Source organism: Methylophilus flavus (assembly GCF_042678905.1).
GTDB lineage: Bacteria > Pseudomonadota > Gammaproteobacteria > Burkholderiales > Methylophilaceae > Methylophilus > Methylophilus flavus.
This window is the reverse complement of sequence record NZ_JBHTLN010000001.1, coordinates 1715651-1830993: the sequence shown is the minus strand read 5'-3', so window position 1 is coordinate 1830993 and position 115343 is coordinate 1715651. Positions and strand designations below refer to the sequence as shown.

The following is a 115343-nucleotide window of genomic DNA, read 5'->3' as shown; positions in this document are numbered from 1 at the left end:
CGGCAGGTGGTACAGGATGGGCTGGCCTATATTTTCAAGGGCGGCTTGCGGCTTAAGAACAGCCATTTGCCTGTTGCAGACCATGCCATCCCCACGCATTTCATAGGCATTTGTGTCGCCACCAACCAGCAGCCGGAAACCGATGATTATGTGTTGGCGCAACTGGCCGCTTTAGGGTTGGGCCGTGTGCGGCTGGATATTGGTGATGATGACATGTATGTGCACCAGGTCAGGTTGTTGCAACGCCTGCTGGATGCCAGCTTGCTGGTGGATGTGCATCTGGTACAGCCGTTTGCCATTGCCCGGCATATGCTGGATGCGCAAGTGCAGGCCAGATGGCAGCAGTTTGTTGAGCAGTTTTTGCAGCAATATGCCACACACATCGCCAGCCTTGAAATCGGTAACACCATTAACCGCAAGCGCTGGTCTGGCTATCAGTGGCCGGGATTTATGCAGGCCTGGCAGATCGCCCACCGCCTTGCCAGGCAATATGGTGTAAAAGTGGTTGGCCCGAATATCCAGGATTTTGAGCCGCTGTATAACATCAGTGCATTTAAAAAATTACAGGCAGAACACCTGCTGCCGGATGTGCATAGCAATAACCTGTTCGTTGAACGCGTGATTGAGCCCGAGCAGCCGGACCACCGTATTTTCCAGTTCCGCTGGACCCGCTGCCTCAAATTTAACCTGATCAAGAAAGCCCGCTTACTGCAAAAGATAGGTGTGGATTTCGGTGTGCCCGCGCTGATCTCGCCGGTGGCTTTCTGGGCGATTTACCGCATCCAGCGGCATTTGCCGGATGGCGCACAAAAGCAGGCAGATTACGTTACGCGCTACTTCACCTTGCTGGCAGCTTCGGGCGCGTTGGAACAGGCCAACTGGGGCGCGATGATCTGCCACCGTGAAGGCGTGATCAATGATGGCCTGGATGACGCGCGCTACCCGGCACTGGAGCGGGTCGCTTATTACCAGTCAGCGGATGGCAACCTGCATGAATACCAGCGTAACCCGAGTTTCTCGGCCTTGAGGACCGTGGCGCGCTGGCTGAATGGCGCACATTATATCGGCGCATTGGCGACCGGTAACGGTCTGGAAATCCACCAGTTGCGCAAGCATCAGAAACTGATCCATGTGGTGTGGGCCATCAATGGCCACTGTGCCGTATTGAACCAGGTGTATGCGGAATCCGCTTTGCGCAAGGTGGAATCTATCAATCGTAATGGCCAGTCCATTGCACAGCCCGCGCTGATCACCGAAACGCCTGTTTACCTAATGTGGGATGCAACTGAGACGGTTGAGCTACATACCGCCAACCCCAGGCTGTCACAGACTATCATCCATGCGCATATTCAACACTTACAGTATTTCCCGGTGCAAGAAGCCGACTGGCGCGGCATGATCCTGGCTGAAAATAGTGAGCAGGCGGCGCAACTGTGGTACGCCTGGCACCCGGGCACCCTCAAGGCCCCAGCTAAAGAACAAGCGCTACGCCATGCCCGGAATGCGATCTGGCCGATTCCTGATCCTAGAGCGCCAAATAAAAAAGTCACCGTCAAACAGCCGATCAGGATGCACTGGCACAAGACCTGGTTAGATCGCTTTAAACCCAGCAAAGCCAAACGCAGCTGGAACGGCGCCATGGAGTTATTGCGCCGTGGCGTAGGTACTGCCATGCCATTGGCGTATTTCGAGCGTGTAGACGATACCAGCCTGAAGCAGAATTTCTTTATTTGTGAGTATGTCACCCACGACTTTACCATCGCCCAGGCATTTATTGCTTTCAGCCAGGGCGAGGAAACTTTCAACGGTGTGCCAGCGCAAAGTTTGTACCAGGCATTCGCACTGTTCTGCCTGCATATGCATGCTTCCGGCATTTACTTCAGGGATTTTTCCGGCGGTAATATCCTGGTCAGCCAGCAGGATGAACGGCTGACATTTTCGCTGATTGATACTGCACGTTTGCACGCCTATGCCACTGCAACCCCCTACAGTGAAAGAATTGCCGATTTAACCCGTGCCATCCAGAAACTGCACTGGGATGGCCGCAAGCAGTTCCTGACGCTCTATCTCGGTCTGTCGGGGCATAGCCTGAATATCGGCACTTTGCTGCCGTTCTATCTATATGATTTCAAGGTACATTTAAAGCGCACCATAGGCCGTAAAGGCATGCGCAAGTTATTGCGCAAGATCAAAAGTTTACGTGCCGGGAATGGCGTTTAGGGCAGTCTCATGAAAATCATGATGGCAGGTTGCGCAGTTTAAGCACGACAAGCCTGGTGAGCAGTTTTAATATGGACACACGTAATAGCAAACGCTAAAACGAAACTAATTAAAGGAAATCAATCATGTGGACAAAACCAGCTGCTACCGAAATGCGTTTCGGCTTTGAAGTAACTATGTACGTAATGAACAAATAATTGTTCTTTGCTACGAAAAACGGGCGCTCTTAGCGCCCGTTGTCATTTATATAAACTCTTTTAAAAATCTGGTAATTAGTAATTGATCTGCCCTGACAGATACCAGCCGGTCTGGTTTTCTTTAGTCGCAATCGTGCCCAGGTCTATATAAGCGCCAGTCACGGACACATTTCTATGCGGAAACCAGGTCAGGAAAATATCCTGCGCTTTTTTCTCTTCAGCCGCAGAAAGATTATCCGGTTTAAAACGCAATTCAGTGCCTACCAGAAAGCTATCCGACAACATCACCGCCGCAGAAACGGCAGGGTAGAGTCGGTAACTGTCGCGTCTGTCACCACCAAAGCCCAACAGGCCAAACTGGTTGGCTTTAGTCGCATGCAAGTTAGCATTCACTAGCAGGTTGTAACCATTGGCAGCGCCAAGAAATAACTTGCTGGCGGCCACGTAGTAGTCGACACCGCTACGGTCTTTGGCGCCTAAAAGTTTAGGTACAAAATTAAAGTCTTCGTTATATTTGTATTGAGCACCTACTGAAATCTGCGGAATCCAGCTATCTTGGTCATAAATGGCGTCACCAATGACACGCAATTTAACACCGACTGTATTCAGGCGTATTTCTTCACCCCGGATGGTGTTACCCAAACCAAATCTTGTTTGCGCCGCACTGACTTCCACGCGATTTACAAAGCCTAATGAAATCCCTGCGGAATTCAGTTTGTAATCTGCCTTGGTCTCGGCATGGGTGTAAAACGCCGAGCCACCAATCTGCTTGTCAGTGCCATAGCCACTGATCACTGCCCAGGGCATCAAGCCACCGCCAGCGGAGCCTTCCACCTGCGTCACGCCGCCGGTTGCCAGCAGGCGGTCACCGGCGCTCGCAAGGGAAGAAAATGCGCCCAAGGCCAGTAGTAAGGACAGTAAGGATGAAATAGATTTAATTGTGCACATAACAATCTCTTTTAAAAATAACACCATTCACGCATTATCTATCTCTTGCGATAAATATAATTGCATGAAAAAAGACAGGAATAGGGGTTTTCTTGCGCAATACATCTCCCGGCCAGGTTGTAAGATGTGATAGTTGGTAGAAAGAATGATGGAGAGAATCAATGCGTAATTATGTGATTGCGATAGTAGTGTTTTTATGTGCAGGCTGTGTAACGCAACCCAGGCCGGAAGCGACGTTATTCCAGCGCATAGGCGGCATGCCCATGCTGAGCAGGTTATCCAACCAGACACTGGATATCGTTAGCAAGGATCCCCGCACCAGCCGCTCATTCGATGGCGTGAAAATGAAAACCTTAAAAGAGAGTGTGACAAATTTTCTGTGTGTGAAAACCGGTGGTAATTGTGTGTATGAAGGTGAGACGATGAAGAAGTCGCATGCGGATTTGCATAATACGGTAGCCGAATTTGAGATTATGGTAGATGTTTTGCGCGAGCGCATGGATGCGAATGGCGTAGGCACCAAAGAAAAAAACGAGTTGCTGAAGATATTGGCACCCATGAAGCACGACGTCGTTACCAACTAAATGAATAAAGGAATGCCAATGTGGACTGCCATTGTAAGCACCGTGTTGCTGCTGTTTACTGGCGCATTTTTTACTGTAGCCAGTGCAGAGACGGTCACGGTGATTGTGACTGATGCGGCAGGGAATGCTGTCACCGACGCCGTAGTGGCATTTTATGATGGTAAAACACCCCCCAGTAACCCCAATGCTACTGGCAGAATCGTGCAGAAAAACAAAATGTTCAACCCTAAGATCACGGTTGTGCAGACTGGCACCAATATTAATTTTCCCAATGAAGATTCATTCCGTCATCATGTGTATTCTTTTTCTCCCACCAAAAAGTTTGAATTAAAGTTGTATTCTGGTGTGCCGACCAATCCCGTGCAGTTTGATCAGGCCGGTTTGGTGACCTTGGGATGCAACATTCATGATTCTATGTTAGGGTACATATACATTGTAGATACGCCATTTTTTGCTAAAACAGATGATAAAGGACGGGCGCTCCTCAAGCTGGGTGAGGGCCAATATACTTATCAGGTCTGGCTGCCGGGGGTGAACAAGCCTGGTGCCGAACAAAAAGTAAAAATTGAAGGGTCTACAGAGGTTAAAGTCACCATTCCATAAAAATAAACCTGAATGATCAAGTTCAAACATATTCGCTCACGAATAGCGTTTACATTTCTCACCGTTGTTGTCGCTATTCAACTGGCTGGCCTCATACCGCTGAAGTATGCGCTGGTTAAACATGCTAGCGAGCTGGCCCAGGAACAAATCAATGTCGGTGAACGCGTTTTTGTTAACCTGCTGCAACACAACACACAAAGCCTGAAGCAAGCCACGCAGGTACTGGCTGCCGACTTCGCATTCCGCGATGCGGTTGCCAGTAACGATGGCGAAACCATCAAGTCTGCGCTGGAAAGTTACCAGGGACGCATTCACGCCCAGGTCGCATATTACATTAGCAATAGCGAAGAGCTGGTGATTGGTACTGCCGATAGCAAGTTTGATGCAAATGCGCGCAATGCTGTTTTGCAGAACCAGAATGGCACACTCAAGTTTGATATTGTCGATGGCAAGCCGTACCAGCTGATCACGGTGCCGGTGAAAGCGCCTGATGTGATAGGCTGGATCGTGATGGGCTTTGCGGTAGATGGCCGCTTGGCCGACCAGATCAAACAGCTGACACATCTGGATGTCACTTTTCTGCAAAAAACCGCGCAACACGACTGGAAACTGATGAGTGGCACCGGTACCAGCCAAGTATCAAATATGCTGGTCAAAACCGTGTCTGATATTTATCGCCAGAAACTGTCACTGCATAAAGTCGATTTGCATGGTCAGACCTACCACCTGAAAATCCGCGCCTTGCATGAAACCAAGGATGAAGTGTTACTGGTCGTCCTGCAAGGTTCAGTCGCCCCGTTTACCCGTGAATTGAGCCAGTTATTTCAAAGCATGGTCGTACTCACCTTTGTGGGCGTGCTGATTTTTGCCGCGCTGATCTGGTATGTCTCGCGCAAAATCACCGAGCCTATCGCCGAACTGGTGAAAAATGCCGATGAAATCGCCATGGGTGATTATGCGAAAGAAATCCATATCAATAGCAGCGATGAAGTCGGCTACCTGGGTAAAGCGCTCAATAGCATGCGCGAAGCCGTGTTGCAACGGACCTTGCGCATTCAGCGCCTGGCGTTTAATGACGAATTGACCGGGCTTTCTAATCGCCTGGCGTTCATGCAGGGCTTGCAGCAGGCGATTATGCGGCATGCAGAAACACAACAGAAACTCAGTGTACTTGTCATCAATATCCACCGCTTCAAACCGATTAACAAAACGCTGGGCCGTGATTTTGGCGATGATTTATTACGCCATGTCGGCCAGGTCTTGAAAGAAAATATCCTGGCTGAGCATGATGTGGTCGCCCGATTAGATGCTGATGAATTTGCCGTGTTGTTGCAACACACTGACCAGGCCAAGGCGACGCAATATGCCGACAAAATCAACCGTATTTTCGATACGCCGGTCAACGTACAAGGACAGGCGATTGATGTGCGCATCGCCATGGGCATTGCCTTATATCCTGACCACGGTGTCAATGAAGAAGCTTTATTGAATCATGCCGAGACTGCCTTGCATGAATCGAAAATCAAGAAAGCCGACTGGATCGTCTACAACACGGCGCTTGAAATCGATCAATCAGAAACCCTGACCCTGATTTCGGATTTAAAAGAAGCCATCCAGAAAAATCAGTTATTACTGTATATCCAGCCCAAAATCGATGTGAAAACACGTAAGACGCTGGGCGGGGAAGCACTGATCCGTTGGGTGCATCCGGAAAAAGGCATGATCTTCCCGGACCAGTTTATCCCGTTTGCCGAGCAGACAGGTATTATCAGTGAGATCACCAACTGGATGTTGCTGCGAGCCTGCCAGGTGCTGGCAGACTACAGGAGCCAGGGGTTGCACATGAGCCTGGCGGTGAATTTATCCACCCGCGATTTGAATAACATGGAGTTGCCGGAACAGATTGCCGATTTGCTGAAAATACACAGGCTGGATGCGAAAGCGCTCAAGCTTGAAATCACTGAAGGCAGTTTGATGCAGGATCCGGAGCGCGCAGAAACGGTGGTCAGGAAACTGGCTGCCATGGGCTTGCACCTGGCTATTGATGATTTCGGTACTGGCTACTCTTCGCTGGCTTACCTGCGGCAACTGCCGGTGCAGGAGCTTAAGATCGACCGCTCGTTTGTCATGTTTATGGATAAAAACACCGGCGATGCCAGCATAGTCAAATCCACCATAGACCTGGCGCATAACCTGGGCCTCAATGTAGTGGCTGAAGGCATCGAGAATGAAGAGGTACTTGGCCAGTTAGCCAAACTGGGCTGTGATGAAGGCCAGGGCTATTTCATAGGCAAACCGATGCCGGAAAAAGATTTTTCTATCTGGCTGGAACGCTGGGAAGGCCAGAACGAGATTGATATCGATATCGGCGATGACCTGTCATTCGCCATCAATCCGCTGGATGGATTTAACGTACCACGGTAAGTTTATTTTTTCTCATTTCCGTCAGCAATCCCTGACATTTGCTGACATGCCAAGCCTGTATGTATAGGCTGTGCGATCAATTTCCCTTATCAAGTTCATAAAAACAATCAACTTTATTTAATGGCGCATTGCTTTTACCATGAGCCTTATATTTAAAAGGAGATTGAAATGAGCAAAATCAGAATGCATAACAAAGGTAATTTTGTGGTGCAAACCCTGTTAAATTTACTGCGCAAATAAGCATTTATTTTTTATTGCAATTAAATCGCGCACTATATATAATCATTTGCATGACTGGCGCAAGCAAGAGCAAAACACCGATTTTAAATGAGCAATTATGCTTTGCCGTGTATTCGCTGTCTCTGGCGATCAACAAAGCTTATCGGCCATTGTTGAAAAAACTGGGTTTAACCTATTCGCAGTATCTGGTCATGCTGGTGTTGTGGGAAAGCGATCAGCGCACAGTCAGCGATATCGGCGAGCAGCTATTTCTGGATTCTGCCACTCTAACGCCATTGTTAAAAAGGCTGGAATCAGTCGAGTTGTTACAAAGAGTGCGTTCGAGTAAAGATGAGCGGCAGGTGATTATTTGCCTGACCGATAAAGGGCGCGCTTTAAGATTGCAGGCATCTAATATCATGGATGAGATGTTATGCGCCATGGGCTGCCCGGTCGAAGAGCTGGTGTCACTGCGGGACCGCATGAAAGTATTACGTAATCATTTGATCCAGCATGCCGGATGAATGCTTGCCTGAAGTTGTTGGGGTTGTATTTTTTATAATGTTTATGTCATAAAAGTAGTGCACTATTTAATTTTGCAAGATTTAAAATTTAATTCTTACCCATCAGATTGAAAGGACATCATCATGAAAATAAAAACATTGATCAGCGTATTAGCCGCAGCTTCCTTTATCACTGCAGTGCCGGCGATTGCGGAAGATAAAGCGGAAACCAAACCGGTCACCGAGCAATTGGTCGACACCTTAACCACGCTCTCGGGCGGGCCGCACGCCGGTTTCCGTTCCAACCATGCCAAAGGCGTGATGCTGGAAGGCGCGTTTAAACCTTCTGCACAAGCGGCAAGTATCAGTAAAGCGGCACATTTACAGAAAGCAGAGAGCCCGGTGCTGGTCAGGTTTTCTGATGCAACTGGGGTGCCTAACATTCCGGATGCCAACGGTAATGCCTTTCCTAAAGGTATCGCCATTCGCTTTCAACTGCCAGATGGCCTGACGACCGATATTGTCAGCATCTCGGTGAATAACTTCCCGGCTGCAACGCCTGAAGATTTTTTAGGCTTGCTCAATGCGGTACGTGATTCACAAAATAGCACCGCCAAACCCAGCCCGGTTGAACAGTTTTTAGGCTCACACCCGGCAGCGCTCAAGTTTGTGACCACGCCCAAGCCGGCGCCGGTCAGTTTTGCCACCCAGCCATTTTTCGGAGTGAATGCTTTTAAATTTACCAATGCTGCAGGCCAGAGTGTGTATGGTCGTTACCAGATCATCCCGGTAGCTGGTGCACAGTATTTAACTAAGGAAGCAGCAGACGCAGCAGCGCCGGATTACCTGATGACTGACATTGGCGAGCGTGTGAAAGCACAAAGCGTGCAATACAAGTTGTTGTTGCAGATTGCCGACAAAGGCGATGAGGTGAACAATGCCACCGTGCAATGGCCTGAAAGCCGTAAGACCGTTGAGCTGGGCACTTTGACCCTGAAATCGGTAGTGGAGGATAGCAAGGCCAGGGAAAAAACGCTGATGTTCAATCCGCTGCAATTGACCGAAGGCATTGAGGCGAGCCAGGATCCTATCCTGCTAGCCCGCCCAACCGCCTATGCGGTGAGTTTTGGCAGACGATTAGGTAAATAACTTTTATCCGAAGTGGATTGGCCCCTGTAGACTGATGTCCACAGGGGCCAATTTTTTTAGTAAGGATAAACTTTAGGCACTGATAAAGATAGTCGCCTTGCCGTTAATGCAGTAGCGCAGGCCGCTATCAGTTTTGCCATCGGGAAACACATGCCCCAGATGCGCATCACAGACATTACATTTCACTTCAATCCGCTGCATGCCGTGGCTGCCATCCTCAATGTAAGCGATGGCATCAGGCGTCAATGGCTGGTCAAATGAAGGCCAGCCGGAAGAGGATTCAAATTTCTGCCCCGAATCAAACAATTCCTGTTTACAGCAGGCACAGGCATAACGGCCAGGCGTAAACGCTTCACACATTTCGGATGAAAACGGCCGCTCGGTCGCGCTCAAGCGCGTGATGGTAAACACATCTTCGTCTAGGATGTCACGCCATTCACGTGGTGATTTAACTATTTTATGACTTGGCTCTGGATTGCCTTCTCTGGCAAATTTGAGCACATCTTTCCATTTCAACATGATCATTTACTCGCTAACGGTGACTAAGGTGACAAGCAATAAAAACGCGTTAAAGCAGCTGATTTCCCTGTTTCATTTGCAAATGCAAACAGGCCGCTGGCAGATACACTTGAACCATCGAGTATACATCACAACAATAGTTCGATTCGCAGGAGAAACCTTTTGATCGTCAGACCCAGACCGCATTTGCTTGAGCTGTTTTTCATCATCAAGGGTTCGATTGTGTTGCGTATCATGCCGCTGCTCATCTTTGTGGCTACGCTCTCTACGCTCATCGTCGCTGTATATACCTTCTGGCCAGGCTGGCTGCCCAAATTCGACGGCAGCCCGTTTGCACTGCTGGGGATTACCTTATCCATTTTCCTGGCGTTCAGGAACAATGCCTGCTACGAACGCTGGTGGGAAGCGAGAAAAATCTGGGGCGAATTCGTGCTGACTTCCCGCAGTCTGGCCCGCTTGAGTAAGGTGCTCGATGGTGACCAAGAGGTTACACAGCCTCGCCGCATCCTGCTCGAATGTAATATCGCCTATGCGCAGGCGCTGCTCGTGCAACTTCGGCCCGGCAATTCCCAGCACAAAATTCACGCCTACCTGCCGGAAGCGTTATTTCATGAATACTCAAACAGCAGAAACCCTGCAGAAGCCATTCTGCGTTCGATGGAATGTGTGCTGATACAGGCACTGCACAGTGATCGCATTGATACCATCCAGTTCAACATGCTTGATGATCTGGTACAAAAACTGGCACTGGTGCAGGCCTCTTGCGAGCGCATACAAAATACCCCGATTCCGTTTGGCTACACCCTGCTGTTGCACAGAACCGCCTATACCTTCTGTTTTCTGCTGCCGTTCTGTTTTGCCAACACGCTGGGCTGGGCGACACCGTTCGTCACCGCGCTGGCTGCCTATACCTTCTTCGGCCTGGATGCGCTGGGTAACGAACTTGAAGAGCCGTTTGGCATGGGCGCCAATGCCTTGCCTATCAGTGCGCTGGCGGATGTGATTGAGATTGAAAGCAAGGAAGCATTGGGCGATACAGATATTCCACCGTTACCGGTACCAAAAGATTTTGTACTGATGTAAGCGCAGACTCACGCGCGATAAATGCTGAATATGTTAAGCAAGATAACGCGAATATTGTAAGTCCTGGGTTTCTATCGCTGGTTTTTCATCACTGATTAAATCGGCCAATACCTGGCCCGAACCGCAAGCCATGGTCCAGCCCAGTGTGCCATGGCCTGTGTTCAACCATACATTTGGAAACTGGCTATCGGCTAAACCGATAATCGGCGTGCCATCAGGTGTCATCGGGCGCAAGCCTGTCCAGAAACTGGCTTGAGCAATATCTCCAGCCTTTGGGAATAATCCGTTCAACACAGTTTCCAGGGTGTCACGGCGGCGCGGGTTAAGCGTTAAATCAAAGCCTGCCAGTTCAGCCATGCCACCAACCCTTATGCGCTGGTCAAAGCGCGTGATTGCTACTTTGTAAGTTTCATCCATGACGGTGGAAACTGGCGCGGCATCTACGTTGATAATCGGCACGGTCAGGGAATAGCCTTTTACCGGGTAGACCGGTAAATTTAAGCCTAAGCCCTGCATCAGTTCGCGCGAGTAACTACCGAGGGCGACTACATAATGGTCTGCATTCAGGGTTTCGAGCCCGCTGGGACTCTTAATTTCAACCCCTTGCAATTGATTGTTTTGCGTGATCAGGCGAGTGATGTTGACTCCCTGCCTGAATTGCACCCCCATTGCCTTTGCCAGCGATGCCAGGCTTGAGGTAAACAGCTGGCAATCGCCTGTTTCATCATCCGGTAGATGCAGTCCACCGAGCAGTTGATCTTTCACATGATTTAAAGCGGGTTCAATGCGTGCGCAACCATCGGGGTCCACGTGAGTAAAAGGCACACCCATCTGGCTGAGCACTGCAATATCCTTGGCTTCGACATCCAGCTGTTTTTGCGTGCGGAAGACTTGTAAGGTGCCACGGCTGCGCTCTTCATACTGTATGCCTGTAGTGGCACGCAAATCACGCAGGCAATCGCGGCTATATTCTGCCAGGCGCACCATGCGGGATTTATTAAGGGTATAGCGTTCTACTGAGCAGTTACTGAGGAATTGCGCCATCCATTGCGCCTGCCATTGGCTGAAGTCGGGTCGCAGCCGGAGTGGCGCATGGCGCTGAAACAGCCACTTGAGCGCTTTAAAGGGAACGCCGGGGCCTGCCCAGGGGGCAGAATAGCCAGGAGAAATCTGGCCGGCATTCGCAAAGCTGGTTTCCATACCGACGGCTGGCTGACGGTCAATGACGGTAACAGCAAAGCCTTTTAACGCAAGGTAATAAGCGCTTGTGACGCCGATCACTCCAGAACCCAGCACTAACACCCGCATGAACGACACTCCTGCAACGACAGCTGATGATATAACGCGTTTAATTAAACCGTTAAAGTCATATTATCAAACTTAATAACGTAAAGTTTAATCGGCAGGAGGAATTTGTTTTAAGGTATGCACGAAAGCAGGAAGAATAGCTGTCAGATGTTTAAAGGCTGTAAAATCTGAAATACATTATCTGTTGCTTTTGCGAGCCAGGAATTACTTTTTATTAGCTAACGATTTCTCCAACGCCTCCACCATCACCCTGGCCGGGTCGCATGGGGCCGCCCATTCCTTGGATTGCGCCGCAATTTCCACCATCCCGGTGGGGCTGGTGACATTGACTTCGGTCAGGTAATCGCCTATCACATCCAGCCCAACCAGAAACAGGCCGTGTTGTTTGAGGGTTTTACCGACTGTTTCTGCAATCTCCAGGTCGCGGACGCTTAACGGTTGTGCAACGCCTTTGCCGCCAGCTGCCAGGTTGCCGCGGGTTTCACCGGCTTTGGGGATACGGGCGAGCGCATAGAGCAGTGGTTCGCCATCGATGATCAGAATACGTTTATCACCTTTGCTAATTTCAGGAATATAGCGCTGCACCATGATGGTTTGCGTATGAAATTGGGTGAGTGTTTCCAGGATGGCGAAAATATTTGGGTCATCTTTACGCAAGCGGAAAATACCGCTGCCGCCCATGCCATCGAGCGGTTTGACGATGATGTCATCCTGCTCGGCCAGGAAAGCCAGTATCTTTTCGCGCTGGCTGGTGACGATAAAAGGTGGCGTGAATTGAGGAAAGCGGGTGACCGACAGTTTTTCGTTCCAGCCCCTGATGGCGGCGGGGTCGTTAAGAATGGTAGCGCCTTGTTGCTGCGCCAGTTCCAGCAGATAGGTGCTGTACAGGTATTCATTATCGAATGGCGGGTCTTTGCGCATTAACACGGCATCAAAAACGCTAGGCTGATGCGTAGTTTTGTCTCCCACCACCCAGCTGCTTCCATCAAATTTGAATGGCTGCGCATCTACCAGTGCAATTTCGCGTTGCAAGTGCCAGTCGTGCTGTTCGCATACCCATAATTCGTGCCCGCGTGCCTCGGCGGCGCGCATGATGGCGAGGCTGGTGTCTTTATAAACGGTCAGTGTGTGCAGCGGGTCGAGGATAAACAGCAGTTTCATCATGCACCTTCGAGTCGTTTATGTGTTCAGTGGGTCATTTTCCTGCAGTTCCATCCCGGCCGCCAGTAGTGCCAGGCGGGCCACAACACCATAGGCATAAAAGCGGTTAGGCGGCGCATCCGGTGCGTCAGAACAGTCGGGCAGGGTACAGGGTTTTTCAAAGGCTAGCGGCACAAACTGCATGCCGGGCGCATTCAGGTTTTCATCGACGCCGCGGCTGGTATGCACGCGGTAAAAGCCGCCAACCACAAAGTGGTCCATCATGTAGACCACCGGTTCCGCCACGGCATCGTTGATATTCTCAAAGGTGTAGACGCCTTCCTGTATCATCACCTCGGAGACCTCTACGCCTTCTTTGATCACGGACATTTTGTTACGCGTTTTACGGTTGAGATCGCGCACTTCGTCAGCCGATTTCACGCTCATAATGCCCATGCCATAGGTGCCTGCATCGGCTTTCACAATCACAAAAGGTGCATGCTCTATGCCGTATTCTGCATATTTGGCTGCAATCTTTTTCAACATGGCATCGACTTTATCAGCCAGCTGGTCTTCGCCGACGCGGGCATGGAAATCAATGCCGCTGGCAGTGTCGAAATAGGGGTTGAGCAACCAGGGGTCTATATCCAGCAGTTTGGCAAAGCTGTCCACGACTTTGTCATAAGCGGCAAAATGCTGCGACTTGCGGCGCATAAACCAGCCCGCATGCAGCGGCGGAATAAGGGTTTGTTCCAGATTTTGCAGCAGGTCGGGCACGCCGCCGGAAAGGTCGTTATTAAGCAAAATGGCACAACTGTCAAATGCCGGGTAATCCACGCCGTCAAACGAAGCTGCATTGAGTTTCAGGCGATTTTTTTCGCGCACCAGCGGTTCCAGGATCAAGGGCAGGCCGTCGTGGGTTTCCAGCCTTGTGACTTCAGTGATCTCGGGTGACAGGCTGCCGACGCGTACTTCCATACCCGCTGCTTTCAGGATATGACAGAGTTCAACCACGTTGCGCAGATAGTAGGTATTACGCGTGTGGTTTTCGGGGATCAGCAATAAACGGCGTGCATCCGGGCAGATTTTTTCAACTGCGACCTGGGCAGCATGGACCGACAAGCTGAGGAATTCCGGATTGAGGTTATTGAACCCGCCAGGGAACAGATTGGTATCAACCGGCGCCAGTTTAAAGCCGGCATTACGCAAATCCACACTGGCATAGAATGGTGCGGCGACTTCCTGCCATTGGCCGCGGAACCAGTGTTCGATATCCGGCATCGCATCCAGCATGCGCTTTTCCAGGCTGACTAACGGACCGCTCAAGGCGGTAGTTAAATGGGGAACCATGTATTGCTCCTATGCTAATCTTTTCGGGCTGGCTTATAGACTATCGTCCAGCGATGTTTTTTATTTACGCTTCTTGTGCGATGACTGCATGGGCTTGCTCGTCAGCATGGTAGCTGCTGCGCACCATGGGGCCGCTGGCGGCATTATCAAAGCCCATGGCATCGGCCTGTTGTTTGAACCAGGCAAAGGTATCAGGCGTGACATAGCGTAGCACGGGCAGGTGATGCACGCTGGGCTGCAAATATTGCCCCAGGGTCAGCATGCTGACATTGTGCGCGCGCAAGTCACGCATGACTTCTATAATTTCTTCATCGGTTTCACCCAGACCCAGCATCAGGCCGGATTTGGCGGGCACATGCGGGTACATTTCGCTGAATTGCTTGAGCAGGTTGAGCGAATGCTGGTAATCGGAGCCTGGACGCGCCTGCTTGTACAGCCGCGGCACCGTTTCCAGGTTGTGGTTCATGACATCCGGTGGCGCTTCACGCAGGATTTTCAATGAAATATCCAGGCGGCCACGGAAATCCGGTACCAGGATCTCGATTTTGATATTGGGAGACTGGGCACGGATGGCGCGTATGCAATCGACAAAATGCTGGGCACCGCCATCGGGCAAATCATCACGGTCTACTGAAGTCACCACCACATAGCGTAGTTTCATCTGTGCGATGGTACGTGCCAGGTTTTCCGGTTCATTCGGGTCAGGCGGCAGTGGTTTGCCATGGGCCACATCGCAGAACGGGCAACGGCGGGTGCAGATATCACCCAGGATCATGAACGTGGCGGTGCCGCCACTAAAGCATTCGCCGATATTCGGGCAGCTGGCTTCTTCACACACGGTGTGCAGGTTGTTGTCGCGCAACACCTGCTTGATTTCCTGGAAGCGAGCGGAGTCAGGCACTTTCATACGTATCCATTCCGGCTTGCGCAATACCGGCATAGGCACGATTTTAATCGGGATACGCGAGGTTTTGGCGGCGTCAATTTCTTTGACACCGGCCATCTTTTTAGCCGGGCGTTCAGTTTGGCATTTATCTGACATGCGCCAGTTTCTCTTTCAATCTCTGGGTTAACTCGGCGGCGATATCAGCCATGGTTAACGGAATCTGTAATTCTTTGGTTTGCGTCATTTGCATCCCCGCATAACCACACGGGTCTATGTCGGCAAAAGGCTGCAAATCCATATCAATATTCAAACTTAAGCCATGATAACAGCACTGATTTTTCAGGCGTAGTCCTAATGAAGCTATTTTTTTACCGGACACGTAGACGCCAGGTGCATCAGCCCGCGCTTCGGCAGAAACGCCATATGCTGCCAGAAAATCTATCAGGCTGTTTTCCAAGATGGTGACAAGTTGCCGCACATTCAAGTGATGACGGGCCAGATCGATCAAACAATAGATAATCAGCTGGCCGGGGCCGTGGTAAGTGATTTTGCCGCCACGGTCTACATTCACTAATGGGATGTCGTTAGCCGGCAAGCGCACACAGCGCCGGTTAAGGCCTAATGTGTAAACCGGAGGGTGTTCGGTGACCCACAGCTGGTCAGCAGAATCGACTGTGCGTTGCGCAGTATAGGCCTGCATCTCGGCCAGGGTGACTGCATAATCAGTCAGGCCTAGCTGGCGAATTTCCAGGGCAGGCATTGGAGGAATAGGAAGGACTAAAGCACGACCTTGACCATCGGGTGTGAGGTCAGGCTGCGATAGATATCATCCAGTTGCGGTTTTGAGGTGACATATACCAGGCAAGTCAGGCTCTGGTATTTGCCATTGCTGCTGGCACGGATTTCAATCAGGTGCGCGCCAAACTCCGGCAAATGTGTCTGTATCACACGTGTGACTTCAGCGCTGAAGTCAGCATGTGTTTCACCCATCACCTTGATAGGAAAATCGGTGGGAAACTCAATCAGGGTTTCTTCTGACCCGGGTAATTGTTCCGGAGGTGTCTGATCTTGTTTGCTCATATGGTCACCCGTTTTAAACGCTGTTATTGCAAGTACAAGCGCACCTGGTCGATCATGCGTGAAAAAATATTACTGGCTTCAACCGCCTGCATGGTCACCAGCGGTACACTGTGTACGACCTGGTTGTTCAAGGTGAAGTCAATCTTGCCCACCGTTTGCTGGGCTTTCAGTGGCGCTTCCAGCGGCTTTGCAATGCGCACATTGGCTTTCATATTGGCGTACTCGCCTTGTGGCAAGGTCAAATACACCGGCCTGGCGACGGTCAAATCGACTTCGCTTTCTTTGCCTTTCCAGACTTTCTGGCGCGTGATGGCTTTAGCAGCCGGGTAAATCAGTTTTGACTCAAAGAACTGGAAGCCGAAGTTCAGCAGTTTCTGGCTCTCAGCGGCGCGTACATTGTCTGAAGTGGTACCCAATACCACCGAGATCAGGCGAAAATCGTTGCGCTTGGCCGATGAGATCAGGCAATAGCCAGCAGATTCGGTATGCCCGGTTTTCATGCCATCGACGGTAGGGTCGAGGAATAGCAAACGGTTACGGTTAGGCTGGGTGATCTTGTTATAGGTATAGGATTTTTGTGAGTACAGGCGCGCGTAGTCTTGCGGATAATCGCGGATCAAGGCATTGGCCAGAATCGACAGGTCACGTGCGGTCGTGGTGTGGGTTGGGTCAGGCAAGCCGGTCGAGTTCACGAAATGACTGTTTTTCATACCCAAGGCCACGGCCTTCTTGTTCATCAGCGTGGCAAACAACTCTTCACTGCCGGCAATCCCTTCTGCCAGTGTGATGGAGGCATCGTTACCAGACTGGATAATCAGGCCATGCAACAGCTCATCCACGGTGACTGTCATCGTGGTGTCGATAAACATTTTTGAGCCTTCGACCTTCCAGGCCTTATGACTGACAGGCAATGTTTGCGTCAGTGATAAACGCTTTTGCTTGACTGCTTCAAAAGCGAGATAGGCTGTCATCACCTTGGTCAGCGAAGCGGGCTCCACCGGCATATCCGGATTGCTGGCAGCCAGCAATCCGCCGGTATTGGCATCGCGCAATACAAAAGCTTTAGCGGCCAGCGTCGGTGATGGAACATTCAGGGTGACGGTTTCAGCCGCCAGCGTGATGATGGGTAAAGAGAGTAGAAGTGCAATACAAGAGCGCCACATGGTTAGTCACTTAACGAGAAAAACAGTCAATGAGAAAAAACCCTAAACGGGAAATAAGCTTCACGCAGGAAAACCTGGCGCGAAAAAACAATTACCGGGAAAAAATCAGTGCAGGTAACTGCAGTTGGTCACGCATCTGGCTGGCAGCCTGTGCGGCCAATGCGTGATCTGGATACGGCCCCAGTACCACCTGGAACAGCTTGCCATTATACACTTTGTTGAGCAGGGTTTGTGTCTCGGGCAAGGTATTGGAGATGCGTTTCTGCAAGCGGTCGGCATTTTCTTCCTGGCCAAAAGCCCCTACCTGTATATAAATGCCATTGGCTTCCAGCCCGTTGGCGCCAGTGTTTGCAGGGGTGGAAGGGTTTGCAGGTGACGGCGTGCTGACCGGTGCAACTGCGCTTGTTGATGCGGGCGCACTTGCTGATGCAGGCACGCCTGCCGACACGGACTGGACAATCTCCCTCGTCACTTGCACGGTTTCACTTGATGCCGGCGGGGTTGCAGGGGTGGCCAGTGTCGTGTCTATCAGTGATATTTCTACCTGGCTGGAGCCGTGCTGGATAATATCCAGCTGTTTGGCTGCCGCATAAGATAAATCAATAATGCGCGGACGGCCGAATGGTCCGCGGTCATTCACCCTGACGATCAGCGATTTACCGTTGCTGAGGTTGGTCACGCGCGCATAGCTGGGAAGGGGCAAGGTTTTGTGCGCGGCAGAAAGTTTGAACATATCGTAGACTTCACCGCTGGCGGTTTTGCGGCCATGGAATTTCTTGCCATACCAGGAAGCGTGACCGGTCTCGGTGAACGGCGTATTGATGGCCGTCATCGGCGAAATCGTTTCGCCATTGACGATGTAAGGCTTGGTGGTGGATTTGACGATAGGATCCAGCCTGGGCGTGACGGTTGTTTCCAGCGGTGTATTCGGGTCTATGCCGTCGGTGGCATTGCCCTGGAATTCCGGTTTCGGGTCAATATTGATGACACGCGGCCCCATGATGGTCGGTGCCGAGGGCGCAGATGCCTGCGGTTTCGGGCTTGAGCGCTCAGTCGGCGTCGTTTTGCTGGCGGGCGGTTGTGAAGGCGTAGTCTGGCGTGGCGGCATACTGCTGCTACAGGCAGCCAGCAGGCTGGTGAGCAATAGTATTCCCAGCAGGTTCAAATTAGACATCCTATCCTCACAAAATGACTGCACTAATCGGTCGCCACTAATCTGTAGCAACCAGGCGTTTATGCGATTGCACACTCATTAACAGGCCCAGGCTCAGGCCCAGGGTTAACAGTGAAGTACCGCCATAACTGACCAATGGCAGCGGAATACCCACCACCGGCAAAATGCCACTGACCATGCCCATATTCACAAAGCAATAAGTGAAGAAGGTAGCAGCAATGCTGCCTGCCAGCAGGCGCGAAAACGTATTTTTGGCTTGCGAGGCGATGATAAACGCCCTGCCTATGATGATGATGAACAACAGCAATAACAGGCAGCAGCCCACCAGGCCAAATTCTTCCGCAAACACGGCAAAAATAAAGTCAGTGGTGCGTTCCGGCACAAAGTCCAGCTGCGACTGGGTACCGTTCAGCCAGCCTTTGCCGGTCATGCCACCAGATCCGATCGCAATCGTCGCCTGGATAATATGGTAACCCGCACCCAGCGGGTCCTGGCTGGGGTCTACCAGAATCTCCACCCGGCGCCTTTGGTAATCGTGCAACATGGACCACAGGATAGGGAGCGCCGCGCCAAACGCAAACGCGCTGCCAAAGATGAATTTCCAGCTCAGCCCGGCCAGGAAGATGACGAAAAACCCTGAAGCAAATACCAGTGTCGCGGTGCCCAGGTCAGGCTGCTTGGCAATCAACAATACCGGCACCAGCAATATCACGCCCGCCACCAGGTAATCAGCGGTGCGCAACATGGTTTCGCGTTTTGAGAAATACCAGGACAGCATGATAGGGACTGCCAGTTTCATGAGTTCCGACGGCTGGATTTTGGTCACGCCCAGGTTTAACCACCGCCGCGCACCATGGCTGATATCGCCTATCAATGCAACTGCGATCAACAGTGTGAGCCCGAATATATAAACGGGAAATGCAATGCGCTCAATCAAAAGCGGTTGGGTATTCGCCACCAGCAGCATCACCGCCATCATGATGATGATATTGATGATTTGCGCATTCACTTTGGTCAGCGACTGGCCGGAGGCGCTGTATAAGACCATCAGCGCTACCACTAACACCATCAGCACCGTGGCAAGCAGGATAGAGTCTATATGCCGTATAAAGCGGCCGATCAATTGCCTAATCATGTGGCTCCTCTTCTACTTCTGGCGCATTCTGTATCGTGACTTCTGGCACAGCAGCCGCAGCCGGGTCGACCGGCACTTTACCGAGCAGATAATAATCCATGACCTTGCGCGCAATCGGGCCTGCCGTTGAACCGCCATGGCTACCGTTTTCAACAATCACCGCGACGGCGATTTTCGGGTCATCCGCAGGCGCATATGAAATAAACCAGGCATGGTCGCGGTGGCGCTCGTTAATCAGTTTTTCGTTATATTTCTCGTTTTGCTTGATACCAACCACTTGCGCGGTACCGGTTTTGGCCGCGATCAGGTAGCCTGCATTGGCACCAATCGCCGCAGCAGTACCGCCAGGTTGGGTCACATCCATCATGCCCAGCTTGACGATTTCCAGGTTGTTGGCGCTTAAATTCAACTGGTCGGCAATCTCATGCGGCAACAAACTGACCTGGTTGGTTTTGGAATTCACAATGGCATTCACCAGGTGCGGCCGTATCGATTTACCACTGTTAGCCAGCATGGCGGTGGCGCGCGCGAGCTGCATGGGGGTGACCAGCGTATAGCCCTGCCCGATGCCGACAATCACGGTTTCGCCCATATACCAGGGTTGTTTGAAACGTTTTTTCTTCCACGCCGGGGTAGGCAGCAAGCCGGACAGTTCGCCCTGGATATCGATATTGGTTTTTTCGCCAAAGCCAAAATGGCGTACAAAATCGGTCAGTCGATCTATGCCCAGTTCCATCGCCAGGCCATAAAAAAATGTATCGCAAGACACGGTGATCGCCCTGCGCATATCCACGGCACCGTGGCCGGAGGGTTTCCAGTCGCGGTAGCGGTGACGGCTGTTTGGCAGCATGAAATAACCGGGGTCGCTGATGGCGAAAGGCGGCTGGCGTTTGCCAGACTCTAACCCTGCCAGCGCTACAAATGGTTTGAAGGTGGAGCCTGGCGGGTAAATACCTTTCAGGCTGCGGTTGATCAGTGGTTTATCCAGCGAATTATTCAGCAGGTTCCAGTTGTCGTAATCAATGCCATCGACGAACAGGTTGGCGTCAAACGAAGGCATGCTGGCCATCGCCAGCACTTCACCGGTTTTTGGTTGAATAGCCACCAGTGCGCCACGCCTGCCAGCAAATTCATGCTCGGCGATTTCCTGTAATTTGGCATCCATAGACAGCACGATGTTATTGCCAGAAGTGGGCGACGCGCTGGAAAGCACACGTACCGCGCGGCCATCCGCATCGATTTCCACCTGCTGGAAACCGGTAATGCCGTGCAACTGTTCTTCGTAGGCCTGTTCCACCCCGGCTTTGCCGATGTGCTCGGTGCCTTTGTAATTCGAGAGCTGGCTATTTTCTTTCAACTGCCTGAGGTCGTTCTCGTTGATGCGGCTGATGTAGCCAATCGCATGCGTTCCCAATGTGCCATAAGGGTAGTGGCGGAATAAGCGAGACTTCAGTTCTACACCGGGAAAGCGGAAGCGATTGACCGCAAATTTGGCTGCTTCGTACTCATTGAGGTGAGTGCGGATAGGGATGCTCTCGAAGGTATGGCTTTGCCCACGCAGTTTTTTAAAGCGCTTTAAATCGGTAGGTGATATCTCGACCAGCTGGCCCAGCTCTTCAATCGTATCCTGCAAATCATCGGTTTTAGACGGCGTGATTTCCAGCGTATACACAAAAAAGTTATGCGCCAGGATAATGCCGTTGCGGTCAGAGATCAGGCCGCGGTTAGGCGTGATGGGGACAATCGAAATCCGGTTGTTTTCCGCCAGCGTCTGGTAGTAATCGTAGCGATAGATCTGTAAAAAATAGAAGCGCCCGGCCAGTGCCGAAAATGCGGCAATCACCACTAATACAAGGAAAACCAGGCGAACCCTGAACTTGTGTTGTTCGTTCTGGTGGTTCTTGAGTTCGGTACTGTACCCCATGCGCTTACAGCTTTTTAGGGCGCGACAGTTCGCCGAACCAGATGATCATGATTTGCCAGAGGATCAGGTCGGAAATGACAGGCAGGCCATAAGTCCAGTCAGGCAACTCGCTGCCTGCGAACAGTTTCAGCAGCATAATTAAAATACGCTGCATGCCGAACAGGAAGATCAGGTAGAGGTACAACTGCCAGCGGTTAAACAGCACCAGGCGGCGCTGGTAAATCAGGCCGAGAAATGCGGTAATTGAAAAGGTAAGCGCATGTTGGCCGAGCAGGCTGCCCGTCGCCAGATCGACCAGCAGCCCGGCGAACCACACCCAGCCGATATTGCAGTGATAAGGCGCCTGCAATAGCCAGTAAAGTGCGATCACCAATAAAAAATCAGGGCGGATAATCACGCCGGAGTTAGACCATGGATACAGCTGGAACACCAGTCCGACCAGCAAGGTAAAAAAGAAGGTGCTGAACTTAACCGGCTTCATGGATGCTCCGGTGCGGTGGGTACCTGGTTGTTATTAGGTTGCGTGCTGTTAGGTGTCGCGCCAGTGGGTGGCATGACTGCTGTTTCAGGCGCTGGTGTCGTGTCTGTTGAATCCAGGCTGGGAATTTCAGTGATTGGGTGCGGGTCCACTGCGGCATTATTCTTTTGCAGTACATCGACTACCGATTGATCCAGATGCTGCGCGTTGTTACGCGGCAATACCGGTTTGTTATCAGTCACCGGATTGATGGCCGGTGATTCCGGGATTTTCAGAATTAATACGTGTTTATGATTGTTCACCCCGGCAATCGGGCGGCTGACGATTTTGGCAAACGGTGAATCCTGGCTTTGTTTGATCTGCGTCACCACCGCCACCGCCAGGCCGGCTGGGTATACGCCATCAATGCCTGAAGTCACCAGTTTGTCGCCGACTTTGATATCGACGCTGGTCGGCAGGTAAGGAATATCCAGCGTGTTGCGTTTACCTTCGCCGAAAGCAATCGCGCGCAACTGATTGCGCTCAATCTGGATGGGAATGGACAATTTTTTATCGGTAATCAGCGTGACTTCACTGGTGAACGGGTAAACGCGTGTGATCTGGCCAACCACGCCTTGTTCATCCACCACTGCCTGGCCTGGTGTAATGTCGTGATGGCTGCCACGGTTGAGCGTGATGATATTGCTGAACGGGTCGCGCCCCATATGCATCACTTCGCCCAGTGTGGCTTTAGGGATGATAGGCGCATCACCCGCCAGCAATGTGCGTAAATGCACATTTTCTGCATCCACGGTTGCCAGGCGTTGTAGCGCGGCGTTGTCTATCAGGCCTTGTTGCTTAAGCTTGAAGTTTTCCTGGATCAATTGATTGTGCGAAGTGAAGTAGGTATTGATGTTGCGACCCCATTCATTCGGGGCGCTGGCGACGATTTCCAGCGGATGAAGGGCGGCGCTAAACCATTGCCGTACCTGGCTCAGGTAGTCAAAACGCGCATCGATGGCCATCATGACCAGCGATAACGCGCAAAAAAACATCAGGCGTGAAAAAGGCCGCGGCCCCTGGATAAAAAAGGCCGGGGATTCGTGCGGATCAAGCTGTTGGTGTATGCCTTTGAGCATAATGAGGGTATCGCCAGCCGGACCTTATCTTATTCACTGGCAAACACATTGCCGAGCTTGTCCATTTCCTCCAGCGCGCGGCCACAGCCACGGGCCACGCAAGTGAGCGGGTCTTCAGCCACAATGACAGGCAGGCCGGTTTCTTCCACCAGCAAACGGTCCAGGTCGCGCAGCAATGCGCCACCACCGGTCAGTACCATGCCTTTTTCAGCAATATCGGCGCCCAGTTCCGGCGGTGTTTGTTCCAGTGCAGATTTCACTGCGCCGACGATGGAGTTCAACGGCTCGGTGAGTGCTTCCAGGATTTCGTTACTGGAAATAGTGAATTTACGTGGCAGGCCTTCGGCCAGGTTGCGGCCGGTGACTTCCATTTCCAGCACTTCAGAACCAGGGAAAGCAGAGCCTATTCTTTTCTTGATCGCTTCGGCGGTAGGTTCGGAAATCTGCATGCCGTAGTTACGGCGGATGTAGTCAATAATGGCCTGGTCAAATTTGTCACCACCGACGCGTTCGGATTTGGCGTACACAATACCCCCCAGTGAAATCACGCCAACTTCAGTGGTACCGCCACCGATATCCACCACCATGGAACCAGTCGCTTCAGCCACCGGCATGTCGGCACCAATGGCAGCGGCCATTGGTTCTTCAATCAGGAACACTTGTTTGGCACCGGCGCGCTCGGCAGACTCTTTAATCGCACGGCGTTCCACCTGTGTTGAACCTACCGGTACACAGATGATGATGCGTGGGCTAGGCGAGAACCAGCGGGATTCGTGTACTTTACGGATGAAAAACTTGAGCATTTGCTCGGTGATGGTGAAGTCGGCAATCACGCCATCCTTCATCGGGCGGATCGCCTGAATGTTGGCTGGCGCACGGCCCAGCATGCTTTTCGCATCGGAGCCCACTGCCAGCAACACTTTTTTACCATTGGGCCCGCCCTCGGTACGAATGGCAACGACAGACGGCTCGTCCAGTACCACACCCTTGCCGCGCACGTAAATCAGGGTGTTGGCTGTGCCAAGGTCGATTGCGAGATCATTGGAGAAGTAGCTGTTAAGTGCACCGAACATGTTTTATCCTGTAAAATTCCGACTTTTGAAGCGCCAGCCGAGTGTGGCTTGAAATCAAGGTATAATAGCGCAAAACGCACATGAAATTAAGATGTGATTTCGAATTCTTGAAGACTTATCCTCTATGGCACTCAATCTTGAAGACATCAAACGTATAGCGCATCTGGCTCGCATCGAAGTCAGTGACACTGAAGCGCAAGAAACTTTAAATAAACTTTCCGGCATTTTAGGGCTGATCGAGCAAATGCAGGCGGTGGATACCACCGGCATTGCGCCTATGTCGCACTCCCAGGATGTGACACAACGCTTGCGTGAAGACGTGGTCACCCAAACCAATCAGCGTGAATTGTTCCAGGCTATTGCACCTGCCACGCAAGATGGTTTGTATCTTGTGCCCAAGGTCATTGAATAAACATTGATCAAACGCACCGATAAATAATTAAGTCGCCACCTCCAATACGGTTTTAATGATGATTAACAGTAGCCTCAAACAGCTGGGTCAACAATTGGCCAGCAAGCAAGTTTCCAGTGTCGAGCTCACGCAAGCCTACTTGCAGCGCGTGACGCAACTCAATCCGACCATCAATGCGTTTATCACCCTGGATGAAGAAAAAACCCTGGCCCAGGCCAAGGCTGCTGATGCGCGCATTGCCGCCGGTGACTTCGGGCCGCTGACGGGTATCCCGCTCGCGCAAAAAGACATTTTCTGTGCCAAGGGCTGGCGCACCACTTGCAGCTCGAAAATGCTGGAAAAATTCATTGCGCCGTATGACGCCCATGTCATCAGCCAGTTTGATGCCGTCGGTGCCGTGAACCTGGGCAAGACCAATATGGATGAATTCGCCATGGGTTCTTCCAACGAGACCAGTTACTTTGGTGGCGTGAAAAACCCGTGGGACTTTGACCGCGTGCCTGGTGGTAGCTCGGGTGGTTCAGCAGCCGCTGTCGCGGCGCGCTTGTGTGCTGCAGCGACAGGTACTGATACCGGCGGTTCCATTCGCCAACCCGCCTCCCTGTGCGGCTTCACTGGCCTGAAACCAACCTATGGTCTGGTATCGCGTTACGGCATGATCGCGTTTGCTTCTTCTCTGGATCAGGCGGGCCCGATGGCTAAATCGGCTGAAGACTGTGCCCTGATGCTGAACGTGATGGCCGGTTTCGACGAGCGCGATTCCACCAGCGTTAACCGCGAAAAAGAAGATTACACGCGTGGCCTGGCTGCGATGACTGGCGAGCAACCGCTTAAAGGCCTGCGTATCGGCTTGCCTAAAGAGTACTTTGCCGAAGGCCTGAGTGCTGACGTTGCTAAAGTCATTGAAACGGCGATTGCCGAATACAAAAAACTGGGTGCTGAAATCGTGGATATCAGCCTGCCAAATAACAACCTGTCTATTCCCGTTTACTACGTGCTGGCTCCCGCAGAAGCTTCCAGCAATTTGTCTCGCTATGACGGTGTGCGTTACGGTCACCGCGCTGCCGAATACAACGATCTGCAGGAAATGTACATGAAATCTCGCGCCGAAGGCTTTGGCGCCGAGGTCAAGCGCCGTATCCTGATCGGTACCTATGTATTGAGTGCCGGTTATTACGATGCCTACTACCTGAAAGCCCAGCAAATCCGCCGCCTGATTGCACAGGATTTTGTGGAAGCATTCAATCACTGTGATGTGATCATGGGACCCGCTGCCCCTTCGACAGCCTTTAAGGCCGGGGAGAAGACCAGTGACCCGGTCGCCATGTACCTGGAAGATCTGTATACGATTGCCGTTAACCTGGCCGGGTTGCCGGGCATGAGTGTCCCGGCAGGCTTTACCCAGAGTGGCAACGGCAAACCGCTGCCAGTCGGCTTGCAGATTATCGGTAATTATTTTGATGAAGCGCGCATGCTGGATGTCGGCCACGCCTATCAACAAGTAACAGACTGGCATACCCAAATGCCAGTAGCATTGGAGAACATCTAAATGCAGTGGGAAGTCGTGATCGGGTTGGAAACCCACGTTCAGTTACAAACCAAGTCCAAACAATTCAGTGGCGCTTCGACCACTTATGGTGCAGCGCCAAACACGCAGGCATGCGAGGTCAGCATCGCTTTGCCTGGCGTATTGCCTGTCCTGAATAAGCAATCAGTCGAATGCGCGATCAAATTCGGCCTGGCTATTGATGCCGAGATCGCTCCGCGCAGTATTTTTGCGCGCAAGAATTACTTTTATCCGGATTTGCCTAAGGGCTATCAGATTAGCCAGTTCGAATTGCCAGTGGTCGGCAAGGGCAAAATCACCATCCAGGTGCCTGCCGGTAAAAATACTGAAGCTTACGAAAAAGTCATCAACATCACCCGTGCGCATCTTGAAGAAGATGCCGGTAAATCTGTGCACGATGCGGTTGAAGGTATGTCCGGTATCGATTTGAACCGTGCCGGGACGCCATTGCTGGAAATCGTCACTGAACCGGATATGCGCAGTGCGGCGGAAGCGGTTGCCTATGCCAAAAAACTGCACGAACTGGTGCAATGGATAGGCATCTGTGACGGCAATATGCAGGAAGGGTCGTTCCGTTGCGACGTGAACGTGTCAGTGCGCCCGAAAGGCACAGAAAAACTGGGCACCCGCCGCGAAATCAAGAACCTCAACTCGTTCAAATTCATGTTGCAGGCGATTGAGTACGAAACCCAGTGGCAGATCGAAACACTGGAAGATGGCGGTACCATTCAACAAGCCACTATCCTGTTTAACCCGGACACTGGCGAAACCCGCGCCATGCGTTCCAAGGAAGAAGCCAACGATTACCGTTATTTCCCGGACCCGGATCTGTTGCCGCTGGAAGTGACTGAAGCGGACAAGGCGCGCGTTCGCGCGGATATGCCAGAATTGCCGCAGGCATTGCAGGTACGCTTTACCAGTGAGTACCAACTATCAAGCTACGACGCCAGCAACCTGACTGGCTCACGTGCAGTGGCAGATTACTTTGTTGCGGTTGTGAGTGCAGGTGGCGATGCCAAACAGGCCGCAAACTGGGTGATGGGCGCACTGTCTGCCAAATTGAATGCCGATGAGAAAACCATTACCGAGAGTCCGGTTTCTGCGGCACAACTGGCGGCTTTGTTGAAACGTATCGCCGATAACACCATCTCTAACAACGCCGCCAAACAAGTGTTTGAAGGCCTGTGGGCAGGGGAAGGCGACGTCGATGCGATTATTGAAGCCAAAGGCCTCAAGCAAGTATCCGACACCGGCGCGATTGAAGCGATTATCAATGAAGTGCTGGCGGCCAACCAGGCCATGGTCGAAGAGTACAAAGCCGGTAAGGAAAAAGCCTTTAATGCGCTGGTGGGCCAGTGTATGAAAGCTTCCAAAGGTAAAGCTAACCCGGCGCAAGTCAATGAACTGCTGAAAACCAAATTAGGGTAATCGCTGGTTTTAGCTCACCTAAAGCGGGCTAAACTAATTTGAGATAATGGCGTGAAGATTATTCTTCTCGCCATTTTGCATTAATGGCGATCAAATCAGGTAAACAGTTCAGCATGGCTTCGACGACCAGCGGGTCAAAGTGACGGTTAACCTGCGACTTGATTTCTTCGACAGCTTTTTCCACCGGCCAGGCCTCTTTATAGGGGCGCTTGCTCAGTAGTGCATCAAATACATCGGCAACCGCCACAATGCGTGCTTCTATGGGAATTTTTTCACCTTTCATCCCAAACGGGTAGCCGCTACCATCCCATTTTTCATGGTGGTACAAGGCGACGGTATGGGCCAGTTTAATTAAGGGTGAAGTGGATCTATCCAGAATATCGGCACCCAATTGCGGATGGGTGCGCATCACCGCCAGTTCATCGTCATCCAGTTTGCCAGGTTTAAGTAATACACTGTCGGGAATGCCGATTTTACCGATATCATGCATGGGCGCAGCGTGTACCAGTTGCTCGGCAAAGCCTGCATCCATACCTAATTCCAGTGCAATTCTGCCGGACACATGGCTCATGCGGATGACATGCATGCCGGTTTCATTATCCTTAAACTCTGCTGCACGCCCGAGTCGCTGAATTAATTCCAGGTGCGTGTTTTTTAATTCATCAATGTGTACCAGCGACAAGTGTGTTTTGACGCGTGCACGTACTAATGATGGGGAGATGGGCTTGTTGATGTAATCGACGCCGCCAGCGTTAAAACCTTCGGATTCATCAGCCTCATCCGTTAGCGCGGTGACAAAGATGACTGGAATCGTGTGTGTTTCCGGATCATTTTTTAAGTGTCTACAGACTTCAAACCCGGTCATGCCCGGCATCATGACATCGAGCAAAATCAATCCTGGTCTTTCTTTCTTCACCAGGTCCAGTGCATCCATGCCATTTTTGGCAAAGCTCAGACGGTAGTCATCCTGCAAGACTTGCTTGAGCACTTTCAGGTTGAGCGGCTCATCATCGACAATCAGGATTTTGGGTGGCTGGCTGATGTAATCCGTCATGACGTAGTCCCGTGTGTATGGGCTTCCAATAATGTATCGATTTGAGTCACCGCTTGTTCAAAATCAAAGTCATTCAGGCATTGGGTGATTGTATGCAATGTCTGGCGCCAGTCAGCCGGTGCATGCTGCATCAGTTTGTTTGCCAGGGCATCATCCAGTTCGGCCATTGCTGCTAGCGCGCGCAGTTCTTGCAACCATTCCAGCAATTGTTCGCTATCAATATTGGATGTGACCATTGAGGCTTGGGCAGATTCTGACTCATTGTCGAGTAATGTACTGATTGTTTGTTGCAACGCTTGAGTTGTGGTTTGCAAGTGATCGACCAAGGCAGGGCATTCTTGCCAGTTCTCTTCGGTGATATGTTCCAGCGCATCATAAATGGACTGCACTTTAGGCAGAGCAAGATTGGCACTCACGCCTTTATTGGCGTGTGCGATCATCCTGAGTGCAACATGATCATTCGCCTGTATGGCGGCTTTCAATGTTTGTATGTGCCGCGGTGCTTCCTGTAAGTACTGACCGACTTCAATCAGGTAAGTCTGCTGATCGCCCCATAACATGCCTCCCTTACGCAGGTCGAATTCTTTTTGGGCGAACGTTTGTTCAACCACTTCTGTTGGCGATGTGACGGAACCAGTTAATACACGTTGCATTTCAGCCAGTAATAAAGGTAATTCAATGGGTTTGGAGCTAAACCCATCCATATCGGCCTGTTTGGCAGCTAATCTATCCTGCTCTAGCACACTTGCGGTCAATGCAATAATCGGTGTTCTATCCCAGCCTGCTTCACGTTCCATTTCGCGAATACGCAAGCTGGCAGTCAAGCCATCGACAACCGGCATCTGTACATCCATTAAAATAATATCGAAGGACCGGGTTTGTAAGGTGTCAATGACTTCCTGGCCATTAGAGGCAAGGGTGACCCTATGTCCTTGCTTTTCCAGCATGATATTAAGTAATTTACGGTTTTGTTCAATATCATCTGCTGCCAGGATATTAAGGGATGGCAAGAAGTTTTGAGTGGCATCTACGATAGGCTCTCTACGAATGCCTTCCGATAGCGGTAACGTGACACTGAAACAACTGCCATGGCCTATCTGGCTTGTAGCCGTGATGCGGCCACCCATCAGCTCAACCAGCTGTTTACTGATGGTAGTGCCTAAACCGGTGCCGCCAAAACGACGGCTCATGGTTGCATCTGCCTGCGTGAATGGGTCAAATATGCTTTCCAGGCGGTCTGCATCAATGCCGATACCGGTATCTATCATGTCAAACTGCATCTCGCCATTCTCGGTTGGGTACACCTTTAACTCGACATGGCCGGTTTCAGTGAATTTAACGGCGTTGCCTAATAAATTGGTGAGTACCTGGCGGATACGATGCTCAGCGCCTTTGAAATAACCCGCAGCCTCGGGGGCAAGGGTGAGTTTTAATTCCAGATGCTTTTTGCGGGCTTGCAGCCACAGTGAAGAAATGACGCTATCCACCAATTCGCGCATGGAGAAATCCACTATTTCCAGTTCCAGCATGCCTTTTTCCAGCTTGGCGCTGTCAAGAATGTCATTCAGCAGATGCAACAATGACTTGGCTGACTGGCTGATGGTCGATAAGTAATTGCGTTGTTCCTGTTGCATGGCGGTGTCCAGCAGCAACTCACTAAAGCCGATAATCGAATTCATTGGGGTACGGATTTCATGGCTCATATTAGCCAGGAAGGTACTTTTAGCGCTGGCAGCCTGTTCGGCTTTATCCTTGGCCAGCAACATCTCTTGTTCCATTTGCTTGCGCTCAGTGATATCAATCATGAACATCAATACTTTAATGACTTTGCCATCCGTATTCCGGATCGGGCTGTAAGAGGCATGAATCCAGATTCTTTTGCCATGTTTGCCGTAGCGCACAAACTCGCCATGCACAAACTCACCACGTTTAAGGGACAGCCACTTCTGTTTATAGCGTTCAGTGGTTATAAATTCCGGTGGGCAAAGAATGGAGTGATGGCGCCCAAGAATTTCTGGTAGCGTATAACCTAGCAGATCCAGAAAGCTTTGGTTTGCAGTCAGTACAAAACCATCAATGGTAAATTCAGCCATGCTGGTTGAATTGTTAATAGCGTTCGCAATGCCCTCAAATTCAGCATTTTTGTGTTTTGATTCTGTGACATCCAGCAAAACGCCATCCATGGCGCTAATCTCGCCATCACTGTTTTGAATAGGTGATACCGAAGCCGAAATCCATTTCTCAGTGCCATCCCGGGCAGTGATTCTGAATTCGGTGACAAAGCTTTGCTGGCTGGAAATGGCTGCTTTGGCAATTGGCATTACCCGCTCAAGATCATCGGGGTGCATGAGTGGTGAGAAACGCAGGCTGCCATTTAAAAAGTCTTTGGCTGGCCAGCCTGTCATTTGCAATATCGCATCACTGATCAGTTGTATTTGCCATTCGCCTATGACATTACAGCGGAAAGTAACCCCGGGAATATTGTTCATCATCGACTGGATTTGCTGGTCTTTTCCACGCACATCCAGTTCCATCTGTTTACGTTCGCTGATATCCATCATAAACATGAGCACTTTAGTCACGTTGCCATCTACATTGCGGATTGGACTATAGGAGGCATTGATCCAGACCTTTCTGCCATTTTTAGCGTAACGTAAAAACTCACCATGAATAGACACACCACGGCGCAGAGCGGGCCATTTCTGTTCGTAATCATGCACCACATCTTCTGGCGCACAAATAATCGAGTGATGCCGCCCCTGGACTTCGTTCAGCTCGTAGCCCAGTAGGTCCAGAAAATTCTGGTTGGCACTTAATATCATGCCATCCATAGTAAATTCAGCCATGCTGGTGGAATAATTAATGGCATTCACAATGCCTTCAAACTCGGCATTTTTATGTTTCGACTCGGTTATATCAAGCATGACACCGTCCAGCGCGTCGGCAGTGCCATCATTGGTGTAAGTGGCAGAAGCGAATTCTGATATCCATTTTTCATTACCCGCCCGGTCTGTAATCCTGTATTCGATGGCATAGTTGGTTCGATTGGCAACGGCTGCTTCGACAATCGGCTGTATACGCTGTGCATCTTCAGGCTGAATAAACTGTGCAAAATGCACCTCGCCTTTTAAAAAGTCTTCAGCTTTCCAGCCAGTCATCTCTACGACCGCATCGCTGATTAAGCGCATACTCCAGCTTTCGTCCAGATTACAGCGAAACGTCACGCCCGGAATATTGTTCATCATCGAACGAATCTGCTGATCTTTTTCGCGAATGGCTTTTTCAATGGCTTTACGCTGCGTGAGGTCAGTGATAAAGCCGACGAACAGTTTTTCCCCTGGAAGCTTGACTTCACCAATCGCCAGGCGGATGGGAAACTGCGTGCCATCTTTCTTCATGGCTTCCAGATCGCGGCCTTCGCCAAGAATTTGTGCCTGGCCGCCTGCCTGGTAATTTTTAAGGTAATACAGATGGTTGGAACGGTCCGGCTCCGGCATCAGCATTGAAATATTCTTGCCTTCCATCTCGTCTTTGCGCCAGCCAAAGAGCTTCTCTACCGCTTCGTTGCAGGAAATGATCTGGCCGGAAGTGTTGATGGTGACAATGCCATCCACTGCTGTGTTTAAGATTGTTGATAAGCGCGTTTCACTGACTTGGATGCTTGCTAGCGCTTGCCGGTAACTGATCAGCACATTAATTGCAGCCGCAATGATGCCTATCAGTATAGTGACCAGCGTGATACCAAGTGCCAGCGAGATGGATTGGTTATCTTCAGGATTGAAGCCGGGTTGTGCTTGCCCGATAAAGCGTGCAGAGGCCATGCCGGTGTAATGCATGGCAGTGATGGCGCTGCCCATCAGCACGCCGCCCAGCACGATACTCACCTTGGCTGGCAGCTTGCCTTTCTGGTTGAGGAAAATGCCGGTCCATAATGAGAGCGTGGCCAAGCAGACCACCACCACTACTGAAATCAATACCCATAACAGGTCGAATTTGAGCACTGGCTCCATTTTCATCGCCAGCATCCCGGTGTAGTGCATGGCGCCAATGCCTGTGCCGACCGAGAGTCCACCTTTAATCAGCTTGCCGTAATCAAGCTGGTTCTCCGTCATCAGGTTGAGCGCATAATAAGATGCCAGTATGCCGGGCATCATCGAGATCATGGTGACTTCAGGGTTGTAAGTGACTTTAGTACAGATTTCGTAGGCCAGCATGCCTATAAAGTGCATGGCCCAAATGCCTGCCCCAAATGCCTGCCCCCAGGGAGATTGAGCTGGCGATAATTGAAAACTTCTGTGACACCAGCGAAGTTTGCTTTTGTGACAGGCGGGTTAGCTGTAGCGCCAGCACCGAGGTGCATATGGCTACCAGCGCAGACAAGATGACTAACCATGGATTATAGGTACCATAGAGTAGGGCGGTGGGTGACCCTTCCCTGAAAAAGAAAATACTGTACCAATCCATGCGGTGATTGCCTTCAATAAAAAATGTTGATCTTGCGAGCGTTATTTTATCTGGTGCATACAATAAATAATATTGAGAACAATGCTGTTTTTAAAGGCTATTTCACCGTTTAGTTGATCGGAATGAATAGTGATTTTCAGGTGCCAGAGAAGCAAAAAACCCTGCAGATGCAGGGTTTTTATGGTTGTAACGGTTTCTTTGGGGATTAATGACACAGCACATGGCAAATCAGCTGGTAGCAAATCGTCATAAAGCCGATGGTGGTCAGCACGAAACTGATGGCAGAAAATACCTTCCATTTCATTTTGCTCCAGAAGTCGGTGTCAAAGGCCGCAATGGTGAAAATAGTCGGGTTGGTAAAGCCGCCGATAGCCACGCAGACACAGGCAAAATGATGTAATTCAATGCCAGCGGTTTTGGATGCAGCAAAGAATCCCAGCTGGAAAAGCGCCATCAAGGCGTAATCCACGTGGGCTCGGATCATGGTTTTATAATCGACCAGAAATCCGCCATCGATACCCTGAATCGGGAACCAGCGGGCAAATGTCATTAACCATGCAGATAAAATTAAAGCAGTGGTACAGGCCACTGCACCTATCAATAAGACGTCCATTTTTTTCTCTCCTGAGCTCTGATTTAAAAGGGTGTCCCGTATTTTTATTGTGTCGGGAAGTGTGATTGTAGACAGACCTGTCTGTTTGTCAAGATGGGACATTAGCAAAAGTATGATTACTTGCGTTATTCGGCGATTTCCCGCACAATCCGTTCCTTGCTAGGGGTCTGTAAATCCTTAATTTTTAAGATTTACAGTGAGAGTTACCCTTCGAACCTGACGCGGTTGATACCGCCGTAGGGAATGCAAATCACAGCATCCTTACGTCTATTTCTTTTAAGGATGCTCAATGAATGCCATAGACAAAAATCTTCAGTCCCAGACTCCGCAATCCCAGGTTTCTCAATCCAAAAACGTAAAATTCGTCAACGCGGATGCCAAAGTTGACGAAGCCACCACCAAACCATTTGCCAAGTCGCGCAAAATCTACGTTCAAGGTTCACGCTCTGATATCCAGGTGCCATTCCGTGAAATCTCGCTGAGCAATACGCCTTCCAGTTTCGGTGGCGACACTAACCCGCCTGTGGTGGTTTATGATACCTCCGGCCCTTATACCGACCCCAATGTCGAAATTGACATCCGTAACGGCTTACCTGCGTTGCGTGCGCAATGGATCATGGAACGTGGCGATGTAGAACAACTGGATGGCCCGACGTCGGAATTTGGTCACCAGCGCCTGGTGGATCCGGAACTGTCGCAAATGCGCTTCAACCTGCATCGCAAACCGCTACGTGCCAAAGCTGGTATGAATGTCAGCCAGATGCATTACGCACGCCAGGGCATCATCACGCCGGAGATGGAATTTATTGCCATCCGCGAAAACCAGCGGCGGGAGAATATGAGCGAATTGCTGCAAACCCAGCATGCAGGCCAGAACTATGGCGCCAGCATTCCCAAAGTGATTACACCGGAATTCGTGCGTGACGAAGTGGCTCGTGGTCGTGCGATTATCCCTGCCAACATCAACCACCCGGAAATCGAGCCCATGATCATAGGCCGTAATTTCCTGGTCAAGATCAACGCCAATATCGGTAACTCTGCACTGGGCTCATCAATCTCTGAAGAAGTAGAAAAAATGGTGTGGGGCACCCGTTGGGGTGGCGATACAGTCATGGATCTGTCTACCGGTAAAAACATCCACGAAACGCGCGAATGGATTATCCGTAATTCACCGGTGCCTATTGGTACCGTACCTATTTACCAGGCGCTGGAAAAAGTGAATGGCAAGGCCGAAGACCTGACCTGGGAGATTTTCCGCGACACCTTGATCGAGCAGGCAGAGCAGGGCGTGGATTACTTCACTATCCATGCCGGTGTGCGCCTGGCGTATATCCCGATGACGGCCAAACGTATGACAGGTATCGTGTCACGCGGCGGTTCCATCATGGCGAAATGGTGCCTGGCGCATCATAAAGAATCGTTTCTTTACGAGCATTTTGAAGATATCTGCCAGATCATGAAGCAGTACGATGTGTCGTTCTCGCTGGGCGATGGCCTGCGTCCTGGTTCTATCTATGATGCCAACGATGAAGCGCAATTTGCCGAGCTGAAAACCCTGGGCGAGCTGACACAGATCGCCTGGAAACACGACGTTCAATGCATGATCGAAGGCCCCGGCCATGTGCCTATGCACCTGATCAAGGAAAACATGGATCTGCAACTGGAGCATTGTGGCGAAGCCCCGTTCTATACATTGGGCCCATTAACCACCGATATCGCACCTGGTTATGACCATATCACTTCCGGGATCGGCGCAGCGATGATAGGCTGGTATGGCTGTGCCATGCTGTGCTACGTGACACCTAAAGAGCACCTGGGCCTGCCGGACAAGGAAGACGTGCGCGTAGGCATCATCACGTACAAGATTGCAGCGCATGCGGCTGACCTGGCAAAAGGACATCCGGGTGCGCAGATCCGTGATAACGCCTTGTCCAAAGCCCGTTTCGAATTCCGTTGGGAAGACCAGTTCAACCTTGGCCTGGATCCGGAAAAAGCCAAGGAATTCCACGACGAGACCCTGCCACAGGAAGGTGCCAAACAGGCGCACTTCTGTTCCATGTGCGGCCCGCATTTCTGCTCGATGAAGATCACGCAGGATGTGCGTGACTATGCCGATAAGCTTGGCGTCGACGAGCAAGCTGCCCTGCAAAAAGGCATGCAGGAAAAAGCGATTGAGTTTGTGAAAAAAGGCAGCGAGGTTTACCAGAAGGTGTGACTTCATTGATAACTGGCCAATGCCAGCGACAGGCAACCTTTTGAGAAAGCCGGCAGTGATGCCGGCTTGTTTTATGGCAAATGTGGTTTTCAGGCAAATTTTTATTGATTGCCGTTGATGGATGGCAGTTCGCTGGCCTGGATATACAAAACAAATGTTAAGGTAAGCAAACAATAATGAAGGGGGCGCCATGCAGCCAACGCTGGAAAACGTTGTGAAAGAATTACCTGGCTATCTGAGTAATTTCACTCACATGATGACTAATCCTTCAGCGTTGGTCAGGGATCATGTCGCCGCTGACAATCCTAAGGCCAGGCTTGAACAGTCCATCACTTTTTTATTTCTGTCTTTCGCGATTGCAGTGGTCCTGGCCGTGGTTTTTCCGGAAGTCACCAACCCGGTGCAGCTGGTCGGCGATGAAAAAGGCTTGGCCGCACATGCCTTCGCAGCGATCCGATTGTTATTTGAATTGCTAGGCCTGGCCACACTTGCGTACCTGGCTGTCAAAATTACGGGTGTTCAAAGTGGTTTCCAGCGCTTTTTCGGGCTCATATGTGCGGCGTGTGGCCTGATATTGGTGATACAGATATTTGCGGCTTCGCTGACGAATATCAGCATGGCAGATCCTGTGACGGCCAAGGCATGGATAGCCATGGAAAAAGGCATGGAAAAGCTGAGGCCATTGATTGAGCAGGGAGTGCTGTGTAGCACTGATGCGCACACAGGAGAAGTCAATGCTGATCACCAACTTGCCAGCCTGTTCAAAACGCAACTGGCTGCGTTGCAGGTCACCTATGAACGGGCAACAGACCGGCCTTTGTATCAATTGGCCACCGGTCTGCAAGGGCTGGCTATGCTGGTGTTGCTGATCTGGTGCGGACGTGTCTGGTTCCTCTATCTCAAAAGCCACGCACTCTCTACCGGAAAAATGATACTTGCGACAGGGTTGCTGGTGGTGTTCGCAGGTGCAGGCATGCTGGTATATGAATTGGTCAATACCGGCGTAGCCATGATGAGCCTCTACCGCCAGTGTGAATGAATCGCATACCCGGCTTGACTATTTGGCAGGTTTTTTCCGTGTTTATCCAGTAATCCTGCCGCGTGGTGGCACGCTATAGTGAGCACTCTTAAAACGGTGAAAGGCAACTCATGGCGGATAACCTGCAAAGCAGCATCGTAAGAGATTTTCGGCAAACCCTGTTGTGGCCGATACAATTGATGAGGGACGACCACAGCCTGGATACGGTGCATTGTCCCTGGAATACGCTGAGTGCCAGTCCCGATTCGCCATGGCTGGAGATAAAAGACGAGTTTTTGCAGTCTTCACCTCATCTCAGTGAGGCGCGCTATCAGGAGTTCGTCACCTTTCTGCCATTTGCGCAGCGTTTTTTATATGGCGAAGGCAAACATGGCCGTGAATCAGGCGGCTATGGTGAGTCGCCCATTCATATCTTTACCCGCACCGATATCCGCCAGGTACGTATTACCCTGCACGATGAGCCGCAGCCTATCCTCTTGCATGTTTTGCATGTTGAACTGTATTTCTTTTTTGATATCGATGTCGCCATGCTGGCGTTCGAGGTGACCGGTACGGATTTGCCGCTAAAATCTGCGATGGAGGTCATGTATCGCCTGGGGCGTACTTACCCAAATTACTGGGATGATACAGGCGAAGGCGGACATTGCGCCCAGTCTATTGAATGGCTGGATTATCAGGGCAAGGTCATGGCGCGGTCTGATTATGAAGACAAGGCGCGCTACCTCGCCTATGTCAAAGAGAACCATGTGCCTTGCGTTTCCCTGCATTGGCTGGCGCTGTTGCATCCGCTGGTGCCGCATTATTCTGGCCAGGAGGGCGCGTTACGGTATCGCGAGATTGAATACCAGCGCATGCCATTGATGGCTTACCTGTCATTTGACGATGTGAGCCAGCTGAGCCGGGGTGATCTGATCCGCCTGGGCCTGGTTTGCCAGCCGTGGCATTCCGAAACCCTGCCGTTTACCGAGCATTTCTTGCAGGAATTCGAAAAATATAATTGTTACGACCGCTATTGGGATGAAGCCAGGCAGGACCCCTGGAGCACCACGCGTATCATGTGTACCGGGCAAAACTTTGTGGTGGTGGGTAGCCATCAGCACCGGGTATTCACCAATGAAAAAACCGGCATCAAGCGCCATTACCAGAACCAGTATTTCCTGCTGTTCCTGATCGCGCACTTTCAGAAAGCCGCCTTGCTGATGTTGTCTGACCGTATGGTGCAAGCGATTAGCCGGCTGGATATCCAGCGAGAAGATTCAGTGAAAGCTTTTCGCGCCCGTATCCGGCAGGCGACGGCTGTATTTTTGCGCTTTACTCACCGCTACTGGTTTGAGAATGTCTCTGACCAGGCTGTTGCCAAAGACTTGTTTGCGCTTATCCTCAGGCAACTGGATTCCGTCAGCCTGTTTGAAAAAACCCGCCGCCGCATCATGGATATGGCCGAATACCTGGAAGGGGAAGAAATCAAGCGCCAGGCGGATACTGTAGTACGCCTCACTGTGGTCACCATACTGGGACTGATCGGCACCATGACCAGCGGCCTGTTGGGCATGAACCTGATAGATCTCACGCAAACCAGCCTGCTGGAAAAAATGGGATATTTTACCCTGGTGTTTATCCCGGTCAGCGTTCTCACTTTTTATACGGTGATCAAATCACGCAGGCTGTCGCAGTTTCTGGATGCCCTTTCCAATGAAGGCGCAGGGTTGCGCTACAAACTGGCTAAGTTCAGGAATGTCTGGCTTGGCAAGCTGGATGAGCAGTAAACCTTAATTTAAAGTAGCTATGTTGCTGCCATGCCTAGTGTGAGAAAGATCTTTCAATCAAACACTTGTTAAGAATTGAATTATTGCGCAACTTGCCTATCGAAACTTAATCAAGCGGTTAGATACGATAGGAGAACGCCATGAGACGCAGGCTCTATTTTGTTTTACCCAATGTTAAAAGTGCACATGCCCTGATGGATGAGTTGCTACTGAATAGGATTGAAGAAAACCACATCCATTTCCATGCCGATCAGCAACAGTCTCTGGGGAATCTGCCTAAGGCTGATGCCATGGAAAAGTCTGATGTGGTGTACAGCGCCATGGGCGGGTTTCTATTCGGTGCCATAGTTGGGCTATTTGGCGGGATGTTAGCCTACATGGTGCCCTGGTGGTTTGGCGAAGTCCCGCTGACGGTGATTCCGTATTGCATGGTGTTAGGTGCCATTGCCTGTGCGGCTTGGGCAGCTGCCGTTGCGACAGCAGCACCCAGTTACCGCATCAGATCATACAAAAACGAGATAGAGCAGGGCAGCATCCTGATGATTGTTTCCGTGCCTTTGCGCAGGTTGAATGAGATCCGTCATCGCCTGGTCAATGCGCATCCTGAGGCGACTTATAGCGGGGTATGGCCCGCCGAGCATATTCTGTTCCCTTAAACAAAAAAAGCCAGCAGTTGCTGGCTTTTTTGTAATCCGTCTTTGCTCGATCTAATCAACATCTTTCAGACGTAAAGCTTCAATCTCAAAGCTGCCACCTTCGTAACTCACCAATATCTGTTGATCCTGAATGGTAAAACTGATCGAGAGTCCGCGTGCGGCAGCAGCAGCTAGCTGTTCTGTGTCCGGCAGATTGATAATGGTGACGTTATCCAGCTTGAGCACGGCTTTGCTATTTTGAGCCCACCACATATCTGCCGTCCTGCCGCCATAAAGCACCTGTACCACATGTTTGGATCTGCCACAGGCTTTACGGATCTCGCGCTCTTCGGGCAAGCCTACGCATATCCAGCGCTGAATGGCGCCGGTTAAATCTTTTTGCCAGAGGTCTGGCTCGTCGTCATCGCTCAAACCGTTGCCAAATAACAGGTTCTCATCGGCATACAGCACGAATGCCAGCAAACGGACCATAAGGCGCACGTCTGTTTCGGAAGGATGCTTCGCCAGCGTCAGATTGTGCTGCTGATAGTAATGCCTATCCATATCCGCAATATTGAGGTCTATTTTATAGATGGTGGATTTCAGTGCCATGCCTGAACAATCTCGTTTAAATTTAAGTGATGCGAGTATAACAAACCTGCATGACACACGCCGGAATCATGAGCAAGACACTCAAGTATCACGACAGATACAACAAAGTACTTGCGTGTTTGAACAAAATGTTTAAAATAAAAATGAAACGTTTTATTTTTATTTATGCAAAATCCTACACTTTTATCCGCAATGGACATTTCACCTCATAAAGTTAAAGCCGGCCGCCCCAGGGCGGGCACCGAGCATGAGCGTCACGCCTTGATGCTCGAGCAGGCACTAGAACTGTTTATGCTTGAAGGCGTGTCGCAAACCAGCGTTGCGCGCATTGCTAACGTGTGTGGTGTTTCCACGCGAACCATTTATGAGCGCTTTGATAATAAATATGCGCTGCTGATTGCGGCAATCAAACACATGGTGGAAAAAGATGTCTCTGCCATGGTGCAAATCGATAATTTATCTAACCAGACGCTGCATCAGGTCCTGACCGATATCGGCCGCTTTATGCTCAATCGAGTGCTTGAACCACGCATGTTGTCCTTCTTTAAAATTGGTGTGGCCGAAGCTTCACACTTACCGGAATTAGCCCGTGCCATGAAAGCGGTGGGGCCGGAGCGGATTCATCAAATGCTGTCTGATATCTTTAGTTTCTATGCCGCAAAAAACATGTTGCCGACACTGGATTTCAAACGCGCTGCCGAGTCTTATTGTGAGCTGCTGATTGCCGCGCCGCGTCAGAAAGCCTTATTTGGTGTGCTGGGTGCAGACTGGGATGCCGAAGCGCATCTCGCTTTTGTAGTGAACTTGTTTTTGCACGGATTACACGGAATGGAGCCAGCCAATGCAGTTAAGTAAACATTGGGTTTGGCTATGCATGCTGCCGCTGGCCGGATGTTCGGTCATTGATGAATATATCCGCCCCAACCCGATCACGGTTCAGGAGTGGCAAGCGCCATTACCGCATAACGGCAACGTCAGTGCATTAACCAACTGGTGGGCGCAATTCAAAGACCCGGTGCTTGACCAGTTACTGGCGCAGGCACAAAAAGAAAGTCCTTCGCTGGAAATCGCACTGGCTAATATTCGTACAGCACGAGCCAATGTACTTTCCGCACGCGCACAGGGAGTTCCTGATTTAACCAGCACCGGTAGTATGAACCGGAGCAAGGGCGGTGGCGGTGGCGGAGCATTCCCGGCCACCACAATTGAGATTGACTCAATTACGCTGGATGCCAGTTGGGAAATTGACCTGTTTGGCAAAATCAAGGCAGCTAAACAAGCAGCCAAAGCACAACTGGAAGCGAAAAAAATCGCGTGGCACGATGCACGCCTGACGGTAGCGGCAGAGGTCGCCAACAACTACGTGAATTACCGTGCCTGCCAGGCCTCTGTGAATGCATTGCAGGGTGCATTTAACTCGCGCAAAGAGACAGCGCGGTTGACAGGCATTTCTGCCAAGGCCGGCTTCACCGCCCCGTCCGACCTTGCGCTGGCAGAGGCGGCAACGCATGCGAGTGAGTCTACGCTGGATGGCCAGCAGGCAGAGTGTGAAGGGTTAGTAAAAGCGTTGGTTGAATTAACCAACTACCCGGAACCGGAACTGAAAGCTTTACTCGCCAAAGGCAAAGGCATGCCGCAACCGGCCATGTTTGAAGTGAATTCACTCCCTGCGACCTTGCTGACACGTCGCCCGGATCTGGCGATTGATGAGCGTAACCTGGCCGAAGCCAGCGCCAATGCAGGGGTTGCCAAAGCACAACTTTATCCAAGTCTGACTTTGAGCGGTTCGATAGGCTATCGCCGTACCAATTTTGGCGGTACGGTCACCCGCACTGACACCTGGTCGTATGGGCCTTCCGTCAAACTGCCGATTTTTGATGGCGGTACTTTACGGGCTGACCTGGCCGAAGCGCGCGCCAATTTTGATAGCCTGATGGCTACTTATAAACAGGATGTGCGCAAGGCGCTCAAAGAGGTGGAACAGGCGCTGGTCAATCTGGATAGTGCCAATCGGCGTGCGCAGTCCGAGCAGGCCAGTGCGCAACAGTATGCCCGCTATTTCGAGGCGGCTGAATTGAACTGGAAATCCGGCGGTATCGATTTGCTGTCACTGGAAGATGCGCGCCGCCAGAAAATCAATGCCGAGCTAAATGTAGTGACGCAGCAAAAGAACAGAGTTTTACAGTGGATTGCCCTTTACAAAGCCTTTGGTGGTGATTGGTATGAGGTGCAGCAGCAGGCAAAGCAGGACACAACAAAAGACATGACAGGAAAAGGTAAATAGCATGGCTAGACGCTCAAAAAAAGTAATATTTCTGGTCATCGCCGCCTTGCTGGTTGGCATAAGTGTATGGTTTTTCCAGCATCCATCACATAAGGCTGAACTGGCGGAAAGGCGTGGCAATCAGGCCACAAAAGACGGCTCTGCGAGATTAAGCAAAGCAACATTAAGTGTAGAAGCTACCAGCCCGGCGGCAGTGCAATGGCCGATGACGCTGGTGTTGAATGGCAGTATTTACCCCTGGCAAGAGGCGCTGGTGAGTGCCGAAATCGCCGGTTTGCGTATTAAACAAGTGCTAGTCGAGGTGGGTGCGCAAGTCAGCAAGGGACAGCCATTGGTACTGTTGGCGGATGAGACCGTAAAAGCGGATTTGCAGAAACAACTCGCCACAGTAGAAAAAGATAAGGCAGCCCTGGCAGAAGCTAAAAGTAATGCCGACCGCGCCAATGAAATTAAAGACAGCGGCGCATTGTCTGCCCAGAAAATTAATGAGTATGTGATTGCCCTGCAAACTGCCAAAGCCAATCTGGCGTTATCTGAAGCAGAGCTGGAGAACCAGCGTATCCGTATTCGCCAGACTAAAGTGGTGGCGCCGGATGATGGCGTGGTGTCTGAAAGGTCGGCCAATCTGGGTAATGTCGTTTCTGCCGGTACCGAATTGTTCAAGCTGATCCGCCAGAATCGTATCGAATGGCGCGGCGAAGTCAATGGTGACCAGCAAGCGGCGTTGCATACCGGGCAGACCGTCACGCTCAACCTGGCTGGTGGCAAAACCGTGGCAGGCAAGGTCCGCCTGATTTCACCGGTGGTGGATAACAACACGCGTAATGCGCTGGTGTATGTGGATATCCCTAAAAATAGCGCCAAACCTGGCATGTACGTACAAGGGAAAATCGATATCGGTCAGCAGCAAGGCCTGGCAATCCCCTTAAGTGCCGTGACATACCGTGATGGTTTTGCCTATGTGTTTGTGTTGGGTAATGCGAGTGCGGATGGCATGAGTAGAATCACGCAACGCAAGGTAAAAACCGGCCGTACGCTGGGCGAGCAAATCGAAGTGTTAAGCGGGGTAGATGCCGCAGCCAAGCTGGTGCTCAGCGGAGGCGCTTTCCTGAATGATGGCGACACCGTAAAAGTGGTGACAATCGCCAAGGCCGGAGCTTAAATATGAATTTTTCGGCCTGGTCGATCCGTAATCCGGTTCCGGCAATCCTGCTGTTTGTAGTGCTGACCTTCCTCGGTATCCGTTCGCTGAACCAGTTGGGCAAACAAAACTTCCCTGATATTGAACTACCTGTGATTATGGTGAGCGCGACGCTGGAAGGCGCGGCGCCACCGCAGCTGGAAACAGAGGTCGCGCGCAAACTTGAAGACAAGATCGCGACTATCGGTGGCATTGAACATATGTCCAGCGTCATCACCGATGGTGGCGTCAGCATCAGCGTGCAATTCACCATTGATACCAATAGTGAAGAAGCGCTCAACCTGGTGCGCAATGCAGTGGATAGTGCGCGTTCAGAGTTGCCAGCGGCAGTGACTACCCCGACAGTTTCCAAGCTCACCACCACCGGTAGCGCCATACTTACCTATGTCGTCTCGGCGGATAACATGGACGAAGGTGAGTTGTCCTGGTTTGTCGATAACGAGATCAGCAAAGCCATGCTGTCAGTGACCGGGGTCGGCAAGATCAGCCGTACCGGCGGCGTAGACCGCGAAGTGCAGGTCAACCTGGAGCCTACCCTGATGTCCGGCCTGGGCGTGAATGTCAGCGATGTGTCTGCACAACTCAAGCGCGTGCAGCAGGATGCTTCAGGTGGCCGTGGCGATATTGGTGACAATATACAGTCGGTGCGTACGCTGGGCGCATTGCATAGTGCCGATGAAGTACGCAACCTGGATATCCCTATCAGTGATGGCCGCCATATCAAACTGTCACAGGTGGCAGAGGTGCTGGATACTTATGCCGAGCGCAGCACTTATGCCAGCTACGATGGCAAGGAAGTGGTGCGCTTTGAAATCACGCGCAGCAAAGGCACCAGTGAAGTCACGGTGGCGAAGCACGTGCGTGAAGCGCTGGATAAATTCAGGCAACTGCATCCACAGGTCAAGATTGTTGAAGCGTTTAATATGGTCAAGCCGGTGGAAGATAACTACAACGGCTCCATGCAGTTGCTGTATGAAGGTGCATTGCTGGCGGTGCTGGTGGTGTGGTGGTTCCTGCGTGACTGGCGCGCGACCATCATTGCTTCCGTGGCATTGCCGTTATCGATGATCCCGACTTTTGCTTTTATGCAGTATTTCGGCTTCTCGCTCAACCTGCTGACCTTGCTGGCGCTGGCGCTGGTAGTCGGGATTCTGGTGGATGATGCGATTGTAGAAATCGAGAACATTGTGCGCCATTTGCGCATGGGCAAAACCCCTTACCAGGCCGCGATGGAAGCAGCGGACGAAATCGGTTTCGCGGTGATTGCCACCACCTTTACGCTGGTAGCGATTTTCCTGCCGACCGCATTTATGGGCGGGATCCCAGGCAAGTTTTTCAAACAGTTCGGTATCACAGCAGCAATTGCCATTACCTGCTCACTGATTGTGGCGCGATTGCTGACGCCCATGATGTCCGCTTACCTGCTCAAACCACATCCGGTCAAAGAAGAGCAAACTTCAACCACTATGCGCATATATCTGCGTTGGGTGACCTGGTGTCTGGGTCACCGGAAAACGGTGGTGTTAGGCTTTGTGCTGTTTATCATTGGTTCCATGAGCCTGATGCCATTACTGCCAAAAGGCTTTGTGCCTTCTTCTGACAGCAGCCAGACCAAAGTGAATATCGAGCTGCAGCCAGGCACGCCGCTATCGCAAACCCGACGCCTGGTCGATGAGGCTGAGCGTATCGTCAGGCAGCATCCGGAAGTAAAAACCGTATTTAGTGCTGCGGGCGCAGCCAGCACTGGCGGTGGCGGGCCGCATGCAGCGGAAAATACCACCGATGTGCGCAAAGGCAGCCTGATCATCAGCCTGACTGAACGTAGCGAGCGCAAGCAGAAGCAGTCCGAAATCGAGGCTGACTTGCGCGAGCGTTTGAAAAGCCTGCCGGGCGCGCGTATTTCTGTAGGTTCCGGCGAAACCGGCGAACGATTGCAGGTGACGCTGGCCAGCGATGACCCGGTGGCATTATTAAGCGCCAGCCAGCAAGTGGCGCATCAGTTGCGTAGCATCAATGGTCTCGGCAATATTACCTCCAGCGCCAGCCTGCAACGTCCTGAAGTGCAGATTATCCCTGACGTAGATAAAGCGGCTGAACTGGGCGTGACAGTGGAAGCGATTGCGCAGGTGATCCGTGTTGCTACTTCGGGTGACTTCTCCAATAGCATGCCTAAACTCAACCTGCCGCAACGTCAGGTACCGATACGTGTACGCCTGGGGCCTAGTGTACGCAGCAGCCTGCAGGAAATCGCGCAGTTACGCGTTCCCGCCAGAAACGGCAGTGTGAGTTTGGAAACCGTCGCCACCGTGCGTATGGGTAGTGGTCCGCAACAGATAGACCGCATGGACCGCATGCGTAATGTCACCTTTGATATTGAGTTGAATAAGCGCCAGATTGGCGAAGTCATGAAAGAGGTACAGCAATTATCCGCCATGCAAAATTTGCCCCCTAGCGTGAAACAGCTTGAGGCCGGTGATGCCAAGCGGATGAATGAGTTGTTTGCCAGTTTTGGTGGTGCGATGATTATCGGCATCATGTGCATTTATGTGGTGCTGGTGCTGCTGTTTGGCGATTTTCTGCAACCTGTCACCATTCTTGGCGCATTACCTTTGTCTTTGGGTGGGGCTTTCTTTGCACTGCTGGTGACGCATAACAGCTTCTCAATGCCTAGCGTGATTGGCTTGCTGATGCTGATGGGGGTGGTGACCAAAAACTCTATCCTGCTGGTGGAATACACCATCATGGCGCGCAAGCAATCCAAAGTCAGTCGTTTTGACGCCATTATAGATGGCTGCCATAAGCGGGCACGGCCGATTGTGATGACGACGATTGCGATGGCGGCTGGCATGATGCCGATTGCACTTGGGTGGAGTGCAGATCCGAGTTTCCGTGCGCCAATGGCGATTACGGTGATAGGCGGGTTGATTACTTCAACGGTGTTGAGTCTGCTGGTGATTCCGGTGTTGTATACGTATGTGGATGATTTGTTGGGGTGGTTGCGGGGAGTGGGGAGATTGGCCAGGAGGCATGCCTAGTTGGGGTATTAGCTAGGTGTATCAGTGGTAATGAAGTGCACTTGCTGTGAGGCTCTAATTGGTATTTCTTTGAATAGTTCGGTGCTCTGTTTTGGCATTTTCTTTCGCCTGTAGGCGAGTGTCTTTTCTTTGCGTGCCCAAAGAAAAGACACCAAAAGAAAGGGCACCCTAGCTTCCGCTTGTTTCCTGCGTTGCTCAAACTAGGACTTTCGTCCGTTGCTTTGCCGGACTTAGGTATAAGCGGTCGCGAAACTCGCCCTGACAAGCCACACACTGCGTGGCTTGTTGCGGAGCTCAGACAGTCGCTCCCTTCCTTCTTATTTTGACTCCGCTACTCGGCGCGTCAGATAGGGGACCCTGAAGGACACTACGCGGTTATTTGGGTGAATTTCCTTACATGGCATCCCGCTCGACCAGCGAATAAAACAAATCAAAAACAAATACACAGTTTCTAAGCGCCCGCTGCGCATGGCGTTTCATTAACGGCACATCGTGGTGGTTTTAAACGGGCCCCTATCTGACGCGCCGAGTAGCGCAGTCAGCGTGGGAGGGGTCGGCCAGCGTCTGTTCGAGTTCCGCGGTGGCTTGCGGGGTGTGCAAGCCGCTAGGTCGAGTTTCGTTGGACGCCCACGTTGACGAGCAACGCAGGGAAAAAGCGGAAGCTAGGGTGCATTTCTTTTGGTTACATTTTCTTTGGGCAAGCAAAGAAAAGTAACTCGCCTAGAGGCGAAATAAAATGCCGAATCAGCGCGCAGAACTAGCCAAAAAAATACCCACAAGAACTACAACAGATAGTGCACCACTCACTCTGCGAGGTCCGCACAGTTTGTAAAAGCAAAGAGAGGTAACTCGCCTAGAGGGGAAAAGCACCGTTAAAGAAAAGAAACGTTAAAAAATAGCCGTGAACAAACGTAGATTACAGAAGCGTAGATTGCAAAAATCTACCTAACCCTCAAGTGCACATTCCACCCGCTCCGACACCACTCTCTGCAACTGATCTCTGAGTGCCTTACTCAGCGCCTGCACTTCAGAATCCCTTACTGCCTCTGCCCAATGGCTGTTCGGAAAGTGTTTGTCACTTTCGAATCGCGGAATCACATGCCAATGCATATGCGGCGTTTTATTGCCCAAGCTGGCCAGGTTGATTTTATCCGGTTGGATAGTCTCCCGCAGCGCTGCTTCTACCGCAAATACCACCCTCATGGTGCGGGCACGCTCTGCGGGGGTCAGGTCTGTCATTTCCTTGACGTGTGCTAATAACTCAACCCGGCAGTAAGCCGGATAATCAGCATCATTCAGCAGCACTACCCGGCAAAAGTCATCCTGCCATAACACATCTTGTGAAACCGGTTCGCAAAGTACACAGTTTGCCATCAGGAGACCGCCAGCATTCTGTCCAATGACAACTTAGCCAGTTTGGCTTCATGTTCCGGTACTTTGATCTGGTTGACGATATTGCCTTCCGCCAGATTTTCCAGGCACCAGGCCAGATGCTGCGGGTCGATACGCGCCATGGTTGAGCATTCACACACCACATGGCTCATAAACTGCACCAGCTTGTTCTGCGGTTTCATTTCCTCGGCCAGACGGGTGACCAGGTTCAGTTCGGTGCCGACAAGCCATTTAGTGCCTGGTTCGGCTTCGCTGACGGTGCGCAGGATATATTCGGTAGAACCGACATAGTCAGAGTTGATACATACTTCAAACGCGGTCTCAGGGTGCGAAATCACTTTGCCGTCAGGATGCTGGGCGCGGAACTGGTCGATATTCTGTTTGCGGAACATCTGGTGTACAGAACAGTGACCTTTCCATAGCAGGATCTTCGCATCCTTGATCTGTTGTTCAGTCAGGCCGCCCATCGGTAAATCAGGGTCCCATACCGGCATTTGCTCCAGCGGGATACCCATTTTGTAACCACTCCAGCGACCCAGATGCTGGTCAGGGAAGAACAGGATTTTTTCACGTTGGCTGAAACCCCATTCCAGGATTTTCGGTGCGTTGGTGCTGGTACAGACAATGCCGCCATGCTCGCCGCAGAATGCTTTCAGGTCAGCGGCAGAGTTGATATAGGTGACCGGCGTGATGGTTTCATCAAAGTTAAGCACTTTGCTCAGCTCGCGGTAGCTACGCTCAACTTTGGCCAGGTTAGCCATATCTGCCATCGAGCAGCCGGCCGCCAGGTCAGGTAATACGACAATTTGTTCAGGACGACTCAGGATATCCGCCACTTCGGCCATAAAGTGCACACCGAGGAAAACGATGAATTCGGCATCCAGGCTGTCGCAATATTTGGATAGTTTCAGTGAGTCGCCTGAGAAATCGGCATGGCGGTAGACGCTTTCGTGCTGATAATGATGACCCAGAATCACCAGGCGCTTGCCCAGTTTTTTCCGTGCAGCCAGGATACGTGCCTGACAGTCGTCTTCTTGTGCGGTTTGGAATTTCTCAAATTGGATGGTGGCAGTTTGCATGCTTTTCCAGATGTCGGGCTCGGCCCGGCTTTCATAAAAATGGTATTTTACAGCCGATCATGATTTATCCCAATCGGATAAATCCGAATCAGATAAATCCCAATCATATAAGGTGGTCATAACACTAGATGGTGGCGCTCACCCAGTTTTTTCAAGGCGTCTACATTGGTCCAGCTAAATACTTTTTTGGCGGCGTCGCGCCAGTCTACCCATTCATAACGCGTATGTTCATCCGGCGCCAGTGTTACTGGCAATACAGAAGGCAAACATAAGCCAAATAAATGCTCGGTATTTTCTATTACGCCAGGCGCGTAACGATGGCGCCAGTGCGGGTAGATCTCGTACACATTGCTGGCCTGCCAGTCCTGGAAATCATAGGCCAGCGCATCCAGCCCGGTTTCCTCTTTCACTTCGCGGATAGCCGCTTCCACTGGCGTTTCATTGCCTTCAATACTGCCGGTGACTGATTGCCAGTAACCGGCTTTGTCCGCGCGTTCCAGTAGTAATACTTGCAGATCAGGGGTGTGTATCAAAATCAGGGCGGAAACCGGAGTTTTGTAAGGCTGGGTCATCCGGGCATTGTCCCTGAAACAGAGCGCTATTGTCTACGGTTGCTGTCGTCACGTTTGCCATGGCAAACACCACTTTTTTGAAAGATTGTCGTAAGTGATACGCGGTATTATGATTGCAAAATAACGGCGGGCATAAAGGGAATCTTCAATGTGGTGGCGTCAATCAGGGTTTGTTTGCTGTGTACTGTTAGCGGTTTGGATGCCATCACTGCATGCAGAGAATGCAGCACTGCCGGATTTGCAAAATATCCCGCTTGATCATTTAACACTTCCGCAAGCTGAGCAGTTGTTCGCCGGGTACAGCCGCGAGCTGCTGGTCGCCAAACGTTCGGTGCAATCTGCAGAGGCAGATACCCTGATCGCCGGGCAACGTCCTAACCCGGTCTTGTCAGTCGGCGTTTCCAGCCTAAACCTCAACCGTGGCCAGGGCAACATGAACCAGAATGGCAATAATGGTTTATGGGACAAAACCTACAACTCCACGCTTCAGGTCAGCCAGTTATACGAGCGCGGCAATAAACGCGAGTTACGGACTTCCGTTGCTGAAAGTGCCGTTAAAGCTTCTGAGTTTGATTTAAAAGAGACTTATCGCCGACAGGGCTTGGCGATGGTCACTGCTTACTATGATCTCAAGCTGGCACAAGAAACCTTGCAAATCCAGCAGGTGAATGTTGATTTATATGACAAAACCTTAGAGGCTGCCGAGTTTCGCCTGAAAGCGGGCGATGTCGCTTCAGCCGATGTGGCGCGTATCCGCGTAGATGCCTTGCGCGCAAAAAATGATTTGCGACAGGCGCAAGCCACCGTACAAAAAGCGCAGGCGCAGCTGGCGTATCTGATTGGTAAAGACCAGGATGCCGCTTCGCTCTACGTAGCAGACCCTTGGCCTTTGCCAGGTGAAGAGTCCGCAGTGCACGAAGGCGAGACCTGGTTGACGGAGCGTTCAGATATCAGGGCGGCCGAGGTGCGTATGCAACAGGCACAAGATGCGCGAAAACTGGCGGAATCTTTGAAAACCAGGGATCTGACCTGGTCGCTGGCTTACCAGCATTTTCCAGGTCAGGAACCAGGCTCCGGACCTGATACAGTGGGTGCAACGGTCAGTATTCCTTTATTCACTAATTACAATTATGAAGGCGAAGCTGCCCGCGCTGAGGTTGACTACAACTCCGCCACCGATGCCAAAGAGCAGGTGAGAGCGGCTGCGCTGGCTGAAATGCGCAGTGCCAAAGCTGATCTGGAGGCGGCCATCGATAAAAACCGTCGCTTTGACATGAGTATTCTAACGGAGGCGCAAAAAGCATCTGATGCCGCCGAATTTGCCTACAAGCATGGTGCCATGAGCGTGATGGACCTGCTGGATGCCAGACGGATTTTACGTGCGCTGCAACTGGAGTCCGCCAGTGTGAGAGCTGATTACGCCAAGTCCCTCTTTGCCTGGCGGGCGGCCACCCATCAAGTTTTTAATACACCTTAATCATGAAAAAGACCATTGATCAAATGCGCTTATCCTGCATCCCCAATACGCATGCCTTGAAATTATCAGGCTGGCTCATTTTACTGGCCGGGTTGTGGTGCTCTATGCATCCGCTACATGCAGCAGAGAAAAGTACGGCTGCACCACGTATGGCGAACGAGATTGTGCTGACTGCCGGATCGCCACAGGTCGCCAGTTTAAAAGTAGAGGCTGTGACTGAAATCCCGGTGCCGGTGACAGAACCCCTCAATGGCAAAATCATGCTGGATGAAAACCGCACAGCACGGATTTTCTCACCAGTGGCTGGCCGGGCGATGGCAATCAAGGCGCAGGTGGGTGACCAGGTGAAAGCGGGCCAGGCACTCCTGGTGATGGATTCACCTGATGTCGGCGGTGCAGTGGCGGATGCCCGTAAAGCCCAGGTCGATTTGCAACTTAAGCAGCAGGTGCTGGAACGCAACCGCATGTTGATGGAAGGCGGCGTACTTGCCAAAAAAGAAGTGGAGACCTCACAAGCTGACTTTTCGCTGGCGCGTGCTGAAACGGCCCGCGCCTCAGCCCGCCTCAAGAATTTGGGTGTAACGACCTCGGCCAACGATACTTACTCCTTGCGCTCGCCTATCAGTGGCACGGTGGTAGATCGCAAAATTAACCCTGGCAGTGAAATCAGGCCAGATGCTGCCGACCCTTTGTTTATTGTCACGGATCCAACCAATTTGTGGGCCAGCATTGATCTGCCGGAACGCGATTTAAGCCGCATTTCGCAAGGGCAAAAAGTCAGTGTACAAGTCGATGCCTATCCGGATGAAGTATTTACTGGCGAGGTGAAAACCATAGGTGTGATGGTGGATACGACCACCAGGCGGATTCCGGTACGTTGTGCGATTGAGAGCAAAGGCAAGCTCAAGCCCGAGATGTATGCACGGATCACGCCGCTGGATAGCAGCCAGCATAAAGTCATTCGCTTGCCTAACAGCGCCCTGATTACGGAAGGCTTGTATAGCTACGTGTTTGTTGAGGAGCGGCCACTGCACTTTAGAAAACGCGTGGTGACGCTGGATGTGCAACGCAGGGAATACGCGACAGTGAAACAAGGCTTGAAGGCCGGTGAGCGTGTCGTCACTGGCGGCGCGATTCTGCTGAATTCCGATTTGTCGGTCAACAAATAGGGTTGCCAGCCAACACACAGTCAATCATTAGCCGGTTTGCCATGCGCCGGTGCATCGAAAGCCAAACATGTTAAAAGGGTTAATCACTTTTTCTCTGCAACAGCGCGTGTTCCTGCTGATAGGCGCTGTGGTGCTGATGATCTTTGGCTGGTTTGCCGTACAGAACCTGCCGATTGAGTCTTTCCCTGATGTGGAAGATGTACACGTTGTGATCGTAACGCAATCACCCGGCATGGCGCCGGAAGAAGTCGAGCGTGTGGTCTCGTTGCCGATCGAACATGGCATGAGTGGCGTGCCCGGGTTGACGCAAATCCGTTCCGTTTCTATTACCGGCTTGTCGGTGGTGACACTGACCTTTGCCGAGAACACGGCAGATTACTTTGCCAGGCAACAGGTACTGGAGCGTTTGCAGGGGGTGAGTTTGCCTAATGATCTGCAACCAACGCTGGCGCCATTAACCACCGCAGTAGGTGAGATATACCGCTACCTGGTAGAAGCCCCAGCAGACATGCCCCAGCGCGAGGTGCGTGCCATCCAGGACTGGAAAATCATTCCGCAGTTACGCATGGTGCCAGGCGTGGCTGACATCACCAGTTTTGGTGGGGCGGTCAAAGAGTATCAAATCAAGCTGGATCCGCATTTACTCAAGAAATTCGCGGTCAGCATAGACCAGGTCAACCTGGCGGTCAGCCATAACAGCAGTAATGCTGGTGGCGGCTTGATGCACAGGGGAGATGAGTCCCTGGTCGTGCGCGGGATTGGTTTGTATCGCAATGTGGATGATATTGCGCAATCCGTGGTCGATACCCGAGATGGCAAACCTATCCTGGTCGGAGACCTTGGCGAGGTGAAGATCGGCGACCGGCCCCGTTCCGGCATCGTGTCATTCAACCAGCAGGATGACATCATTGAAGGCATCATCCTGATGACCAAAGGCCAGAATGCCGCCAAAGTGATTGAAGCGTTACGGGAGAAAGTAGTGCAGGTCAACCAGACCCTGCCACCTGGTGTGAAGGTCGTGCCTTTCTATGACCGTACCAGCCTGGTGGACCACACCGTACATACTGTCTCGGAAAACCTGATTGTCGGCGCGCTGCTGGTAGTGGCTATCCTGATTATCTTCCTGCGCAACTGGCGCGCGGCATTGATCGTCGCTTCGGTGATTCCTTTGTCGCTGCTGTTTGCGTTTATTGTGATGGATTTGCGCGGTGTCTCTGCCAACCTGATTTCACTGGGCGCAGTGGACTTCGGCATTATCATTGATAGTGCGGTGGTGCTGGTCGAAGCACTGATGGTGCGGCTGGCGATGGCAGAAACTGACAAAAATCCCTCTCATGCCGGCATCGCCTGGCGTATGCAAACGCTGAAAAATACCGCGATTGATATGGGTCACCCGATACTGTTTTCCAAAGCGATTATCATCACCGCTTTCCTGCCTATCTTTACCTTCCAGCGAGTAGAGGGCAAGATTTTCTCGCCCATGGCATTTACCCTGAGTTTTGCGCTGCTGGGGGCGATTCTGCTCACGCTGACACTTGTTCCCGCTTTGCTTTCATACACCATGAAGCGCGAGGATATGGCGGAAAAACACAGCGCCTGGATGCAAAATATCCAGGATGCCTACCGCAAAGTATTGCTCCAGAGCGCCAAGGCCAGAAAACTGGTGGTGCTGGTGTCAGTCGCTGTGTTAGTGCTGGCGATGTTGTGTGCACCTATGCTGGGTTCCGAGTTCTTACCCAAGCTGGACGAAGGCAATATCTGGCTCACAGTAGATTTGCCACCCTCCGCCAGCCTGGAGAAAACCAAGGAAGTCGAACGGCATATCAGGAAAATCCTGAATAGCTATCAGGAAGTCAGGCTGGTTGTGGCACATGTCGGGCGTCCCGATGACGGCACCGATCCTAAAGGGCCTTATCACATGGAAATCCTGGCTGACCTCAAGCCGCATAGTGAATGGCATTTTGCGAATAAGGAAAGCCTGATCAAGGATATCTCACGCCGCATCCATGAAATCCCCGGCATCCCTACCAATTTCTCGCAGGTAATTCAGGACAGCGTGGAGGAAGCCTTGTCCGGGGTAAAAGGTGAGATTGCGGTGAAAATTTTTGGCCGCGATTTATCTATCCTGGAACAAAAAGCATCTGAAGTGGTGGATGCCATTAACAGCGTGCGTGGCGCAACGGATGTTGCCGCAGTGAGGATTTCCGGCAACTCGGAACTGGATATCACCCTGAATCGCAGTCAACTGGCCAGATATGGTTTGGCAGTGGATGATGTGAACAATACTGTGCAGACAGCGCTGGCTGGCAATGCGGCGAATACTTTCTACGACGGTGACCGGCATTTTGATGTGACATTGCGACTGGAGAGGTCTTACCGTGACTCGGTGGATGATATTGATGAACTGCCGATAGCCTTGCCAAATGGTGCAGGCAGTATTCCGCTCAGTGAAGTGGCTGAAGTGACCGTCAAACAGGGCGCGTCACGTGTCAGCCGTGAAGCCGGGTCACGCATAGTGTCGATCAAGGCCAATATTACTGACAGGGACCAGGGCAGCTTCGTGCAAGAGGCGATGCAAAAAGTAAAAGAACAAGTCAAGTTGCCGCCCGGGTACAGCATGACCTGGGGCGGCCAGTTTGAGAACCAGCAACGCGCGATGAAGCGGCTGATGGTGATTGTGCCTTTATCCGTACTGCTGATTTTTATCCTGCTGTTCTGGGCATTCAAGTCGGTTAAAAACGCCTTGCTGGTGTTACTGATGATCCCATTTGCGCTGGTGGGCGGCCTGGCTGGGCTGGCTGTTGCTGGCTTGCACCTGTCTGTGTCTGCCGCAGTCGGATTTATCGCGCTAGCCGGGATCTCCGTGCAAAACGGGGTGATTATGGTCGAGCAGATGAAGCATTTAATGCGTGAAGGCAAACGTGCCAGCGAAGCGGTGATTGAAGGTGCGGTTGCCCGTTTAAGACCTATCCTGATGACGGCCTTGATGGCGGGTATAGGCCTGATGCCCGCAGCTCTGTCACATGGTATAGGTTCGGAAACGCAAAGGCCATTCGCCGTGGTCATTGTGGGTGGTCTGATCACCGCGACACTTTTCACCCTGTTATTGCTGCCATTGCTCTTCCCGATGTTTACAGATGAGCGTCGCGCGAGTTCTCGATGAAATGCCAGTTTGGTTTTTTAAAACCAAACTGGTGGTTTAAAACAGCCAGGCTGCACTTTTTAAGCTAATTAGGTAAATAATTTTCTATAAAAATCAAAGAGTTAATTTGATGTCGAGATTGGCATAATTGATGCAATGTTATTAATGTGCTATCTCATTGCATACAGGCAGTAAGTGGCTGTTGTAAATCTCCAAAGTGGTAATGTTGTCGCATGTTAAATAATAACAACGAGCAATTTTTTCCCCTATTGTCCTTTCCCGAGGATATTGCTTGCGCCCAGGCCTTGTGCTTGGGTTTTTTTTACCTGGTGATAGCCGACAGGAACCCATGAAGAGTGTAAACCTGGTGTTTGCGCTGTGCTTTTAGTATTGAAGGCTGAAGCGTGTTTTTTGGAGGCAATCAAACGGATTTGAAATGCAATCAGGATCCTGAATGGGGCTGAGGCCGCTTTTCGGCATTGACCAGATTTTTAGGTAACTGGAATACGACATTCTCAACCACCCCTTGCAACTCTTCCACCTGTGCCGCACCCATCGCATGTAAAGCCTGTATCACTTCCTGCACCAGCACCTCAGGGGCAGAAGCGCCGGCTGAAATGCCTACTTTCCTTTTGCCTTTTAACCATTCTGGATTCAGCAAGGTGGCGTTATCTACCATGTAGGCTTCCACGCCCTGGTTTTTAGCCACTTCACGCAAGCGGTTGGAGTTAGAGCTGTTAGGCGAGCCGACAATAATCACAAGATCGCAATCCTTTGCCATGATTTTGACTGCGTCCTGCCGATTTTGTGTGGCATAGCAAATATCATCGCTCTTAGGCGCTTTAATATTAGGAAAGCGGGCTTTAAGCGCATTGATCACTTGCGTGGCATCGTCTACAGACAGTGTCGTTTGCGTCACAAACGCCAACTTTTCCGCATCAGTCACTTGCAGGGCTGCGACGTCTTCCGGTGTTTCCACCAGGTACATGCCGCCAGCTTCTGACTGTCCCATGGTGCCTTCGACTTCCGGGTGGCCTTTGTGGCCTATCATGATGATTTCCAGGCCGTCCTTGCGCATTTTTGCGACTTCAATGTGCACCTTGGTCACCAGTGGACAGGTCGCATCAAAAGCGGTCAGCCCGCGTGATTCTGCCTCTGCGCGCACCGCTTTGGAAACGCCATGCGCACTGAAGATGACAATATTGCCTGCCGGAATTTTTTCCAGCTCATCGACAAAAATAGCGCCTTTGTCACGTAGCTGGCCGACCACAAATTTGTTATGGACCACTTCATTGCGGACATAGATAGGCGCACCGAACTTTTCCAGCGCCTGTTCAACAATAATAATGGCGCGGTCTACCCCGGCGCAAAAACCGCGCGGATTGGCCAGCACAATATTCGGTAAGTCATTTGTTTGCATAAATCAATTCCGTGAAGGAGGCTGCTGCATCTGCGCTCGCGAATCCGTCAGGTTAAGCATATGGTCAGTCACAAGGTCTGGCATGCATCAGGTATAATCGGCGTTTTGTTGCCAGTTACCCGCCAAATGTTATGAAAAACACTGCTACCTTGCTGATTACCTGCCCGGACACCAAAGGGATTGTGGCGGCGATTGCGCAATTTCTGTATGAGCACAATGCCAATATTTTACACGCAGACCAGCATCAGGATGCGGAAAATAATCTGTTTTTAATGCGGGTGGAGTGGGACCTGAGTGATTTCAATGTCGCGGTGGCAGATTTTGAGCAGGCATTTGCGCCTGTTGCGCAGCGATTTGACATGACCTGGCAACTGAAACTCTCGGAGCAAAAAACACGTCTGGCGATCATGGTGTCGCAATATGACCATTGCCTGGCCGACCTGTTGCACAGGCATCATAGTGGTGAACTGGCCTGCGATATCCCGCTGATTATCAGTAACCATCGCGATACTGAAAAGCTGGCGGCTTTTTATGGCATAGATTTTCATTATCTGCCGATGACTAAAGAAACCAAGGCCGAGGTCGAAGCGCAAGAATTCGCATTGTTTGATCAATACCAGATTGATTTGATCGTACTGGCGCGCTACATGCAGATATTGTCACCGGAGTTTGTCGCACGCTATCCGCAAAGAATTATTAATATCCATCATTCTTTCCTGCCTGCATTTATTGGTGCGCGGCCCTATCACCGTGCATTTGAGCGTGGCGTAAAACTGATAGGGGCGACCAGCCATTACGTCACCGAAGTGCTGGATGAAGGCCCGATTATCGAGCAGGATCTGGCGCGTATTTCGCACCGCGACCAGGTGGAAGACCTGATCCAGAAAGGCCGCGACCTGGAGCGTATTGTGTTATCGAAAGCCGTGCGCTGGCATATAGAGCACCGGATTCTGCTCTATGCAAACAAGACGGTTATTTTTGATTAAAAACACGCCATAAGCGGCTGCGCGAGCGAATTGTTGCGTTGCGCGGTGCTCAAATTCTCGCCGTAATTTTGTACTGTCTCGGCTTTTGTGCTACCTGCGCTTTACACTTCACTCGCTTGTTCACCTCTGGCAATCTTTCAATATGACGTAATAAAAAAACCGAAACATCAAGTTTCGGTTTTTTTTATTGCACATTGACGTCGTAACGCTAAGGCAGCGTACGTTCCAGCTTAAATAAATCTGCAATCTGTTCACGTTCGCGGATCACATGCACCTGGTCTCCATCCACCAGTACTTCAGCCGCCCGCGCACGGGTATTGTAATTGCTGGACATACTCATGCCATAAGCGCCGGCAGAGTGAATGGCCAGATAGTCACCTTCTGCAATCGCCAAACTACGGTCATGGCCTAGAAAATCACCGCTTTCACACACCGGCCCCACCACTTCATAGGTGTGTGCTTGGGCTGGAGAGTCGGCAATCGTAGTGATGTGGTGGTACGCATCGTACAGCGCAGGGCGCATCAGGTCGTTCATGGCCGCATCTACAATCGCAAAATTCTTGCTTTCGCCCGGTTTTAAATATTCAACCTTGGTCAGTAAGATACCGGCATTACCCACCAGTGCGCGACCAGGCTCGAATAATACTTTCACACCACGACCTGCCAGTTTTTGCATGATGGCTGCGGTGTAAGTCGCAAAATCCGGTGGAGTTTCGTCACTATAAGTAATGCCTACGCCGCCGCCTACATCAATATGCTGGATATGTATGTCGCGTTCAGCCAGTGCATCCACCAAGCCCAAAACTTTATCCAGTGCATCGAGGAAAGGCGACAGTTCAGTAATCTGGGAGCCAATGTGGCAATCGACACCATGCACGACAATATTCGGCATGCCGGCGGCTTGCTGGTATAAATCCAGCGCATCTTCAAACGCCACACCAAACTTGTTATTTTTGAGGCCGGTGGAAATATACGGATGCGTTTTGGCATCCACATTCGGGTTCACCCGCAATGAAACCGGTGCGATTTTGCCTATTTCGGCAGCCACTTGCTGGATGCGGTGCAATTCATTGATGGATTCCACATTAAAGCAGAGAATGCCCGCTTCCAGCGCAGCGAGAATTTCGTTATGTGATTTTCCCACACCTGAAAAAACCACTTTTTTCGGATCACCACCCGCTGCGAGAACACGTGCGAGTTCGCCACCTGAGACAATATCAAACCCGGCGCCGAGACGGGCAAACAGGTTCAGGATGGCCAGGCTGGGATTGGCTTTCACGGCAAAGCAGATCAGATGTTCATGGCCTAGAAGGCCAGCCTGGAAGCGCTTGAATGTTTCAGTCAGCGCGCTTCTGGAATAAACATAGGTCGGTGTCTGGTGTTGTTCCGCGATATCGCGCAAGGCTACATTTTCGGCATGTAGCAGGCCATTCTTGGTATTAAAAGCGGTCACTTGGCAGGAGGTGTTTGTTGTTGAGGTTGAGGATACTGGCGTTCAGGGATATATAGATCGCCTTTAAGCCCACATGCGCTTAATTGAGCCAGCATCAGGCCAAGCGCTAATAGTCGCGTCCAGAAGGAAAACATAATCCAGTCCAGTTTAAATAGACCTGCATTTTATCACTAAACTGCGAGTGCTTGATGTCAGGGTTATCTCACCGCTCGTCGGCTGGATACTGCCACCGGTCAGGCAGCGCTGGACATCTGTTTACCCAGTTTGCATGATTAGCACATCGTAAAAAAGGTCTCAATATGATGCGCAATGTAATTCAGCAAGGGTTCAGCCTGATCGAAATCATGATTGTGGTCGCCATTATGGGCATACTGGCCAGCATCGCAGTGCCAGGCTACCAGGATTACATCAGGAGCGGAAATGCGGTTGAGGCACCCTCTAACCTTGCCAATTGTCGCGTACTGGCAGAGCAGTTTTTCCAGGATAACCTTACCTATGTTGGATTTGCATGCAATCCGACGGACGGACGATTTTTTGATTACTTCGTCGATAACCAGACGGCGACAACCTATACCTTGCATGCTGCAGGGAGATCTGCCCAGAATATGGGTAATTTCGAGTTCACCGTAAACCAGGATAACGCGAAAACTTCAAGATATGACGGTACGACCGGGGCTACCTGCTGGTTAACCAGTTCTTCGGGTAGTTGCTAGTCATGCAGCAACAGGGTTTTTCATTGATTGAACTGGTAGTGACTGTGGTCGTCATGATGGCGGTCTCCATGTTTGCTATCCCGGCATTTCAGTCGTCTATCGGTAATTCACAAATCCGCACGGTGACTGAGTCGATCAAAAATGGCTTGCAGCAGGCGAGGGTAGAAGCAATCAAACGGAATACCCGCATCAGATTCACGCTGCAAGCTAATGGTGCCTGGGAATTGGGATGTGTGGCGCCCGCAGACGCTGTAGCTTGCCCAGCGATTATCAGCCAGAAAAGTGCTTCAGAGGGTTCTTCAGCAAATGTCGCTATCATTGCCGATTATCCATCTGCCGTTTTTACCGGTTTCGGCACACGTGATCCCGGTGTTGCCAATGGACTTTCGCGAGTGGATGTATCTAGTATTCAGGTAGCGAGAGCTGAGCGCAGGGATTTGCGGATTATACTGGCCGCCGGAGGCCATGCAAGAGTCTGTGATCCGGCTGTTAACGCAGTAGGAGATATTCGCAAATGCTAAGTTTCAAGCCTACAAAAAAAGGGATGCCGCGTCGTTTACGCCTGCAATATGGCTCTGTCCTGATTGAATCTTTAGTTGCTGTAGTCATTTTTAGTATGGGCGTGCTAGCACTGGCCGGATTGCAGAGTGCCATGCTAAAGAATAGCAATGACAATCGCTATCGCGCTGAAGCGCAACTGATTGCACAAACGCATGTAGCCAATATGATGGCTTTTGGAGGAGATGCTGCGACCTATGTCGGGCAGGTCGATCGTGCAAGAATCAGAGCACAACTGCCCAATGGCACCCTGAATTTTTCTGCCATCACTAATAACATGATCACAGTCACCGTTGGCTGGCAATTGCCTGGCGGCAGGCATCACCAGGTGAATGCCTCCAGTTATCTCTTTGATGTAACGTCTGATTGAAAGTGACTGTTTATATGGCGCATAGGCGAAGCCGATCACATGGGCAGCAATCCGGGATGAGCCTGGTTGAGCTTCTGGTTGGTATTTTGATCGGGCTGGTAGCTACACTGGCAATTGCTAACTTGTTCAGTGGCTTTGAAGCACGTAAGCGCATGATTTCCAGTGGTTCTGATGCACAGTCCAGCGGTGTGCTGGCGCTTTATTTTTTGCAGCGTGATGCACAAAATGCCGGATATGGACTGCCTTTATACAATAGCCAGGACCCGTCACCTTTACTGTGCCCTATTAATACTTCAATCAATCAGGGCGGAGTAGTGGTGAATCTCTCGCCTGTCATTATCGTGGATGGGGGTGCCGGACAGGATATTGTCCGCATCCGCTACGGGAATCCACCCAGTGGTGGTGCCTCTGTACGTGCGGTTGGTAACCTGGCCTCACCGGCCCTGGATGGCCCTTTGCTGGGTTGCCAGGAAGGGGATGTGGTGTTATTCCACCAGACGCAAGACAATCCTAATTGCAGCCTGGCCCGTATCCAGCGGCTGAATGCTGACCGGGTGATTAATACATTGGTTGAGATCAATACCGTACCTACGGATCGGCCTGTGGCCAATTTGAATGGTGCAGAGTGGGTGCGGTTTTCGTGCCTGGGAGCTTGGAATCAGTATGAATACACTGTGAATGGCAATCTGGAACTGACCAGGACGGGTGGAACGCCAGGCACCAATCCTTTCCCGAGTAGTGCCGCAATTCCGGTGGTCAGTGATATTGTCTCCTTGCAAGCGCAGTATGGCGTAGCCAATACGCCTCATCCTGATCCTGTGTGGGCAGCTTCGCCTACCGGATCGCGTTTTCTCAACCGGGTTGATCAATGGGCAGATGCGACCGGTACTTTTGGCCCAGCGATGGGTTTAATGGACAGAAACCGGATACGGGCAATACGTATCGCGGTCGTCGCCAGAGATGGCGGGATACAAAGAAATATAGTCAGCCAGGCTTGTAACGGTAATGCCGTCGGCATCAGCAGAGTGTGCATCTGGACCAATGATGCTGCGCCAGCAAATGTCAATTTGAGTCACATTGCCGATTGGCAGCGATATCGCTATCGCACTGTTGAGGTGACTGTGCCTCTCCGGAATATTCTTTGGAATCGCGATGCCTTGTAAAGCTATTCAAACTTTTTTTGGGCATAGGTCAGATCGTGCACAGGCCGGGATAGTACTGTTTTTTGCCTTGCTGGCACTTGCAGTCATGTCTATTGCCGCGGTTGCCTTGATCCGGAGTGTGGATACCAATGCGCTGCTATCCGGCAATATGGTATTCAGGCAGTCAGCCAGTGCGACATCGAATGTAGCGCTGGAAGGGGTTGCACAGAGTATCACTCAAAATATCAGTTTGGCGAATAGTGTGAGGCACTTTCCAGGCCAGGGATACTACGCCAATTGCAGCAGGTTCGATATACAGCCTAATGCATCGGTTTGTGATGGAGGCCGCCTGACGACCACCGCTTGGGATAATACTAACAGCCGCCTGGTCCCTGACCAGGTAGACGGCAACGCTGAAATCCGTAATGGTGTTGACCGGCAAGGGAATCAAATCAGGTATGTGATTGAGCGCATGTGCAATTTCAACGAGGCTGAAATTAACGCCGGGAATGCTGCCATGGATGGGGCTCGCTGCCTGATGGCCAGTTCTACAGCCTGCAGGCCTCCAATAGATATTCCGGGAGGGCCAGAGCAGCCGCCATGCCCGAATCAGGCTACTTCGCCGATTTATCGCCTCACGTTACGTATCAGTGGACCTAAAAACACGCTGACGTTTATGCAATCATTTATCTCCAACTAGCACAGGTGACATGATGAAAAGTAATTCCTGGATAAAAAAACTGGTTTGGTTGGGCGCGATGATTCCCTGTCTGGTACAGGCGGAATTCCTGGATCTGGCTACTATGCCGTTGCAGACCTCCGGCAGCTCTGATGTAAAGCCTAACCTGATGTTTGTACTGGATAACTCAGGCAGTATGGGGTGGGACTATTCACCTGACTGGGCAAACTCCTCTTCAGACTGGCTGAAAGATAACTCTGATTACAACACCCAGTATTATGATCCTGAAGTCATTTATAGCCCACCTCTGACTTATCAGGGGGTGAATATGGCAAACCAGACCGGCTTCGGTACGGTATCAAACGAAGTGAATGATCAGGGTAATACCAAGAACGGTACATCTGATCTGAGAAACAGTGCTTTTTATTATGCTTTCATCCCTGGTGAGTATTGCACTACGCCCAGCTTGACCAGTTGCGTCATCTCCAAAGTGCCTACGGGTATTTACACCTACCCTGCAGATATCCGCTGGTGCAACAGCAGCACCGCAGCTGCCAGACGCACATTATCAGGCTCACAGCGCTGCCAGAAAATTCGTAATGCCAGCGCTACCGTCAATGACAGCAATACCTATACTTTTTTGCGCAGGCCCATCGCCACTTACCGCTTGACGCTCACCAAAAGCAGCAATAATGCCACGGTACAAAGTATCAAAATTAATAATATAGAAATCCTTTCCCAGAGTGTGTCTGCCAGTTCATTTGATAACAGTAACGATCTGGCAGCATCGGTGCTCAGTGCTATCTGCCGGACAAGTCTTTCGGGTAGTTGTAATCTCAGCGGTACTACTGTCACCCGCAGCAGTAATGTATTGACCATAGACACGCCTGCAGGTGATCCTGTGAATACGGCGGCCCCTATCCAGGTCACAATGAGCGGTGGAAGCTTTAGTGCGCAACTGGCAACAGATACGACCAACGATATTCCCGGCAGTATGGTATATGTCAAGATCACCAGCAGCATCAGCAGCTATACTGCACCAGGGCTGGCAACAAAAGGGGTCGATCGTACGGATTGTGCCGGCTCAACGTGTAACTACAATGAGGAAATGACCAACTTTTCCAATTGGTGGGCCTATTATCGTACACGTATGCAATCGATGAAAACAGCGGCCAGCCAGGCGTTTAAATCTTTGGACTCGCGCTACCGCGTGGGCCTGGTGACTATTAATAATCCCTCGTCTAATTACCTTGCAATTGCACCATTTAACGCCGGCCAGAAACAATCCTGGTATGAAAAGCTATTTGCAGTATCGCCTAGTGGTGGTACCCCTCTCAGAACGGCTCTATCCAGTGTCGGTCGGCATTTTGCCGGCAAGAAAACGCTTGGTAACGATGATCCTGTCCAGTACGCATGTCAATCGAACTTTACCTTGTTAACAACCGATGGCTACTGGAATGACACTTCTAATCCGGTAAGGGCGAATGGTTCAACCGCCATCGGTAATCTTGATGGTGGCAGTACACCTCGGCCGCAGCTGGATAGCAGTAATAAGTCCAATACGCTGGCAGACGTTTCAAAATATTTTTACGACACAGATATCCGGGATAGCAGCTTATCCAATTGCACTGGTGCGCTGGGTTCGTCAGTGTGCGGCACTGCAAATGATTATCCCAAGCAAAATATCGTCACTATGACGCTGGGTTTGGGGATTGATGGTACGCTGGTTTACACCGAGGACTACAAGAACCAGATCATAGGGGATTTTCGAGATGTGACTACCGGCGCCAAAAACTGGCCAGACCCTACTGCTAACGAAGATGGCACCCGTATTGACGATCTATGGCACGCCGCAGTCAACTCAAACAGCACTTATTACAGTGCGAGTAACCCGAAATTGTTGAGGGAATCGCTGGCAAAAGGGCTTTCTGAAATCAAGTCTTTGCAGGGTGCGGCAGCGGCAGCGGCAGCCAGCAGCTTGGCACCTACAGATGGCGACAACTTTCAATATGTCGCCAGTTATCAGACGGTCAAGTGGACGGGTAATCTGGAGGCGCGCACAGTAAATGTAAAATCACTGGAGACTTCTGAAAGTGCAATCTGGTGTGCGGAAAACGTTTCTGCAACCTCATGTACATCGCCCGCTGTTGAAACCAGAATTACTGGCAACGGAAGCACTTCAATCTATTGTAAAACGACTAGTTCAAACCAGTCCAATTGTGATGGTTTGGGTGGGAAATTAGGTTCGGAACTGAGTACAAATGAAAGCTCATCCTGTTATGTGCAGATTTCCGGTAGTTGTACCGGCAGGTTGCAAACCCAAGTGGCGAATAATAGCCGGAAAATTTATTTCAACTCTAATAATGCCCTGGTCTCTTTTACTGGTGATAATTTGCCGGCCTTGCACAGAACTGTATTAACAAATGGGTATCTGGCACTAAGCCAGATGCAGGGATTGCCCGCCTCTGATCCGCGTATTTCGGACGCCAATAAAGTCAACAAGCTGGTGGATTATTTGCGCGGCAATAAAACCTATGAAGATACCAGCCTGAATACAGTAGGTGCAAACCGGCTATTCCGTGAGCGCCAGGCGACTCTTGGCGATGTTTCACAATCACGTCCCGCTTATTTTAAAGCTTCGAATATGACTTATCTCGATGCTGGATATAAAGCTTATCGAGACTCAGCGGTTGCCAATAGAGTACCTGCAGTATTTGTCGGCGCGAATGATGGTATGTTGCATGCTTTTAATGCTAACAGCGGCGATGAACTCTGGGCGTTTGTTCCCACACCGGTCATCAGTAACCTGGCAAATCTGGCAGATAAAGAGTACGGAGCTAACTACCATACCAACTATGTAAATGGGAGTCCAACAGTTGCAGATGTCTGCGTGTCTGGCTGCAGCGGGAGTGGCGCTGTCTGGCGAACCATTCTTGTGTCGGGGTTGAATGCCGGTGGTCGCGGCTACTTTGCATTGGATGTGACTAACCCGGCCGTACCAACCCTGCTGTGGGAGTTTAACGCGCAGAATCTTGGCGTAGGTGTTAACCTGGGTTATACATTTGGTAATCCGCTGATCACGAAAATGCAGGATGGCCGCTGGGTCGTTTTGTTGACCTCCGGCTATAACAATGGAACCTATGCCCGTAAACTGAATGATGGCAGTTTTGTAAATAACAGTCCTGTCGGGGATGGTGGTGGTTATGTTTATGTTGTGGATGCAGGCAGTGGTGCTGTGTTGAAAGTGCTGGCTACAGGAGAGGGTAGTTCCGCTAACCCAAGCGGATTGGCAAAAATCACCGCTTATGCTGACCAGTTGTTTGAAAACAATACCGCAATCAAAGCTTATGCCGGAGATCTGAATGGAAATGTCTGGCGCTTTGATATCAATACCAATGCCGTTACCAAGATAGCCACCTTGAGAGATGCTGGTGGCAATGCACAAAAATTGACAACCCAACCTGTCATGGTCAGGGTGGGTAAAAATATCGCCGCTATTGTTGGCACCGGAAAATTCCTTGAGGTGGCGGATTTGACCAATACGCCGCAAAATTCCATCTATACATTTAAGGATGGCGGGCAGACGACGGCAATCGGGCGCAGTCAGCTGGTATCACTGGCATTGAGTGGAGACCGCACAGTCGCTGCAAGTGCAGCTGTCAACTTCAACACCGGGTATGGCTGGTATCTGGATTTTCCGGCAGGTGAGCGTGTGAATCTGGATCCTAAAGCCGTGAGCGGTGTAATGCTGTTGTCTACATTAGTGCCTAATAGTGAAGCCTGCAGCGGTGCTGGTTACGGATTTTTGAATTATTTCAATTATGAAAAGGGCGGCAGTATGTTGCCAAGCGGACTTGTGTCAGAGCGACTCACTACCCCTGCGGTCGGTTTTAACCTGGTTTATGATCAGAATAATGTGCCGCATGTGTTGGTGACAGGCAGTGACGACCCAACCCCAAGGCAAGTCAATATGGATGAACAGGTATTTGGTAAAACGAGTGGCGGACCGGGAGTCATTGATAATATTTTTAAAAGACGAGAAAACGGCAGCTACGGCACCAAGCAAAGCTGGCATGAGTTGATTCAATAAACACTAATCAAGCACAATAAAAAAAGCCCCAGCTGGGGCTTTTTTACTAAATGTGTTATTTCACATTTTTAGCGAGCACATACAAGATCGCACAAATCACTACAACAATACCAATTAGCGCATAGATTCCAATAGCTCCTTGAAACATACCTGCCTCCTGTCGTAAACGTTGAGGAAGGTTTATTCTAGGGAAACATCAGATGACTGTCCATGTATATATGGCCGGATTAACAAGGCCTTAATCTGGAGTGGGGATTAGCAGTTTGGGAGAGTAGCTCCCACACGCATAGGCAAACGCAAATAATTGCAGGACGTGCAATCTGCGCTTAGCCAAACGAAGGTTGATTAAACAACTTCCAGCGACAGTTCAGCTGGCTTGTAAATCGCCAGAATATTGTTGTCAGCCACAATGTCTTCTGCCAGGTACATAATATCCTGCGCTGTCATTAGTTCAGGCATGCTAGCGGTGTAAGTCAGGGGTTCTTCCAGCCAGTTGTTCATGATTTTTCCTTTGTATGCGGATCTGTATAAGTCTTTAACGTCATGTCGGATCAATTCTTGATGGCAGATTAAGAAATTCTTACTCGCCATTTCTGTGATTCATCCTGTTAATCAACAGCTTACAGACCGTGTATGAAGATTTAATGAAGTAAATGTGGAAAGCATGTGTCACTGTTCGTCCGGCTGTCTGGTACTCAACAAAAAATGCGCGCAGAATACCGCAATCTGTTGAGGTGCTTATAACGATGAAAACTGGTCAGCTTGTCGGTGGCATGAGTATGGTTTTAATTATCATTGCAGGTGTGCTTTACTGGCAAAACCTGTCGGAAGATCCGTCGGACACACTGCCAAGTGCGTTGGCGCAGACAATCAACCAGTGCGACCTGATTGCCGGTAAAGCCGCTGCAGGGTTGCCCGAGGCACTGCCGTTTCAGAAGCTGGAGAAAAGGGCCAGGCAGTCACGGGTGCTGGACAGATGCATGCAGGATAGGGGTTATCAGCAGAATCCGGCCTGGGTGACCAAGGCGAATGCGCGGGCGAACGAAATCGCCAATGCGCAAAACATTTCACAGGATGAAGCTTATGAAACCTTACGCAGGCAGGCGATGTTGAAAGATGGCGTGGCGGACACCAGTTATTGGCGCCCGAAAAAGTAGCTGATTAGCGTTTTTGGCCCAGGTAATCGGTTTTGCCTAAAGGCACGCCTATGTGGCGCAAGATGTTATAGGCGGTCGTGCTGTGAAAGTATACATTCGGCATCACCCATTTCTCCAGGTAATCAAGGCCGGTAAATGTGAGATCGGCCTTGCGTATGGTCAGTACCACTTCTTTGCTCTCGGCCCCTTCTAATTGCTCAGGCTGGATCTGCGATAAAAAGTCTATCGTTTTAGCAATCCTGGCGTATAGCATGTCAAAACTGGTTTCATCATCTGCATATTGCGGAATCTCCAGGCCGGCCAGCCTGGCACCAGCGCCTTTGCTCATATCGCTAACGATTTGAACTTGTCTGGTCAGTGGATACATATCGACAGACAGCCGGCTATTCAGTAAGACCTCTGGCTCGACTTTCTTCTGTGCTGCATACAATTCGCCTTGTTGCAGGATGTTTTTCAGGTTTTGCAGGTTGCGCACCAGCGGCGCGATGCTGACATCATATAAATGCATGTAAAAAGCTTTCAATATTCATAACGACGATATTGTAACGCTTCAGCGATGTGTGCATCACTAATCACATGACTTCCTGCCAAATCTGCAATCGTACGCGCCAGTTTGAGGATGCGGTGATAGCTGCGCGCAGACAGCGAGAATTTCTTCATCGCCGCTTGCAGCAGCACATGGCTTTTATCATCCAGCTGGCAATGTGCTTCGATTTCCAGTGGGCCCAGGGCGGCATTCGGTTTGTTCTGGCGCTGCATTTGCCTTTGCCTGGCCAGCACCACACGCTCACGGATAGTGGTGCTGGTTTCGCCTGCCTGGCTATGGCTTAACTCTTCCGGTTTCAGCGCGGGCACTTCGATATTCATGTCAATACGATCCAGCAACGGGCCGGATAGCTTGTTTTTATAACGTGCAATTTGCTCAGGTGTACAGCGACAGCGATTGTTGTAGTGGCCATAATAACCGCATGGGCATGGATTCATCGCCGCCAGCAGCTGGAACTGTGCCGGGAAGGTGGCTTGCCTTGCTGCACGCGAGATTGTGATTGTGCCGCTTTCCAGCGGTTCACGCAGGACTTCCAGCACCTTTCTGTCAAATTCCGGCAGCTCATCCAGGAATAAAACGCCATGGTGGGCAAGGCTGATTTCGCCAGGGCGAGGCACGCTACCGCCGCCCACCAGTGCCACCGCAGAAGCGGTATGATGCGGGGCGCGAAACGAACGCTGTTTCCAGCTGGATGCAGGGAACTGGCTATTGAGTGACAAAATCGCCGCACTTTCCAGCGCATCCTGTGTAGACATAGCGGGCAGGATGCTCATAAATCGATGTGCCAGCATGCTTTTGCCGGTGCCGGGCGGGCCGCTCATTAACAGGCTGTGTTGTCCGGCGGCTGCCAGCTCCAGCGCACGTTTGGCGCGCAGTTGCCCTTTTACTTCACGATAGTCCGGCCACATTGGTGATTCGCTGTGAGTCATGGCTGGCTGCTGAGGCAAGACCTGTTTTTCAGACAGGTGCGCACATACTGCCAGCAGGCTGTCGGCGGCGTAAATCGTTGAACCTTCGACCAGGCTTGCTTCGCATGCACTTTCTTGGGGCAGAATCGCTGCCCGGATATTCTGGCTGTCCTGACGAAGTTGATAAGTCATTGCCAGTGCGCCACGAATCGGCCGCAGTGCCCCCGTGAGAGCCAATTCGCCGGCAATCACATAACTGGCTAGATTTTTTTTGGGGAGTTGGCCAGATGCGGCCAGAATGCCTAGCGCAATCGGCAAATCATAGCGGCCACCTTCTTTTGGTAAATCTGCAGGGGCCAGGTTGACAGTAATTCTCCTGGCCGGAAATTCAAATTGCGCGGTCTGGATCGCGGCGCGAACGCGGTCTTTGCTCTCTTTGACCTCGGTTTCAGGTAGCCCGACTATGGTAAAACTGGGCAAGCCATTGGCTAAATGTACTTCTACGACTACTTCTGGTGCTTCCATCCCGCTTAAAGCGCGACTATACAAAACTGCCAGACTCATGCTGCACTCCTGCTTAACGGAATGCTAACAATTGTAAATTATTTTTTACTTTCTGATGTGTGGGCTTGCTCGAGCGCGTTGATTTTTTCTTCCAGTACACACAATTGTTGTTGGGTGCGTGCAAGTAAAGCGGATTGGATATCAAATTCCTCGCGCGAAACAAGTTCCATTTTGGTGAGCACGCCCTGAATTAGTGCATGAATATTTGATTCAAGCTCTGAAATTGGGCTGGATTCAATTAGTTGTTTGATTTTAAAAGATAATTCTTTAATTCTTTCGTTCGAAAATAGCATGGTTCACTGCTCCTTTTTTGTGAATTCTAGCATGTAACAGGCTTGAAAATATAGGTTTATCCAGCTATTAATCTGTATAAACCAATAAAAAACAATAACTTATAAAAGTATTGTAATTTAATTTTTAGTTTAAATTTAATAAGTTATTGATTTAAATGGATTATATAGATTGGCACATGCTTTGCTTAGTCGTCAATGTTGTTTCATTCTCGTTTACAACAATTCGATCAAGACTTTATAGAGAGAGGACTCATAAATGCGTCAATCTATTTTACTTACAGCAGTATTAGGCACCTTGTCACTGGCACAAGTTTCTTATGCAGCTGAAGCTGAAGAAAAAGCGCCAGCGGCGGTAGAAGCAAAATCGCCTTGGGCAGCGACAGCCAACATCGGCTTCGTGTCTGATTACTACGCACGCGGTATTTCACAAAACTGGCATAAACCATCTGTACAAGGTGGTCTGGACATTACGCATGACAGCGGCTTTTACGTCGGCGCATGGGGTTCTAACGTCACACCAAACACTTTTCCTGATGCAACGGCTGAAGTCGATGTCTACGGTGGTTATAATGGTTCCGTACCTGGTGTTGAAGGTTTAGGCTACAGTGTCGGTTTGATCGGTTACCTGTATCCAGGTGGTTCATGGAAAAAATACAGAGGTTCTGCTTCTGTTGGACCAGACGGTGCAAACACTGTATTGACACCACGTGGTGGTCGCTGGGATACCGCTGAGGTTAACTTTGGTCTGGCTTATGGCTGGTTGAGTACCAAGCTTTCCGTGACATTGACCGACTGGTTTGGCGCTGAGCGTGCTACCGGCTGGGATGGCAGTACCAAAGGCAGTACATACTTTGAAGTGAATGCGAACTATCCATTGCCATGGTGGGACCTGACACTGGTTGGTCACGTTGGTCAATTGAATGTTAATGGTAAATTGGATACAACTTTTACCAGCAATGGTAACTTGCCAAGTTCAAGCTTTTCAGGTGCTTCCAGCCCTGACTATACTGACTACAAAATCGGTTTAAGCAAAGCGTTTAAAATCGGTGCTTCAGAAGGCTGGAACGGTGGTATCTACTATGTAGGCGCCAGCAACAAGCAGTACTGGGGCGAAAATGGTTACGGCGGTACAAGCTTTAACGGTAAAGGCGACAGCGTCCGTGCACAAAGTAAAGATTTGAACGAAGGCCGTTTGGTATTGACACTGACGCGTACTTTCTAAGTACTGAAACACAAGTGCTGTAAACACATCTGGCAGGCACGGTGCCTGCCAGAGTTAACAACAGGAGAAGCAAATGAAATTTGTGTCCGCAATAATCAAGCCGTTCAAGCTTGATGAAGTGCGTGAAGCTTTGTCCAATATTGGGGTACAAGGCATCACTGTCACTGAAGTAAAGGGGTTTGGACGCCAGAAGGGGCATACCGAGTTGTATCGTGGCGCTGAATATGTCGTGGATTTTTTACCAAAAGTAAAACTAGAAGTGGCCATTAAAGATGACATGCTTGACCAGGTGGTAGACGCCATCGAGAAAGCGGCAGCGACTGGCAAGATTGGCGATGGCAAAGTATTTGTCTTCGATTTGGAACAAGTTTATCGTATCCGCACCGGTGAAACCGGTCCGGATGCGTTATAGGAGAGGGCTTCAGCTATGAAGAAAATTCTTTCTGTATTATCGCTGGTCGCCCTGATGGGTTTGGCCGCAACTCCGGTCGCGTATGCTGAAGAAACTGTGACAGAGACCGTAACGGTTACTGAAACCGTGACGCCTGATGCTGCCCCGGCAGCCGAAGCTCCAGCAGCCCCTGCGGAAGCGGCACCCGCAGAGGCAGCAGCCGCCCCTGCGACCCTGGATGTAGGTAATACCGCATTCATGATTATCGCAACTGTGTTGGTGATCCTGATGACGATTCCCGGCCTGGCATTGTTTTACGGCGGCCTGGTACGCCAGAAAAATATGCTGTCAGTATTAATGCAGGTATTTGTCGTCTTCTCGCTGATCTCAGTCTTGTGGGCGGCTTATGGCTACAGCCTGACATTCACTGAAGGCAACATGATCGTTGGTGGCTTGAGCAAGGCATTCCTGTCTGGCATCACCACTGACAGTTTGTCCGGTACGATTCCTGAATATGTATTCCTGACATTCCAGATGATTTTTGCTGCGTTGACACCTGGCCTGATCGTCGGTGGTTTTGCCGAGCGTATCAAGTTTTCTGCCGTGCTGCTGTTTACCGCTTTGTGGGTGACTTTTGCTTATATCCCTATCGCGCACATGGTATGGGGTGGTGGTTACCTGGCTGAACTAGGTGCAAAAGACTTTGCTGGTGGTACTGTGGTGCACATCAACGCCGGTGTGGCTGCATTGGTCGGCGCACTGATGTTAGGCAAACGTATCGGTTACGGTAAAGAAGCCATGCCTCCGCACAACCTGGTGATGACCATGATCGGTGCTTCATTACTGTGGGTGGGTTGGTTCGGTTTCAACGTCGGTAGCGAACTGGCTGCGGATGCGACTGCCGGTATGGTGTTGATCAATACACAACTGGCAACGGCTGCAGCGGTTATCGGCTGGATCTTTGCTGAATGGTTGTTCAGAGGCAAGCCTAGCATGCTGGGTGCAGCTTCAGGTGCGGTGGCTGGCCTGGTAGCGATTACACCGGCATGTGGTTTCATAGGCCCTATGGGTTCTATCATCCTCGGTTTCACTGCCAGCTTTGTCAGCCTGTGGGGCGTGACCAAACTGAAAGGTGCACTGGGTTACGATGACTCACTGGATGTTTTCGGTGTGCACGGCCTGGCTGGTATCTGGGGCGCGGTAGGCACTGGCGTGCTGATGGCGCCTGGCCTGGGCGGTGTGGGTTACGCTGAAGGTGTGACCATGGGCGGCCAGGTGACTACACAGATTATTGCTGTGGTCGTGACTCTGATCTGGACCGGTGTAGTGAGCGTGATCCTGTACAAAATTGTTGATGTGGTAGTTGGTCTGCGTGTCAGCGAAGAGTACGAGCGCGAAGGCCTGGATACTACTGAGCATGGTGAACGTGCATATAGTTTGTAGGTCTGTGAATAGCAGCCTGTGACCGCAGGCCTGCTGGGAAAAACGGCTCTTTCAGGGCCGTTTTTTTTTGGAACTAAATGCGGTGCAGGGTTACCAATGCAGTGGGCCTGAACTACAATAACTTTATTATGGCAAAAGCACAGTCCGAATTAACGCCTCTTCAACGAGTTTCCCAGCTAATCAGTTTCGAAAAACAGGATATCCTGTTATTGGTTTACCTGACCATGGGCTATGGCCTGTTGGGCATCGCGACGCCGGTTGCGGTGCAGACTATGGTCAATATCGTCACCATGGGCGGGGTGCTGCAACCGCTGTATGTCGTCGGGTTTATCCTGTTCTGCCTGCTGGGACTCGCCGGCGCTATCTATGCTATCGAAAGCTTCCTGGTTGAATTGATCCAGCGGCGGATATTTGTGCGCAGCAGTTTACTGATTGCGCATAACACCCAGCAAATCCATATCTCGGTTTATGATAAAAACAACCCGGTAGAGCTGGTCAACCGCTATTTTGATATCCAGACTATACAAAAGTCTGTTGCTACCTTGCTCACCATTGGCCTCACCGCATTATTGCAAGGCTTGATAGGCAGCATTGTGCTGCTTTTTTATAGCCTGTATTTTGGCATCCTTGTCATCATCATGTTGATTGTGCTTTGGGCAGTGATTTTCTGGCTCGGCAAGCAGGCCGAACAGACGGCAATACAGGAATCCAAAACCAAATACACCATGGCGGCCTGGCTGGAGAATATTGCCAGAAATAAATGGCTATCCAAATTTTATGGCGCCCGGCAACGGACGCTGAAAACCACCGAGCACCTGGCTCAGTATTACCTCAATGCCAGGACCGATCATTTCCGGGTATTAATGACGCAGCTGATCAGTGCGGTCAGTATGTATGCAGTGATAGGCACCGGCATGCTGGTACTGGGCGGCACGCTGGTGATCAAGGGTCAAATCAACCTTGGCCAGTTCGTGGCTGCCGAGTTGATTATTTTTGGCGTGTTGTCGGCTTTTGTCCGCTTTATCACCAAGCTGGAATACTTTTATGACCTGCTTGCCGCGGTAGACAAGCTTGGCGTGCTGGAAACCCTGCCGGTTGAAAGGTCAGGCGAACATCAATCGAACGAGAATGGCTATCACGAATTGCAGGTAGTCGATTTATGTTATCAACACCAGCAGCAAACGGTGCTGGTTAACAATCTTAATTTTAATCTGCGGCGCGGGCAGAGTCTTGCGATTCTGGGCGCCCTTGGTACCGGAAAAAGCACGTTGCTTGAGCTGATCACCGGGTTGCGGCAACCGGCGCAAGGGCATCTGACCTATAACGGCATTGATGTGCGCCAGCTGGATCTGGATCACCTGCGGGACCGCATCGGTGTGGCTAGCAAGGTCGAATGGCAACAAGGCACTATCCTCGATAATCTGCGCTTAACCCGTAATGACATTGAAATTGACGTCATCATTGATGTATTGCAGGTACTGGGATTGTGGGACGACATCAGTAAACTTGAGCGCGGAATAGACACCGAACTGACCGACTATGGCGCACCCATGTCCTATACGCAGCTGCAGCGTTTGATGCTGGCCAGAGCCATTATCGGCGCTCCGGATTTGATGATTATTGACGGGCTGCTGGATGGATTGGCCCAGCACGAACTGGATCAGGTGCTGGCGATGCTGAAAGGCTATGAGGCGAACTGGATGCTGATTGTGACTACCCGCTTCAAGCATATTGCAGAGCAGTTCCAGCAGGTGGTTACCCTGGAATCTACGCATGGCAAGTCAGAGGGCGATGGTAAGCAAGACAGCAACGGCAAGTCAGGAGCTGATCATGCAAAATAAGCTGCCTACCCAGTTGGTAAAAGGTGTTGAAACGCCAGACCGCCTGCGTATCTGGATCAAGCGCATGGCCTGGCTGTTACTGGTGCTGCCTACCATTTTTATGTTTTTACCCTGGCAGCAAAACGTGACTGCCTTGGGTAAGGTTACAGCGTATTCGCCTTCAGAACGTGTGCAAACCATTGATGCCCCGGTGAGCGGACTGATCAATCGCTGGCATGTGCAGGAAGGCAGCCAGGTGAAAGAAGGGGAGCTATTGCTGGAAATCAGTGATACCGATCCCAATTTCAAGCAGCGCCTGGAAGCGCAGCGCGATAATCTGCAAAGCAAATTCACGGCTAAGCAGGACGAGTTAAGTGCCTATGAGCTACAAAAACAAAGCCTGACCTCTGCCCGCGATGCCAAAATTTCGGCGGCGCAGTACAAACTGGATGTTGCCAACCAGAAAATCCGCAGCAGCCAGGAAGCGGTAAATTCCGCCCAGGCGACCCTGGATGCGGCCAGTTCGCAGGTAGCGCGTCTTCAACGTTTATTTGGCGACGGTCTGGTATCCAAGCGCGACCTGGAAGTGGCCGAGCGGGACCATATTATTGCCAGCCGAAATTTAAATTCCGCACAGGCGCAATTGCAATCAGCCAGGGCAGAAACAAGTTCTGCCGGGGCTGATATCCAGCAGATCCGCTCGGACACGCAGGCCTATCTGGATTCTACTTCTGCCACCATCAATAAGATCAAAGGCGAAATGGCCGACAGTGAAAACAGTCTGCATAGCTCTGAAATCTCACTGGCCCGGCAAAATATGCAGAAAATCGTTGCGCCACGTGACGGCACTATTTTCCGCCTGCCTGTGAATTCGCAATCGCAAATCATCAAGCAAGGCGACCCCTTGCTGGTGATAGTGCCGCATACCTCACAACGTGCCGTCGAGTTGTGGGTAGATGGCCGCGATGCGCCCCTGATTACGCAGAAAAGCATAGTCAGGCTGGAGTTTGAAGGCTGGCCTGCCATTCAGGTGCCGGGTTGGGCACAAGTGGGTGTCGGTACTTTTGAAGGGGAAATTTCTTTTGTTGACCCTACCGATAATGGCAGCGGGCATTTCCGTATTATGGTCGTGCACAAACCCGGCTCGCCAGAATGGCCTTCCCCGAGATTCCTACGGCAGGGCATCAGTGCCAAGGGTTGGGTATTGCTGGAGCGCGTCACCATCGGTTTCGAAATCTGGCGTTTGCTGAACGGTTTTCCGCCGCGTATTCCGCATGAAGTGACACCGTTGAACACTGGCGTAGGTAAACCGGCATGAGGCGCAAAATCGGCCTCTGGCAATCTGCCAGCCTGTGTGTGCTGATCAGTACTGGCCAAGTGGTTTTCGCAGACGAAGTCAGTGATACGCGCACCCGGCAGCGATTGGAAAAGCCGGAAGGCAGGAAACTGGAAAACTATAGCCAGCAACCCGCGCAACCCTTGCACGACGCCATCAAACAGCAACAACGCAAGCCGTCAGTGGCGGTTGATCTCAAACGCGCGTTGCAACCGTTCGATAACCCCGAAGACGATAGCATGCTGCCTGAAGCACAGGGCCAGCAGGTCACGATTGCCGATATCCGCCAGCGCGCCTTGCAAAACAATTTGCAGGTGAAAGTCGCCAAAATGGACCCCGAACTGGCCAGGCAGTCTTTGCGCGAAGAGCAGGCCAAGTTTGACCAGGTGATTTTTGCCTATGCCAAATATGCTGAGAAAGACACGCCACCAATGTCTGGTGACAAGGTGATATTCAAATCCGACAATCCGCTGCTGGATGGTGAGCTGGCGAAGCTGAATATCGATGCACAGAAAAAGGAATACTGGGATGTTGAAGCGGGTATCAAAGTGCCTCTGCGCACTGGCGGTACGGTGACCCTGAGTGCGCCGCTGGAAAACCGGCAAAGCCTGGGCAAGTTCGCCAGCGACCAGTACCGCAGTGCGCTGCGTTTTTCATTCAGCCAGCCTTTGTTGCGTAATGCCGGCCGTGATGTCAATGAAGCGAGCATCCGTATTGCCGAGCTGGACCGGGACGGCGTGCAGTTGCGTACCCGCTTGCAGACTATACGCATTGTGGCGATGGTGGATAAAGCTTACTGGGAGTTATACGAAGCCTGGGCGGCGCTGGATGTGAGGAAGAACCAGTTTGAATATGCCAGCCAGAATATGTCCATGGTCAAACGCCGGGTGCAGGAAGGCCTCACCGCGGCCGTGGAAATCAACCGCGCCGAAATCGGTGTCGCTGACCGTATGGAAGCGCTGATTATTGCCGAAACCAACCTCAAGCTCGCCCACAGGCAATTGCAGTTTTTGCTGAATGATTTGCCGGATGACCAGCAAAAGCAATCGCCATGGGTGCCCGCGACCCCGCCTAACCTGGTCAGGTTCGAGTTTGACCGCGCACACCTGATTCGTGACGCGCTGGATAGCCGCATTGAGCTGATCGATCAGGAACTCAAATTAAGTGCTGACCTGATCCAGATTGATTACTTGCAGAACCAGACCTTGCCTATGTTTTCGCTCGATTATCAGTACGGCGCATTATCAGGCTCAGGCGAGCGTTTCAGTGATATCGGGACGGATCTGTTCGATGGCCGCTACCGCGACTGGTCGCTGGGCCTGAAGTTCGAGATGCCGGTCAGCAACGAGGCACGCAAAGCCAAACTGGACCGGGCGATTGCGCAGCGCATGCAGCGGTTAACAACCAAAACGCTGCAAACGCTGACAGTGAAACGCGAGATCCATGATGCGCTGGATAAGATAGACCAGAACTGGCAACGGATCATTGCCGCACGCCAGCAGGTATTGGTCGCCGGAATTAACTACGAAGCCGAACTCAAACAGTTTAATGAGGGGCTGCGCACAATGACTGAAGTGCTGGAAACATTGACCCGTCTCGGTGAAGCACAACTCAAGGAAATCCGCGCCATCAGTGATTACCAGATATCACTTGTCGATGTCGCTTATGCGACCGGTACAGTCCTGGGTCACGGCCAGATCAGTTTGCAGTAGTGTTTTACACTAAGCAGTGGTTTGCTACCGGGATGTAATGATGTCGATCTGACTATGCCTGAATTTTCTATGGTGGATCAGACGGGGGTTGCGCGCGCACCATCGCGCTGAATTGCGATAAATTCATACGGTGTATGCCCGATTTCTCGCCATTTTTACGCGGCGCCGACCGAATATCATCCGCTTCAAAAATACTGATGCGTTGCGTGCCGAATCTTGTCTCCACCAGCAACACCGGCACGCGTTTACGCACCAGTTCATGTTTCTGCTTGCCTGGCCGGTCTGACATGCGGTATTGATGCTCGTCGCCTTGATAGGGGATATTCTGGTTGAGCAGGTATATCTCCAATTCTTTGGCGCTTTCGGCGAATACGTGGATATCCGTATCGGCATAAGGCCCGGCGGTGCCGTCCAGTACCGGGCCGGTCAGGTGCGGATTGAATTTCTGTAATAATTGCATGGTCAGGAGCGCAGCCTGGCGCAAATCCAGCAAATGGGCAGCGTCTGCCTCATCAGCATATAGCGCGTGGTATTCACGCAAGGCCGCGTCGATCTCGGCATTGGTCGGTAACGGCGCATCCTGCTGTATGCCCATTAGCTTCACCGCCTTGCGCTTGGCACGCGCGTAGTCGCTAATGCCTTCTTCAAACATCAGCCTGGCTGCCGATTGCGCTATTTCCTGGCGCAAATCACTTGGAAAATCGTCGAACATAAGCGCTCTTACGAATCAGTATTAGTTGGGGCTCAATAGTTTTGCAGCTGGGTTGACTGGTGCTTTTCTGTCCTCGTCGCCGCCGGAATGTTCTCCGATCAAACGCTCCAGAAACGAGGGTTCATCCTGCTCCGGTGTTTGCTCATTCTCCGGGTCAAACAATCCCGGCAGGTTTTCCGGTTGTGATTGCGGCAAATGTTCTTCATAGAAGTACTCGTAAATGCCCTGGTCATCATCGCCGATTTGCCCGCCGGTGTAAGCATCCACTTTCAGTTGCAGTATACCTTCAGGCACTTTGTACTGATAAATCGGCACGCCTTTCAGTGTTGCCTGCATATACTTGATCCAGATTGGCAACGCAGCACGACCCCCGGTTTCACCACGCCCCAGGTTACGCGGGTTGTCATAACCTACCCAGGCAATCGCGACCTCTTTTGGATGATAGCCGGCAAACCAGGCGTCAAACTGGTCATTGGTGGTGCCGGTTTTACCGGCAAGGTCCGGGCGACGCAGCGACAGTGCGGCGCGTGCCGTACCGTCGCGCACGACATCTTGCAGCATGGTGGTCATGATAAAGGCGTTACGCTGGTCTATGACACGCTCTTGCGAAATATGCTTGCCTGGTTGCACCGCCATCACTACCTTGTCGCGGCTGTCAGTGATTTTTTCAATCAGGTAAGGATGTACCTGGTATCCGCTGTTGGCAAACGTGGCATAGGCTGCAGCCAGTTGCCAGGAAGTGGTTGAACCGGCGCCTAATGCAGTAGATAAATACGGCGGGTGGTCTTTCGGGTTAAAGCCGAATTTGCGCAGGTAATTTTGCGCATAGCGGGCACCGATGGCATTCATCAGTCGGATGGAAATTGTATTCTTTGATTGTGCCAAGGCTTCGCGCAAACGCATAGGCCCTGCGTATTTTTCATCGTAGTTGCGTGGCTCCCAGTTGCTGTTGCTGCCGGTTTCGGTCGAGGCAAAGCTGATAGGGGCATCTTCAAATACGCTGGCTGGCGAATAGCCTTTTTCCAGCGCAGCAGAGTAAATAAATGGCTTGAAACTGGAGCCAGGCTGGCGACGCCCTTGAGTCACATGGTTATATTTGTTGCGCTGGAAACTGAAGCCGCCGATTAAGGCATTCACCTGGCCTGTTTCCGGGTTAAGGGCGATAAAACCGCTTTCGACTTCTGGTAACTGCACTACCATCCAGTTGTCATTTTGCTGGTAGACACGGATGACAGCACCTGCGGTGAGCGTAAGCGGTGTCTTTTTGGCGGGCGGCATATGATTTTTAACCAGCAAAATCGATTTGTCCTGCAACTTGAGCACGGTGCCGCGTTGAGTGACCAAAGTGAGCAAGTTGGGTTCTACCTTGGTGACCAAGGCGGGCACAAACTGGTTATAAGTGACAAAATCACGCAGTAACTCCCTTGCCTCCGAGGCCCTCATTTTGCCCGATGGCAGGGAAATTACTTTTTCTGCGCCGCGGAATCCATGGCGTAATTCAAAATTAATGATGCCCTGGATAACGGCGGCATTCGCCGCCTCCTGATGCTGTTTATGGATAGTGGTATAGACCTTGAATCCACTGCTGTAGACTTTTTCTCCATAACGTTTGTAGAGGCTGGTCCTGACGATTTCAGCCACATATTCCGCGCCCAGGGCCGGCACCATACGTTTGGATGACTGGAATTTAAGGGGCGCCTGCATGGCTTCATCAAATTCGCGTTGCGAAATCATCTTGTAACGACGCATATCACGCAGCACTTCATGCTGGCGCCTGATGGCAAAGTCCGGGTGTATATAAGGGTCATACTTGCTTGGTGCTTTGGGCAGGCCTGCCAGCAGGGCGGCTTCAGCTAAATTAAGCTGGCGCAGATCCTTGTCAAAATAGGTCCTTGATGCCGCAGCAAAACCATAGGCGCGTTCGCCGAGGTAGATCTGGTTCAGGTATAGCTCAAGGATTTTATCCTTGCTGATGGCGTTTTCAATCTTGATTGCCAGCAGTGCTTCTTTAATCTTGGTCCACATATTACGCGGCGTGGTCGGGCTACTGAAAAAGTTCTTGGCTACCTGCATGGTGATGGTGCTGGCGCCTTCATGGCCGCGGCCGGTCATATTGTTGCGGATGGCCCGCAGGATGCCGGTGGTGTCAATGCCGTTGTGCTGGTAAAAGCGACGGTCTTCAATCGCCAGGATGGCGTCTTTCATGACCTTGGGTGTCTGTTCAATCGGCACAAACGCGCGTCTTTCCTGGCCGAATTCACCGATCAGGTTGCTTTCGGCATCGTAAATGCGCAAGGGAAGTTTGGGGTGGTAATCGGTCAGGGCTTCAAGCGACGGCAGCGAGGGGTAGAGGATGCTTATCATCAATACCAGTAGTGCTGCGACGATCAAACTGCCGATGATGGAAATAAAAAGAAAAGACTGTAACCAGCGTTTTGAATTCATGCCTAGTGTTGCCATCGTGAGAATTACCCCTGAATTGTAATCTTTTTTTGCTGATTCAACGGTAGTTAATTATGGAATCATGCAAATAGTCAGGGCGAGTCTTGCGATGCGCCACAGCAGTGATCAGAAGGTTGCAGGCTAAAAAGTGCCAGATTGGCACGGTTGATGCATGCGCCCTGTGGGAATTTAAAATTATTAAAGGGTATTCAGTTGAGTCTGGGCTTTTTACAACGCAAAAAAACCAGTTTTATCGGTGTAGATGTCAGTGCAACCGCCATCAAGATGGTGGAATTGACTGCTATCGGCAAACAGCAGTTCCGCCTGGATGGTTATGCGAATGTCGCCCTGCCTAAAGGTGTGATCAGCGACGGCAATATCAATGATCTGACGCAAGTGGCGGACACCGTACGTTCTGCCTGGCGTTTGCTCGGCTCGCGTGCGCGTAACGTGGTGATGGCCCTGCCAGGTTCAGCAGTGATTTCAAAGCGTGTGATCATGCCTGCCGGGCTAAGTGACGAGGACCTGGAGTTGCAGGTGGAAGCCGAAGCCAATCAGTACATTCCTTTCCCGCTGGAAGAGATGAACCTGGATTTCCAGGTGCTGGGACCGATTGGTAAAAGTACCGATGAAGTTGAAGTACTGATTGCCGCTGCCAAAAAAGAAAAAATTGATGACCGTGTCGCAGTTTCGGAAGAAGCCGGCCTGAAGGTCAGCATTATGGATGTGGATGCCTATGCCACAGAAACCGCTTACCGCCAGATTTTCAAGCAGTTGCCTGAGCACACCAAGAAGACTGTCACCATGATTCTCGATATAGGCGCCCACGTGACCCATATCAGTGTGATGGTTGGCCTGCATTCTGTCTATGCCAGGGAACAGGCCTTCGGTGGTGCCATGCTGTCACAGGAAATCCAGCGCCGCTTCGGCCTTTCGCCTGAAGAAAGCGAAATTGCCAAACGCCAGGGTGGTTTACCGGAGTCATATGAACAGGAAGTGCTGCAACCGTTTTTGCAGAACCTGGCCATTGAAGCTGCACGTGCCGTGTCTTTCTTTACCAACTCTACCCAGTACAACAAAGTGGATCACGTGCTGCTGGCCGGTGGCGTTGCGGCTACGCAAGGCCTGGCCGCATTGATACAGCAGAAAACAGAGATACACACGCTGGTGGCCAACCCGTTTCATGGCATGACACTGGTGAATAAGGTCAAACCTTCGCAACTGGAAACCGATGCACCTGCGCTGATGATCGCGTGCGGCCTAGCATTGCGGGGTGTGGACGCATGATTAAAATCAACCTGTTACCGCACCGCCAGATCCGCCGTGCCGAACGCCAGCGCGAGTTCAGCCTGATGGCGTCGCTGGTAGCGATTGCCGCCGCAGCCATACTGTTTGTCAGCTGGAGTTACGTGAGCGCCCAGATCCGCACCCAGCAGGAACGCAACCAGCGTTTGCAGGATGAAATGGTTCGCCTGGATAAAGAGATTGCCATCATCAGTACCTTGAAAGAACAGATCAAGCATGTGCTGGAGCGCAAGCAAATCGTTGAAGGCCTGCAGAACGACAGGAACCAGGCTGTACAGATACTGGATGAATTGGCCCGCTTGTTACCTGAAGGCGTATTGCTGAAAAGTATCAAACAGATTGAAAACGAGATTGAATTGAAAGGCGTTGCCGATACTAACGGAAGAGTGGCTTCGCTGGTGCATAACCTGAGCGGGTCTTCGATTATCCAGAATCCTAACCTGGTGGAAATCCAGGCCAGCAATATTCAGCAGGACCTCAAGCAGTATGAGTTCGTACTCAGGATTACGCTCAGGCAAGAACAACCGGCTGACAGCCAGGCCAAGCAAAAGCCTGCTTCGCCACAAGGATAAATGCGCGTTATGCAACTTTCGGATTTTAACAATATTGATTTAAAAAATGCCGGCAACCTGCCCGTGCCCATGAAAGTGGCATTGCTGAGCATATTGGCTGCCGTATTGCTGGTACTGGGATATATGTTTTTGCTCAACCCCAACCTGAAAGAGTTGCGCGCAGAAAAGGAAAAAGAGCAGGGCTTGCGTGATGAGTATCTGGCCAAAAAAATCCAGGCGATCAAGATCAAGGCTTATGAGCAACAAGTGGAGGAGATCCAGCGCACATTCGGCGTATTACTGAAGCAGTTGCCGGATAAATCCGAAATGGATGGATTACTGACCGATATTAACCAGGCAGGCTTGAGCCAGGGCTTATCTTTTGAGGGGTTTGTACCGCAGCCCGAGGTGTTTGCAGAGTTTTATGCGGAAAAGCCTATTAATATCAAAGTGCTGGGCAAGTATCACGACCTGGGCGCTTTTGTCACTGAAGTTGCTAAATTGTCGCGCATTGTCACCCTGCACAATTTACAGATACAACCGATGGCTAAAGATGACAGGCAGCCGCACCGGGATATTCTGGTGATGGAAGCGGTCGCTAAAACCTATCGTTACCTGGATGCGGAAGAAGTGGCAGCACGCAAGGCCCAGGAAGATAAAAAGGCAGCTAAGAAATGATGCGTATCCGATACCTGTTTGTCGTCATGCCGGCCATATTGCTGGCAGCATGCGGCGGTGCAAAGGAAGATGACCTGACGCAATTCATGAATGAAGCGAGCCAGACCACATTTGCGCCGATTGAGCCATTACCGCAGGTGCAGGGTTTTTCGCCCCAGCAGTATAACGCTGATCATGCGCTGCATGATCCGTTTGTACCGCGCAGGGCTACAGTGAAAAATACTTTCCAGCCTGACCTGAACCGACATAAAGAACCCCTGGAAGCTTATCCGCTGGAAGGTCTGAAGTTTGTCGGCGTGATGAGTAAAAAGAACAAGACGTTTGCCACCATACAAACGCCAGACAATATGATTTATCAGGTTAAACCCGGCAATTATATGGGTGAGAAACTGGGACAGATCACTGCGCTGACAGAAAACAGTCAGACATTGAAGTATGAATTAAAGGTTAAAGAGACCATTCAGGACACGGTAACTGGTGAATGGACCGAGCAAATGACGACATTGGAATTGCAGGAACATCAATGATGAAAACACTTATTTCTTTTGCTAGACAGCTAGCGCTATTGTTCGTTGTGATGACAGCGCAACCGGTGATGGCGGCAGAAATGCCCGCAGGTAATAATCAACTGCAGGCGGTTGAAGTGACCACGCTGCCTGGCGGGCGACTGAATGTGCAACTGCAAATGTCACAGCCCTTATCTTCGGTGCCTGCAAGTTTTACCTTGAGCAATCCGCCGAGAATCGTATTTGATATTCCGCGCACCAGCAATGCAACCGGCAAAAATGTAGTACAAGTAAACCAGGGTGCCCTGAAGTCAATGCAGGTAGTGCAGGCGAATGATCGTAGCCGCATCGTACTGAATCTATCTCAGGCGGTGCAACACCAGTTACAAGTGCAGCAAAATGGATTGGTGATTGCGCTGGCGCAGGAAAGTGGCGAGCTGGCACCGGCAACAGGTGCAGCCAAACGCTTCTCCGAACCGGTCGCGGTCCAGCATCGTATCCAGAATATAGATTTCGTACGTGGAAAAAATGGTGAAGGGCGTGTGGTGGTTGATCTTTCCGATAGCCGTGTCGGCGTGAACGTCCGCAATGCCGGTAAAACTGTGGTGATCGACTTTAACAACACCGAATTGCCCGAGTCTTTGCAACGCCGTCTGAATGTGATAAATTTCAACACACCGGTGCTGTATGTGGATGCCATGCGACGAAACAACCAGGCGCAAATTATCATTGAGCCGCAGGGTGACTGGGAGCAATCTGCTTACCAGGCTGACCGCAAGCTGGTGGTGGATATCCGGCCATTGGTCAAAGACCCGAACAAATTGATTCAAGGTTCCAAGCAAGGCTATGCCGGTGAAAAGCTTTCTCTTAACTTTCAGCGGGTAGATGTCAGGGATGTATTGAAAGTGATCGCTGACTTTACCGGTAAGAATATCGTCGTGAGTGATTCTGTTTCCGGTAGCGTCACCATAGGCCTGAAAGATGTGCCCTGGGACCAGGCGCTGGATGTCATTATGCAGAGCAAGGGCCTGGATATGCGTGTGAACGGCAGTGTTATTTCGATTGCGCCTGCTGAAGAATTTGCCGCCAAGGAAAAAGCGCAGTTGACTGCAGATGCCGAGCGCGAAACGCTGGAGACATTGCGTACCGAAGTATTTTCGCTCAAATACCAGAAAGCCGCAGATTTCAGGAGTATGTTGCTGGGCGGTGGACCGGGGATGAGCGCTGGTGCTTCCACGGCTTCGGTGGGCGGTACCACTGGGTCTGCTGCAGGAAGGATGAACCGTATTCTTTCCCAACGCGGTAGTGTCACGTTCGATGTGCGTACCAATACTATTTTTGTGCAGGATACACCGAAAAAGCTGGAAGAAATCCAGGCCATTATCAACAAGGTCGATGTATCCGTTAAACAGGTGATGATCGAATCACGGATGGTGATTGCTTCGAATACCTTTTCGAAAGCATTGGGTGCACGGTTTGGCATTACACAAACCGGTACGCCAGGCAGCAACACCAATATGACAGTCAGCGGTTCTTTGGGTAATCGATTTACTGCTATTTCCCCTACTGGTGTGGCCACGCAAGGTACACATAACGGCAGTATTCAAACCGCCAGCAATAATGGCAGTACATTGACCAGCTCGGATGGTTTGCCGGATCTGATGTCAAACCTGCCGGTGACCAATGCATACGGTGGCATTGCCTTGAGCCTGCTTAAATTATCAGCCAATTTGTTATTGAATCTGGAGTTGTCAGCCCTGGAGGCAGATGCACGCGGTAAAGTGATCTCCAGTCCACGGGTCACTACCGCCAACCAGCAAAAAGCACGTATCGCACAAGGTGTGGAAATTCCTTACCAGACGGCGACCAGCAGTGGTGCAACTGCGGTAAGTTTTAAAAAGGCTGAATTAAGCCTTGAAGTGACGCCACAAATTACACCAGACCAGAAAATCATTATGGATCTGGATGTACGTAAGGACAGCAGGGGCGAAACATTGCCTGGTGGCGTCGCAATCAATACCCAGAACGTGCAAACTCAAGTGCTGGTAGGCAATGGCGAGACTGTTGTGCTCGGTGGGATCTATGAACAGGTATCGCGTAAAGCCACTGACAAAGTACCGTTCTTTGGTGACTTGCCAGTGGTCGGTTATGCGTTTAAACGTAACACCAAGCAGGAAGACAAGACTGAGTTGCTGATTTTCATCACACCTAAAGTCATGGATGAGACGCTGGCCTTGAACTAATTACCTACCGTGAACTCGCCTGTTACTGACAGCAGGCCAGCTTTGCCTTAAAATGCCCAACTGGATCGGTTGGGCTTTTTTATGGGTGAGCGTATACCAAACAATATCTTTTTAGTCGGTTTGATGGGTGCAGGGAAGACAACGGTTGGCAAATTGATCGCCAAAAACCTGGGCAAAACTTTCTATGACACCGATCATGTGATCGAGCAGCGCACCGGCGTGAAAATCCCTACCATCTTTGAGCTGGAAGGGGAGGCCGGTTTTCGTAAGCGCGAAACGTCTACCCTTGAGGAGCTTGGGCAGCAGGATAATATTGTCCTGGCCACAGGTGGTGGTGCCATTATCGCTCCGGAAAATCGCGCCATCCTTAAAGAGTATGGCTATGTGGTGTACCTGCGGGCAAATGTGAATGAGCTATACCTGCGCACCCGCAATGATAAAAATCGCCCCTTGCTGCAAAACGTCGATGTCAAAGCCAAGCTCGAGCAGCTGTTTCATGCCCGTAATCCGCTGTATACCGCCACTGCCGATTTAATCGTTGATACCGGACATCAGCCGGTGGCTGTCATTATCCAAAAAATTGAAACCGCATTGCACGCGCTGGAGCCTTCATGCAAACCTTAACTGTTAGCCTGGCTGACCGTAGTTACCCTATACATATCGGCAACGGCCTGCTGAGTCAGGTTGAACTGATTCTGCCGCACCTTAAACGCAAGCAGGTGGCGATTGTCAGCAACACCACCGTCGCGCCTTTATACATGCAAACGCTTGCCCAGCCTTTGCGTGACGCAGGTATTAGTGTGATTGAAATCATTCTGCCTGATGGCGAGGCTTACAAGAACAGCGAGACGCTGCAAACCATTTATGATCATTTGCTACAGAATCGCTGTGAGCGTAATACGACCCTGATCGCACTCGGTGGCGGCGTGATCGGTGATCTGACAGGCTACGCGGCGGCGACTTACTTGCGTGGTGTACCGTTTATCCAGGTGCCGACAACATTATTGTCACAGGTCGATTCCAGTGTCGGTGGCAAAACCGGCATTAATCATCCGTTAGGTAAAAACATGATAGGCGCGTTTTATCAGCCTAAACTGGTATTAGCCGATATTGATACCCTGAAAACCTTGCCGCAGCGGGAGTTATCCGCTGGGGTGGCCGAAGTGATCAAGTATGGCCTGATCCGGGATGCCGATTTCTTTGACTGGCTGGAAACCAATATGTCTGCGCTGATGGCGCTGGATACCGCCGTGGCCAGCTATGCCATTTATCGCTCCTGCCAGAACAAGGCCGAAGTAGTGGCAGTAGATGAGCATGAACAGGGCGAACGTGCCTTGCTGAACCTGGGCCATACCTTTGGCCATGCCATCGAAAACGCCATGGGTTACGGTGTGTGGCTGCATGGCGAAGCCGTGGCTGCCGGCACCGTGATGGCGGCCGATTTGTCGCAACGTATGGGCTGGCTGAATGCCGCCGAAGTGCAGCGCATCAAGACCATCATGCAGGCTGCCAAATTGCCGATTGAGGCACCGGACTTTGGTGCTGAAGAATATTTACGCCTGATGCAGCTGGATAAGAAAGTATCCGATGGCCGCATACGCCTGATCTTGCAGCAGGCGATAGGCAAGGCGGTGATTACCGCTGACTATGATGCCGATAAATTACAGCAGACGCTCTCGCTAGCTGCTTGATCAGATAAAGACCAACAATGACCTTAGCCTGCTTTGCCGCCCACCCCGAACAAACGCGTGGCCGCAAGGTCGTTGAGCAAGAGTCGCCAACACGCAATGTGTTTCAGCGTGACCGCGACCGCATTATCCACTCTACCGCTTTCCGCCGCCTGGAGTATAAAACCCAGGTGTTTGTGAACCATGAAGGCGACTTGTTCCGCACCCGGCTGACGCACAGTATTGAAGTCGCGCAACTCACACGCGGTATTGCAAGGACCTTAGGCTTGCATGAAGACTTGGCAGAAGCGATAGCATTAGCGCATGATCTAGGACACACGCCATTCGGGCACGCCGGTCAGGATGCACTCAACCACTGCATGCGAGATTACGGTGGTTTTGAGCATAATTTACAGTCTTTACGAGTGGTCGATTCACTGGAGAACCGCTACGCCAGCTTTGATGGGTTGAACCTGACGTTCGAAGTGCGTGAAGGCATCCTTAAGCATTGTTCACGTAAAAATGCCGAGCAATTAGGCGATGTCGGCGAGCGCTTCTTGCATAAAGGGTCCCCTAGCCTGGAAGCACAGGTCACTAACTTCGCCGATGAAATCGCCTACAACAACCACGATGTAGATGACGGCCTGCGTTCAGGCCTGATTACCATACAACAGTTATCAGGTATCCAGCTATTTGCCGAAAATATGGCCGAAGTGAAACACCTGTATGGCGAGATTGAAGATAAGCGGCTGATTCATGAAACCGTGCGCCGCATGATTAATGTGCTGGTAGTGGATTTGTGTGAGCAAAGCCAGCAGGCCATCGCAACGCTCAATCCGAAGACTATTGCAGATGTACGCAAAGCACCGTATTTAGTCGGCTTTAGCCAGGTAGTTGCCGATAAAAATCATGAATTGAAGCAATTCTTACGCAAACATTTGTATCAGCATTACAGGGTCAATCGCATGAGCGCTAAGGCTGGCCGGATCATTGAAGAGCTGTTTGCAGCTTTTATGCAATCACCCAAATTAATGCCGGATGAGCACCAGCTCGCTGCCAAACAGGACCAGGCACGTGCAGTTGCCGATTATATTGCCGGCATGACAGACCGTTACGCGATTCGTGAGCATAAGCGACTTTTTTCTGTGGAAGAGAATTTGTAAAGCAGTCAGTGAGCAGGTGCCTGAATAAAGGCTAATGCTCAGGTTTGCCCAGTGAGGTTGCCAGGCTTATGGCTGTCTTGAGAGTGAAGCAGATATTAAAAAAGCGAGTGGCATTTTTTGCGCACTCGCTTTTTTTTTATGGCAGTCAGCTATTTAGCGACTTGCCTTTCACGCATTTCATCCAGCGTTTTGCAATCAATACAAAGCGTGGCTGTCGGGCGTGCTTCCAGGCGTTTCAGGCCAATTTCAATACCGCATCCTTCGCAGTAGCCATAGTCGCCAGCATCAATGTTACGCAGCGTTTCGTCAATTTTCTTGATCAGCTTACGTTCGCGGTCGCGGTTGCGTAATTCCAAAGCCATGTCGGATTCCTGGCTGGCGCGGTCATTTGGATCCGCGAAGCTGGTCACTTCGTCCTGCATGGTGTGCACCGTACGGTCAATATCGTGACTGAGTTCAGCTTTCCAGTTATTGAGGATTTTTTTGAAATGATCCTGCTGTTTTTTGTTCATGTACTCCTCACCGGCCGCTGGCTGGTAAGGGACAAAAGATTTGTTAACGGTGTCTGCCATGATGGTTCCAAAGGACGAAACTACTTGATATTACTGCCTTGACGGCGCTTTTTACTGCATTACGTTAATCAATAATCGCGCGAGTTTACACCGATTTTATGGGCTTGCAAAGCATCTTTGTCAATGGCTGCTATTACCAGTTATGCCTGCTCCCTGAGTTCCAGCGCCTTAAGGGTGTTTTCCATCAGCGTTGCCACTGTCATGGGGCCAACCCCGCCAGGTACCGGGGTAATGTAAGCAGCGCGTGACTTCGCCACCTCGAACTCAACATCGCCCGCCAGTTTGCCGTCAGGCAGCCGGTTGATGCCGATATCCACCACGATCGCGCCGGGTTTAATCCATTCGCCTTTGATTAAACCAGGTTTGCCTGCCGCCGCTACAATCAGATCTGCCCGCTGTATGTGGACATTCAAATCCTTGGTATGACGATGGCAACTGGTCACCGTACAGCCAGCTAACAGTAACTCCAGCCCCATCGGCCGCCCGACGTGGTTAGAGACGCCGACTACCACTGCGTCCAGTCCTTTGAGGTTGATGCCACTGGCTTGCAGCATTTTAATCACACCATAAGGTGTGCAGGAGCGTAACTTTGGCTGGCGCACGGCCAATAAGCCAATGTTGTAAGGGTGGAAGCCATCGACATCTTTGGCCGGGTCTATCAGGGCCAGAATGGCTGTTTCATCGATGTGATGTGGCAAGGGGGACTGCACCAGAATACCATCTGTGTCAGGGTCCTGATTTAGTGTTTGGATCAGGCTGAACAGCTCAACTTGAGAAATGCTGGATGGCAATCGATGGGCTTGAGAAACAATCCCTACTTTTTCGCAGGCTATCTGTTTATTGCGTACATAAATGGCAGAAGCCGGATCATCACCGACCAATACCACTGCTAAACAAGGTGCGCGTTTACCGGACTTCAGACGTTGATCAATGTTATTTTTAATATCGTCTAACAGCTGATTGGCAATTTGCTTGCCATCAATAATGTGTGCGCTCATGAGCAAAAAATCATCGTTAAAAATAGAATTTTATCACATCAGGATTGACACGATTTCGGAAAATCGGTTATATTCCTGCTTTCGGCGTGTAGCGTAGTCTGGTAGCGCGCCTGCTTTGGGAGCAGGATGTCGGGAGTTCGAATCTCTCCACGCCGACCAGTTTCTCTGGTTTGCCCAATCGTCATGTAACACCTATCTGCTCGTAGCTCAACTGGATAGAGCACCAACCTTCTAAGTTGGGGGTTACAGGTTCGATTCCTGTCGGGCAGGCCAATGTAAAAGTCTCTATGGTGGCTGTAGCTCAGTTGGTAGAGTCCAGGATTGTGATTCCTGTTGTCGTGGGTTCGAGCCCCATCAGCCACCCCATTTTAATTCCTCGTAGTTTCTCTCCTTAGATCTAGGTTATATCCAAGAATTAATTGAAAATACTGGCTCTTTTTGCCAATAAGTCAAACCCTCGCCTCTGGTAAAGTATTTAAAAAACCCATATGCCGAACACATGACTACTCAATTAAATCTGAGCGAATTTATGCAGACGCTTACCGACCTTACCAAGGTCAGGGAGAGTCTTGCGCTGGATCCAGCCTTGCTTTCGCTCATGCAACGCTGGTTAAGTATTTTCGCAGCCGAGCCGCAACCAATCAGAATGCAGGTGTTATCCAGGCGGCAACTCGTCTCGGTGATCAGTACACTTGAAACCGGGGAAGTCACCCATGCGGCGTTTGATGGCTGGGTGCCGGAAAATTATGCATTGCTGCTGGCATATATGGATAAAGACGCTCATCAATATGAGTGCCTTGAAACCAGTAGTGGCAAGTTACATATTTTCCCTCTGCAACAAAGTATTGCGCACAAGCATGCCATTTTGCTTATCCAGCATGAAATGCTGGATGGCGATGCTATTAGCTTGATTAAGCAGTGTTTGGAGATGTTCCATCATTACGCCAGCCTGATTATTGAGAATGAGCGGGATGCATTGACCGGGCTGCTTAATCGCAAAACCTTTGATCATTGCGTCAGCAAAATCCTGTTGAATGATTACACACCTGAATTCAAGTTCCCCCTGCATCATTTCCTGGCGATTTTTGATATTGATTTCTTCAAGAAAATTAATGATAACTATGGCCACCTGATTGGTGACGAAGTCTTGCTGCTGCTTTCACGGCTCATGCAGGAAACATTTCGCGAAGGTGATTTACTGTTTCGCTTTGGTGGTGAAGAGTTCGTCGGTGTATTTTCATGTGCCGATGAAAACGACATCGTTGGGTTGCTGGAGCGATTTAAAGCGACTTTGAATGCCTATGTCTTTCCGCAGGTCGGGCATGTTTCCATGAGTGTAGGGTGTTCACGTATGGCCCTGAATGTGCTGCCAAACACGGTATTAGAGCGCGCAGACGAGGCTTTGTACTACGCCAAAGATCATGGGCGTAACCAGATTTGCTTCTACGAAGAACTGATTGCAAATGGCCTGCTCAGCGATAGCACGATTGAAGGCGAAGTCGAGCTGTTTTGATAACTATAGTTCTTTTACTTAAGTATCTGTCTTGGTGCTCTAACGTCATTTTTTCAATCCAAGTTTTATTCGAGCTTCTGTGTGGTATAGAGAAAAATCTGGCGGTGTAGGTTTGTAATCATCAGAGTCTTTCTGTATTCCATATCCGACACGTTGATGATCTCTCAGTTTTTTCAAAGGCAAATTCATAGTCAAAAAAGTTTGATTATCTCCCCCTTTAATTCTTAGAGGATTCAATCGGTCAGTTTTTGATGGACTGACTATGCGTGAATCACCAAATTGAGCGCTATTTACTTGCACCACATAGCAATGCAAGTCACGAGCAGCTGCTTCTACAATGTTCGAAAAGTAATTAACATCTGGGTTGAATTCGGAGCAAATTATAAAGTCTACTTTTGCTTTGAAAATCGAACGATCCTCAAGACTAGCGAGTTCGTAACAGTTGTAAACTGCGAAGCTTGCTCCCCTCCACTGGAAAAGCTGATATATGCTTTTGGAAGGCAATTTTGGCACGTTCAAGTGATTATTAACCAATTGATGGTTTTCTTCAGGTGAGTAATGCTTCTTTAGTCTCCTAATAGGGACACAAGCTTTAAAACCTTTAGTTGCTCTATAAGGTAAAGCTGCTAATAACTCATTCCAAGCAGTTTTTGATTTATCAATCCGATGCTCCAATCCACAAATTACGCCTATTTGATGTTCTCGAGCCCACTTAGTTATGAATGTTGCCCAAGAGTGAGGCACTGATACTTCAGGTAACACTAATAAATGGATTCGTTGACTAGGATGACGTATTCCGTGCTGGTGAACGTCATTTAGTAGTTGGTGCAATTTTTTTAATCGGTTGGATGAAATATTCGGGGTATTGAGATAACTATTTTTAATGTCTTCCATATCAACATTTATATGCCCAAGCGCTACACGCAGATTTTCATTTAGATCATTCTTGTGCAGTCCTACACTGATTTTTGCATATTGGCTCATAATACTTACTCCCCTAAAGTATCTGTAATTTCTATTCTTACATCCTCGATTTTTGATCCATGAAACAGATCGTATAATTTATCAGCTTCACTAATCCAATCATTTTCAGTTTCGGCGCTGAAGCCTGAGTTTATAAAACCTAGACACTCATCAAAGTGAATAAAGCGAGGGCTAAGACTTATTGACTCATAATTCAATTCAACTTCAATAACCTCTTTCGGTGAAGTTAGATCGCCATTAAAAGTCGTGTAATTTAATAGTGGTACAGATACTAAATGGTGTCGAATTAAATTTGAAAGCCTCCACTTGTTATTTGTCGAGTTGTAAGTCATAAATTTGTTATCGGGGAATTTTACTGCGAGACAAATTTCATAAGAAATTCTTAAATGTTCTAAGAGGGTGTTTCTTAACAAACGAGTTACATTATTCTCGATAGATCTGATTTTTTTTATTTCGGCCGTAATAAGCTGAGTAAAGTCAAAGGCTGCTCCAATATTTTCGGAAATTACAAAGAATGCAATAACGCGTTCCCACATATCCCAGTAGGCAATTGCATTTTTGCCTTTAAAAAACCTGAATAATTCGATTTGTGTTTGAGAGCTTGCAGGATTGCTGGCTAATAAATAAAGCTGAGTTTGCTTAGTGAGGTGTTTTGCAAGATCCCATCGGTTTTCTGCAATCTCTTTGACATTACGAAGCTTGTTTGAGGAGCCATCATAAAGTAAATCATATGCGACTTGCTCTACAGGACTATCATCTCCTTCAACTGGCAACATTGCGAAATCGCTTGCGTTTTCCTCAATTTCTTTTTTGAATTTTTCTAAACCGGCTATTGAATGGCTTGAGTCAAAAAACTGTACTATGCATTTTTTTCTTTGCAAAAATAACCCAGGTTTTAAGCAAAGTTCATATCGGTTTTTATCTTCATGCCAATGTAATATTTGATTGTTTACTAATACTTCTTTTAATATAAATTTAATCGGATCCTTCTTAGATGCAAATTGACTTTCACTTGTAATTACAAGAAAAATGTCATCCACATAGCGTCCATAGTATGCTGGGCGGACTTTATTTAGTATTGCATCATCAAATTCTTGTAAGTGCCAATTTGCTATCAAAGGAGAAGCACAAAGTCCAATAGGTAGGCCTATTGTGGTGTCAGGAATATCTGGGTGAGTAATGCTTAATTTTTCTGAAATCAAATCCTGATAAAAGTAGCAAATCGATCTAACGCATTCAAATAGACGTTCACCTAAATTTTCACGCTCATAAATGTGGTTATAAAGGGCATTGTTTGTTTCTATGGAGTGGCGGGTTCGCTTAAGCTTTTGTTCGAGTTTTTCCCAATCAATTTGCACTCTGTAGTAAAACTCTTGAATATCTAATGCAATGATACAAACGCTTCTTCCCTCTTCAATTAATAAATCTCTAGCTTTTTTTACACCATCATCTCGCCACTTGGAATAAAGTTCATGGTATTTCTTAAATAGATGAGCTGAATAATCATCTTCATTACCTACTAAAGGATGTAAACGAGAGCCCATACAATTTTCAGACAAAGTACTATCTAATTTCGGGCCTTGAATCATTAGCCACAGTACTGAAATAAGATGTAATTCAATTGGCCCATTAAAAATATAATTTACTTTTTCTATGGTGTAGTTTGTTTGACTAGTAACATTTGTAACAAACGTACCTTCTTCTTGATTAGGTATATCGTCCGTCTTAATGCCTTTCGGGAGCAATGCAAACTCGATATCTGCGAGCCAACTCCTAAATTTTTCCGACGATGATGGGTCATTCATTGTTATTACGCGATTCAGATCAGCTAATCTACTTGCGAAATCATTTCCACATTCAAACTCCGCGAGGCGCTCTCGGAGAAAAAGATGGTTTTTTTCGTAATAAATCATCTGCTTAAGCTTTTTGTAGGCAATCTCAATCAAATTTTGTGGCAGTTCATTCATAGTATCTTTGATCTTCCCAAGTTCGTATCGGGGTTTAAATTACCTTAAAAACTAAGGATTTCCGTAGGACAAGCGCTCGCTGAGAACCTATTCAATGCATCTATCCGCTCCAGCTCAATTTGAAATGGCTTGTTGCTGTAAACATGTTTTCTTAACCACTCAATCTCACCATCCAAATTTACTTCAGAAATTATGATCGACCAAAACTTCCTTTCGCTATTCCAACGATAATTTCGTTTTTTTAAGAGGTCCTTCGATTCGAATCTAGAATTAATTGCCGAAACTTTCACATCTTTAGCTCCAGCATTATCTATGAGTCGCTTCATTGCCAATTCACCGGAGGTTGGCAGTTTATTTTGAAGTACCTCTAGAAGAGCGTGGCAATCATTTGATGCGCGGTGCCCTACATAATGAAAGCCGTAGCGATAAGCTAAAAACTCTAGTTTGGCCCCTCCCAAACCCTCATCATTCCAATTAATCTGAGAAAATGAGCATGCCCAAGCTTTATTCTTGAAAAACGGGAATCGACTTTCTACGAATGTACGGTCAAATCTAGCATTATGAGCAATGATTAATGATGCATCTGCAATAAACTCTTGAACATTTGCATCATCAATTTGACAACCGTTAACCATGTCATTGGTTATTCCATGAATTTTTGTTGAGGTTAAAGGAATAGGTATTCCCGGATCCTCTAGTTCATCAAAAGTTTTGAGGACTCCGTAAGCTTGTCCTGTGGCCGGACAATATTCGAAGAGCACCATACCAAGCTCAATAATTCGATCATAAGTACAGTCTAAGCCTGTGGTTTCAGTGTCTAAAATAATTGCTTTAATGAGGTTGGGTGGCAACATCCCATCTGAATAAGACTCTCGCGCAGTAAATTCCTTTGTAAACTTATAACCATAACTTCCCAACTCTTCTAGTAGTGATTCAATTTCAAGCTGATTTCTCATTAACTATCTTTCAAATGTAATTTTCCCATCCCTAACTTTTACATATTTATAACAATAATTCCATTTTAGCCATCAAAATCGCTTAGTTATCGGACTTGATTGAGTTCTTTATCATAGCTAAAGGAGAGCTAATTTTAGAAAGATCAACCCATCAAGCTCAAGTACTATAAGTTCAGTAAATCTGTAGCAGATTTATGAAGGTATGATTTACTATCTCTGAAGCTTGAGGCAAAAATTAAGTAAAAGGATGCATATGGTTGGAGAAATTCCCGTTTGGTTAGATTGCCCCCCCGATGACGGCGCACCGAATCCACCAGTTGAAACACGAACCCAAGGATTACCTTTTAATGACCTATCTTGGCAAAACTTCGAGCGGCTTACTCTCCGTTTAATTCGACTTGATAACACAATCGCAGATTGCGAGATTTACGGTACCCCTGGTCAAAATCAAAGTGGTATTGATATTCTTGCGACACCCAAAACAGGATCAGCAAAAAAGATTTGCTACCAGTGTAAAAAGGTCGAAACTTTTAAAGCAATTGATATTAAATATGCCATAGATCAATTTTTAGACGGTATTTGGGTCAATAAAACTGAAGAATTCGTTTTATGTACAACTTGTCCGATAGAAACAACTCAGAATGTAAAAGAAATCAGTTATCAAAGAGATCGACTTGCTGCAAAAGGAATTCGTTTTAAGATCTGGGATGGTGCTGAATCAGGTCGTTTATCAGAAAAACTAAAACGACTTCCAGAACTTGTAGATGATTTTTTTGGCCGCTCATGGGTGGAAGTTTTCAATGGGAAAGATGCAGCAAAACTATTAGGCGATAGACTGGACACAGGCGACTTAATTTATTTAAGAGCACGCTTAAAATCGTTGTATACCGTCTTATTCAATCAACATGATCCTGGACTCCGCACTGTAGGTCATGCTCCAAATTACTTGCAGAGATACGTGTTGGCTGACATATTGACTCAAGCTAAAGTAGCACCTCCAAGAGTAGAGTCGTCTGAAAAGAGCATACCTCTTTCTCCTCAATCGCAAGGCAATTTATTAGAGAGCGGACAAGCGATTTCAGCATCTTCTATTAGCAGCATTTATGAGTCTCGTAGAAACGTGTTTGGATGGATAAATGAGCAGAAGAATTGTGTCGTACTTGGAGACGCTGGTTACGGAAAGAGTGCATTATTACGGCATATTGCATTAGCGATGCTTGGCCAAGAGGACGGATTAAGAGGCCATTTAGGCGAGTCTAAGCTTAAACTTCTGCCTGTATGGATGTCATTTCCCGCATTTGCAGCAGCGATAGAGCGTAAACACTCTACCAGTGTCCAAGATCATTTTAGAGAGTGGATTCATCAAAATGGATTTGATGAGGTTGGGGAGATGTTTGAGCGCTCATTACGCAATTCAAAATTACTACTCTTAGTAGATGGCTTAGACGAAGCTACAACTCAATCTCAAGCACAGCAGGCGCTTGATAGAGTAGCTGCCTTTGCTGAGGCGGTTGGTGCAGAAGTTATATGCACAAGTAGACCCATGGGATTCAATTCATTGGGTGTACCTTCTTCATGGACCAATGCTCAGTTGGCAGCGCTTAGTGACCACCAAATTTCTGAATTTAGTTCTCGATGGTTTGCATTAACAGAAGGGGAGTTTGTCGATGCAAACAATTTTGGTGAAGTTAGACAACGAGTTCAGGGGCGTGCTGAAGCGTTCTTGGGAGCAGTTAGGGCAAATGGGCGCACTCACCAACTCGCCAGAATTCCTTTGCTTTGCCAAACATTAATTGAATTATTCCGTACAAAACCAAGATTGCCTGATGAGCGGCAAGCAATTTATAGCTTGATTATCGAACTGTTATTGACCAGCCATCCAGATGCTAGAGCTCGAGCAGCAGGTACCGCAATTACGCTTGAGACATTGGGTTTGAATCTCAGAGATATACGTGAGATTTTAATTAGGTTGGCTTGGGATATGCAATTTGAAGGTCGAGTTGTAGTAGAGAGTGTCCAGCATCTTGAACACGTCTGCATGATTTATTTGATGGATGAGGATAATGGTCTTGGATTAAACAAAGGTGAAGCTAAGCGTAGATCTCAGAAAATTATAAATGCATTATTTATGCAATTTGGAGTGCTTGTTGAGAAAGCGCCAAATGAATTAGGTTTTGTACACTTGAGCATTCAGGAGTTTCTTACCGCAGATGCTGTATGTCGTAAGCCTGAACAAGATCAATTTAAATGGATTTCAGACATCTGGATGCAGCCACGTTGGCGTGAATGTCTTATAAATTGGTTTGGTATACAGGGTGCACAAGGTAAAAAAGTATTCATAGGTCAAGCAGCAAACAAAATTGCAGAGCTCGGTAGCCATGGTGAATATGAGCGAATGCAAGCTTTACAACTCAGAGCAGCGCTTGTTTGTGCTGACTTAGGATTTCCAATCAATGAAGCAAGAAAAATCATTCTTGAAATAATAGATGATTTGCAAAAGTCACCCTTCATAGAACATAGAGTTGCATTAGCAAAAGAATTAACAATAGGTGCATTAAGCTATGGTGTGCGAGAAGAATGCAGTGCCTTTATTAGCAAATTCTCTATTGGAAGAAATTCACACGAGCGAGCATCAATTTTTTCTGCTTTGGGTACATGGAAACCCTCAGATGATCTAAGGGTAACGCTTCTGCAAGGTTTAAGGGACGAAGAATTTGTATGTCGCCTCGAAGCGTCAAAAGCCATTGCTAAAGTATTTGCACAATCTGATGAGATGGCAAAAACTCTTGTTGATTTGGCTTTATATGAAGTTAGACCTGAGGTGCGCGCTTCTGCATTAAGGGCGCTCGGACTCAGTAAATCATGGACTAAAAATGCTGTGATTTGTGCTTTAGCTAATCGAGAGTCTAATGTCGCTGAATTAATCTTTGAAACCATAAGAATAAGAATCGAAAATCAACTTCACGACGAGGATGATTTAAAACGGATGCTGCGGCTAGTGGCATCAGAAACCATTGATTATTGGCAGAAAGAAGAGTTTTACAATGTTCTGTTTGAAGGTTGGTCAAAATTACCCATTTTAAAAGAAATACTAATTAAAGCTGTTAATGAAGGTAGAAGTTGGACTCTTGATGATCAAGCTCGATTCAGCTTTTTGATCCGAGCTTATCCTGGTGACCAAGCTGTTGCAGATGTATTGCTGTATCGATTCAAAAATCAAAAAATCCATTTCACAGCAAATCCTTTCAAAATTTGGCCGTTATTGAGCACTAATTTCCGAAATCACCCAACCTTAACACCTATACTGCGCGAGTTAATTGAGGAGCAAATAAGTGAATACTCAAAAACTGCATGGCATCCAGACACTGTTGGTGTTTTTATGGCTGTTGGGGATGATCTGGCTCGAAAAGATTTAATAGATTGTTATGAAAATATTGAAGTTGATGGTGTAAGCCGATATTGGATTGCAAATGCACTTTCTGTAGGGTGGCCTAATGATGAGGTTGTAAAACAGACGTTTGAGCGCTGGGCACATTCCAGCATTGAGCTTGCGACACCAATTGCTCAATTTTCAGGAAAGCTATTTGAAGATGTTCATGCTCAAAGGAATTGGTTAGAAAACATAATTAAAAATGCAAAGAGCAGAGTAGTTCAATGGGCTTATTACGAAATCATAGATAAATTCCCTGATAGGGCCACTTGGGAATTGACTTCGGAATGCCTGAAAAAAATTAAGTTGTGGTATTTAAGTAAAGTCAACATTCAAGCAAAACTGGCTGCAATTGCACCTACAGAATTAGAAAGTCAGGCACTTTTTGAAACTTCATTAATTGAGCGTAATGGCCCTCCCGTTAGCTCTTGGGCTGCTAGTGTTGAACATATTCCAAGATTCCGATCTATGTTATTAACGGTAGCTGTTCCAGCTTCAGTTGAAGTTCGTATGGCAATCGTTTCGGTATTGCGAGACCGAGTGGCGGATTATGAGAACTTGTTGAGGTTAACCCCTCACTACTTAATTGAGGAAAGCAATGCTGTTAGATCGACAGTTTTGCTAGCTCTCGCACAAGCTGGGCGAAGTAATGAAAATTATCGTCCTCTCTTAGAAGGCACATTCGCTACAGAATTAGATTCAACTGGTCCCTACCATGCATCCCGGACATTATCAGCAGTTGCTGGGCTTTTGGAATTGGGCTCAGCCTCACTCATTGTCGAACATTTCAAAAAAACAAAAACAACTAACTGGGCAAGTCAGCTAATCAATCGATACCACTCTGATCCTGTGGCTTTAAATGGAATAGTAAGACATTGGGACGAGTTGCTCCCTTTACTTGAAAAGCATCAAATCTCTACGGAATTACCATTCGAGGAAATAATCGCAGATGGCTATGGCAGGGTGTTAGAGGAATCTCCAAGCCTCAAGAAATCGCTCGATGAGCATCTTATTGCGGAGATGGAGAATTGGATCAGCGACGAGCACTTCATAAATCTCTTATCAAGAAAGTTTCCGCAAAGTGATCTCTTGAGAATCATATTAATTCAGTCACTAGAGCGCGGCTATAGTAGAGCCATAGTAGGGCGAAAAGTGATGAGATTATTGGTCTTACATTTTCGAGAAAACCGTACTGTTTTGGAGCATATTTCTACAGTGCTTATTAACAATCGAAAGTTTTATCCTAAACATTCAGATGGGGTTTTGGGATATATGGTCGCTGGGTGGAGAGACTCAGATTGTATTCCAATCATCAGCGCTCATTTACCAGATGATCTAAATTCTTTAGGCTTTAGAGACAGACTTTTAATATTAACTGCTCGGGGAGATAAAGCAGCAGCAGAGCTTTGTGTTCGAGAGTTATTAAATGAGCCCTTGGAAGACTGGAGCTATAATGATGACATTAACATCATACGGGAGTGGGCTGCAGAAGCGTCGACTCTTGAGGTTTTGCAAGAATGGATAAAGTCAAAGAATCCCAATTTATCAATGACGGCGATTTCAATTCTTAATGAGCAGGGTAAAGTTTCTCAAGATTTACTAGAGTCTTTGCGAGAGCAATTCAATCAGTTTTTCAATCAAAAAATTACCCCTCCAGATGGAATCGATGTAGTATTCGGCAAAAGTCGTGGTTGGTTTAATACAGCCTACTCCGCACTCCTTCATACCGTAGAGGGGTGATGCAGAAAACGAGAAGTTTGTAAGTGCTGGTCCAGTAGACATCAGCTTTTGAATGTGAAAACGGGCTGGGTGGCATACAATCCGTGTCTGGTGGGCTGAGTCATGCCATGACCGCAGCGGTTCATCCGGACGAGCTGGAAAACGCAGATGGCGACCTCACTTTTATCGATAAGGCCCAGCAACAGACGGGGAACGCTGTTTTTGATGACAAGCTGATCATGCTGTCACCTAAAGTGCTGATCCAGCAGATGGTGCAAGCACAACGCCTCCCTTAATATCGGAATCTAGTTATATATTAGGTATGCAAGATAATTTATTGCTACGCTACAGTCGGCATATTCTGCTGCCGCAAATTGAATATGCGGGGCAGGAAAAGCTGACCAAAAGCCATGCGCTGATAATAGGCGCGGGTGGCCTGGGTGCGCCGGTCGCCATGTACCTGGCGGCAGCGGGCGTCGGCACATTGACTATTTGTGACTTTGACCATGTCGAGCTGACCAATCTGCAACGCCAGATTATTCATACCACCGCGGCGATCGGGCAGAATAAAGCGTTGTCAGCCCAGGCAACAATTGCGCAGTTAAACCCGGACATTGCAGTGAATACGGTATTAACCCGGATGACCTCAGAAGAGGCTTCTGAACGCATTGCTGCAGCCGATGTGGTCATTGATTGCTCAGATAATTTTGCCACCCGCTACCTGTTGAATCAGTTATGTTTTACCAGTAAAACACCACTCGTCTCCGGCGCTGCGATTGGTTTTGAAGGGCAACTGAGTGTGTTCGACTTTCGGCATGCCGAATCGCCTTGCTATCACTGCCTGTATCCCGATGTAGGCGATGATCAGGAGTTACGCTGTGCCGATAATGGTGTATTCGCGCCTCTGGTGGGCATGGTAGGTTCCGCGCAGGCGGCTGAAGCGATTAAAGTATTATTGAGTATCGGACAGGCGATGCAGGGCAGATTGCTGTTGCTGGATGTTTTAAGCGCCGAGTGGCGCACGATCAAGTTGTCAAAAGATCCGGCGTGTAAGGTCTGCAGTCAATCTGCCTGATCAGGCTCCGGCGGTAACTCCGCCATTAATGCCTTCACCAGTTCACCTATATCCCATTCGCACCCCCCACAACCAGTGAGCGCGCCGGAATAACGCGATATGGCATCCAGATCCTTGCCTTGCCTGACCATGTCCTGGATCATGCCACGCGTGGTGCCGCTACAACTGCACATCACTTCATCGGGTGAATCTTGTTTGAGTTCAGCCATTGCCAGCCAGGGGATTAAAACCGCATTTTACCGCCTGTGTCCCTCGCATACCAGCGCCGGAGCACGACTAGCGCTTGCCGCAAACGTAAAAGCCCGTTAGCATCGTTGGCAATATCACTTTGGGGCATGTCATGAGCAAAGGCGTCCGCTTGTCAGAAAAATGGTTTAACCGAGCCTTGTGGATGGTGGCGATTATTTTTGCCATGTTTCTCACCGGGCTGGGCAAAAATATTATTGGTGATCTTCCCCGTGTAGAAACCAGCTATACCACCGAGCATTTCGTCAATCACAGCAAAATAGATCCGTTACGCACCGAACTCAGGGTGCTTGCCCGCCAGCATCAAACGCTTGCCGATCAGCTTGAGCAAGTCAATTTGCAGCTGATTATCCGGCAGAAAGATTACCAGGCCGCCCGCACCACGTTTGATAACTGGGTGTCCGCCCGGGATGTCACGGATGAGGTAGACGACCTGGTTGGCCGCACACGCACATTGGACACACTTAAAAAACTGGAGCGCGATGCTGAGCGGGCGATTGAAGACATCCAGCAGAAACAGACAGATATCTCGCAGCGGGAAACCCAGTTGCAGACACAGGTCAATAATCTGGAAGAGCTGGCGCGGCAGCAATTTGACGATGCATATGAAGATCAGGAACTACGCGTATTTCTATACCGGCTGTTGCTGACCTTGCCGTTACTGGCGTTGGCGGCCTGGCTGTTTGTCAAAAAACGCAAATCCCAATACTGGCCTTTTGTATGGGGCTTTATTATCTTTGCCCTGATGGCGTTTTTTGTCGAGCTGGTACCTTACCTGCCGGATTATGGCGGCTATGTACGCTACATCGTTGGCATTGTGCTGACGGTTGTTGGTGGTAAATATGCCATCACTGCGTTGCAGAGCTATCTTGAACAGCAGAAGCTGGCGGAATCACAGCCCGAGTTTCAGCGGCGGGAGGAATTGGGCTATGACACAGCGCTTGCCAGGCTTGCGAAGAGTGTGTGCCCCGGTTGCGAGCGCAATGTGGACCTGAAAAACGAAAGCAATGATTTTTGTACCCATTGTGGTATTTGCCTGCATAACTATTGCAGCGCCTGCCATTCACGCAAGAATGCGTTTGCAAAGTTTTGCCACAAGTGCGGCGCTGTGGCCTAAAGCAGTTCGACCTAAAGTATCGTGGCCAAAGTATCCTGAAAATAAAATACCGTGACCTGAATTCCAGGCCACGGCATTAGGGATCAATTAGCGTTTTAATCAGGAAATTACTTCAGCTTTGCGAGTTGCGCCTGTAATTTTTCCAGATTGGCACTGAATTCGGCCAGCCTGGCTTTTTCCTGCTCAACTACCGCGGCCGGGGCGCGGGCGACAAAACTCTCGTTGCCCAGTTTGCTGTTGGCCTTGGTGATTTCCCCTTGCAGTCTGGCAATCTCTTTGCCCAAACGCTCTTTCTCGGCGGCAACATCAATCTCCACTTTCAGCATCAAGCGGAAATCAGCGGCCAGCATCACCGGTGCATCTGCCTCAGGTAACTCAGCCACAATATCCACATTTTCCAGCTTGGCGAGCGACTTGAGGTAAGGCGCAAATGCCGCCAGTTGCGCGGCATCCCCGGCCGCGATCAATGGCACTTTGGCCGCCGGCGAAATACTCATCTCGCCACGCAGGCTACGGCAGGCTTCTACCGCCGTTTTCAGCGTTGCCACCCAGGCTTCGGCTTCTTCATCGATTTTTTCCAAATCAGCTTTCGGGTAAGCCTGTAGCATAATGCTTTCGGTGCCGCGCGACTTGTCTTTGAGCTCGGTCATCGGTGCCACGGTCTGCCAGATTTCCTCGGTCACAAACGGGATGATCGGGTGGGCCAGGCGCAGGATGGTTTCCAGCACGCGCAACAAGGTACGACGGGTCGCACGTTGCTCGGCTTCGCTGCCGCCCTGGATCTGTACCTTGGCGATTTCCAGGTACCAGTCGCAATACTGGTCCCAGACAAACTCGTAAATCGCCTTTGCCGCAAGGTCAAAGCGGTAATCATTAAACGCACGTTCCACTTCAGCTTCCGTGCGTTGTAACAGGCTGACGATCCAGCGGTCGGCCTGGCTGAATTTACGGCCACCATCGTCACAGCTTTCCGCGCCAAAGCCGTTATCCTGGCCTTCAGTGTTCATCAGCACAAAGCGGGTGGCATTCCACAGTTTGTTGCAGAAGTTGCGGTAACCTTCGCAGCGTTGTAGGTCGAATTTGATGTCACGTCCCGGTGAAGCCAGGCTGGCAAAGGTAAAGCGGAGTGCATCGGTGCCATAGGCGGCAATGCCCTCAGGAAACTCCTTGCGCGTACGCTTCTCGATTTTTTCTGCATCTTTCGGGTTCATCAAGCCGGTCGTGCGCTTTTTCACCAGCGAATCCAGGTCTATGCCATCGATCAGGTCTATCGGGTCCAGCACATTGCCCTTGGACTTGGACATCTTCTGGCCTTCCGCATCGCGGATGAGGCCGTGCACGTACACGTGCTTGAACGGAATTTTGCCGGTGATGTGCTTGGTCATCATCACCATGCGCGCCACCCAGAAGAAAATAATATCAAAACCGGTCACCAGCACGGAGGAGGGCAGGAACTGCTGTAAAGCCTGATTCTGTGCGTCAACCGCTTCGTCTCCGGTCCAGTCCAGGGTCGAGAACGGCCACAGCGCAGACGAATACCAGGTATCCAGTACATCATTGTCACGCGTCAAAGCACCGCTGTAACCATCTTTGGCCGCCATGGCTTTGGCTTCCGCTTCATCATGCGCGACATACACTTTTCCATCATCGCTGTACCAGGCGGGGATCTGGTGGCCCCACCACAGCTGGCGTGAAATACACCAATCCTGGATATTGTTCAGCCACTGGTTATAGGTATTCACCCAGTTTTCCGGGTAGAACTTGATCTCGCCATTGGCGACCACTTCCAGCGCTTTTTCCGTGATGCTCTTGCCATCCTCACCCGGCTTGCTCATTGCCACAAACCACTGGTCGGTAAGCATAGGCTCAATCACCACATTGGTACGGTCACCACGCGGTACTTTCAATTTGTGTTTTTCAACTTTCACCAGGAAGCCGCCAGCCTCCAGGTCGGCAACCACTTGCTTACGCGCAGCAAAGCGCTCCAAGCCTGCCAGGTTGGCGGGTAAAGTAATCGCTGTTTTGGCACTGCCATCGGCGGCATACACTTCAGCTTGTTCCGGCACGAAACCTTGCAGGTTCAGGATGATAATCTTGTCCAGGCCCTGGCGTTGGCCAACCATATTGTCATTGAAGTCATGTGCAGGTGTCACTTTCACTACGCCAGTACCGAACTCTTTATCTACATAGTCATCGGCAATCACCGGGATTTCACGGTCACACAGCGGCAATGTCACTGTTTTGCCAATCAGGTGCGCATAACGCTCATCTTCCGGGTTCACCATCACAGCCACATCTCCCAGCATCGTTTCCGGACGCGTGGTTGCGACAGTCAGCTGGCCTGAGCCATCTGCCAGCGGATAGTTGATATGCCACATGGAGCCGTCTTCTTCTTCCTGTACCACTTCCAGGTCAGACACGGCAGTGCCCAGTTTCACGTCCCAGTTCACCAGGCGTTTGCCACGGTAAATCAGGCCCTCATTGAACAGGCGGACAAAGGTTTCAGTCACGACTTTATTAAGGCCGGCATCCATGGTGAAGCGCTCGCGGCTCCAGTCAGGTGAAGTCCCCAGGCGGCGCATTTGCTGGGTGATGGTGCCGCCGGAATATTCTTTCCACTCCCAGACTTTTTCCAGGAATTTCTCGCGCCCCAGGTCATGGCGGCTGACGCCTTGCGCATCCAGCTGGCGCTCCACCACTATCTGCGTAGCGATACCGGCGTGATCTGTACCTGGCTGCCACAAGGTATTGTCGCCGCGCATGCGGTGATAGCGGGTCAGCGCATCCATGATGGTCTGGTTAAAACCATGGCCCATGTGCAGGGTGCCGGTGACGTTAGGGGGTGGCAGCAATATGCAGAAATTGTCTTTGACTTCGGGGTTCATGCCTGCGGCATAAAAGCCTTTGCTTTCCCAGAAGGCATACCACTGGCTTTCTATGGTTTTCGGGTCAAACGATTTAGCGAGTTCGCGTGCGGGGGTGGAATTTTGTGTAGGGGTAGTCATGCGCCTGATTTTACCATAGGCCGGTCTGTGCTTTGATAGCGGCGCTAGCCTTTGCCGCAGATTCTGCAGGTGAATCTTTATCAATACATTCAGCGGGCGTCATATCTGCAATCAGCAGAGAATGCTACTATGTAAAATTAATTCTTCAACATTGGTGGATTCAGTGGGAGTGTTTGGCATGGATGTCATGTGGGTTTGGTTTGGTCTGGGCCTGATTTTACTGTGTCTGGAAATGCTATCCGGGACTTTGTATCTGCTTTGGCCAGGGATGGCGGCATTGGTGATGGGATTGCTTTCCTGGTCGTTGCCAGTATTCAGTACGGCATGGCAAATAGTGGTATATGCCATTTTTTCCGTATTAGCAGTGCTTATCTGGCGCAAACGTGAAAAAAGTAATCCAACACCGCGTGTAGGGCAGGCGCAAGGTGAGGAAATTGGTCGCCAGGGCGTGATCATTGCTACAGTGAGTCCGGCGCAACCAGGCAAAATCCGTTTCAGCCAAGGTGTGATGGGGAGCAAGGAATGGACAGCAGTTGCGGATGTGGAGATCGCTATTGATCAACCTGCCAGCATCATCGCGGTCGAAGGCAACAGCTTACGCGTTGCACCGCTGGCCTAACACTTCTACGCTAATTAATCGGTCATTCATCGGGATGCGCAATTGAGCAGCCCATCAGTATATTAAACAGAGGAGTTCACATGGAAATCAGCATTATCTTATTGATACTGGCAATTATCGCCATTGTTAAAGGCGTGCGCATCGTCCCGCAGGGCGAAGAGTGGGTGGTTGAGCGCCTGGGTAAGTTTGCCGGGATTATCAGCCCGGGATTGCATGTGATCAACCCGATTTTAAGCAGGGTCAGTTACAAGGTCACCACCAAAGACATCATTCTGGATATCCCTCAGCAGGAAGTGATTACCCGGGATAATGCGGTCATCCTTGCCAATGCGGTAGCATTTATGAAGGTGTCCAATATCGAACGCGCTGTCTATGGCATTGAAAACTTCAGGGAAGCCATGCGCAATATGGTGCAGACAAATCTGCGCTCCATTATCGGTGGCATGGATTTGAATCATGCGCTGACTTCGCGGGACCGCATTAAAGCTGAATTGAAACAAGCCATTGCTGACGAAGCACTGGATTGGGGCCTGACCGTGAAGAGTGTGGAAATTCAGGATATCAAGCCATCATCAAATATGCAGGATGCCATGGAGCGTCAGGCTGCGGCAGAGCGTGAGCGTGTGGCGGTGGTGACTGAAGCGGAAGGTGCCAAGCAATCACTGATTTTAAATGCTGAAGCACGTCTGGAAGGTGCACGTAAAGATGCCGAGGCGCAACTGGTTGCCGCTAACGCCTCTGCCGAGGCGATCAAACTCATTGCGCAGGCCGTGAAAGAAAACGACACCTCAGCGACTTTCTTGCTTGGCGACCGGTATATTCAATCGCTGCAAAAACTCGCTGAATCGCATAATAGCAAGCTGGTACTGATACCCGGTGATGTGGTCGGTGCCGTTAAAAATCTGATAGGCGGAAAGTAAGCCTGGCATGTGCTGATCGGTCATGATTTGAGATGGCCAATCAGTCACTGCAAATCGTTTTCCTGGGTTTATTATCTTGTGATACAGCTACACATGCGTTAAACCTGAGCAGCTGGCATATTTCCTGCATCCTACTGCTTAAAACAATCATTCCCAAAAGGGGTCGCAGTGGCAATTCGCGTGGCACTACATCACCGCACCAGTTATACCTTTGACCGCCTGGTCAATCTTTCTCCTCACGAAGTCCGCCTGAAGCCTGCCGCACATGCGCGGACGCCGGTGCTGGCTTACTCGCTGACAGTCACGCCCGAGAAGCACTTTATCAACTGGCAGCAAGATCCATACGGCAACTATATTGCACGCTGCGTGTTCCCTGAAATGGTGCGCGAACTCGATTTTACGGTCGATTTGGTGGCGGATATGACCGTGATCAACCCGTTTGATTTTTTTGTTGAAAAATATGCCGAGCAATATCCATTTAATTACACCGAACAGCAGGCGTTTGAACTGACCGCCTATTTGCAGCCTGATAATGTTGGGTTTCTGCTGCAAAACTTGATCAATAAAATTCGCAGCCAGGTCATTAAACCCGGTATGGGCATCGTCGATTTCCTGATGGGCGTGAACCAGTGCCTGCAAACCGATATCGGTTATACGGTACGTCTGGAGCCAGGCATTCAAACGCCGGAAGAAACCCTGCAGAAACTGACAGGCTCTTGCCGTGATACTGCCTGGTTACTGGTGCAGATCATGCGTCACCTTGGGCTGGCAGCACGGTTTGTGTCTGGCTACCTGATCCAGCTCAAAGCTGATGTCGAAGCCTTGGACGGCCCTAGCGGTACCGACCAGGACTTTACCGATCTGCATGCCTGGACAGAGGTATTCATTCCCGGTGCCGGATGGGTGGGGCTGGACCCGACATCAGGGCTGATGGCGGGAGAAGGCCATATTCCCCTGGCGTGTACTGCACTGCCTTCATCCGCCGCGCCGGTGGTGGGGTTTACCGATGTGGCTGAAGTCACCTTCAGGCATGAAATGACAGTGACGCGTATTCACGAAGACCCGCGCGTGACCAAGCCTTACAGCGAGCAGGACTGGCAGGCCATCGTCAAGCTGGGTGATCAGGTCGACGAACAATTGCTGGCGATGGATGTGCGTTTGACCCACGGCGGCGAACCTACCTTTGTGTCTATTGATGATATGGATGGTGCGCAGTGGAATACACTGGCACTGGGTGACCAAAAGCGTGAGTTGGCTGGCAAGCTTGCCTTACGCCTGAAATCACAGGTAGCCGCTAACGGGTTTTTTCATTACGGGCAGGGTAAGTGGTATCCAGGTGAGGCCTTGCCGCGGTGGGCAATTAATATCTACTGGCGTCCGGATGGCAAACCGGTCTGGCACGATGCCAGCCTGTTTTCCGCTGAAGGCGCTGATGATGGCTACACGCTGGTGCAAGCGCAGGCATTTACCAATCACCTGGCTGATATGCTGGGTTTTCCGCAGGCATGTGTGATTCCTGCCTATGAAGATGCGCTGGCGCTCACCCTGCAAGAACAGCAGATACCGGACAATGTAGATCCGCTGCAAGTGGATTTGACAGACAGTGCTGAACGCAAGCGTCTCGCCCGCTTATTGAATCAGGGCCTGGGCTCCGTCGTTGGCTTTATCATGCCGCTTAAACCGGACGAAAAACGCAAGGCCGGCGAGTGGCTGACCAGTAAGTGGCCGTTGCGCCGCGAACACTTATATCTGTTGGGTGGCGATTCGCCTATGGGTTTGCGCCTGCCATTGGCATCCCTGCCCTGGCAACTGCCTGCTGATATTGAACCTGACTTCCCGCTTGACCCCTTTGAGCAAACTGCTGCACTTGGCGAAGCCAAGGCCCCTATCGTTCGCCTCAAGCATAAGACAGTCCAGCCCTCGGCACGTGAGGTGATCCATACTGCGTTGTGCGTGCAAGTGCGCAAGGGCAGGCTATATGTGTTTATGCCGCCGGTCACACGTCTCGAAGACTACCTGGATTTACTCAATGCCATTGAGCAGACCGCCAGTGATTTAAAACTCAAATTGTGGCTGGAAGGCTACACACCGCCACGCGATAGCCGGCTCAGGCTATTAAGTGTGACGCCTGACCCTGGCGTGATTGAAGTGAATATTCATCCGTCTAAAACCTGGCAGGAACTGGTGACGAATGTCAGCATGCTGTATGAAGAAGCGCGCCTGTGTCGGCTGGGTACCGAAAAATTCATGCTGGATGGCCGGCATACAGGCACTGGCGGGGGCAATCATGTCACACTGGGTGGCGAAACCGCAGCGGATAGCCCTTTGTTACGCCGCCCTGATGTCCTGCGCAGCCTGATCACTTACTGGCAACACCATCCGGCGCTGTCTTATCTTTTTTCAGGTACGTTTATCGGGCCGACCAGCCAGGCACCACGCGTGGACGAAGCGCGCGATGACAATTTGTATGAGCTGGGCATTGCTTTCCAGCAAATGGAAAAAGTCGTGCCTTCCGGCAAAGAGAGCAAACAGCCCTGGCTGGTGGACCGATTGCTACGGCACTTGCTGGTCGATTTAACCGGCAATACGCACCGGTCCGAATTTTCTATTGATAAACTGTACTCTCCCGACGGACCAACCGGCAGGCTAGGGCTGGTTGAATTTCGCGCGTTTGAAATGCCGCCACACGCGAGGATGAGTTTGCTGCAAAGCCTGCTGATCCGTGCGCTGGTGGCACGTTTCTGGAAAACGCCATATACCGGCAAACTGGTGCATTGGGGCACCGAGCTGCACGACCGCTGGATGCTGCCGCAATTTGTTGCACAGGATATGGCCGATGTGGTGAATGATTTACGTGAAGCAGGTTACGCTTTTGAGCAGCGCTGGTTTGATCCATTCATAGAATTCCGCTTTCCGCGCTATGGCACGGTTGCCTATCACGGTATTGAAATGGAATTGCGGCAGGCGATTGAACCGTGGAACGTACTGGGTGAAGAAGTCTCGGCTGGCGGTACGGCGCGATATGTCGATTCATCGGTAGAACGCATGCAATTACGCGTACGCGGCCTGACCGAAGGACGCTATGCAGTGACCTGCAACGGACGGCCATTGCCTTTGCAATCCACCGGGGTGGCAGGCGAGTATGTCGCCGGCCTGCGTTTCCGCGCCTGGCATCCATGGTCTGCACTGCACCCGACCATTGATGTACAGGCACCGCTGGTGTTTGACCTGGTGGATACCTGGAGCAGCCAGTCACTCGGAGGTTGTACTTACCATGTGTCGCATCCTGGTGGCAGAAATTATGATACTTTCCCGGTGAATGCGAATGAAGCCGAAGCAAGACGTTTTGCCCGTTTTTGGGCGCATGGACACACGCCTGGCAAAATAGACGTTGTCAAGGAACCGCCTAATCCGCGTTTTCCGTTTACACTGGATCTGCGCTGGCAGGCTAGTTAGGAACCTGCTGTGATCATTTCTCCTCTATGATGAGTAACTAAATGAATGCGTTTCACTTTAATCAACGGGTTTTTTATATAGATCATCAGCATGCAACCAGTGCTCAACCAGCTTTATTTTTCTGACCGCTACAATGAGTTACTGGATAGCAATGGCCAATTGCGTCCGCACTGGCAGGCGCTGGTTGCGCAGCTGGAGTCAGAAGCGCCGACCGCCATGCGCCAGCGGCTGGAGGCGGTGCAGCGCCAGGTACGTGATAATGGGGTGACCTATAACGTCTATGCCGATACCCATGGCGTGCAGCGGCCGTGGGACCTGGATGTGTTACCGCTGATTATCGCGCAGGATGAATGGCAGCATATCGCCGCTTCGGTCGCGCAACGCGCCACCTTGCTGAACAAGGTGCTTCTGGATGTGTATGGCGAACAACGGTTACTGGAAAGCGGACAGCTGCCGCCAGCACTGGTTTACGGACACAGTGGCTTTTTACCTACCTGTGTCGGTATTCCCCATTACGACAATATTGCCTTGCATAGCTACGCTGCCGATATTGCACGCGCGCCGAATGGCCAGTGGTGGGTCGTTTCTGACCGTACGCAAGCGCCGACCGGCGCAGGCTATGCGCTGGAAAACCGCACCATTATTTCCAGTGCTTTCCCCGAACTGTTTCGCGACCTGAATATAGAGCGCCTGAGCGGATTTTTTGCCAGCATGCGTGACAGCCTGGCGCAATGGGGGCATCGGGTGGCGGAGAACCAGGCGCTCAGCGTGCCTGAAATCACGGCCTTAAGTGCCGGAGAACCACCATTGGTGGTGATCCTGACGCCTGGGCCGTACAACGAAACTTATCATGAACAATCCTTTCTTGCCGGTTACCTGGGTTATCCACTGGTGCAGGGCAACGACCTGACCGTACGCAATGGCGTGGTCTGGTTAAAAACGGTGGCCGGGCTTAAACCTATCCATGCGATCTTGCGCCGCATTGATGATGACTATTGTGATCCGCTGGAGCTGAACGCCGAATCGCTGCTGGGCGTGGCTGGCCTGGGGCAAGTGGCGCGGCTGGGAAATGTGCTGATTGCCAACGCGCTGGGTTCCAACCTGTTGCAATCAGGGGCTTTGCTAGGCTTTTTGCCTAATCTTTGCCAATCGCTATTAGGCGAAAAATTACGCATGCCTTCTGTTGCCACCTGGTGGTGTGGCGAGCCTGCCGCGCTTGAATACGTGGTCAATAACCTGGATTACCTGGCGATTCATCCGGCTTATCCGCAGGTGCGGTCATCGCCAATATTTGGCGAAGATTTAAACGCGGAGCAAAAAGAGGCACTCATCGCCAGGCTGCGCGCGCAGCCCGATCACTATATTGCACAGGAACAGTTGGATATCTCGCATGCACCGGTGCTGGTCAATCATCAGCAGCCACAAATCAGTTCGCTGGCAGTCAGTGTAAGGGTGTACGCATTTGCCACGCCGAATGGTTATGCCATCATGCCTGGCGGTCTGGCACGTGTGGCCAGCGGTAAAGATGCGCGTGAAGTCACCATGCAGCGTGGTGGAACCAGCAAGGATACCTGGGTGTTGTCGCATGACAACCAGCGGCCGGTCAGTCTATTGCGCAAAACCAATTCCAGCCACGACCTGGTGCGCGAGAATACTTATCTTTCCAGCCGCATGGTGGAGAATCTGTTCTGGTATGGCCGCTATTGTGTACGCTATCTGCAAAAAGCAATCATGTTGCGTGCCACCATACGCGCCTTGGTCGAATACACTCCGGACACACGTGCTGGCGAGTGGCCCACCATGCAAGGCTTGTGCCAGTGGTTTGATTTATTGCCGACAGCCAAAGACGAGCAAGCGGTGGCACCCCTACAGTATTGGACAGATGAGGATATTGCGCCTTTGCTGATACAGGCGGTGTTCTCGCAACAGTCTGCCAGTCTGGCCACCAGCGTGCAGCAATTGTTCCAGCAAGCATTTAATCTGCGTGAGCGTATTTCCAATGATCACTGGCGCACGGTAAATATGCTGTCACGCCAGTTCATTACCCGTCACCAGCAGCCGACCCTGCAAGATGCGATGGCGTCGATTGAGCTGGCAATCAATCATTTTGTGACCTTGACCGGCTTTGCCATGGACTGGATGACGCGCGACCTTGGCTGGCGTTTTATGTCACTGGGTCGACGCATTGAGCGCCTGCAGTTTATGTGTGTGCTGCTTAGCCGCGCTCTGGCCATGCCGGTGCAAAGTAATCTGGAGTGGTTGTTGCAGGTGACCAATAACCTGGTGACCTACCGTGCCCGTTATGCTGCGCAACCGGAATGGTTGCCGGTGCTCGATTTATTATTGATGGATGAAAGCAACCCTAACGCTATTGTTTTTCAGATCAAGGGATTGCTGAAATACCTGGAAGAAATGGACGCACAGGATAACGCTGGCGGCATTACCGTTGAGCTCAGGGATTGCTGGCAGGCCTTGCTGCAACTGGATGCAGACCAGTGTTTTCATGCGGGAAACCTTACCCTGTCTGACTGGCTGAATCGCACTTACAACGTCACACAGTCTTTATCAGACCGGCTGAGTTTGCGCTTTTTCAGTTACACCAGCCCGCATGCGACGCCTGGTTACTAAGAAAGAGTTTAAGTTCTCACATGCGCTATCAAGTCGAACATCGCACCCTCTACAACTATGATATTCCTGTGATCCAGTCGCAGCAGTTATTGCATATGATGCCGCGCGAAACGCCTTATCAGCAGAGTGTTTCCTGCACCCTGGTATGCGAGCCGCAACCGGCTGAGCAATCGCGCCGCCTGGACTTTTTTGGTAACCATAGTGACTACGTGACCCTGCTGATTCCGCACCAGTCATTGCAAGTGACCTCGCGTTTCCAGGCCGATGTATTGCCACGCCCGACCATGGCGGCATTCACCAATAGCCCGACCTGGGAGCAAGTGCAAACCATGTTGCAGTCGCAAGGTACCGGGCATATCGAGGCGACGCGCTATCTGTATTCCACAGGGAAAGTAAAAAGCAGTGAGGCGCTGGCGAACTTTGCTCTTCACTGTTTTACCGCGCAACGACCATTACTGGAAGCGGCCATGGCACTGACGCAACAGATCTACCAGGAATTCGAATTCGATCCGCAGGCGACAGATGTCGCCACGCCGCTGGATGATGTGCTTAAAGGAAAGCGTGGCGTTTGCCAGGATTTCGCCCATTTGATGATAGGCGCTATGCGTTCATTGGGGCTGGCTTGCCGCTATG

Annotated in this window: 93 protein-coding genes, 3 tRNA genes and 1 riboswitch (2 of these 97 running past the window's edge); of the genes, 57 read left to right on the top strand and 39 right to left on the bottom strand. The window is 50.3% G+C overall.

The annotated features are described in order from the left end of the window. Nucleotides 1-2220, top strand: the 3' portion of a protein-coding gene (locus tag ACFQ2T_RS08945) for a lipopolysaccharide kinase InaA family protein (protein ID WP_379033317.1). The gene continues 39 nt to the left of window position 1, outside the view; 2220 of the gene's 2259 nt are visible here — the last part of the coding sequence; the start codon falls outside the window, past its left edge; its stop codon occupies nt 2218-2220. Between the two features lie 125 nt (nt 2221-2345). Beyond that, the gene (gene pqqA, locus ACFQ2T_RS08940) at nt 2346-2417 is read left to right on the top strand and encodes a pyrroloquinoline quinone precursor peptide PqqA (RefSeq protein WP_081624291.1); all 72 of its coding nucleotides are present in this window, start codon (nt 2346-2348) and stop codon (nt 2415-2417) included. 75 nt (nt 2418-2492) lie between these two features. On the opposite strand, the gene ACFQ2T_RS08935 is transcribed toward pqqA, so the two are convergent. Further along, nucleotides 2493-3365 carry a DUF3034 family protein gene (locus ACFQ2T_RS08935; RefSeq protein ID WP_379033314.1) on the bottom strand — a complete coding sequence of 291 codons (873 nt, stop codon included), beginning with the start codon at nt 3363-3365 and terminating at the stop codon, nt 2493-2495. Between the two features lie 161 nt (nt 3366-3526). Here ACFQ2T_RS08935 and ACFQ2T_RS08930 point away from each other — a divergent pair, with 161 nt between their 5' ends. The 5 genes from ACFQ2T_RS08930 to ACFQ2T_RS08910 all read left to right on the top strand — a co-directional run bounded on the left by ACFQ2T_RS08930 (nt 3527) and on the right by ACFQ2T_RS08910 (nt 8847). Beyond that, entirely contained in the window at nt 3527-3949 is a 423-nt protein-coding gene (locus tag ACFQ2T_RS08930; RefSeq protein ID WP_379033312.1) for a group I truncated hemoglobin, read from the top strand. Nucleotides 3950-3967: 18 nt separating this feature from the next. Then, on the top strand, nt 3968-4552 hold the full coding sequence (locus ACFQ2T_RS08925) for a methylamine utilization protein (RefSeq protein WP_379033309.1): 585 nt from the start codon (nt 3968-3970) through the stop codon (nt 4550-4552). Between the two features lie 12 nt (nt 4553-4564). Beyond that, nucleotides 4565-6976, top strand: coding sequence for a bifunctional diguanylate cyclase/phosphodiesterase (locus ACFQ2T_RS08920; RefSeq protein WP_379033306.1), 2412 nt, complete (start codon nt 4565-4567; stop codon nt 6974-6976). Nucleotides 6977-7266: 290 nt separating this feature from the next. Beyond that, complete coding sequence (locus tag ACFQ2T_RS08915) at nt 7267-7719, top strand: MarR family winged helix-turn-helix transcriptional regulator (RefSeq protein ID WP_379033304.1); 453 nt, start codon at nt 7267-7269, stop codon at nt 7717-7719. A 123-nt stretch (nt 7720-7842) separates the two neighbouring features. Beyond that, nucleotides 7843-8847 (top strand): catalase family peroxidase, encoded by a 1005-nt coding sequence (locus ACFQ2T_RS08910; RefSeq protein ID WP_379033302.1) that lies wholly within the window; start codon nt 7843-7845, stop codon nt 8845-8847. A 72-nt stretch (nt 8848-8919) separates the two neighbouring features. Here the strand turns inward: ACFQ2T_RS08910 and msrB are convergent, their stop codons facing one another. Further along, on the bottom strand, nt 8920-9366 hold the full coding sequence (gene msrB / locus ACFQ2T_RS08905; protein ID WP_379033300.1) for a peptide-methionine (R)-S-oxide reductase MsrB: 447 nt from the start codon (nt 9364-9366) through the stop codon (nt 8920-8922). Between the two features lie 162 nt (nt 9367-9528). Here msrB and ACFQ2T_RS08900 point away from each other — a divergent pair, with 162 nt between their 5' ends. Next, complete coding sequence (locus tag ACFQ2T_RS08900; RefSeq protein WP_379033297.1) at nt 9529-10449, top strand: bestrophin family protein; 921 nt, start codon at nt 9529-9531, stop codon at nt 10447-10449. Between the two features lie 33 nt (nt 10450-10482). On the opposite strand, the gene ACFQ2T_RS08895 is transcribed toward ACFQ2T_RS08900, so the two are convergent. The 13 genes from ACFQ2T_RS08895 to ACFQ2T_RS08835 form a co-directional block, all read right to left on the bottom strand. Then, a complete protein-coding gene (locus tag ACFQ2T_RS08895) occupies nt 10483-11757 on the bottom strand; it encodes a D-amino acid dehydrogenase (protein WP_379033294.1) in 1275 nt (424 codons plus the stop codon). Nucleotides 11758-11961: 204 nt separating this feature from the next. After that, nucleotides 11962-12918, bottom strand: a complete 957-nt coding sequence (gshB, locus tag ACFQ2T_RS08890; protein ID WP_379033944.1) for a glutathione synthase — start codon at nt 12916-12918, stop codon at nt 11962-11964. Between the two features lie 18 nt (nt 12919-12936). Continuing rightward, nucleotides 12937-14247: a glutamate--cysteine ligase gene (gene gshA, locus ACFQ2T_RS08885; RefSeq protein ID WP_379033291.1), complete on the bottom strand. Its 1311-nt coding sequence runs from the start codon at nt 14245-14247 to the stop codon at nt 12937-12939. Nucleotides 14248-14311: 64 nt separating this feature from the next. Then, a complete protein-coding gene (gene lipA / locus ACFQ2T_RS08880; protein ID WP_379033288.1) occupies nt 14312-15289 on the bottom strand; it encodes a lipoyl synthase in 978 nt (325 codons plus the stop codon). After that, nucleotides 15279-15893, bottom strand: coding sequence for a lipoyl(octanoyl) transferase LipB (gene lipB, locus ACFQ2T_RS08875; protein ID WP_379033286.1), 615 nt, complete (start codon nt 15891-15893; stop codon nt 15279-15281). The genes lipA and lipB overlap by 11 nt, the downstream gene beginning before the upstream one ends. 17 nt (nt 15894-15910) lie before the next feature. Next, nucleotides 15911-16213 carry an HP0495 family protein gene (locus ACFQ2T_RS08870; protein ID WP_379033283.1) on the bottom strand — a complete coding sequence of 101 codons (303 nt, stop codon included), beginning with the start codon at nt 16211-16213 and terminating at the stop codon, nt 15911-15913. A 23-nt stretch (nt 16214-16236) separates the two neighbouring features. Next, nucleotides 16237-17376 (bottom strand): D-alanyl-D-alanine carboxypeptidase family protein, encoded by a 1140-nt coding sequence (locus ACFQ2T_RS08865; RefSeq protein ID WP_449288952.1) that lies wholly within the window; start codon nt 17374-17376, stop codon nt 16237-16239. A 91-nt stretch (nt 17377-17467) separates the two neighbouring features. Further along, the gene (locus ACFQ2T_RS08860) at nt 17468-18550 is read right to left on the bottom strand and encodes a septal ring lytic transglycosylase RlpA family protein (RefSeq protein ID WP_379033280.1); all 1083 of its coding nucleotides are present in this window, start codon (nt 18548-18550) and stop codon (nt 17468-17470) included. A gap of 37 nt (nt 18551-18587) precedes the next feature. Further along, nucleotides 18588-19685 carry a rod shape-determining protein RodA gene (gene rodA / locus ACFQ2T_RS08855; RefSeq protein ID WP_379033277.1) on the bottom strand — a complete coding sequence of 366 codons (1098 nt, stop codon included), beginning with the start codon at nt 19683-19685 and terminating at the stop codon, nt 18588-18590. Next, nucleotides 19678-21609: a penicillin-binding protein 2 gene (gene mrdA / locus ACFQ2T_RS08850; protein ID WP_379033274.1), complete on the bottom strand. Its 1932-nt coding sequence runs from the start codon at nt 21607-21609 to the stop codon at nt 19678-19680. Before mrdA ends, rodA begins: the two co-directional genes overlap by 8 nt. A gap of 4 nt (nt 21610-21613) precedes the next feature. Further along, nucleotides 21614-22090, bottom strand: a complete 477-nt coding sequence (mreD, locus tag ACFQ2T_RS08845) for a rod shape-determining protein MreD (RefSeq protein WP_379033271.1) — start codon at nt 22088-22090, stop codon at nt 21614-21616. Then, nucleotides 22087-23205: a rod shape-determining protein MreC gene (gene mreC / locus ACFQ2T_RS08840; RefSeq protein WP_379033269.1), complete on the bottom strand. Its 1119-nt coding sequence runs from the start codon at nt 23203-23205 to the stop codon at nt 22087-22089. The genes mreD and mreC overlap by 4 nt, the downstream gene beginning before the upstream one ends. A gap of 29 nt (nt 23206-23234) precedes the next feature. Beyond that, on the bottom strand, nt 23235-24278 hold the full coding sequence (locus ACFQ2T_RS08835) for a rod shape-determining protein (RefSeq protein WP_055830500.1): 1044 nt from the start codon (nt 24276-24278) through the stop codon (nt 23235-23237). A gap of 124 nt (nt 24279-24402) precedes the next feature. On the opposite strand from ACFQ2T_RS08835, the gene gatC reads away from it, so the two are divergent. The 3 genes from gatC to gatB are packed head-to-tail and all read left to right on the top strand — an operon-like array spanning nt 24403 to nt 27685. Then, nucleotides 24403-24690, top strand: a complete 288-nt coding sequence (gene gatC, locus ACFQ2T_RS08830) for an Asp-tRNA(Asn)/Glu-tRNA(Gln) amidotransferase subunit GatC (protein WP_379033265.1) — start codon at nt 24403-24405, stop codon at nt 24688-24690. 58 nt (nt 24691-24748) lie between these two features. After that, nucleotides 24749-26239 (top strand): Asp-tRNA(Asn)/Glu-tRNA(Gln) amidotransferase subunit GatA, encoded by a 1491-nt coding sequence (gene gatA / locus ACFQ2T_RS08825; RefSeq protein WP_379033940.1) that lies wholly within the window; start codon nt 24749-24751, stop codon nt 26237-26239. Beyond that, nucleotides 26240-27685, top strand: coding sequence for an Asp-tRNA(Asn)/Glu-tRNA(Gln) amidotransferase subunit GatB (gene gatB / locus ACFQ2T_RS08820; protein ID WP_379033262.1), 1446 nt, complete (start codon nt 26240-26242; stop codon nt 27683-27685). Nucleotides 27686-27743: 58 nt separating this feature from the next. Here gatB and ACFQ2T_RS08815 read toward each other — a convergent pair whose 3' ends face one another. From ACFQ2T_RS08815 to ACFQ2T_RS08800, 4 genes are all read right to left on the bottom strand, one after another. Continuing rightward, complete coding sequence (locus ACFQ2T_RS08815; protein ID WP_379033259.1) at nt 27744-28739, bottom strand: response regulator; 996 nt, start codon at nt 28737-28739, stop codon at nt 27744-27746. Further along, nucleotides 28736-32968 carry a PAS domain S-box protein gene (locus ACFQ2T_RS08810; protein WP_379033256.1) on the bottom strand — a complete coding sequence of 1411 codons (4233 nt, stop codon included), beginning with the start codon at nt 32966-32968 and terminating at the stop codon, nt 28736-28738. The genes ACFQ2T_RS08815 and ACFQ2T_RS08810 overlap by 4 nt, the downstream gene beginning before the upstream one ends. Continuing rightward, nucleotides 32928-33203, bottom strand: a complete 276-nt coding sequence (locus ACFQ2T_RS08805; RefSeq protein ID WP_379033254.1) for an MHYT domain-containing protein — start codon at nt 33201-33203, stop codon at nt 32928-32930. Before ACFQ2T_RS08805 ends, ACFQ2T_RS08810 begins: the two co-directional genes overlap by 41 nt. Nucleotides 33204-33408: 205 nt before the next feature. Then, nucleotides 33409-33816 (bottom strand): hypothetical protein, encoded by a 408-nt coding sequence (locus ACFQ2T_RS08800; RefSeq protein WP_379033251.1) that lies wholly within the window; start codon nt 33814-33816, stop codon nt 33409-33411. 151 nt (nt 33817-33967) lie between these two features. Next, nucleotides 33968-34077, top strand: a riboswitch (TPP riboswitch). 28 nt (nt 34078-34105) lie between these two features. On the opposite strand from ACFQ2T_RS08800, the gene thiC reads away from it, so the two are divergent. The 4 genes from thiC (at nt 34106) to ACFQ2T_RS08780 (ending at nt 39492) form a co-directional block, all read left to right on the top strand. Next, on the top strand, nt 34106-36031 hold the full coding sequence (gene thiC / locus ACFQ2T_RS08795; RefSeq protein WP_379033249.1) for a phosphomethylpyrimidine synthase ThiC: 1926 nt from the start codon (nt 34106-34108) through the stop codon (nt 36029-36031). A gap of 190 nt (nt 36032-36221) precedes the next feature. Further along, nucleotides 36222-37070 carry a hypothetical protein gene (locus tag ACFQ2T_RS08790; protein ID WP_379033246.1) on the top strand — a complete coding sequence of 283 codons (849 nt, stop codon included), beginning with the start codon at nt 36222-36224 and terminating at the stop codon, nt 37068-37070. 110 nt (nt 37071-37180) lie between these two features. Then, a complete protein-coding gene (locus ACFQ2T_RS08785) occupies nt 37181-38836 on the top strand; it encodes a hypothetical protein (RefSeq protein WP_379033244.1) in 1656 nt (551 codons plus the stop codon). Between the two features lie 140 nt (nt 38837-38976). Then, on the top strand, nt 38977-39492 hold the full coding sequence (locus tag ACFQ2T_RS08780) for a hypothetical protein (RefSeq protein ID WP_379033241.1): 516 nt from the start codon (nt 38977-38979) through the stop codon (nt 39490-39492). Between the two features lie 51 nt (nt 39493-39543). Here ACFQ2T_RS08780 and ACFQ2T_RS08775 read toward each other — a convergent pair whose 3' ends face one another. After that, entirely contained in the window at nt 39544-40083 is a 540-nt protein-coding gene (locus ACFQ2T_RS08775; protein ID WP_379033238.1) for a YaeQ family protein, read from the bottom strand. A gap of 192 nt (nt 40084-40275) precedes the next feature. Here ACFQ2T_RS08775 and ACFQ2T_RS08770 point away from each other — a divergent pair, with 192 nt between their 5' ends. Genes ACFQ2T_RS08770 through ACFQ2T_RS08755 form a run of 4 tightly spaced genes read left to right on the top strand, consistent with a single transcriptional unit; the run spans nt 40276 to nt 46603 of the window. Continuing rightward, nucleotides 40276-40938 (top strand): TetR/AcrR family transcriptional regulator, encoded by a 663-nt coding sequence (locus ACFQ2T_RS08770; protein ID WP_379033235.1) that lies wholly within the window; start codon nt 40276-40278, stop codon nt 40936-40938. Continuing rightward, nucleotides 40925-42367: an efflux transporter outer membrane subunit gene (locus tag ACFQ2T_RS08765; RefSeq protein ID WP_379033232.1), complete on the top strand. Its 1443-nt coding sequence runs from the start codon at nt 40925-40927 to the stop codon at nt 42365-42367. Before ACFQ2T_RS08770 ends, ACFQ2T_RS08765 begins: the two co-directional genes overlap by 14 nt. A gap of 1 nt (nt 42368) precedes the next feature. Next, nucleotides 42369-43529 carry an efflux RND transporter periplasmic adaptor subunit gene (locus ACFQ2T_RS08760; protein WP_379033229.1) on the top strand — a complete coding sequence of 387 codons (1161 nt, stop codon included), beginning with the start codon at nt 42369-42371 and terminating at the stop codon, nt 43527-43529. Between the two features lie 2 nt (nt 43530-43531). Beyond that, nucleotides 43532-46603, top strand: a complete 3072-nt coding sequence (locus ACFQ2T_RS08755) for an efflux RND transporter permease subunit (RefSeq protein ID WP_379033226.1) — start codon at nt 43532-43534, stop codon at nt 46601-46603. 945 nt (nt 46604-47548) lie between these two features. Here ACFQ2T_RS08755 and ACFQ2T_RS08750 read toward each other — a convergent pair. The 3 genes from ACFQ2T_RS08750 to nudB form a co-directional block, all read right to left on the bottom strand. Continuing rightward, the gene (locus ACFQ2T_RS08750) at nt 47549-47977 is read right to left on the bottom strand and encodes an HIT family protein (RefSeq protein WP_379033223.1); all 429 of its coding nucleotides are present in this window, start codon (nt 47975-47977) and stop codon (nt 47549-47551) included. After that, complete coding sequence (gene nadA, locus ACFQ2T_RS08745; protein ID WP_379033221.1) at nt 47977-49074, bottom strand: quinolinate synthase NadA; 1098 nt, start codon at nt 49072-49074, stop codon at nt 47977-47979. Before nadA ends, ACFQ2T_RS08750 begins: the two co-directional genes overlap by 1 nt. Nucleotides 49075-49190: 116 nt before the next feature. Continuing rightward, nucleotides 49191-49646, bottom strand: a complete 456-nt coding sequence (gene nudB / locus ACFQ2T_RS08740) for a dihydroneopterin triphosphate diphosphatase (RefSeq protein WP_379033218.1) — start codon at nt 49644-49646, stop codon at nt 49191-49193. Nucleotides 49647-49845: 199 nt separating this feature from the next. On the opposite strand from nudB, the gene ACFQ2T_RS08735 reads away from it, so the two are divergent. From ACFQ2T_RS08735 to ACFQ2T_RS08725, 3 genes are all read left to right on the top strand, one after another. Next, the gene (locus ACFQ2T_RS08735) at nt 49846-51123 is read left to right on the top strand and encodes a TolC family protein (protein WP_379033215.1); all 1278 of its coding nucleotides are present in this window, start codon (nt 49846-49848) and stop codon (nt 51121-51123) included. A 2-nt stretch (nt 51124-51125) separates the two neighbouring features. Continuing rightward, nucleotides 51126-52292, top strand: a complete 1167-nt coding sequence (locus ACFQ2T_RS08730; protein WP_379033212.1) for an efflux RND transporter periplasmic adaptor subunit — start codon at nt 51126-51128, stop codon at nt 52290-52292. A 67-nt stretch (nt 52293-52359) separates the two neighbouring features. Beyond that, nucleotides 52360-55455, top strand: a complete 3096-nt coding sequence (locus ACFQ2T_RS08725; RefSeq protein ID WP_379033209.1) for an efflux RND transporter permease subunit — start codon at nt 52360-52362, stop codon at nt 55453-55455. Between the two features lie 421 nt (nt 55456-55876). Here ACFQ2T_RS08725 and ispH read toward each other — a convergent pair whose 3' ends face one another. Then, nucleotides 55877-56854, bottom strand: coding sequence for a 4-hydroxy-3-methylbut-2-enyl diphosphate reductase (ispH, locus tag ACFQ2T_RS08720; RefSeq protein WP_379033206.1), 978 nt, complete (start codon nt 56852-56854; stop codon nt 55877-55879). A 131-nt stretch (nt 56855-56985) separates the two neighbouring features. Between ispH and purU the strand changes: the two genes are divergently transcribed. Further along, a complete protein-coding gene (gene purU / locus ACFQ2T_RS08715; protein ID WP_379033203.1) occupies nt 56986-57840 on the top strand; it encodes a formyltetrahydrofolate deformylase in 855 nt (284 codons plus the stop codon). A 208-nt stretch (nt 57841-58048) separates the two neighbouring features. On the opposite strand, the gene lysA is transcribed toward purU, so the two are convergent. Continuing rightward, nucleotides 58049-59293 carry a diaminopimelate decarboxylase gene (gene lysA / locus ACFQ2T_RS08710; RefSeq protein ID WP_379033200.1) on the bottom strand — a complete coding sequence of 415 codons (1245 nt, stop codon included), beginning with the start codon at nt 59291-59293 and terminating at the stop codon, nt 58049-58051. After that, a complete protein-coding gene (lptM, locus tag ACFQ2T_RS08705) occupies nt 59290-59427 on the bottom strand; it encodes an LPS translocon maturation chaperone LptM (protein WP_379033197.1) in 138 nt (45 codons plus the stop codon). Before lptM ends, lysA begins: the two co-directional genes overlap by 4 nt. A 165-nt stretch (nt 59428-59592) precedes the next feature. Between lptM and ACFQ2T_RS08700 the strand changes: the two genes are divergently transcribed. The 6 genes from ACFQ2T_RS08700 to ACFQ2T_RS08675 are packed head-to-tail and all read left to right on the top strand — an operon-like array spanning nt 59593 to nt 66845. Next, nucleotides 59593-60006: a type IV pilin protein gene (locus tag ACFQ2T_RS08700; protein WP_379033194.1), complete on the top strand. Its 414-nt coding sequence runs from the start codon at nt 59593-59595 to the stop codon at nt 60004-60006. A gap of 2 nt (nt 60007-60008) precedes the next feature. Continuing rightward, nucleotides 60009-60527 carry a GspH/FimT family pseudopilin gene (locus ACFQ2T_RS08695; RefSeq protein ID WP_379033191.1) on the top strand — a complete coding sequence of 173 codons (519 nt, stop codon included), beginning with the start codon at nt 60009-60011 and terminating at the stop codon, nt 60525-60527. Continuing rightward, nucleotides 60521-60934: a type IV pilus modification PilV family protein gene (locus ACFQ2T_RS08690; protein ID WP_379033188.1), complete on the top strand. Its 414-nt coding sequence runs from the start codon at nt 60521-60523 to the stop codon at nt 60932-60934. Before ACFQ2T_RS08695 ends, ACFQ2T_RS08690 begins: the two co-directional genes overlap by 7 nt. Nucleotides 60935-60990: 56 nt before the next feature. Next, entirely contained in the window at nt 60991-62097 is a 1107-nt protein-coding gene (locus tag ACFQ2T_RS08685; protein ID WP_379033186.1) for a PilW family protein, read from the top strand. Further along, nucleotides 62087-62776 (top strand): pilus assembly PilX family protein, encoded by a 690-nt coding sequence (locus ACFQ2T_RS08680; protein ID WP_379033183.1) that lies wholly within the window; start codon nt 62087-62089, stop codon nt 62774-62776. The genes ACFQ2T_RS08685 and ACFQ2T_RS08680 overlap by 11 nt, the downstream gene beginning before the upstream one ends. A 10-nt stretch (nt 62777-62786) precedes the next feature. Continuing rightward, nucleotides 62787-66845 carry a pilus assembly protein gene (locus ACFQ2T_RS08675; protein ID WP_379033180.1) on the top strand — a complete coding sequence of 1353 codons (4059 nt, stop codon included), beginning with the start codon at nt 62787-62789 and terminating at the stop codon, nt 66843-66845. A 345-nt stretch (nt 66846-67190) separates the two neighbouring features. Here ACFQ2T_RS08675 and ACFQ2T_RS08670 read toward each other — a convergent pair whose 3' ends face one another. Next, entirely contained in the window at nt 67191-67346 is a 156-nt protein-coding gene (locus ACFQ2T_RS08670) for a hypothetical protein (RefSeq protein WP_379033177.1), read from the bottom strand. 245 nt (nt 67347-67591) lie between these two features. Between ACFQ2T_RS08670 and ACFQ2T_RS08665 the strand changes: the two genes are divergently transcribed. After that, nucleotides 67592-68002: a hypothetical protein gene (locus ACFQ2T_RS08665; RefSeq protein WP_379033174.1), complete on the top strand. Its 411-nt coding sequence runs from the start codon at nt 67592-67594 to the stop codon at nt 68000-68002. 4 nt (nt 68003-68006) lie between these two features. Here ACFQ2T_RS08665 and ACFQ2T_RS08660 read toward each other — a convergent pair whose 3' ends face one another. From ACFQ2T_RS08660 to ACFQ2T_RS08650, 3 genes are read right to left on the bottom strand one after another with little or no spacing between them, the layout of a single operon-like run. Continuing rightward, entirely contained in the window at nt 68007-68510 is a 504-nt protein-coding gene (locus ACFQ2T_RS08660) for a DUF1993 domain-containing protein (protein ID WP_379033171.1), read from the bottom strand. 11 nt (nt 68511-68521) lie between these two features. Continuing rightward, nucleotides 68522-70021 (bottom strand): YifB family Mg chelatase-like AAA ATPase, encoded by a 1500-nt coding sequence (locus ACFQ2T_RS08655; protein ID WP_379033168.1) that lies wholly within the window; start codon nt 70019-70021, stop codon nt 68522-68524. Between the two features lie 38 nt (nt 70022-70059). Beyond that, nucleotides 70060-70314 carry an accessory factor UbiK family protein gene (locus ACFQ2T_RS08650; RefSeq protein WP_379033165.1) on the bottom strand — a complete coding sequence of 85 codons (255 nt, stop codon included), beginning with the start codon at nt 70312-70314 and terminating at the stop codon, nt 70060-70062. Between the two features lie 256 nt (nt 70315-70570). On the opposite strand from ACFQ2T_RS08650, the gene ACFQ2T_RS08645 reads away from it, so the two are divergent. The 6 genes from ACFQ2T_RS08645 (at nt 70571) to ACFQ2T_RS08620 (ending at nt 78238) form a co-directional block, all read left to right on the top strand. After that, the gene (locus ACFQ2T_RS08645; RefSeq protein ID WP_379033162.1) at nt 70571-71536 is read left to right on the top strand and encodes a TorF family putative porin; all 966 of its coding nucleotides are present in this window, start codon (nt 70571-70573) and stop codon (nt 71534-71536) included. Between the two features lie 73 nt (nt 71537-71609). Next, a complete protein-coding gene (glnK, locus tag ACFQ2T_RS08640; protein ID WP_018986930.1) occupies nt 71610-71948 on the top strand; it encodes a P-II family nitrogen regulator in 339 nt (112 codons plus the stop codon). A gap of 15 nt (nt 71949-71963) precedes the next feature. Next, complete coding sequence (locus ACFQ2T_RS08635; protein ID WP_379033158.1) at nt 71964-73370, top strand: ammonium transporter; 1407 nt, start codon at nt 71964-71966, stop codon at nt 73368-73370. A 128-nt stretch (nt 73371-73498) separates the two neighbouring features. Then, nucleotides 73499-75211 carry a peptidase domain-containing ABC transporter gene (locus ACFQ2T_RS08630; protein WP_379033155.1) on the top strand — a complete coding sequence of 571 codons (1713 nt, stop codon included), beginning with the start codon at nt 73499-73501 and terminating at the stop codon, nt 75209-75211. Beyond that, nucleotides 75201-76508: an HlyD family secretion protein gene (locus tag ACFQ2T_RS08625; protein ID WP_379033152.1), complete on the top strand. Its 1308-nt coding sequence runs from the start codon at nt 75201-75203 to the stop codon at nt 76506-76508. The genes ACFQ2T_RS08630 and ACFQ2T_RS08625 overlap by 11 nt, the downstream gene beginning before the upstream one ends. Then, complete coding sequence (locus tag ACFQ2T_RS08620) at nt 76505-78238, top strand: TolC family protein (RefSeq protein ID WP_379033150.1); 1734 nt, start codon at nt 76505-76507, stop codon at nt 78236-78238. The genes ACFQ2T_RS08625 and ACFQ2T_RS08620 overlap by 4 nt, the downstream gene beginning before the upstream one ends. Nucleotides 78239-78305: 67 nt before the next feature. Here ACFQ2T_RS08620 and ACFQ2T_RS08615 read toward each other — a convergent pair whose 3' ends face one another. Together ACFQ2T_RS08615 and ACFQ2T_RS08610 are read right to left on the bottom strand one after the other, a co-directional pair. Next, nucleotides 78306-78950 (bottom strand): hypothetical protein, encoded by a 645-nt coding sequence (locus ACFQ2T_RS08615; RefSeq protein WP_379033148.1) that lies wholly within the window; start codon nt 78948-78950, stop codon nt 78306-78308. A 21-nt stretch (nt 78951-78971) separates the two neighbouring features. Next, nucleotides 78972-81410, bottom strand: a complete 2439-nt coding sequence (locus ACFQ2T_RS08610; RefSeq protein WP_379033145.1) for a penicillin-binding protein 1A — start codon at nt 81408-81410, stop codon at nt 78972-78974. Between the two features lie 195 nt (nt 81411-81605). Here ACFQ2T_RS08610 and ACFQ2T_RS08605 point away from each other — a divergent pair, with 195 nt between their 5' ends. From ACFQ2T_RS08605 to ACFQ2T_RS08570, 8 genes are all read left to right on the top strand, one after another. Next, the gene (locus tag ACFQ2T_RS08605) at nt 81606-82679 is read left to right on the top strand and encodes a pilus assembly protein PilM (RefSeq protein WP_379033143.1); all 1074 of its coding nucleotides are present in this window, start codon (nt 81606-81608) and stop codon (nt 82677-82679) included. Next, nucleotides 82676-83269, top strand: coding sequence for a PilN domain-containing protein (locus ACFQ2T_RS08600; RefSeq protein ID WP_379033140.1), 594 nt, complete (start codon nt 82676-82678; stop codon nt 83267-83269). Before ACFQ2T_RS08605 ends, ACFQ2T_RS08600 begins: the two co-directional genes overlap by 4 nt. 9 nt (nt 83270-83278) lie before the next feature. Next, nucleotides 83279-83926, top strand: a complete 648-nt coding sequence (gene pilO / locus ACFQ2T_RS08595; protein WP_379033138.1) for a type IV pilus inner membrane component PilO — start codon at nt 83279-83281, stop codon at nt 83924-83926. Continuing rightward, nucleotides 83923-84453 carry a pilus assembly protein PilP gene (locus ACFQ2T_RS08590; protein ID WP_379033136.1) on the top strand — a complete coding sequence of 177 codons (531 nt, stop codon included), beginning with the start codon at nt 83923-83925 and terminating at the stop codon, nt 84451-84453. The genes pilO and ACFQ2T_RS08590 overlap by 4 nt, the downstream gene beginning before the upstream one ends. Further along, complete coding sequence (gene pilQ / locus ACFQ2T_RS08585) at nt 84450-86675, top strand: type IV pilus secretin PilQ (RefSeq protein WP_379033134.1); 2226 nt, start codon at nt 84450-84452, stop codon at nt 86673-86675. The genes ACFQ2T_RS08590 and pilQ overlap by 4 nt, the downstream gene beginning before the upstream one ends. A gap of 81 nt (nt 86676-86756) precedes the next feature. Further along, a complete protein-coding gene (locus ACFQ2T_RS08580; RefSeq protein WP_379033131.1) occupies nt 86757-87299 on the top strand; it encodes a shikimate kinase in 543 nt (180 codons plus the stop codon). After that, nucleotides 87287-88366, top strand: a complete 1080-nt coding sequence (gene aroB / locus ACFQ2T_RS08575; RefSeq protein ID WP_379033128.1) for a 3-dehydroquinate synthase — start codon at nt 87287-87289, stop codon at nt 88364-88366. The genes ACFQ2T_RS08580 and aroB overlap by 13 nt, the downstream gene beginning before the upstream one ends. 17 nt (nt 88367-88383) lie before the next feature. Continuing rightward, nucleotides 88384-89505 (top strand): deoxyguanosinetriphosphate triphosphohydrolase, encoded by a 1122-nt coding sequence (locus ACFQ2T_RS08570; protein ID WP_379033125.1) that lies wholly within the window; start codon nt 88384-88386, stop codon nt 89503-89505. Nucleotides 89506-89654: 149 nt separating this feature from the next. On the opposite strand, the gene dksA is transcribed toward ACFQ2T_RS08570, so the two are convergent. Further along, complete coding sequence (gene dksA / locus ACFQ2T_RS08565) at nt 89655-90077, bottom strand: RNA polymerase-binding protein DksA (protein ID WP_379033123.1); 423 nt, start codon at nt 90075-90077, stop codon at nt 89655-89657. A 140-nt stretch (nt 90078-90217) separates the two neighbouring features. After that, nucleotides 90218-91075, bottom strand: coding sequence for a bifunctional methylenetetrahydrofolate dehydrogenase/methenyltetrahydrofolate cyclohydrolase FolD (gene folD / locus ACFQ2T_RS08560; RefSeq protein ID WP_379033121.1), 858 nt, complete (start codon nt 91073-91075; stop codon nt 90218-90220). A gap of 82 nt (nt 91076-91157) precedes the next feature. Here folD and ACFQ2T_RS08555 point away from each other — a divergent pair. From ACFQ2T_RS08555 to ACFQ2T_RS08540, 4 genes are all read left to right on the top strand, one after another. After that, nucleotides 91158-91234 (top strand) — tRNA-Pro (locus tag ACFQ2T_RS08555). Between the two features lie 37 nt (nt 91235-91271). Further along, a tRNA-Arg gene (locus ACFQ2T_RS08550) sits at nt 91272-91348 on the top strand. A 17-nt stretch (nt 91349-91365) separates the two neighbouring features. Next, nucleotides 91366-91441: transfer RNA gene (locus tag ACFQ2T_RS08545), tRNA-His, on the top strand. A gap of 133 nt (nt 91442-91574) precedes the next feature. Beyond that, the gene (locus ACFQ2T_RS08540) at nt 91575-92588 is read left to right on the top strand and encodes a GGDEF domain-containing protein (RefSeq protein ID WP_379033119.1); all 1014 of its coding nucleotides are present in this window, start codon (nt 91575-91577) and stop codon (nt 92586-92588) included. 45 nt (nt 92589-92633) lie between these two features. Here the strand turns inward: ACFQ2T_RS08540 and ACFQ2T_RS08535 are convergent, their stop codons facing one another. The 3 genes from ACFQ2T_RS08535 to ACFQ2T_RS08525 are packed head-to-tail and all read right to left on the bottom strand — an operon-like array spanning nt 92634 to nt 96495. After that, nucleotides 92634-93572, bottom strand: coding sequence for a hypothetical protein (locus ACFQ2T_RS08535; RefSeq protein ID WP_379033116.1), 939 nt, complete (start codon nt 93570-93572; stop codon nt 92634-92636). Nucleotides 93573-93577: 5 nt separating this feature from the next. Beyond that, nucleotides 93578-95539, bottom strand: a complete 1962-nt coding sequence (locus tag ACFQ2T_RS08530) for an RNA-directed DNA polymerase (RefSeq protein WP_379033114.1) — start codon at nt 95537-95539, stop codon at nt 93578-93580. Nucleotides 95540-95583: 44 nt separating this feature from the next. Beyond that, the gene (locus tag ACFQ2T_RS08525) at nt 95584-96495 is read right to left on the bottom strand and encodes a 3'-5' exonuclease (protein ID WP_379033111.1); all 912 of its coding nucleotides are present in this window, start codon (nt 96493-96495) and stop codon (nt 95584-95586) included. Nucleotides 96496-96748: 253 nt separating this feature from the next. Between ACFQ2T_RS08525 and ACFQ2T_RS08520 the strand changes: the two genes are divergently transcribed. The 3 genes from ACFQ2T_RS08520 (at nt 96749) to ACFQ2T_RS08510 (ending at nt 102719) form a co-directional block, all read left to right on the top strand. After that, nucleotides 96749-101665: an NACHT domain-containing protein gene (locus tag ACFQ2T_RS08520; RefSeq protein WP_379033108.1), complete on the top strand. Its 4917-nt coding sequence runs from the start codon at nt 96749-96751 to the stop codon at nt 101663-101665. Between the two features lie 107 nt (nt 101666-101772). Continuing rightward, nucleotides 101773-101940 carry a hypothetical protein gene (locus ACFQ2T_RS08515; protein WP_379033106.1) on the top strand — a complete coding sequence of 56 codons (168 nt, stop codon included), beginning with the start codon at nt 101773-101775 and terminating at the stop codon, nt 101938-101940. A gap of 26 nt (nt 101941-101966) precedes the next feature. Continuing rightward, entirely contained in the window at nt 101967-102719 is a 753-nt protein-coding gene (locus ACFQ2T_RS08510) for a HesA/MoeB/ThiF family protein (RefSeq protein ID WP_379033103.1), read from the top strand. On the opposite strand, the gene ACFQ2T_RS08505 is transcribed toward ACFQ2T_RS08510, so the two are convergent. Further along, nucleotides 102707-102928 carry a (2Fe-2S)-binding protein gene (locus ACFQ2T_RS08505; protein WP_379033101.1) on the bottom strand — a complete coding sequence of 74 codons (222 nt, stop codon included), beginning with the start codon at nt 102926-102928 and terminating at the stop codon, nt 102707-102709. The genes ACFQ2T_RS08510 and ACFQ2T_RS08505 overlap by 13 nt on opposite strands. A 131-nt stretch (nt 102929-103059) precedes the next feature. Here ACFQ2T_RS08505 and ACFQ2T_RS08500 point away from each other — a divergent pair, with 131 nt between their 5' ends. Next, nucleotides 103060-104082, top strand: a complete 1023-nt coding sequence (locus tag ACFQ2T_RS08500) for a serine endopeptidase (RefSeq protein ID WP_379033098.1) — start codon at nt 103060-103062, stop codon at nt 104080-104082. 107 nt (nt 104083-104189) lie between these two features. Here the strand turns inward: ACFQ2T_RS08500 and ACFQ2T_RS08495 are convergent, their stop codons facing one another. Continuing rightward, nucleotides 104190-107087, bottom strand: coding sequence for a valine--tRNA ligase (locus tag ACFQ2T_RS08495; RefSeq protein ID WP_379033095.1), 2898 nt, complete (start codon nt 107085-107087; stop codon nt 104190-104192). Nucleotides 107088-107265: 178 nt separating this feature from the next. On the opposite strand from ACFQ2T_RS08495, the gene ACFQ2T_RS08490 reads away from it, so the two are divergent. The 5 genes from ACFQ2T_RS08490 to ACFQ2T_RS08470 form a co-directional block, all read left to right on the top strand. Then, on the top strand, nt 107266-107706 hold the full coding sequence (locus ACFQ2T_RS08490) for an NfeD family protein (protein ID WP_379033092.1): 441 nt from the start codon (nt 107266-107268) through the stop codon (nt 107704-107706). Between the two features lie 80 nt (nt 107707-107786). Next, entirely contained in the window at nt 107787-108626 is an 840-nt protein-coding gene (locus ACFQ2T_RS08485) for an SPFH domain-containing protein (RefSeq protein WP_379033089.1), read from the top strand. A 168-nt stretch (nt 108627-108794) separates the two neighbouring features. Next, nucleotides 108795-112082 (top strand): transglutaminase family protein, encoded by a 3288-nt coding sequence (locus ACFQ2T_RS08480; protein WP_379033086.1) that lies wholly within the window; start codon nt 108795-108797, stop codon nt 112080-112082. Nucleotides 112083-112172: 90 nt separating this feature from the next. Beyond that, entirely contained in the window at nt 112173-114710 is a 2538-nt protein-coding gene (locus ACFQ2T_RS08475) for a circularly permuted type 2 ATP-grasp protein (protein ID WP_379033083.1), read from the top strand. Nucleotides 114711-114730: 20 nt separating this feature from the next. Continuing rightward, on the top strand, nt 114731-115343 hold the 5' portion of the coding sequence (locus tag ACFQ2T_RS08470; protein WP_379033080.1) for a transglutaminase family protein. 275 nt of this gene lie beyond the right edge of the window; the window shows 613 of its 888 coding nt (coding positions 1-613); it begins with the start codon at nt 114731-114733; the stop codon falls past the right edge of the window.

Excerpts from the sequence above, each read along its gene's own strand:
- ACFQ2T_RS08725 (WP_379033209.1), top strand. The coding sequence starts at position 52,360 with ATGTTAAAAGGGTTAATCACTTTTTCTCTGCAACAGCGCGTGTTCCTG.
- ACFQ2T_RS08700 (WP_379033194.1), top strand. The coding sequence starts at position 59,593 with ATGATGCGCAATGTAATTCAGCAAGGGTTCAGCCTGATCGAAATCATG.
- glnK (WP_018986930.1), top strand. The coding sequence starts at position 71,610 with ATGAAATTTGTGTCCGCAATAATCAAGCCGTTCAAGCTTGATGAAGTG.
- ACFQ2T_RS08615 (WP_379033148.1), bottom strand. The coding sequence starts at position 78,950 with ATGTTCGACGATTTTCCAAGTGATTTGCGCCAGGAAATAGCGCAATCG.
- pilO (WP_379033138.1), top strand. The coding sequence starts at position 83,279 with ATGCAACTTTCGGATTTTAACAATATTGATTTAAAAAATGCCGGCAAC.
- gshA (WP_379033291.1), bottom strand. The coding sequence starts at position 14,247 with ATGGTTCCCCATTTAACTACCGCCTTGAGCGGTCCGTTAGTCAGCCTG.
- ACFQ2T_RS08515 (WP_379033106.1), top strand. The coding sequence starts at position 101,773 with ATGACCGCAGCGGTTCATCCGGACGAGCTGGAAAACGCAGATGGCGAC.
- ACFQ2T_RS08895 (WP_379033294.1), bottom strand. The coding sequence starts at position 11,757 with ATGCGGGTGTTAGTGCTGGGTTCTGGAGTGATCGGCGTCACAAGCGCT.
- ACFQ2T_RS08860 (WP_379033280.1), bottom strand. The coding sequence starts at position 18,550 with ATGTCTAATTTGAACCTGCTGGGAATACTATTGCTCACCAGCCTGCTG.
- ACFQ2T_RS08670 (WP_379033177.1), bottom strand. The coding sequence starts at position 67,346 with ATGAACAACTGGCTGGAAGAACCCCTGACTTACACCGCTAGCATGCCT.
- ACFQ2T_RS08810 (WP_379033256.1), bottom strand. The coding sequence starts at position 32,968 with ATGCACTTTATAGGCATGCTGGCCTACGAAATCTGTACTAAAGTCACT.
- mrdA (WP_379033274.1), bottom strand. The coding sequence starts at position 21,609 with ATGGGGTACAGTACCGAACTCAAGAACCACCAGAACGAACAACACAAG.
- ACFQ2T_RS08785 (WP_379033244.1), top strand. The coding sequence starts at position 37,181 with ATGGCGGATAACCTGCAAAGCAGCATCGTAAGAGATTTTCGGCAAACC.
- nadA (WP_379033221.1), bottom strand. The coding sequence starts at position 49,074 with ATGCAAACTGCCACCATCCAATTTGAGAAATTCCAAACCGCACAAGAA.
- ACFQ2T_RS08770 (WP_379033235.1), top strand. The coding sequence starts at position 40,276 with ATGGACATTTCACCTCATAAAGTTAAAGCCGGCCGCCCCAGGGCGGGC.
- ACFQ2T_RS08915 (WP_379033304.1), top strand. The coding sequence starts at position 7,267 with ATGACTGGCGCAAGCAAGAGCAAAACACCGATTTTAAATGAGCAATTA.
- mreD (WP_379033271.1), bottom strand. The coding sequence starts at position 22,090 with ATGAAGCCGGTTAAGTTCAGCACCTTCTTTTTTACCTTGCTGGTCGGA.
- gatB (WP_379033262.1), top strand. The coding sequence starts at position 26,240 with ATGCAGTGGGAAGTCGTGATCGGGTTGGAAACCCACGTTCAGTTACAA.
- ACFQ2T_RS08665 (WP_379033174.1), top strand. The coding sequence starts at position 67,592 with ATGAAAACTGGTCAGCTTGTCGGTGGCATGAGTATGGTTTTAATTATC.
- ACFQ2T_RS08685 (WP_379033186.1), top strand. The coding sequence starts at position 60,991 with ATGAGCCTGGTTGAGCTTCTGGTTGGTATTTTGATCGGGCTGGTAGCT.
- ACFQ2T_RS08625 (WP_379033152.1), top strand. The coding sequence starts at position 75,201 with ATGCAAAATAAGCTGCCTACCCAGTTGGTAAAAGGTGTTGAAACGCCA.
- ACFQ2T_RS08525 (WP_379033111.1), bottom strand. The coding sequence starts at position 96,495 with ATGAGAAATCAGCTTGAAATTGAATCACTACTAGAAGAGTTGGGAAGT.
- ACFQ2T_RS08800 (WP_379033251.1), bottom strand. The coding sequence starts at position 33,816 with ATGGACGTCTTATTGATAGGTGCAGTGGCCTGTACCACTGCTTTAATT.
- lptM (WP_379033197.1), bottom strand. The coding sequence starts at position 59,427 with ATGTTTTCCTTCTGGACGCGACTATTAGCGCTTGGCCTGATGCTGGCT.
- ACFQ2T_RS08815 (WP_379033259.1), bottom strand. The coding sequence starts at position 28,739 with ATGACGGATTACATCAGCCAGCCACCCAAAATCCTGATTGTCGATGAT.
- ACFQ2T_RS08475 (WP_379033083.1), top strand. The coding sequence starts at position 112,173 with ATGCAACCAGTGCTCAACCAGCTTTATTTTTCTGACCGCTACAATGAG.
- ACFQ2T_RS08505 (WP_379033101.1), bottom strand. The coding sequence starts at position 102,928 with ATGGCTGAACTCAAACAAGATTCACCCGATGAAGTGATGTGCAGTTGT.
- gshB (WP_379033944.1), bottom strand. The coding sequence starts at position 12,918 with ATGAAACTGCTGTTTATCCTCGACCCGCTGCACACACTGACCGTTTAT.
- ACFQ2T_RS08590 (WP_379033136.1), top strand. The coding sequence starts at position 83,923 with ATGATGCGTATCCGATACCTGTTTGTCGTCATGCCGGCCATATTGCTG.
- msrB (WP_379033300.1), bottom strand. The coding sequence starts at position 9,366 with ATGTTGAAATGGAAAGATGTGCTCAAATTTGCCAGAGAAGGCAATCCA.
- ACFQ2T_RS08780 (WP_379033241.1), top strand. The coding sequence starts at position 38,977 with ATGAGACGCAGGCTCTATTTTGTTTTACCCAATGTTAAAAGTGCACAT.
- gatC (WP_379033265.1), top strand. The coding sequence starts at position 24,403 with ATGGCACTCAATCTTGAAGACATCAAACGTATAGCGCATCTGGCTCGC.
- ACFQ2T_RS08760 (WP_379033229.1), top strand. The coding sequence starts at position 42,369 with ATGGCTAGACGCTCAAAAAAAGTAATATTTCTGGTCATCGCCGCCTTG.
- nudB (WP_379033218.1), bottom strand. The coding sequence starts at position 49,646 with ATGACCCAGCCTTACAAAACTCCGGTTTCCGCCCTGATTTTGATACAC.
- ACFQ2T_RS08660 (WP_379033171.1), bottom strand. The coding sequence starts at position 68,510 with ATGCATTTATATGATGTCAGCATCGCGCCGCTGGTGCGCAACCTGCAA.
- ispH (WP_379033206.1), bottom strand. The coding sequence starts at position 56,854 with ATGCAAACAAATGACTTACCGAATATTGTGCTGGCCAATCCGCGCGGT.
- mreC (WP_379033269.1), bottom strand. The coding sequence starts at position 23,205 with ATGCTCAAAGGCATACACCAACAGCTTGATCCGCACGAATCCCCGGCC.
- ACFQ2T_RS08790 (WP_379033246.1), top strand. The coding sequence starts at position 36,222 with ATGCAGCCAACGCTGGAAAACGTTGTGAAAGAATTACCTGGCTATCTG.
- ACFQ2T_RS08925 (WP_379033309.1), top strand. The coding sequence starts at position 3,968 with ATGTGGACTGCCATTGTAAGCACCGTGTTGCTGCTGTTTACTGGCGCA.
- ACFQ2T_RS08510 (WP_379033103.1), top strand. The coding sequence starts at position 101,967 with ATGCAAGATAATTTATTGCTACGCTACAGTCGGCATATTCTGCTGCCG.
- ACFQ2T_RS08730 (WP_379033212.1), top strand. The coding sequence starts at position 51,126 with ATGAAAAAGACCATTGATCAAATGCGCTTATCCTGCATCCCCAATACG.
- ACFQ2T_RS08930 (WP_379033312.1), top strand. The coding sequence starts at position 3,527 with ATGCGTAATTATGTGATTGCGATAGTAGTGTTTTTATGTGCAGGCTGT.
- ACFQ2T_RS08535 (WP_379033116.1), bottom strand. The coding sequence starts at position 93,572 with ATGAGCCAATATGCAAAAATCAGTGTAGGACTGCACAAGAATGATCTA.
- lipB (WP_379033286.1), bottom strand. The coding sequence starts at position 15,893 with ATGCCTGCCCTGGAAATTCGCCAGCTAGGCCTGACTGATTATGCAGTC.
- ACFQ2T_RS08570 (WP_379033125.1), top strand. The coding sequence starts at position 88,384 with ATGACCTTAGCCTGCTTTGCCGCCCACCCCGAACAAACGCGTGGCCGC.
- ACFQ2T_RS08680 (WP_379033183.1), top strand. The coding sequence starts at position 62,087 with ATGCCTTGTAAAGCTATTCAAACTTTTTTTGGGCATAGGTCAGATCGT.
- ACFQ2T_RS08935 (WP_379033314.1), bottom strand. The coding sequence starts at position 3,365 with ATGTGCACAATTAAATCTATTTCATCCTTACTGTCCTTACTACTGGCC.
- ACFQ2T_RS08655 (WP_379033168.1), bottom strand. The coding sequence starts at position 70,021 with ATGAGTCTGGCAGTTTTGTATAGTCGCGCTTTAAGCGGGATGGAAGCA.
- ACFQ2T_RS08520 (WP_379033108.1), top strand. The coding sequence starts at position 96,749 with ATGGTTGGAGAAATTCCCGTTTGGTTAGATTGCCCCCCCGATGACGGC.
- pilQ (WP_379033134.1), top strand. The coding sequence starts at position 84,450 with ATGATGAAAACACTTATTTCTTTTGCTAGACAGCTAGCGCTATTGTTC.
- ACFQ2T_RS08755 (WP_379033226.1), top strand. The coding sequence starts at position 43,532 with ATGAATTTTTCGGCCTGGTCGATCCGTAATCCGGTTCCGGCAATCCTG.
- ACFQ2T_RS08650 (WP_379033165.1), bottom strand. The coding sequence starts at position 70,314 with ATGCTATTTTCGAACGAAAGAATTAAAGAATTATCTTTTAAAATCAAA.
- ACFQ2T_RS08775 (WP_379033238.1), bottom strand. The coding sequence starts at position 40,083 with ATGGCACTGAAATCCACCATCTATAAAATAGACCTCAATATTGCGGAT.
- thiC (WP_379033249.1), top strand. The coding sequence starts at position 34,106 with ATGAATGCCATAGACAAAAATCTTCAGTCCCAGACTCCGCAATCCCAG.
- ACFQ2T_RS08530 (WP_379033114.1), bottom strand. The coding sequence starts at position 95,539 with ATGAATGAACTGCCACAAAATTTGATTGAGATTGCCTACAAAAAGCTT.
- ACFQ2T_RS08675 (WP_379033180.1), top strand. The coding sequence starts at position 62,787 with ATGATGAAAAGTAATTCCTGGATAAAAAAACTGGTTTGGTTGGGCGCG.
- ACFQ2T_RS08490 (WP_379033092.1), top strand. The coding sequence starts at position 107,266 with ATGGATGTCATGTGGGTTTGGTTTGGTCTGGGCCTGATTTTACTGTGT.
- ACFQ2T_RS08500 (WP_379033098.1), top strand. The coding sequence starts at position 103,060 with ATGAGCAAAGGCGTCCGCTTGTCAGAAAAATGGTTTAACCGAGCCTTG.
- ACFQ2T_RS08610 (WP_379033145.1), bottom strand. The coding sequence starts at position 81,410 with ATGGCAACACTAGGCATGAATTCAAAACGCTGGTTACAGTCTTTTCTT.
- ACFQ2T_RS08600 (WP_379033140.1), top strand. The coding sequence starts at position 82,676 with ATGATTAAAATCAACCTGTTACCGCACCGCCAGATCCGCCGTGCCGAA.
- ACFQ2T_RS08920 (WP_379033306.1), top strand. The coding sequence starts at position 4,565 with ATGATCAAGTTCAAACATATTCGCTCACGAATAGCGTTTACATTTCTC.
- ACFQ2T_RS08805 (WP_379033254.1), bottom strand. The coding sequence starts at position 33,203 with ATGGATTGGTACAGTATTTTCTTTTTCAGGGAAGGGTCACCCACCGCC.
- ACFQ2T_RS08750 (WP_379033223.1), bottom strand. The coding sequence starts at position 47,977 with ATGGCAAACTGTGTACTTTGCGAACCGGTTTCACAAGATGTGTTATGG.
- folD (WP_379033121.1), bottom strand. The coding sequence starts at position 91,075 with ATGAGCGCACACATTATTGATGGCAAGCAAATTGCCAATCAGCTGTTA.
- purU (WP_379033203.1), top strand. The coding sequence starts at position 56,986 with ATGAAAAACACTGCTACCTTGCTGATTACCTGCCCGGACACCAAAGGG.
- ACFQ2T_RS08580 (WP_379033131.1), top strand. The coding sequence starts at position 86,757 with ATGGGTGAGCGTATACCAAACAATATCTTTTTAGTCGGTTTGATGGGT.
- ACFQ2T_RS08835 (WP_055830500.1), bottom strand. The coding sequence starts at position 24,278 with ATGTTCGGTGCACTTAACAGCTACTTCTCCAATGATCTCGCAATCGAC.
- ACFQ2T_RS08870 (WP_379033283.1), bottom strand. The coding sequence starts at position 16,213 with ATGAGCAAACAAGATCAGACACCTCCGGAACAATTACCCGGGTCAGAA.
- rodA (WP_379033277.1), bottom strand. The coding sequence starts at position 19,685 with ATGATTAGGCAATTGATCGGCCGCTTTATACGGCATATAGACTCTATC.
- ACFQ2T_RS08495 (WP_379033095.1), bottom strand. The coding sequence starts at position 107,087 with ATGACTACCCCTACACAAAATTCCACCCCCGCACGCGAACTCGCTAAA.
- ACFQ2T_RS08765 (WP_379033232.1), top strand. The coding sequence starts at position 40,925 with ATGCAGTTAAGTAAACATTGGGTTTGGCTATGCATGCTGCCGCTGGCC.
- ACFQ2T_RS08645 (WP_379033162.1), top strand. The coding sequence starts at position 70,571 with ATGCGTCAATCTATTTTACTTACAGCAGTATTAGGCACCTTGTCACTG.
- ACFQ2T_RS08735 (WP_379033215.1), top strand. The coding sequence starts at position 49,846 with ATGCCATCACTGCATGCAGAGAATGCAGCACTGCCGGATTTGCAAAAT.
- ACFQ2T_RS08620 (WP_379033150.1), top strand. The coding sequence starts at position 76,505 with ATGAGGCGCAAAATCGGCCTCTGGCAATCTGCCAGCCTGTGTGTGCTG.
- ACFQ2T_RS08635 (WP_379033158.1), top strand. The coding sequence starts at position 71,964 with ATGAAGAAAATTCTTTCTGTATTATCGCTGGTCGCCCTGATGGGTTTG.
- lipA (WP_379033288.1), bottom strand. The coding sequence starts at position 15,289 with ATGTCAGATAAATGCCAAACTGAACGCCCGGCTAAAAAGATGGCCGGT.
- ACFQ2T_RS08695 (WP_379033191.1), top strand. The coding sequence starts at position 60,009 with ATGCAGCAACAGGGTTTTTCATTGATTGAACTGGTAGTGACTGTGGTC.
- gatA (WP_379033940.1), top strand. The coding sequence starts at position 24,749 with ATGATTAACAGTAGCCTCAAACAGCTGGGTCAACAATTGGCCAGCAAG.
- ACFQ2T_RS08690 (WP_379033188.1), top strand. The coding sequence starts at position 60,521 with ATGCTAAGTTTCAAGCCTACAAAAAAAGGGATGCCGCGTCGTTTACGC.
- dksA (WP_379033123.1), bottom strand. The coding sequence starts at position 90,077 with ATGGCAGACACCGTTAACAAATCTTTTGTCCCTTACCAGCCAGCGGCC.
- ACFQ2T_RS08630 (WP_379033155.1), top strand. The coding sequence starts at position 73,499 with ATGGCAAAAGCACAGTCCGAATTAACGCCTCTTCAACGAGTTTCCCAG.
- aroB (WP_379033128.1), top strand. The coding sequence starts at position 87,287 with ATGCAAACCTTAACTGTTAGCCTGGCTGACCGTAGTTACCCTATACAT.
- ACFQ2T_RS08540 (WP_379033119.1), top strand. The coding sequence starts at position 91,575 with ATGACTACTCAATTAAATCTGAGCGAATTTATGCAGACGCTTACCGAC.
- ACFQ2T_RS08485 (WP_379033089.1), top strand. The coding sequence starts at position 107,787 with ATGGAAATCAGCATTATCTTATTGATACTGGCAATTATCGCCATTGTT.
- ACFQ2T_RS08910 (WP_379033302.1), top strand. The coding sequence starts at position 7,843 with ATGAAAATAAAAACATTGATCAGCGTATTAGCCGCAGCTTCCTTTATC.
- ACFQ2T_RS08865 (WP_449288952.1), bottom strand. The coding sequence starts at position 17,376 with ATGTGGCGCTCTTGTATTGCACTTCTACTCTCTTTACCCATCATCACG.